The sequence below is a fragment of the Rhizobium sp. Root1220 genome (assembly GCF_001426265.1).
Lineage (GTDB): Bacteria > Pseudomonadota > Alphaproteobacteria > Rhizobiales > Rhizobiaceae > Rhizobium.
The window spans coordinates 57672-172107 of record NZ_LMDG01000003.1; the positions used below are offsets into that span (position 1 = coordinate 57672).

The following is a 114436-nucleotide window of genomic DNA, read 5'->3' on the forward strand; positions in this document are numbered from 1 at the left end:
TCTGATCGGAAATATCTGGGTCGAGAAGGTAAAGGTGTCGTCCGCGCGACCCCGGCAGATCGAAGGGAATTTCGGAGCTATCGATGAGCTTGCCACCATCATCGAAAAAGAGATCCGCGGCTCGGTCGATTTTAATACGGAGATGAAGGTAATCGCCGACGAGCTGCGGAGCCAGTTGCCCACGGAACTCAGGGACATTTTCGGAAACGATCTGATGGCGTTCGAAACTCTCATGGCCAGGTTTGCCAACGAGGGCACAGCGCATGTCCTTGCGCGGCTCCAGAACGTGGAGGGTGAATAATTGCGTATCAATCGGCTCGACCTGACGCGGTACGGCAAATTCACGGACGCCGTTTTCGATTTCGGCTCCCGTCCTGTTGGGTCGCCCGACCTGCACGTCATCTATGGTCCGAACGAGGCGGGCAAATCGACAACGTTTAGTGCGATCCTCGATCTGATCTTCGGCATCGGACACAGTACCAAGTACGGCTTTCTGCATCCGTATCCGACAATGAGGATCGGCGGAAATGTGCATGTGGGGGGACGTGAGCGAGAGTTCGTAAGGGTCAAACGCCCGCAGAACAGTTTGCTCGATGGCGATGACCGCACGGTTGCCGATACTGAGATATTGGCGGACCTCGGCGGCATAGACCGTGGCGCGTTTTCGACTATGTTCTCGCTTGACGAAGAGACGCTCAAAAGTGGCGGCGAAAGCATTCTGGCGAGTAAAGGCGATCTCGGCGAACTGCTCTTCTCGGCAAGCGCCGGTCTTTCCGATCTTAGCCGTAGGCTAGGCGAAATCAGAGCCCACGCGGATGGCTTCTACAAATTTCGAGCTCGCAACACGCAGCTCGCCGAACTCAAAACGCGTCTCGCGGACCTCAAACAGAGGCGCGAAGAACTCGATCTCCAGGCAAGCGATTTCACACGGATGAAGTCGGAACTGAGCGCCCACGAGGAAAGATATCGAGAAGCCCTTGAACAACTGTCGATGATCCAGAGACGGTCGCAGGAGATAAACCGCATTCTACGAGCCCTTCCGACAATGACGAGGTTGGTCGCGCAACAAGACGAACTTGCGAAAATGCCTATTGTCCCGGAGCCCCCGAGCTTCTGGAAGACTGACCTATCGGTGATCCGCAAGGAAACTATCGAACTCCGAGTAAAGATCGACAGCGTTGCCCGTTCGATTGCCGATGTCGAGAGCGAGATCCATGAAATTCCCGACCCTGCCGAGGTACTTGCTTTCGCCGGAAGGGCGGAAGAACTTTTGAAGACCCTTGAGCCGCGCTACATCACAGCGCAGGTCGATATCCCGAAACTCAAGGGTCGGATTGCAGAACTTTCGGTTGAGGCGCTCCTTCGTCAGCTTGGAAAGCCTGGAGAGAAGGACCCGGCTCGCCTGGTTCTCGTGGCGGCTACAGTCGGGAGATTTAGAAGTCTGATCAATACGAAGTCGGGCGTCGACGCGCGGCTCGATAATGCAGCCAAAGAGCTTGCCCGCACGGATCGGGCGCTTTCGGAAGAGGACGGGACTTACGATCGCTTCATTGAGTACAAGCAGCCGGAAAGGCGGAGAGCCTTCGAGACCTTGGCTGCGACCGTCAACGCGATCTCGAAAGCAGACGACGAAACGTCGCTCCGCCTACTGACCCGGCGGCGAGATACTGCTGAGGCCGACTTGTTGGAGAGCATGGCACAGCTTACACCGTGGCGCGGCGGGCCCGAAGAGTTAGCTGCAATGCCGGTCCCATTGCAGACAACGCTCGACAAGTGGAAGATGAAGCACTCGGAAGCGCGCGATGCCGCCAAAACCGCCACTTCCGATATCGAGAGACTGCGGGCCGACCTTGGGCGTCTGGATGCCGAGATCGACGGCATCCGCGGACGGTCCGGAGAAATCGACGAAACTTCCGCGATCACCAGCAGGGCCGTCCGCGACGAGGCCTGGGTGTCGCACCGACAGGCGTTGACGGTCAAAACTGCGCTCGACTTCGAGCGGGCTATGAGAGCCGACGATCAAATACTTTCACAGCGGCTCTTGCATTTCGCCGAGACGGGAAAGCTCGCGCAACTGAGACTGACACGCGCAGTGGTCGAAGCCGATCTCCGCACGGCAGATCAGCGTCTTTCCGTTGCGGAAAACGCGCTCGTTAGCTTGGCTTCCGAGATGCTTGATAGCTTTGCTGACGTAAGGGAGGGTCAGTTCCTGACGCGCGACCCCGCCGAGCTTCAAGAGTGGATACGAAGAAGGACAGTGGCACTGGCCGCCCGCGACGAGCTAGGGGATATCGATCAGGAAATGGCGGACGTTCACGATCGATCTGCCTCGGTGAAAGCACGATTCGTCGCCGCGCTCAAGGCTACCAAAATCAACGTCTTGGACGTTAACGATACAAGTTCATTGGTCGCCGTAGCGGAAAGCGAATTGGACCGCTTCAATTCGGCGATGGAGCAAGCCGACCGACTTGAGCGGCTCAATGCTGACCGCGTCGAGCGAGGGAGGGTGCTGGAGGAGGCACGAAACGCCGATGCTGAATGGAACACGAAGTGGGAGGAAGTGTGCGCAAGTTGCTGGCTCAAGGGCGAACCGTGCGTACCCGACGCTGATGCCGTCAACGCCATCATACCCATCCTGGAAAAGCTGTCTTCAGCGATTGAAATGAAGGACAGCTTGCTGGACCGCGTTCAGAAAATGGAAAAGGACGCTGCTGTCTTCGAACAGGCAGTCTTCGATCTTTGCGGGGCGCTATCTATCAGGCAAACAGGATCGCTCAGCGACATGACGCGGGCTATCGGTGAAGAGATTAAGGTGGCCGAACGAGGCAAAGAGCGGATCGAAAAGCTCACGGAAGCCCTCTACCAGGCGCGTGAGCAGGAGAAAGCCTTGATGGTTTCCCGGCAGATTGTTGCGGGGCGCATTGATGAGATGACGGCGTTCTTCGGCTGCGCCAGCGTGGACGAAGTCGAATCTCAGATCGATCTCTACTCCAAAAGGCAAGCGTTGCAGACGGTCGTCACCGACCTAGAGCGGGAGCTTCTGGAGATCGCTGGATTTAACGATATCGGTCAGGTCGCACAACAACTTTCACAGGCCGACAGGGTTGTCCTCGAGATCGAACTGGAGGGCATGAAGCCAATCCTGGCGAATCACGAGAAGGCTTGCCGAGACGCCTTTCATGAGGTCTCCACGCTCGAGAAATCTCTCGACGCCGTCGGAGGCGACGCGGCGGTAGCCCAGATCGAGGAACAGCGCCGAACCACGTTGCTGGAAATCGAAGAACGGGCAGGGAGCTACCTCGAGCTTCGTATCGGTATCGCTGCTGCCGAGCAGGCGATCAAACTCTATAGGGATCGCCACCGGAGCGGGATGATGTCCAGGGCATCGGTGGCGTTCTGCACTATAAGCCGCGGAGCCTACACCGGCGTTGCCGCCCAGCCGGGCAAGGACGGAGAAGTCCTGATGGCCGTTTCGGCAAACGGTGGCTCAATGTCGGCCGACGCGCTGTCTCGAGGAGCGCGTTTTCAGCTGTATCTGGCATTGAGAGTTGCCGGATATCACGAGTTTATTGCCGGGCGGCCAGGTGTCCCATTCATCGCCGACGACATCATGGAGACGTTCGACGACTTTCGAGCGGAAGAGGCGTTCAGGCTATTCGCAGGGATGGCGCAGCACGGGCAGGTGATTTACCTCACGCATCATCGGCATCTCACCGACATTGTGCGGAAGGTTTGCCCGTCCGTACGGATTTATGATTTCGAGCAAATCAAGCGGACTGCGGGGTTGGACGGAATTGCGGCGGAGTAGGGTACCTGGAGCCCCAAGGACGCGTCGCGCGTTTCGAAGGGAGGATCGACGGTGAGGCACAGGATTTTGCTCCTCGACACGTCGTGTCAGCGAGTGACAACCGCAGCTGCCTCGTCGCGAAGGTGAACGGCCTGGGCGTTTTCCAGGCTCCGGAAATGCTCGTGAGGCCGGTCGGGGGTATTGAAGACTTTGTGAAGGTGTCCTACCGCGCGAGTCAATCGATCACTATAACAGTTTCGCGACGGGATTTCAGTCATTGCAAGCGTCGCTTGATCTTCAACGCGAGTTAAGCGCCGACGACAGGCAGGTTGATAGCGTTCACATACACCGCCTCGACCCTCCACCTTCGGCCGCAAGGCCTCTTCCCGAAGAGAATTGACTGATGTGCTCACTCGCTGTTCAAGCTACCACGCGCGTAACGTGCCGGCGGCACGCCCACATGCCGCGCAAAGGCAACGCTGAACGTGCTTGATGATCCATAACCCACGCGTTCAGCCACTTCGTCCATCCCCATTTTGCGACCACGCAACATTTGTTTGGCAAGCGCTATGCGCCAGGCCAACAGGTATTCCATTGGAGGTAAGCCGACGATGCGGCTGAAACGCGCAAAGAATGCCGATCTGGACAGGGCCGACTCGGTGGCGAGATCGGCGACTGTCCAAGGGTGAGCAGGGCGCGCATGGATCGCGTGCAGGGCCGCAGCCAGGCGTTTATCGGCGAGGCCGCGCCCCAGGAAACGCACGGCGACGGGTTTCCCTACTGTCCGCCGGCGTAATCTCGGTGGCGGCCTTCAGTCCCGTTAGCACTTAATCTCTCATCGCTTCGCTGAAATCTCATCGGTTGTATGGAACCTCGTCGACTAGATGAAATTTCATCCAGTAGCTCGCGATAATGCCTGTTGGGCGGCGGCCGCTCAATCGGGATGGCGACTGGAGATGCCATACTACTAACAAAAGAGCCACGGTGGCCCCACAGCGATGGTTGTCGATACATCGGCTCGTTTCTCAAATCTGATAGTTAGACAGTAGAAATGTCCCGTCTGATCGGGTTATCCACAGGTTAATTTAGTTTTTCGGACGACATCGAAGTCTTGCGTTAAAGCTAACACGTTGTTTTTAAAGGACACGTCATATCTCATGACCCGAGATTTCCGTTGCATCTCAATTCGCACGTGGTCCACGCTGTGCGCATGAGACGACGGAGAGAGGCGGATGGAGACTGCGGTAAGGGGAAGCCAAGCCCTTCTCGGTGAGCGTGGAAGAGCCGCGCGTCGCGAGAGGTCATATCTACAGCCTGTAGTCAAAAGCGACTGTTCATATGGTGACCGTTCCTATACGGCATTCTTCCCACGCCGAACGCCAAGGAACTCAAAAAGCGTGGTCGCAGATTGCCCGTCGATTTGGCATGGCAACCGAATTTCACGACCGTTCTCTGCCTATATGAGGGAACGGCATTCCGGCCGTTGGTCACCGAAAATCGGCGTGGAAGCGGACGAGGTTGCGCGCTCGATTAAGACGATAAACCGCATCGCCTACAATCTTGTCGACTTCCTTAACTGGCTCAATGCTCACGGCATTAGCCCGGAGAGGGCTACCTACGCACAGGTGCTCGCGTATCAGGAAGATATCCGCAATGGCAGGTGGGGAAAGGGCAATCGCGAATTATCCCCGGCGTGGGCTAATGAAAAGGCGGATGAAGCCTGCTCGTTTCTGAGGTGGTTCGCGGAAAACGGGTATAGGGCAGCGTTCACCGTTCAAACCCGTCAAGTCCGAGTTCCCTCTCTTTCGGGTCAAGGCAAAACCGAGAACCGGGAGGTTCGCAATTCTAGGTGTAAGGGAAGCTACGATCCACTCCATGTCCTAAGTCTTCCGTCCGAACCCGCAGTCCTTACCTGGTTGGATGCGGTTCGGCTCCGACGAGGTCGATCGAAGTCCCTCGCATGTCGTGGGGTTGTGGAGTTGGCTACTCGGAAGCTTGAAACATGTTCGATTGCGGTCGAGCAATGGCCGACAGGCGAAGAGATCACAAAAGCAGAGCGGGGTGGCAAGAAGCAAGTCAGAATCATGATCACGAACAACACGAAGAATTCGAGGCCGCGAGCGGTTGATTTTGACGTTCAGTTCGCTCGTATCGTCAGGTCTTGGATCGATGGGCCACGAGTAAACCTGGCGGAAATTTACTTCCGGCGGACAGGGATACGCCCCAGACAATTGTTCCTTTCGGATGCAAAAGGCTTCGAAGGCACCCCCATATCGCCAGTGACGCTATATGAATGCTTCAAGATGCGAACTGAGGGTGGACCGGAAATATGGTTTCCTCATCTGGGTCGGCACTACTCGATATGTGCTGGTCTGATCGAGGGACTTCGAAAAGAAGCCACCGCGATGAACGGCTTGCTGCATAATATGCCACTCAACTGGGTCAAAAACCGCACCGAGTACCACCTGAACATTCAACGCCGGAAGGCGGGCCATCTCAGCGCGGCAACCACCGAGATTTACACCCAGTGGGTCGAGACCAACCTTATCCTGAGACCAACGACCGATGAGTGGCATAGCTTCCTCGAAACGGGAGATAGCGCATGCCAGAAGACGGTATGATGTTTTCGGACTGGATTGTACCCCCGGGCGGAGAGGCACCTTACGAAGTAGATTTCTCAGAGTTTTACTTTGGTCGGAATGCAGAGGACAACGTTAGAGGGGCAAAGCTGTGGAAACGCGATATTCTCGGCATGCCGAATTTGGCCGAGGATTTCCGCCACGTAATGTTGGTCAACCCAGTTCAGAAGAAGCTGTTCCCCACCTATGCGAGCGCTTGGCGGAACATTCATCGGTTTCTCGAGGACAACCCGGACCTTCCGCCTTTGAATTCCATCTCGGACTTCCTCGATATTCACGGAATGCGCTTAAAGCAGTGGACGAAAAAGAACAAACTGGGGGTCGATCTCTACAAACGCATCAAATGGATTCTCGACAAACATTTCCAGGAGTTTCACAGGAGCCGTTCGCCCTTCCCCGCGCGAGATGCAACAAAGGATCCAGATCCGGTTGAGCCCGACTTCGTCGGCCTACAACGTCTCGGGCTCGCATTGAGAAACCATGCGCGCTCTATCAAAGCTATGTGGCGGGAGGGTGCACGCCTTGCAGCCAGTGGCATGGACCCGCGTAAGGCGGTCGAAGCGTGGGATCGGCCAGAGAATCACGTGAAGCTCGTCTACGTTTTGACAAACCACCACCTCCCGACGCGAGAACAACTATCGCGTTCGGATGCAAAGGGCTTGAATGACCCGAGTATCGCGTTCCCGTCCTATTGCCCTCCAGGCGCGATCCTTGCGGAGAAGTTCGCATACGGAGTTAAGCTGAGGTGGCGTTTTCCCAGTATGGCTGACCTCTCAGTGTTCTTGTGGATGTTCCTTATCATGACGGGCTTCAATCTAGCGGCAGCTCTCGATATCGACGTCACGAAGGACGATACGTGGTTCCTGAAAGCCCTTCAAGATGAAGACCATGTATTGATTTTTTCGAGAAAGGAAAAGGTTGGAAAGCGAGTGTACTCCCCATCCAAGGTGAAGGCGGAGTTCCACGCGTTCAGCATCATCAAACTGCTGATTGAGGCTAGCCGACCCTTGCGCGCAACTGCCACGCGACAGCTTAATGACTTGGAGAAGCAGAATCGTTCCGCGTATAGCCATGAACGCCAACAAGAGATCGTCCGGCTGCGACATGTCGTCAAGAGCCCGTGGCTATTCGTACGTGCCAACGATCCCTGCAAGGTCTACTGCCTTCTAGGCGCAGAAGCGCCTCGTTTGAACACCTTTATTCGGTTGGTAGCCGACGAAGCCGGCCTACTCGAAGAACATGAGTATCTCGCGACTCTGACGACTTCCCAGGCTCGTGACTCGATGATCAATTTCGCCTACCGGCATTCCAAGCGGCTGAGCATTGCCAAGCTGGCATCCGGACATTCCGACTTCCGGAGCCTTCGCTATTATCTCGCGAAGAAGAAGATTAAACGAGCCAATTTCCGCACGGTTAACAACGTACTGACACACACCTTCGCAGCAATTCGCGCCGACAGGGTATTCGATGAGACGCAGATCAAGATTTCGTTGACCAATGGTGAAATTACGCCGGAGCAGAAAGAGCGGCTCCTGGACTATCGCCAGCGTACTAGGCTCGGGATGGGTTGTTTGAACCCAACGGATCCGCCACGGGAGATCGCTCCAAATCATCCAGAAAATCAGGTTTGCCGTATTCAACGCTGCACGGGCTGCGTTCACGGCCGCGTTTTTCCAGAAAGTGTGCAGCCCCTCGCCGCCACCCTGGCAGACCTCTTTCACCTCAAGAGAAAGGTGCCGCTCGCGAGCTGGCAAGGCTCTTCGTTTGAAGAGGAAGCGGAATCGATCGCGTTAACACTACAGTTGTTCGATCCGGCAATCGTTGCGAAGCATTTTCGCGCGAGGCAGGCAGAGCTTGAGGCGGGAGCCGAGGTCTTTGATGTCTATCCACATTACTGAGAAGGAATTCGTTGAAAAGCGCGAGGATGTGATCGTTGAATGGGGAGGAATCAGTGCAATCCGAAAGCTTCCTTGGGAGCAGATTGCAAGGATAGAGATGTTCGACGGATCGCCGCCCCTTGGGTCTGGATGCATCATCATACCGGAGGATTATCTTCCCCCCGGAAAAAGTAGAAGGATCACCGCACGAACGATGACCTTTTCGGACTGGATCCCGCACCCATCGCCGGATCAATTTGAATGGCTTGGACGGGCTCTACTGGCGCTTTGGCTTCCGTATAGAAGCCGTCGAAACAAGGTAGCGGCGTCGGGGAGCAGTTTAGTGGATCGGATGAAGCGACTTCGCCTGATGGTGGAAAGTTCCTCGGAGTCCGCGACTTGGGGAGGGGACTTGTGGACTCTACTGTTTGAGCTTCAGGACAAGCGCTACGCGGGTGTCAGTTGCGAAAAACGAGGGATAGAAAAAATGGATCAGGTCATCCGCATCTTGGCGGAGGCTGCAGAGGATGGGGTAATGCCCGCGCCGACAAGGCCTCGATCGAGGAAAAAGAAGCGGTCTGGCGAACAGACGTATATTCGGGATGGGGGCGAGACACCAGTTCAAACCAAGTCGCTGCCCGGCGGGAAGTTTGCCCATTTCTCAACCAATTTCGTATCCCGACTGATGGCAATTTGTCTGTGGATGCAGGACAATCTCGCCGATCAGGTCGTTAATTGTCTCAAACTGGCGGAGGACGCGGTCCGGAGGTACGACGGACAAATGTACAGGGAGAAGGCGCTCGCCATAAAGAATGCGGTGCTTGCGGACTTTCGATGGCGTGATGCGGAAGGAAACATGCTGACCAAGCTTCCTTTCAAGGTGCCGCACAGGGTTGGGCAGAGAAGTTCCTTGTCGGATGCATGGCCGCCCAAAAACTGGAGCACGTTTCGCGTGCTTATCCCGGTTGTGCAGGTCACGAATGTTGCAGTGTTAGCCTTCTGTACCGGGGGCCGGCATCACGAAGTCGCGGGGATGGTGAAAACTAACCTCCAGCTGGACGATGAGCTAATCCGCGCAAGGACCTATAAATATAGTAGAAATCTAGGCGGCATTGAGCGGGATTGGCCGCTCCACGAGATCGCGGCTCGTGCGGTGGAGATTCAAGACAGGTTGGCTGCGATAATTCGGCCGGAAGGAACAGACCACCTGTGGGTCCAGGTCATACCTTCTAAAGCAAGTGCCCGTGGGGCTCCGCTGGCCGACCTTTCGGAGCTCTCGCACGACACTTTGGAGCGGATCAAACTCATTGACCCGGAGGAAGGCAGGGCCCACCTCCATCGATGGCGTCACACGATCGCTCGTCTTATCGGTATCATCGTGGACGACGCACAGGAGGTGTTGCAGGACCTCTTTGGTCACAACAACGTCGAAAACGTCCTGATTTACCTCCTGTCAAACGCTGAAATTGCTGCCGAAGCTATTCAAGTAGCCGAGGAGGCGGCCTTTGTTCTGGCGCAGGACGCCTTAAAGGAGGTGATGGCGGGCAAAGCAGCGGGGCCTGCGGCCCAGCGCATCTTCGTGGCAATGGAAGACTACAGGATGCAGCGCGGGATTAAAGCTCTTGGAACAGACGATATTGAAGAGGCGGCCATGCTCCTGAACCTTGAAGGCACGGCTTTTCGTCGTGTGAAGGGCGGGATACTTTGTACCAAGGCACCTGGCCAACTTGCCCCATGTACGCGCGGTCGCGGGCGTGAGGACGTCGGCTCTTGCCGCACAGACTGCCTAAATAGGCTGGAACTCGAAGTCGAACGCAAGGCACTAGTCACAGAGCTTCAGGATCTAGCTCGCCAATTCTCGGAGACACCGTCGGAATTCGTCATGATAAAGGAGCGGCTTGCGGGGCAGTTACTGGCTTACTCACGCCGAACCCCTGATTCGCAGGCAATACTCCGACCGATGCTCTCGTCGTCGGACTTCGAGCGGGTGTTTAATGAAGCGGCCTAGAGCGATCAGGCTTCGTAATAACGGCCCTCTACCGAAGCTTTTAGCGGTTGAAGGGAGGTCGGTCGATGAGCGGTTACAGGATGCGATGGAGCTAATCGAGAAAGAGATAGACTCCGATAATGGTGTCTTCTCGCTGACCGGACGGGGGCCAACCGTCCAGATGGTGTTATGGAGAGCGGGCTTTTCTCCTAGCTTCTTGGAGAAGAAGGGGAAGGACAAACGGCGTGATCAACTCCAGGCCGACAGAAAAAACCTCATCGAGAAATGGATGAGGAGGATTACGCTGACCCACGCGCCGCTTATGCGCGACATTGAAAAACGGGCCGATGACCGGGACTCGACTAACGATGAAGTCCTTGAAGCTTATCGGCAAGCATATCACGACGCCGAGTTAGACCTCTTGGAAGCGCAAATCGAAATCGAGGAACTGAAAGCAACGGTTGTTGAACTTCGTCAGAAATTGAAGACCCTAGAAAGCAGCTACTAGCGACCGATAATGTCGTCCAAGTTGATTTGATCGCTTCCGATCTCAACGCGACGATTAATCCAGCCTTCCTAATTTACAAATGCATTCATTTCGAAAACCTTGCGCTGTTCTAACGAACTCGCGACTAAGTATGCAGCGCCGGGTTCGTATTGGGCGACATCAAACATGAAGTACAGTCTCGCTTTTGCGCGGCGTAAGTGTCAAGTCTGCTCGGAAGATTGAAGGCGAAAATTAAGCTGCCGTAGACGCCTCATCCCGGGCACCATCTGGTTTCCGTTCAAGGGACTCCGGCTAGGATTCGGGTAACCCGATTTTTAAGCCCCGAGCCACGTTATCCCTAGCGAAATCGACCGTCTATGTGTAACATTACTGCTACGGTGCAGGCAGGGATGCCGATGACCGTGAAGGGTTATGTCACGAACGGCTTCCACTTGGGAAGCTGAGACCGTGTCCTTTTCGGAGGACACGTTGGGCAGGTGCGACCTGCTTCTCCCCCGCCCCCCCCGATGGGGGCGCTGCCCCCAAACCCCCGGTAATGGGGACTTTCAGCCCCCAAACCCCCGAGGATATTTCTAGAAGGGTTATGCCTTTGGTCTCGTCATCCCGTAGTGTGGAGTAATGAGAGTAATCAGGAGCACCCACTAGTACTTCCGCAAGTGTCACACTTCTCGCAGGTGCCGTTGCGCACCATCGTGAAGTTTTGGCACTCCGAGCAAATGTTGCCGGTGTAGCCTTGCATGATCGAGCGAGCCCGACGTTCGGATTCCAGCTTCTTGGCTTCCGTCTTGGCCGACGCGGCGTCTGCCGCTGCCTTGTCGGAGAAGAGGGCTGTTGCCTGCTGCTGGCCTTCGCTGACAATCTCTTCCGTCACTTCTTCCGCTATCTCCTCGGCCAATTCCTTGGCGCGCTCCTCATACTCGCGCTTGAAGGACACGATTTCAGAGGTGGAGATGGCGAGCGTTGGCTCGATCCTGCGGGCCGCCGCACCGGCAAACGACGTCACCGTGGCACCGGAGGAGGCACGCGCTGGGGCAGCGGTCGCCGAACCCTTTGGCTCACCGGGCGCCTGACGTTCGTTGCCGGAGACCAGCGTCGGCTTGTAGCCGCGGGTCCAGCCGGTGGAGACGAGGTTGGTCTTGCCTTCCTGAATGCCCTTGCCGAGTGCCGTGTTCGAGAAGTCGGACGTATCGACATGCGCCAGATCGTGGCGGCCCAGATAGGAGACGGCGAGTTCGCGGAACACGTAGTCGAGGATTGACGTGGCGTTCTTGATCGCGTCGTTGCCGATGACCATGCCGGCCGGTTCGAACTTGGTGAAGGTGAAGGCCTCCACGTATTCCTCGAGCGGCACGCCGTACTGCAGGCCGAGCGAGATGGCGATGGCGAAGTTGTTCATCATCGCACGGAAGGCGGCGCCTTCCTTGTGCATGTCGATGAAGATCTCGCCGATGCGGCCGTCGCCGAATTCGCCGGTACGGAGGTACACCTTGTGTCCGCCGACGGCAGCCTTCTGGGTGTAGCCCTGACGGCGGTTCGGGAGTTTTTCACGCTCGCGGGTGACGCGTTCGACCACACGCTCGATGATCTTCTCGGTGATGGTGACGGCCTGGGCGGCGACCGGCTGCTGCAGCAGATCGTCCAGTGCATCCTCGTCGTTCTCGTCTTCGATCAGCGAGGCATTCAGCGGCTGTGACAGCTTGGAGCCGTCGCGATAGAGGGCGTTTGCCTTGAGGCCGAGCTTCCAGGAAAGCATGTAGGCGCTCTTGCAATCGTCGACCGTCGCGTCGTTCGGCATGTTGATGGTCTTGGAGATCGCGCCCGAGATGAACGGTTGGGCGGCGGCCATCATGCGGATGTGGCTGTCGACCGAGAGATAACGCTTGCCGATCTTGCCGCATGGGTTGGCGCAATCGAAGACGGCGAGATGTTCGTTCTTCAGGAACGGCGCTCCCTCGAGCGTCATCGCACCGCAGACGTGAACGTTGGCAGCCTCAATGTCCTTCTTCGAGAAGCCGAGGTGGTCGAGCAGGTTGAAGCTCATGTCGCCGAGCTGTTCGTCGGAAACCTTCAGCGTCGTCTTCAGGAAGTCGGTGCCGAGCGTCCACTGGTTGAACACGAACTTGATGTCAAAGGCCTGCTTCAGCGCGCCGTTGACAGCTTCGATCTTCTCGTCGGTGAAACCCTTGGCCTTCAGCGAGCCGGGGTTGATCGCCGGTGCCTGATTCAGGTTGCCGTGGCCGACAGCGTAAGCTTCGATCTCGGCAATCTGGCTTTCCGAATAGCCGAGCGTACGCATGGCTTCCGGAACAGCGCGGTTGATGATCTTGAAGTAGCCGCCGCCGGCGAGCTTCTTGAACTTCACCAGCGCGAAGTCAGGCTCAATGCCGGTGGTGTCGCAATCCATGACGAGGCCGATCGTGCCTGTCGGCGCGATAACGGTCGCCTGGGCGTTGCGGTAGCCGTGCTTTTCGCCGAGTTCGAGAGCCTTGTCCCAGGCGCTCTTGGCATGCGCTACAAGGTCCTGGTCCGGGTTTTCGGAATGGATCAGCGCGACCGGTTTGATCGACAGGCCTTCGTAGCCCGAAGTCTCGCCGTGAGCGGCGCGGCGATGGTTGCGGATGACACGCAGCATTGCTTCGCGGTTCGGCTTGAACATCGGGAACGGTCCGAGTTCGGAAGAGATTTCGGCCGAGGTGGCGTAGGAAATGCCGGTCATGATCGCCGTCAGCGAGCCGGCGATGGCGCGGGCTTCGTCCGAGTCATAAGGGATACCCGACGACATCAAGAGACCGCCGATATTGGCGTAGCCGAGGCCGATCGTGCGGTATTCGTAGGAGCGTTCGGCGATCTGCTTCGACGGGAACTGCGCCATCATGACGGAGACTTCGAGAACAACGGTCCAGAGGCGAACGGCATGTTCGTAATCGGCGATATCGATGCGCTTGGTTGCCGCGTCCTTGAACTGCAGCAAGTTCAGCGAGGCAAGGTTGCAGGCCGTGTCGTCGAGGAACATGTATTCCGAGCACGGGTTGGAAGCGCGGATCGGTCCGGCAGCCGGGCTGGTGTGCCAGTCGTTCATCGTCGTGTTGAAGTGCAGGCCCGGATCGGCCGATGCCCAAGCGGCATAGGAGATCGACTCCCACAGGTCGCGGGCCTTCAGTGTCTTCATGACCTTGCCGTCCTTGCGGGCGGTCAGGTTCCAGTCGCCGTCGTTTTCGACAGCGCGCAGGAAGTCGTCCTTGATCGAGACCGAGTTGTTGGAATTCTGGCCGGAGACCGTGAGGTAGGCTTCCGAATCCCAGTCGGTGTCGTAGGTCTTGAATTCGAGATCCTTGTAGCCCTGGCGAGCGAACTGGATGACGCGGCCGATATAGTTTTCCGGAACCTGGTCCTTTTTGGCAGCGCGGATTTCGCGCTTCAGGGCAGGGTTCTTGTTGGCGTCGAAGCAATCGCCGTCATCGCCGCCGTCGCAATTGACGCAGGCCTTCATGATCGCCTTCAGATGCTTGGCGACGACCTTGGAGCCGGTCACGAGAGCAGCAACCTTCTGCTCTTCCTTCACCTTCCAGTTGATATATTCTTCGATATCCGGATGGTCGATGTCGACCACGACCATCTTTGCCGCACGGCGTGTGGTGCCGCCCGACTTGATCGCGCCGGCAGCCCGGTCGCCGATCTTCAGGAAGCTCATCAGGCCGGAGGAACGGCCGCCGCCGGAAAGCTTTTCGCCTTCGCCACGGAGGTAGGAGAAGTTCGAGCCGGTGCCGGAGCCGTACTTGAAGAGGCGTGCTTCGCGGACCCACAGGTCCATGATGCCGCCTTCGTTGACGAGATCGTCTTCAACTGACTGGATAAAGCAGGCATGCGGCTGCGGATGTTCGTAGGCCGACTTCGACTTCGTCAGCTTGCCGGTGAAGGGGTCGACGTAGAAGTGGCCCTGGCCGGGGCCGTCGATGCCGTAAGCCCAGTGCATGCCGGTGTTGAACCACTGCGGCGAGTTCGGGGCAACGCGCTGTGTGGCGAGCATATAGGCAAGCTCGTCGCGGAAAGCAGAGGCATCTTCCTCGGACGAAAAATAGCCGCCCTTCCAGCCCCAGTAGGTCCAGGTGCCGGCAAGACGGTCAAAGACCTGGCGCGCATCGGTTTCAGAACCGTACTGCTCTTCCTTGGGCAACGCTTTCAGCGCTGCCTCATCGGCAACCGAACGCCACAGGAAGGAAGGCACGTCGTTCTCTTCGACCTTCTTCAGCCGCGCCGGCACGCCCGCCTTGCGGAAATACTTCTGCGCCAGAATGTCGGCAGCAACCTGTGAAAACTGCGCAGGAACGTCGATGTTCTCGAGGCGGAATACGATCGACCCGTCCGGGTTCTTGATCTCGCTGGTCGCCTTGCGGAATTCGATAGCCGCGTAAGCGCCCTGATCTGCCTTCGTAAACCGGCGTTCTATGCGCATGTGCCTTAACCTCTAGCTCGCGCGCCCCATCCCCGTCGACCAAGGCGCAAGTTTCCACCTCCGGCAGCGCCGGTAGGGGCGCAGCCAGTTCTCTTTTCCGTACCGTCACAGGAGTGTCATCCGGAGATGTTTATCCTGTATCTTGTGGTGATGGTGGCTGCAAACACTAAATATAGTATTAACAGCTTCTTATTGCCAGCCCCCGACATTATTTTTTGGTGGCCAAAAACCGCGCACAAAAACCCTCGTGGCGCTTGCCCATCATGGATGCAACGCCCTGATTCTACGCTCGATTTATGATAAGAACCGGGCTCGTTATCTCCGGTCCAGCTGCCGCCGCAACATCGGACTCCATTAAGTTTCAAACAGGCGATTCCGTCAAGAGTTTGTTTTTAACGAAGCGTTCACCACAAGATGTTGTGGATCGGCCTGTGGAGAGTGGGGAAAAGAAAGTCATCTAGGAATTTCAATGGGTTGTGCCGACATTCATCCGCTAAGCGTCAAAAAGAGAAGAAAATCAACCACCGCGTTGTTTTGGCAATAGCTTTCAGTGCGCAAATAGGCAGGTCGATTCGTTGGAGCCGAACTGGCTCATAACGCGTCGATTGCGATCGTCACGGTGGCTGTGCCGATGGGTTTTCCGCCGTCATCCTTGATCACGAAACTTGCCTGGGTTTCAAGCCGTTGCGTTTGATCGTCGCGCTCGGCCCGGTCGATGAATATCTCGTTGGAGTGCTTTGCGAATGTTTTCAGAAACTTGTCTTCGTCACCCTGCCAGTAGTCGGCGGTCACTGTGCTCTGGCCGACATTGAGACCGTGTCGATCGGTCACGAAAAGTTCGACGATCGCGCCCTGCGAATCATCTTGCCGCGATTTGAGGTACAGCGAGACCGGCTTGGCGAGGAGACGTCTCATCATCTGCCCCTGGCCGGACTGCGCCTCCGCGCGATAGGTGTCGTCCAGTACCCGTATGTCCATCTCACTGACATTGCCGAACTTGACGTTCTGGTCTTCTATCGACCTGCGGACGAGAGGCGTGTCGACCATCGGCTTCACGAGTTTGTCGACATACGCCCGCACGACCGCCACATACGCAGGCTCCGCCGCGCCCGCGGAAGGGAATAGGCAGAGCCACAGCCCAAATGCCGCTATTGTGCCGCCATGCCCCAAACGCATCATAGTCATTCCAACATCGCGCCCGCGATTGTGCCCTGGCGTGGCAGCCGTTCGGACGCAGTCGATGCCAGCCAGACTGCTCTGCCAGAATAAGGCTTCAGGCAGAAGCCCGACAGCGAATTCCCTGGGTTTAGTTAAACAAAGATTTTCACAATTTAAAATTGTCGTCGCGGCGACGATTCGCCGAGCCGGTCCGTTCAGCCGCGTCCACCCTTGGCGATTGGCTCCTGGTAGGTGAAACCCATGTCCCATGGAAAATAGATCCAGGTGTCCTGGCTGACCTCGGTGACAAAAGTGTCGATCGTCGGAACGCCCTGCGGCTTGGCGTAGACGCATGCGAAATGCGCCTTCGGCAGCATCGTGCGCACTTCGGAGGCCGTCTTGCCCGTATCGGTCAGGTCATCGACAACCAGAACGGCTTCGCCGCCGTCAACCATCAGTTCGGCTGCGATGCCCTTCAGGAGCATCATGTCGCCCTGATTTGCGTAGTCGTGGTAGGAAGCGATGCAAACCGTTTCGATCATTCGGATATTCAACTCGCGTGAAATGATCGCAGCAGGCACCAGGCCGCCGCGTGTGATGCAAACGATCGCCTTGAAATCGCGCTTGAGGCCGGCCAGCCGCCAGGCGAGCGCGCGCGCATCACGGTGGAATTGATCCCAGGATACGGGAAAGGCTTTATCTGGAAGGGACATCGTTTGCTCCGCGGCAGGAAATTGTGACGCGCCGTTTGCTGGCGGCCGGACAGGCATCGGCGGAACGCAAATCGCGCAGCCGGAACTGCGCGAGAGGAGGACCGAGCCGTAGCCAGCCACTGGTCGCCGCAATTAGCGGAATTTGGGCCGAAAACGCAAGCCCCTCGCCATCCTTATCGCGACAGCAGCGTCAATGCCGTCATGGACTGCAACAGCGACTTCGTCGTGCCGCCGAAAATCATCTGCCACAAGCGCGAATGCGTGTAAGCCCCCATTACCAGCAAGTCGATGCTGCTGTCGGACAGGCGGTTCTCGATGACCGCGGAAATGTTCCTGTCGGTGGTCGTAGCGGTGGCGAGCGTGGCCTTAACACCGTGGCGGGCGAGTGTGGCGGCAATATCGGCTCCCGCAACGGCTGCCGATTGCAGCGCATTGTCGACGGGGTCGACGGAAAATACTTCGACCTCGTCCGCTGCCTGCAATATCGGCAAAGCATCGAAGGTCGCACGCGCGGCCTCTTTTGAGCCGTTCCAGGCGACCAGCACGCGCTTAATCGGTTTCGGCTGGCGCAGTATGAAGGGGATGAGCAGGACGGGCCTGCCGCTTTCGAAGAGGAAATTGTCAACATCGACGTGGCTGTCCGAGGGCCTTGCCGGATCAGCCTGCGAGGCAATGAGAAGGTCGGCGCTGCGAGCGCTTTCGATCAGCGGCGCTGAGCCGTAGCCAGCTGAGGAGGAAAAGCTGCGCCACTCGAAGGAAATTCCCTCTGTCTGCGCCTTCCTGCGGAAGATGCGCTCGACCTCCACCGTCTCCGCGTGCGCCATGTCCTGCAACGCCTGGACAGCGACCGGATCCGGAATTTCCATCGGCGCCACGAGGGGGACGACTGCGACTGTTTCTGCATGAAGTCCAATGACGTGGGCATTGTTCTGAGCAGCGATGGCAAAGGCAAAATCGGAAACGGCAGTGCAGTTATCGGCGGTATCAAGAATGGCAAGTATGGTCTTGAAAGACATAATCATTTCTCCTTGCGCGGATGAAATCAGCTTGCGCGGGACAAAGAATGCGCCAGTGCCAGCGCAGGTTCCTTGACGCAGATCATAAGACGGCCTGGCGTAAGATAAATGTCGCTGGGCTTCGGCTTAACGATTCTTGGCGGTCTCCTTTTCTCTGCGGATGGTTTCTATCATTTCCCGGACAAGCACGGCTGCAGCATCGACGGCCTCCCGGGACCGGCCGCGGACGACGATTTCGGTCGAGAAGACCTGGTCGACGTAGCGTGGATAGGAGCCGATGCTCGTCTCCGGGTGCTCTTTCTGAATTGCCGCGAGCGGTGTTCCGATATCGCCCTCGCCGAAGGGGCAGGAGATTGCCACCGAGAGTACGGGCGTGCCGGTTCGGAGGGTCGGAATGACGGCATCGACCATCGCCTGAAAAACCTGGGGCACACCTGCCATGACGTGGACATTGCCGATCACGAACCCGGGCGCCGTGGAGACCTTGTTGGGAATAAGGGCTGCGCCCTCCGGCATTCGGGCCATCCGCTTGCGGGCGTCGGTGAAATCCATCTCGCGACGCTGGTACATCTCGCCTAGCAAGGTCATGGCATCGGCGTTGTATTCGCAGGGACGATCGAAGGCTTTCGAAACCGCGTCGGCAGTGATGTCGTCATGCGTCGGGCCGATGCCACCCGAGGTAAAGATGTAGTCGTACTTGGCGCGCAATGCATTTAGGGCTTCGACGATAGCATTCTCTTCGTCGCCGACGATGCGTACCTCCTTGAGGTCGATAGCCGCTAAAAGCAGCATGTCGGCGAGGTGGCCGATATTCTTGTCCTTGGTGCGGCCGGAAAGAAGCTCGTCGCCAATTGCAAGCATGGCCGCCGTCACAATCTGTTGGGTCATTTGGGAGGTCTCTGTCTTCCTGTTCGCTCGTCTTGGAACTTATACCAAATAGGACAGACGGGAAGTCCATGCAGTGGTCTACGGAAAAGTGAATGCAAGCGGAAAATCGTTCACTGTGAATGAACAGTCCGTTTCCGCGGCAATGGCTGGCTGCATACGTCTCCGTCGGCTAGCGTAGTGGTTAGACGCACCATGCGTTACGAGGCATTCTTTATGATATCCGAGTTTATCAAACGGATTCTATCCGGCGCGCCGAAGACGGCGCCGGCCGCACCACAGAAAAGGGAAACTGCGAAAATGGCTAAGGTTCTGGTACTCTACTATTCGTCCTACGGTCACATCGAGACCATGGCATATGCTGTCGCCGAAGGCGCAAAATCGACCGGCGCGGACGTCGTTGTCAAGCGCGTGCCGGAGCTGGTTCCGGAGGACGTCGCCAAGGCTTCGCACTTCAAGGTGGATCAGGCAGCCCCGGTCGCTACGCCGGACGAACTGGCAGAATACGATGCGATCATCGTTGGTGCGGGCACGCGCTTCGGCACGGTCGCCTCGCAGATGCGCAACTTCTGGGATCAGACCGGTGGTCTCTGGTTCGCGGGCAAGCTTGTCGGCAAGGTCGGCTCGGTGTTCACGTCGTCCGCTACGCAGCACGGTGGGCAGGAATCGACCATTCTCGGCTTCATTCCGACCTTTCTGCATCAGGGTATGGTCGTTGCCGGTCTTCCCTATGCGTTCCAGGGCCAGATGGGTGTTGACGAAATCAAGGGTGGCTCGCCCTACGGCGCGTCCACGATCACCGACGGCGACGGCTCGCGCCAACCTTCCGCAGTCGAGCTGGAAGCTGCCAAGTATCAAGGAGCACATGTCGCCAAGATTGCTGCAAAGCTAGCCTAAGCGACGACTTCTGCACGAGTTTCCGGAGCGCGGTCCTGTGGCCGCGCTTCTTCGTTTTTCCCATCTGCATCGGTTGCTTTGGTGCGCTCAGCCCTAAACGCCCTGAAGCCTGGCATAAAACACAAGCGGAATGCCGAAAATCGCAAGTGCGATCATCAATGCGGTGCCGGTTCGAAACAGCTTTAGGCGCCGCGAGCGTGCACCGTCCCAATCGTAAACCATCGGCTTACTCCCACAAGACAAGCTTTACCAACTGCGCGCCGCCCAACCGCGGCGTTTTTGACGGGCGCATAGAAGCATATTCAAAGATGATAATAAAGGGAGATTGTCCCGGGGGTCGGTGTCGCATCATTGCAAGCGCGTCGGACCACGGTTCGCTATCGACTGGATTGACCGCCCTCGAATATCTCTTGTAGAAGGCTCGCGAGCGGGCGTGGAGAAATTGGTAAACTCAAGGCACTTAAAATGCCTCGGCCTCGGCCTTGCGGGTTCAAGCCCCGCCGCCCGCACCATTTCAAGCATATTGAACGCACCACGTTTTGATCCGCAGCCGATCTCACCTCGCTTCCGTCTCACCACTTAGCCAGGCCAGGACATGCCGTCGGGCTCAAGGGCCGGATGCTACATCTGCTTACAAAATGCCACCCGCGCCGACACACCGCCGATACACGCGGTTGATTGAATTGCACTTGTAGCAGCCAGCGAGACCGGGTCGGCTTTGGCAGCGCCGCTTTTCGACAAATCGGGAATCGGCAGACCAGCCAACACGCAGGACGGTCGACCCTCATGACATTCATGAGGCGGTTTTCAAATCCGACCCTTGTCGGTCTAACGGAGGAAAAGTGATATGAACATGAAACGAATGATGGCAGCAGCCGTGCTCGCCACGGCCATCTCGCTTTCGCTGCAGCCTGTGTACGCGCAGCAACCACAGCTCCACCGCACGGATCTTGTCAAAAGTGACATAAGCGCCCCGGGACACGAGGCTGTGCAGGTGCGCGTCGACTTCGACCCTGGCGCGGTCTCGATCAAGCATCGGCACCCCGGCGAGGAGATCGCTTACGTCCTTGAGGGCACGATCGAGTACCAGCTCGAAGGCAAAAAGCCGGTCGCGCTCAAGGCCGGCGATTCCTTGTTCATTCCGGACGGCGTCGCTCATCTGGCAAGGAACGTCGGTGATGGCAAGGCATCCGAGCTTGCCACCTATGTGGTTAGAAAAGGGGCGACGCTGGTTGAGCCAGCCGAATAGCCGTTGAGAACCGGGGAGGTGTGAAAATGACAACGCGACAGATCGACAGAACTTCGAAACTCACGCGCCGGGCACTGCTTCTCGGTGGAGCGGTAGCCGCGGCGCTGCCTGTGATCAAGCCGACTTTGGCTGCCGCTTCGCAGGCGCCGACCGCCGATGTCCGGCCATTTCGCGTCGCCATACCACAGGAAGCGCTCGACGATCTCCATCGCCGTCTTGTTCTGACGCGATTTCCCGAGCAAGAGACAGTGAGGGATCGTTCTCAGGGTGTGCAACTCACACGGCTACGGCGACTGGTGACGCGGTGGGCAAATGGCTACGACTGGCGCAAGGCCGAGGCGAAGCTAAACGCGTTGCCCCAGTTTATGACGAACATCGATGGACTGGATATTCATTTTATCCATGTCAGATCACGCCACCCGAACGCCATGCCGCTGGTCATGACGCACGGCTGGCCAGGTTCAATTTTCGAGTTTGTCATCGTCGGCCCGCTTACCGACCCCACGGCTTACGGGGGAAGCCCTAATGACGCCTTTGATCTCGTGCTTCCATCAATTCCGGGATTCGGCTTTTCTGAAAAGCCACAGGGCACAGGCTGGAACCCGGACCGCATCGGCCGTGCCTGGGACACACTTATGAAGCGTCTGGGCTACGAATCCTATGTTTCCCAAGGCGGGGATTGGGGTGCGATCATTTCTGACGCCATGGCGCGACAAGCGCCGGCCAGTCTTCTGGGCATTCACGTGAACCGGATCGAGCGTGCGACAACAGTTCCGCCGGAAGTCGCCAAGGCATTGAAGAGCGGTGAACCGGCGCCACCAAGCCTGAGCAGCCAGGAGAAGGCGGTGTTCGACCAGATAAGGGAGTTCCTGAACCAAGGGTTCGGATATGCGGCGATCATGGGAACCCGGCCGCAGACAATCGGCTACGGCCTGAGCGACTCACCGACGGGATTGGCGGCGTGGCTGTACGACAAGTTGGCTGACTGGGTCTTTACACGCGGCGACCCCGAGGCATCGATCCCCGAAGACGATATCCTCGACAACATCACACTGTATTGGCTTACCGAGTCAGCCACGTCCAGTGCCCGGATATATTGGGAAAACACTGCCCACGCAGTGAAGCTCATTCCGATCACGATCCCGGCGGCAGTGACAATTTTCCCGGGAGAGGTCTACAGGCCTCCCAGAGGCTGGGTGGAACGCGCTTACAGCAATCTGATCTACTACAACGAGGTTGATGAAGGCGGGCATTTCGCGGCGTGGGAGCAGGCCGACCTGTTCTGTGCCGAGGTGCGCTGTGCCTTCCGTCCTCTCAGGGCGTGAACACTGAAGCTTTGGCCAGTTCCGGACCGTGGTCCGAAACGTTACCGGCAGCTGCGCGGCTGAGCCGATCACACCTCAATCACCGAGCACTCCTTGACGTGCCGGGGTAGCTTACAGGTGCTATCGCTCGAGCTTCGGCAGGACGACCTTGTTGAATATGCAGCCAGCAATGCCCCCGAGGGATGCACCGATCGCCTTCACGAGCGCGTCGTGAAAACGTGGATGCCGGGTCGGTGACAGATACTGCAGGTATTCGATCGCGATTGCGCCAACGATGAGAGACAATATGACCGTTAGCCAGCGCCTCGGGTAGGCGAGCGAAAAAGCAACCCCGACGGCGACATAGGCAAGTACACGGTCGAGATTGACCGAGGTAACGGTGTGCGGTCGCATTCCGATCGGCGAGACGGTCATGAAAACGAGCCCGGCAAGCAGAAACCATGCGATCGGTTTGGCGAATTTGCTTGTGTTCATCGTACGATGGTAGCGTTGGCGTTCAAAAATTGACAGCGCCCGACGATATTATCGCCAGAGGTCGCCGACTAACTTGAGAAAAAGCGTTCCGCGGTCGAACCATATGCTTCACGAATGGGCTTCTTTCCCTTTCGCGCCTATGCCATAGCGGAAGTGCAACAGGAGTGGACGAACGACCGTGACCAGACAGGATGTCGAAACCGCCGAAGAGGCAATCCGCAGCCTTTTTCCGGCGACACCGCTTCAGCTTAACGAGCATCTTTCCGCCCGCTACGCTGCCGATATCTGGCTGAAGCGCGAGGATCTTTCGCCTGTGCGCTCCTACAAGATACGCGGCGCCTTCAATTTCTTTCGCAAGGCGATCGCCGAAGGCGCTGGCGACAGGACCTTCGTTTGCGCCTCGGCCGGTAATCACGCGCAGGGGTTTGCTTTCGTGTGCCGCCACTTCGGCGTTCACGGCATCGTCTTCATGCCGGTGACGACGCCGCAGCAAAAGATCGACAAGACCCGCATGTTCGGCGCGGAGTTCATCACCATCAAGCTGACCGGCGACTTCTTCGATCAATGCTATCAGGCGGCGCGCGACCACGTTGCCGCGATCAGCGGCGTCATGGTGCCGCCTTTCGATCACGTTGACATCATCGAGGGCCAGGCGACCGTCGCCGCGGAGATCATGCAGCAGCTCCCCGAAGGCACCGTGCCTGACATGATGGTGCTGCCGGTTGGCGGGGGTGGCCTGGCGGCCGGCATCACCGGTTACCTCGATGGCATCGTACCTCGGTCGGGCTTCGTCTTCACGGAGCCGGCGGGCGCGCCGAGCCTTCGCCGCAGCATCGAGGCGGGGCAGGTGGTGACACTTCCCAAGGTTGACAATTTCGTCGACGGGGCCGCCGTGGCAAGGATAGGCGACCTGAACTTTGCTGCGCTGAAGGATTTTTCGGCCGATCAGGTTATGCTGATGCCGGAAAACGCGATCTGCGTGACGATCAGTGAGATGCTCAACGTCGAAGGCGTCGTTCTTGAGCCCGCGGGAGCATTGTCGCTGACAGCGATCGCAGCGATGGATCCGGACACCGTCAGGGGCAAGACGATCGTGGCTGTTGTATCCGGGGGAAACTTCGACTTCGAGCGCCTCCCGGATGTGAAGGAGCGGGCAATGCGCTATGCTGGCCTGAAGAAGTATTTTATCCTGCGGATGCCGCAGCGGCCCGGAGCGCTCCGCGATTTTTTGAACCTGCTAGGACCGGACGACGATATCGCTCGCTTCGAATACCTGAAGAAGACGGCGCGCAACTTCGGCTCGGTGCTGATCGGGATCGAAAGCAAGGCACCCGAGAGTTTCGCGGCTCTGGTTGAGAACTTCGAAAAATCGGGTATCGGGTTTGAGGACATCACTGAGAACGAGATCCTCGCAAACCTGATCATTTAACTTTTCTGGCGCGTACCAGCGTGATAAAGGCGAAACATGGCTTCGATCTTCTCCAGCATCTTCTCAATGTTCTCCGGCAGTGAAAAATCAGCTGCCGTATCAGGCGGCGTTCCGTCTGAGCCGCAGCTGTATGGCGATTGCGCCATATATGCCGAGCCGCAGAAGGAAGGTGGTCAGTACCGTCTGGCGGGTCGGATTGAGAAGACGGTCGGGGACGAGGTTCTCGTGCGCAATTTTATCCGTGCCGATATGTTTTCCTCCTCCGACGACGCCATGGAATGCACGGTGCGAAAGGCGCAGCAGATCATCGATCAGAATGGCTCTTCGCTGTTCGGTGATGGCGCTAGGATGCGACAGGTCTGAGCCGATTTCGCCCACGAACAGCGTCAGTGTCCGGTCCGCGACGACATTTGCTCACGCAATCTTAAAGATTGTAGCGAATCTTGGCAGTAGCAGATCTGCAGGACCGCCTCGTGCTTCACTCCATAGCAATACCAACGACCATGATCGCCGCCGCATGTGGCGGTGATCATCGTGTGCCCGTTTCCGGTGATCCGGATCGCTTGCGGATCGTATTGTGGAGTGAGCTGACAGAGTGGAGGACCTGATGGAAGCCTTCAATCTGCTGTTGTTCGTGGTCGAAGCAGTCGGCTATTTCACTCTGATGGTGACGCTGCTGCATTTTCGCCACCGCCTCGGTCTCGGTGTTTTCCTGACGGCGCTTGGCGTCATGCATTTCATGGAGACCTATCTCGCGGCGTCGTTTTACGTCGCGTTGCCCTTCGGCGTTGCGTCGCCCGGATCGTCGGTCTTCTTCGCCGGCAAGCTGATGATGATCCTGATGCTCTACCTGCAGGAAGATGCGGCTACGGTGCGTCAGCCGATCTACGGCCTGCTTGTCGGCAATCTTTTGACCGTCGCCATAGCCTGGATATTGCAGCTGCACCTGACCATCGAACTGTCGCCCGGCCACGCTGCCGACCTTAATTTCCTCAGGGAAATGGGGTGGCTTATGGTCTGGGGGACGGCGCTCCTCTATCTCGACTCGCTAGGGATCATCCTGCTCTATGAGCGGCTCGGACGTTTCCTGAAGCGCAAGGTCATCTGGCGTTTTATGATCTGTGGCCTCGTCCTCCTGACCTTCGACCAGGTCGGCTTTTTCGGAGCGCTCTATTATTTTCTCGATGTGCCGCTCTCAGCCTTCTGGGATGGCTGGCGGGCAAAGATGTTCGCCGTTGGTGTCTACACCGTCCTCTTTGCTATCTATCAGGTCTATGTCCGCCGCGGCAGAGTTGCTACAGGTGCCCGCTCGATCAGCGACGTATTCAGTGATCTGACGTTTCGGGAGCGCTACAACGACCTGCTGGAACGCACGGGCCGCGACGTGCTGACTGGCGTCTATGATCGTGCTCGCATGGAGATGGAAGCGCCGGTCATGATCCGCGAATCGTTGCGGCTGGGGCAGTTCGCTACCGTCGTGATCCTCGATGCCGACCACTTCAAGGACGTTAACGACCAGTTTGGTCATTTGCAGGGCGACGAGGTGCTGAAGGCGATCACCAAGCGCCTGGGCAATATCTTGCGTTCGTCTGATCGGATATTCCGTTTTGGCGGCGAGGAATTTGTGGCTGTTTGCCCCGGCACGGATCACGACGAGGGATTGCTCTTTGCCGAACGCCTGCGCTGGACCATCGCGACGAGCGTCAGGACGCCCGACGGCACGCCGGTGACTGTAAGTATCGGCGTTGCAACCGCCGATGAGGACGGCGCCAGCTTCCAGAGCGTCTTGACTGCAGCCGACAATCGTCTCTATCAGGCAAAGAAAAGCGGCCGCAACTGCGTTGTCGGCCGCTCCGGTCTCGTCATTGCGGGTTGAGGCTCACGCTGTGCGGAAGATTTTGGCGCCGGATGGCGCACCCGTGGCGCCGCCGTCGACCGTGATCTCGATGCCTGTGACATTCAGCGAATCGTCGGAAGCGAAATAGAGCGCCGCCTTGGCGATCTCGTCGGCTTCGCTCATGCGCCCGAGCGCACTGAGGCTGCCGATGCGGTTCTCAAGCGCGCTCATCGCATCCTGGGTCGGGGCCGAGGCGGCCCAGATGGGTGTCCGTGTGCCGCCCGGGGTTACTTGGTTGACGCGGATGCCGCGCGGAGCCAGTTCGGAGGCAAGATTGCGGGTCATGGCGCGCGTCGCCCCCTTCGTGCCGGCATAGGCCGAGTAGCCCGGCACGCCGAGGACTGCATGCACAGAGCCGTTCAGAATGACCGACGCATTGTCGTTCAGGTGCGGGAGTGCGGCCTGCACAGTGAAAAAGACCGACGTGAAATTGGTGCGCACGACCGCTTCGAATTGCTCAAGCGTCGTTGCGCCGAGTGGTGTCTGCCCCGCGATGCCTGCGTTGGCGAAAACGACGTCAAACTTGCCGAGCTTTTCGGCCGCCTCGGAGAAAGCCTTCTCTGTGGCTGCGACGTCATTAATGTCGACCTGTAGCGCGAGTGTGCCGTTGCCAAGCGTCTCCACCGCCTCGGCAAGCGTCTTGGCGTTACGGCCGGTGATGGCGACACGCGCCCCTTCCGCGATGAACAGTTTCGCGGTCGCAAGGCCGATGCCACTGTTTCCACCCGTGATCAGGGCGATTTTGTTTTTCAGACGCACTGGATGACTCCTATTGGAAATAAGCGCGATATGGATTATGATCGCTATCCAGAAAGGATTACGTTTATAATCCTGATGAGTCAAGCGGCCGTTTGGGGAAGTTTCTGATGGGTCATTCACAGGTGGACAAGCGCAAGACGCATGAGAAGATCGTGGAGATCGCCTCAAGGCGTCTGCGGGAGAAAGGTCTCGATGGCGTGGGGGTGGCCGATCTGATGAAGGAGGCGGGGCTGACGGTCGGCGGCTTCTACAAGCATTTTTCCTCCCGGGATGAGCTCGTTGCCGAAGCAATGCAGTTGGCCTTCGGAGCCTGGGAGGAGAAGGTCCGATCCGCGGGCCGGGCGCCAGCGGAAATACCGTTACCCGAATATGCAGCGAACTATCTAAGCCAAACGCATCGTGACGACACCAGCGCAGGCTGTCCGTTCGCGGCGCTCACGGCGGATATAGCGCGCGGGGGCGACAAGGGACGGTCAATGGCGACCGATCAGATGAAAGCCAATCTGGCAAATATGCAGGCCCGCATAAAGGCGGACGATGACGCTGATGCGCGTCGCAAGGCGATCATCGCAACCTGTTTGATGAGCGGGGCCGTTGGCCTCGCAAGGATCGCCGACGACGAGGCATTCTCCACCGAAATACTCGAAACTGTAAAAAGCTTCGTCACTGAATTCGGCACAAAATGAAAAACGGCCGGTGGAGAACCGGCCGTCTCAAACTTGACTAGCGACTTGAACTAGGCGGCGAGGGCGATTTCCTCGGCGCGGGCCTTGGCGGCGCCGATTGCCTTTTCAGCAGCTTCTGGGCCGAAGGCGAGGCCTTCGACGTAGATGGTTTCGACATCGGTGATGCCGAGGAAGCCGAGCACCGACTTAAGGTACGGTACGGCATGGTTCATGCCGGCTGCCGGGCCCTGAGAGTACACGCCACCGGATGCGAGAACGACATAGACCTTCTTGCCAGTTGCAAGGCCGACCGGGCCGCTTTCCGTGTACTTGAAGGTGAGACCGGCGCGCGCGACGTTATCGATCCAGGTCTTCAGCGACGAGTAGATGTTGAAGTTGATCATGCCGGTGCCGATGACAACGGTATCGGCGGCAAGCAGTTCGTCCACCAGCGTGTCCGAGGTTTTGACAGCGGCTGATTCTTCGGCCGTGCGTGCATCGGCCGGCTTGCGGATGGCTGCAGTGAAGAGGTCATCGATGTGCGGCAGCGGGTTGGCGGCCAGATCGCGGCGGACGATCACGCTGCCAGTTTGCTGGGACTTGAGCTTGTCAGCGAGATCGGCAGCGATGGTGGTCGAAAGTGACTCAGAGCGGGGGCTGGACGTCAGGAGCAGAATGGACGACATTGTTGTATTTCCTCTTGAATTGGGTTTTGACGGTTCGTGTCGGGAACCACGGATCGCCGTTCGAGAGAAAAATAGGTCTGGCCTGCCATCGAAAAAACTGGGATAATCTAGATCGAAATTATCGATGGATTAGATGGCGATGCTTCCGAACCCGACATTAGACCAGCTTCAAGTTTTCCTGACGGTGGCTGAAACGGGCAGTTTCTCAGCCGCGTCGCGTGCGCTCAATCGCGCTCAATCAGTGATCAGCTACACGATTGCCAATCTGGAAACCCAGCTGGAAGTGCCGCTGTTCGAACGTTCGGGGGCGAGGCAACCGAAGCTGACGGACGCGGGCAAGGCCATGCTGGAAGACGCGCGGCGCCTTGTCTCCGATCTCGAGGTCATGCGCGCGCGCGTCAAGGGTTTGAAGGAAGGACTGGAAGCTGAAGTCGTTGTCGCAATAAGCGTGATGGTCCCGTCTCAGGCGGTGGTCGAAGTGCTACACGAGTTTGGCGAGAGGTTCCCTTCGGTTGCTCTCAGCCTGACAGTTGGAGAGCTTGGAGTGGTAATGGACCTCGTGTCCACCGGCAACGCCACGATCGGCATTGGCGGCGCCATGTTGAAGCAGAGCGATTCGCTTGTGGCGGAACGCATTGGCCATTCGTTTATGATGCCGGTCGCTTCGCGCGATCATCCGCTGGCGAAGATAAGCAGACCATTGATGCTTGCCGATGTGCGCGAGGAAACCCAGCTCGTCGTGACCGACGCGTCAGGCCTGACCAAGGGCCGCGACTTCAATGTTCTTTCCTACAAAACCTGGCGGGTCAGCGATATTGCCACCAAGCATTCGCTTATTCGCGGCGGGCTTGGCTGGGGCGGCCTTCCGGCCTCGCTCATTCACGGTGATCTGAAAAGCGGCGCGCTGGTGCATCTCGATCTCCAGGCCTATGAACAGGGTGAGTATCCGATCTACGCCATGCGAAGGATCGCCAGCCCGCCAGGGCCGGCGGCGACATGGATGATCGATGCATTTCGATCCAGGCTTTCCCTATGCCCCAGCCAGGCCGATTTTACGGCACAGATTGCCGAACTGCTTCCACCAGATTTGTCAATCGCTGCGGAATAGGCGAGGCGTCGCCGCCTCGCCGGTTCTGGATGTCAGAGCACGAGGCGGAACTTCGCGAAGCCTTCGGCACCCTCGCCAGCGTCTTCGATCTTGACGCTTTTTACATCTGCGAGAAATTGCTTGGCTTTCGGTCCGCTCTGGAAAACCGCGCTCGTCCCCGGCAGCGGCGCAAACGTCCAGTTACCGTCTGCCGCGGGGTTGATTGTGCCCTGTTCATGGATGTAGCGCACGATAACGTCCCGGTTCGTATCCGGAGCCTGGAAGACAACCTTGTCCGCCGCGATGTCTGGAAACTTCCCGCCGCCCCCGGCACGATAATTGTTTGTGACGACTACGAATTTTTGCTTCGGATCGATCGGCTTGCCGTCGAACTCCAGCTTCTGGATCCGGTTTGCATCGGCATTGATCGCCTTCCCGTCATCGTCGTATTTGCGTGGCTGCGAGAGGTCGATCTGGTAGGTGACCCCATCGATCACGTCAAAATTGTACGATGGGAACGCGACGTTGAGCAGTTCAGCGTCCTTGGTACCGGGTTTAACCTCGTTGAACATGCCCGACGACATTTCCAGCCAGTTCTTGACTTGCTCGCCCGTGATGACCACCGCCTGCACTGTGTTCGGGTAGAGGTACAGGTCGGCGACGTTCTTGATGGCAATGTCGCCTGCCGGTACGTCGGTGTAGTAGTCTGCGCCGCCACGGCCACCTGCCTTGAACGGAGCGGCAGCGGATAGCACTGGCAGATCCTTGAATTCGGTATCCGCGAGCATCTGCTTGATGTACCAGGTCTGTGCCTGAGACACGATCTGTACGGACGGATCGTCGGCGACAAGTGCGAAGTAGGAATAGAGAGGCGCGGATGTCTTGCCGACCGGCGTGCGCACGTAAGCAAGCGTTGCCTCGTGTTCCGCCTTGGCCGCCTCGACGACTTCCTTCTTGTCTGCGACGTCGGCAACCACCTTCTTCTTTTCGTCACGATGGTAGATCGGCCGCGCTTCCGATGTGAAGTCGACGATCTTCCAGCTCTTGCCGTCCTTCTCCAGCAGCAGGTCGATCAGACCGAGATGCGAGCCCCAGAAGCCGGCCATGACGGCCGGCTTGCCGTGCAGCGTACCCTTGACTGGATCGGCGTTCTGAATGCCGTCCCAGGTCTTTGGTCCCGGGAAGACCAGATGCTGATGGCCGGTAAAGATCGCATCGATACCATCAACCGCGGCAAGGTGTAGAGAAGCATTCTCCATCTTCTCCGAAGGGGCGGCGCCGTCGATGCCGGAGTGAGAAAGCGCGATGACGATATCGGCGCCGTCCTCCTTCATTGCCGGAACCCATGCCGCGGCGGCTTCGACGATATCGCGCGTCTGCGCCTTGCCTTCGAGGTTCTTGATGTCCCAAAGCATGATCTGTGGCGGCACGAAGCCGATAAAGCCGATCTTCACCTGGCTCTCGTTGCCGGCGCCGTCCTTGATCGTCTTCTCGACGATGATGTAGGGCTTGAAGAAGAGATCGTCATTCCTGGGGTTGGAGGCAAGCTGGCCCTTCGTCAGGTTGGCACAGACAAAGGGGAAGTTCGCGCCGTTCAGGACCTTGAACATGAAGTCGAGGCCGTAGTTGAATTCATGGTTTCCGAGCGTACCCACCGTGTAATCAAGCGTGTTCATTGCCTTGATGACCGGGTGGACGTCGCCATCCTTCATGCCACGCTGATAGGCCATGTAGTCGCCCATGGGATTGCCCTGCAGGACGTCGCCATTGTCGATCAGAAGCGAGTTGGCGGCTTCGGCGCGAATGTTGTCGATGATCGTCGCCGTGCGCGCCAGACCCATCGTATCGTTCGGCTTGTCTGCATAGTAGTCGTAAGGGAAGACGTTGACGTGTATATCGGTCGTCTCCATCAGTCGCAGATGCGCCTGATTGGTCGCCGCTCGTGCGGTGAAAGGGTGAAGCAGCACCAAGGCGGATGTGGCGGCAATTCCGCCAAGCAACGAGCGCCGGGTCACCGGCGGCAAATCGAGAATGGAAGACATTAAAACTCCTTCGAAAATCACCTACCGCCCGGCCCGAGGGGGAGACTAGGGTGATTTGCGAAGGAGTAAAGCCCCAAGATTACAAGAAGACTACCGCGACAGAACCGGACGGACTTCCTTGTGGAAGAAGCGGAAATAGGAAGCGACCTGGGCCTGGGCATTGGAATTGGGATCGAACTGAATGCCCAATCGGCCGTTGTGACTCCAGCGGATGATACCCTGCAAGGTGCCGAGATCGTCGGCAAGAATTTGCACGCGGCTACCCGATGCCGCATGGAGCGGCGACCTGATTTCGACTGCCATTCCGGTAAGCGACATATCGAGGATGCGGGCGTCTACTTCCTTGGTGAGATAGCGGACTTTGCCAAAGATGCGGCAACCCTTACGTTCGGCCTTGCGAGTAATGATGTTCAAATTACGCTGCATGTTACGCTCCACCAGAACATGTCGGGGGAGTCTACAGCTGGAACGTTGAAAATGCTTTAATAACACTTGCTCAAGACTATTGGGATGCAAGTCGTAAATCGGACCTGCGCGCGACGACATGCTCGCGCCATACGGTGAAGATGCCAGCCGCGACGACGACCGCCGAGCCGATGATCGTACTCGGGCTAAGTGTTTCACCGTAGATAGTAACGCCTATGATCGAGGCGTAGACGAGCTGTAGGTAGGTCAGTGGCTGAACCGCTGCCGCATCAAGCATGTCGTAGGCACGGATCAGGAAATAGTGGCTCGATATGCTGGTGGCGCAGACGAGCCCCATCCATCCCCAGTCCCACCCGGACATCCAGGTCCAGTAGAACGGGCCGACGAGCGTCATGGCAACAGCACCCACGACACCGGTGTAGAAAAAGCTCGTCATCGCCGAATCGTCCCTGCTGACGAGGCGCGTTGCGATCACGTAGAAGGCGAAGAGAAAGCAGGAGAAGATTGCCAGCAGCAGCTTGAGGTCAAAAAAGCCGCCCTCGGGCTTGAGGATCAGAAGGACTCCCGCAAGCCCGGCGCCGATTGCCGTCCATCGCCGCCAACCGACTCGTTCGCCGAGAAGCGGCATTGAGAGCAGGGCGATGAGGATGGGCGTGGCAGAGAAGATCGCCTGCGAATGGGCGAGACCGATGATCGCGAAGCAACTGATGGCGACGACGACCTGGGCGGCAAGCAGCACGCCGCGAACGATTTGCAGAAGCGGCCTTTGGGTGCGCGCCGTCGCCCTAAGCCCGCCGCGCATTCTGGATGCAAGTAGAATTGTGAAGAACGCGAACGCCCAATAGCGGATCATCGTCACGAAAATTGGCGGGTAGTTGGTCGCCAAATGCTTCGAGATACCGTCCTGCAAGGAAAAGATGGTGATCGCCAGAAGAACGAAAATATAGCCGCGGGTTTTCGATTTCATAGCTTCGTCTTATCGAAACGGTCTCCGGCATTCCATCGAAACCTCGCAGCGCAACGCTGAAATTTGCGGCCATTTTTGCTGCACGGTTACAGGCCGACATTCGGCCTGTCGATGACTTCCCGCAGGGCGAAGCTCGAATTGATTTTCACGACGTGTGGGAGGGCTGACAGCCAGTCGCGATGGATACGCTCATAATCTTCGAGATCTCGCGCCGCCACCCGCAGGATGTAATCGTACTCGCCGGACATCAGGTAACAGACAAGAACGTTTGGGCATCGTTTCACCGCCGCCTCGAATTCTGAGAGTGTTTTGGCAAACTGGCCTGAGAGTGAAATGTGCACCACGGCAACCATCTTGTAGTCCAGCGCCTTGTGCGAGATATGGGCGTGATAACCGCTGATCACGCCGTTCTTTTCGAGGATATCGAGACGCCGGGAGCAGGCCGAGGCCGAAAGGCCGGCCTTTGCTGCTAGATCTGCGTTGGTCATGCGCGCATTTGTCTGAAGTGCCTTGAGAATCGCATGATCGATGGCGTCGAGTCCTGACATTCGAATAACTTTCGATAGTTTTCCAGATTTTGCAATAATCTGCGAAAAACAGTCCGTCGGCAAACGTTCTTTGCAAGGACATTTCGCGGCCTTGGTGCTTGGATTTCCGTATTCAAACGCTCCGCCAGGCGGACATAAAATTGAGAGGAACGCTTATGCGTGTCGGTTGCCCGAAGGAAATCAAGAACCATGAATATCGTGTCGGACTGACACCTGGATCCGTCCGCGAATACGTTGCCCACGGCCACGAGGTCTGGGTCGAAACCAAGGCAGGCGCCGGTATAGGCGCAGATGACGCTGCCTATGCCGCTGCTGGCGCGAAGATCGCTGCCTCGGCGAAGGATATCTTCGAGAAGTGCGACATGATCGTGAAGGTCAAGGAGCCGCAGCCTTCGGAATGGGCGCAGCTTCGTGAGGGTCAGCTTCTTTACACCTATCTCCATCTCGCACCCGATCCAGAGCAGACGAAGGGACTTCTTGCGTCCGGTGTGACCGCAATCGCTTATGAAACGGTTACCGATGATCGTGGCGGACTGCCGTTGCTGGCACCGATGTCGGAGGTCGCCGGCCGTTTGTCGATTCAGGCGGGCGCAACCGCACTTCAGAAGGCCAATGGCGGCCTTGGTGTCCTGCTCGGCGGCGTCCCGGGCGTCTTGCCGGCAAAGGTCGCGGTCATCGGCGGCGGGGTCGTCGGCCTGCACGCCGCAAAGATCGCGGTCGGCCTCGGCGCCGATGTCAGCATCCTCGACAAATCACTGCCTCGCCTGCGCCAGCTCGACGATCTTTTTGGCGGTCGCGTCCATACACGTTATTCCGGCATCCAGGCGCTCGAAGAGGAAATCTTCGCCGCCGATCTGGTGATCGGCGCCGTGCTGATCCCCGGTGCCGCCGCTCCGAAATTGGTGACCCGCGAAATGTTGACCGGCATGAAGCAGGGCGCGGTCATCGTCGACGTCGCCATCGATCAGGGCGGCTGCTTCGAAACATCGCACGCAACGACCCATTCCGAACCGACTTACGTCGTGGACGGGGTTGTTCACTACTGTGTCGCCAACATGCCGGGGGCTGTACCTGTCACATCCGCGCACGCGCTGAACAACGCGACGCTGGTGCATGGCCTTGCCCTTGCTGATCGTGGCCTGCGTGCCATCGCGGAGGACAAACACTTGAGAAACGGCCTGAATATTCACAAGGGCCGTGTCACCAATAAACCGGTCGCCGAAGCGCTGGGCTACGAACCTTACGCAGCGGAAAGTATTCTGAACGTAGCGTAAGACGCATCACGTTACGTCAGTTGGAGCCGGCTTCGCTCTCCGCGGCCGGCTTCTTTTATTTGTCGATCCGGCACTGATAGCAGTTGTTGCGCGCCGAGCGAACGTGCACATACGCGACTTCAGCCCGGTCGAGCAGCGAGGCGGCGTACACAGGGATATCCGCGATCGGCGTCACAGCACCGGTGCCATAGACGATCCGGTCGTTTTCACCATAACCTCGAACGATGAAATCGCGGGTCGTCTCAAGGACTGGTGGCATGATTTCTTCAGCGCTATACCGCGCGCAGCGCTGCTTGTGCATGAAGATCGGCCCGGTCTCGGCGTAGGGCTGCAACTTCGGAAACGGCCGGTAGGCAAAGACCAGCAACTCTTCGCCAGCGTCGATATTTCTCAGACAATGGCGGCACGGATGGCCGGGGCCATCGGAAAACAGGGTCTCGGGAAGGTTGTCGTAAGCATCCCTGCCGCCCTGCCAGAGATGTTCGGCGTCGGCGGTGGGCATGGCGGAAAAGTGGATGACTGACATGGCAAATCTCCCTTTGAGGTTTGCCATGAAATGACTCCCGAGAGGGTCCGAAACCACCCGTTTCTTGCCATTCAGCTCTTTTTCGCGATGTCCAGCAGTTCCTTGTCGCTGAGCGGCCGGACGATGCCGGAACCGGTCGAGACCGGGGAGAAGCCGAACATCTGGTAGAGCTGCAGCGCCCGTGGATGATCGAGATCGTTTGTCGTCGCAACGACCCGGCTGGGGTTCAGCGTCCAGATGGCATAGAGCGCCTGCAACAGGAACCACTTTCCGATGCCAAGACCGAGCGCATGCTCGATCAGTCCGAAATGGTTGAGTTCGATCGTGTCCTCATCCTGAACGAAATACTCGTAGAAGCCGGCGGGAGCACCGTTGACGTAGAGCACGCTGATGTTGTTGCGCTTGTCGTGCAGCACTGCAGCCAGTTGCTCGTCGCTCATTCGAAGCCTGTCGACCCATTGCCAGCGGGCGCCAACCTGGCGGTAGAGGTGTCGATAGAACGGCAACGGAATGCCGGGAGCGCGCATGATTGCAGTCTGTATGTTTACGGGTACGGGCAGGCTGGTTTTCGGCGGCGCCGTCATTTCGAGACGCGTGATATGTGCCTTCAGCGACGCGGGAGCCTTTGCCATGGTGATCAGGCTTTGCCCGGCTCAGGCGGGCCGGTCACGACAGGCGTGTCCTCGCGGCTACCCCATTCACTCCATGAACCGTCGTATAACTTGTTGTCTGTGTGGCCCAGTGACTCTAGCGCGAGCGTAATGATTGCGGCTGTAATCCCGGAACCGCAAGATGTGACGACAGGTTTGGAAAGGTCTATGCCAGCATCCTCGATCGTTTGCTTGAGTTGCGGCAGCGTCTTGAAGCGGCCACCATTTGCGAAGACGCCGGATGGCAGGCTGCGGGCACCGGGCATGTGGCCCGATCGCATTCCCGCGCGCGGCTCCGGCTCCACAGCGGCGAAGCGCCCGGCGCTTCTTGCATCGGCAATCTGAAGAGCCCGGCTGTCAACGATTTCCCGCATGGTGTCGAGGTTGACGACACGCTCGGCGTCATAGCTCGGCGTAAACGTCTTGGGCTCGTAGCGGGGTGTGCTTGTTTCGAGGGCGCGGCCTTCCGCCGTCCATCCGTCGAGCCCGCCGTCTAGCACGAACACATTCCTGGCGCCCATGACGCGGAACAGCCACCACACGCGGGGCGAGGCAAACATTCCGATACCGTCGTAAACGACGATGCGGTCGTTTTCTCCGATGCCAAGCTTGCCAACTTCAGCGGCGAACTGGTCCGGTGATGGAATGGTGTGCGGCAGCGCAACCGAGTGGTCGGCGATCTTGTCCTGGTCGAAACGGATGGCGCCCGGAATATGACCTCCCGCGTATTCGGCATCGGCGTCGCGCTTTTGGGCAGGCAGGTAGAAAGACGCGTCCAGCACGCGCAGATCCGGCTTCCCGAGTTCAGCCTGCAGCCAATCGGCGGAAACGACGAACCGGCTCTTCTCTTCGCTCATTTTGCTCTCCTGCACTGTTAGGCTTCGTCGCCCGGGGCGCCGAAGCGAATGCGGAAACGCCGATTCTCCTTGCCCTTCTTCTCGATCTTGGCGATGTGAATCTGGCCGACTTCCTGCGTTTCGGAGACATGTGTGCCGCCACAGGGCTGGCTGTCAATTGCAGAATTGTCGCCGATGCAGACGAGGCTGACGCGGCCAAGGCCCATGGGAGGGCGGACGTTCTTGGATTTGACGATGCCGGGATTGGCCGAAAGCTCCTCGTCCGTGATCCACTGCAGATAGACAGGGTGGTTTTCGGCGACAAGCGTCATCAGCTTTGCCGTCACTTCGTCCTTGTCGATGGTATCGGCCATGTCGAAGTCGACACGGCTTTCATCCTCGCCAACAGCGGCGCCAGTGATCGGATAGGGGCAGACAACAGAGAGCAAATGGCAAGCGGTGTGCATGCGCATCAGCTTGTAGCGACGAGGCCAGTCGATGTGGAGTATAAGCTTTTCGCCGACGGTTGGTTGTGCTTCGCCTTCGAGCGGCACATGGATGATGATCTCCTTGCTCGCACCGTGTTTCGTCTGTCCGAGCCCGATCTTGCTGCCGTCGGCACGTTCGAGAAAGCCGGTGTCTCCAGGCTGGCCGCCGGACATTGCGTAAAAGCACGTCTGGTCCAGCTCGATACCCCCGTCATCGTGAATTGCGGTTACCACCGCTTCGCATGTCGAAAGATAGAAATCGTCACGATAGAGGGCATTGACGGGCATTGGGTCTCACGCTGCTGGTTCGTAGGGAATCTTGATATCCGCAGACGACGTCAGCCATTCGGGAACGGGCAGGCCCTTCGACGTCAGGAAATCGGGATTGAAAAGCTTCGACTGGTAGCGGTTGCCGTAGTCGCATAGGATCGTCACGATGGTGTGGCCAGGGCCAAGATCCCTGGCGAGGCGAACGGCACCTGCGATGTTGATCGCGGTCGATCCGCCCAGGCAAAGCCCTTCATGTTCGACGAGATCGAAGACGTAGGGCAAGGCCTCGGTGTCGGAAATGCTGTAGGCGAAATCGGGCGTAAAGCCTTCGAGGTTGGCGGTGATGCGGCCCTGGCCGATGCCCTCGGTGATCGAGGAGCCGGCGGACTTGAGCTCGCCGTTCGTGTAGAACTCGTAAAGAGCGGCGCCATCAGGGTCCGCAACACCGATCTTGACGTCCGTGTTGAAGGCCTTGAGGCCTGCCGAGACACCCGCCAGTGTTCCCCCAGAGCCGACGGCGCAAATAAAGCCATCGACCTTGCCGTCTGTATCCTCCCAGATCTCCTTGGCGGTCGTTTCGATATGGGCCTGTCGGTTGGCGATGTTGTCGAACTGGTTGGCCCAGATCGCGCCGTTCGGATCAGTCTTCGCCAGTTGTTCGGCCAGACGTCCCGACACCTTTACGTAGTTGTTCGGGTTCCTGTAGGGAACAGCCGGAACTTCCACGAGCTCCGCGCCAAGCAGCTTCAGCGCGTCTTTCTTTTCCTGGCTCTGGGTTTCGGGAATGACGATGACCGTCCGGTAACCGAGCGCCTTAGCGACCAGCGTAAGCCCGATGCCGGTGTTTCCAGCCGTCCCCTCGACGATGACGCCACCCGGCTTCAGCAGTCCCTTCCTCTCGGCATCGCGAATGATGTAGAGCGCCGCGCGGTCCTTGACCGACTGGCCCGGATTGAGGAATTCCGCCTTGCCGAGAATGGTGCAGCCCGTTGCATCCGACGCACCCTTGAGCCTGATCAGGGGTGTGTTGCCGATTGCCTCGAGAACGGAGGGATAAACGATCATGGAATCTGCCTCTTTCAAACTCTTAGTTTAAGAACGGTCTTTTCCCTTCACAAGGCTGGGTTGGCAAGAAATGCCATTCCACACCTTTGACTGCAGCGATAAAATTAGACTTCGATCTTCCGACCCTCCACATGTTGCAGCCAGCGGGGGTGATCCGATGATTGACTTTCATCGTATGGATGACGACAAAGCAATCACTGAAAGTGGAAACGACCGAAACCGTCATGGTTCACGAGCATATCGACACGGTCGATGCATTGATGGCGCATTATGTTGCCGGGTCTCTTCCCGAGCCGGCAAGGGTGCTGGTGGAATCGCACCTCGAGATGAAAGCCGACCATCGAGGTCTTGTGACGGATCTGGAGTTGCTGGCCGGCGAAGCGCTCGAGCAGATGTCTGCGGCACCGATCAGCGATCGGGATGCACGCCTCGCGGCGATTTTCGCGTCCTCACGGCCTCTTGAAAGCAGCGCCCAGCTCAATAATCAAACCGACAAGGGCGTCTTCCCGCGTGCGATTCGCAATCTCGTCGGGTTCGACGTTGATACAGTGCCGTGGAAGACCAAACTTCCCGGCTTCAGGGAGTATTGCACTGACATTGACGGCTGCGAGGTCAGCCTGATGTGGATCAAGCCCGGTCGTGCACTACCCGCCCATACCCATAAGGGAATGGAACTCACTTTGATCCTGGACGGAGCGTTCAACGATGCGCGGGGCCGCTTTGGTCCCGGGGATATCTCTGTCGCCGACGAGAGCGTCGACCACCGACCGGTTGCAGAAAAGGATCGCCCCTGCATCGCTTTTTCGGTTCTCGACGCACCGATCAAGCTGACCGGATCCTTCCGCCAGATTATCGGCGATCTGATCGGCTGAAAGCAGCCACAATGACATGATAGTGGCATGAATTCGGGAGGGGCGAGGAACTCCCGGATCTGTTTTGGTGTTCAGAAGACAGCCCCGGAGGAAGCGTGCCATGCAAGACTTTGTCGCTCGTCCCGAACACGGAATCGTGTGGATATCAGGTGCGAGTTCCGGGATTGGACGGGCGTTGGCGCTGAAGCTTGCTGGCGAAGGATATAAAGTCGCTGTCACGGCGCGTGATCATGAAAAACTTGCAGAATTGCAGACTGAGGCCGCCGATCTTCCAGGCAGCATTGTCGTGTTGGACGGTGATGTCACGAGCGCCGAGGACATGGAGCATGTGCTCGCGTCCATCGAATATGAGCACGGTGCGATGGCCTTGGCGATATTCAATGCCGGGGTCTATTTGCCCGTTCATGCCGAAGCATTGAGCCGCGAAGTTTTCGAACGCAGTTTTGCCGTCAACCTTCAGGGCGTTGTGAATTGCCTCATTCCGGCCGTTCGCCACATGAAGGCAAAGGGACAGGGGCAAATCGCGATCGTCTCTTCGGTCAGCGGTTACGGGGGGCTGCCGACGGGCGCCGCCTATGGAGCGACGAAGGCGGCGCTCATCAACATGGCCGAAAGCCTCAAGTTCGACCTCGACAAGATCGGCATCCGTATCCAACTGATCAATCCCGGCTTCGTCGATACGCCGGCTACTAGAAAAAACGAATTCCCCATGCCGTCGCTGGTATCGGTCGACGAGGCGGCAGCGCATATTTCTGCCGGTCTCAAGTCGCAACGCTTCGAGATTACTTTTCCGAAGCGCTTCACCTTTCTGCTTAAACTTCTGAATCTGATGCCGTACAGCCTGTATTTCTGGCTGGTGAACCGATCGACGGGCTGGCAAGAGCGGTCGCCGCGAAAGCATCAGCCAGGAACGCCGCATCCTGCGGAGTAATCACCGCGTTTCGATGCGTATCCGCAGCGCATTCTGTGCTTTTTCGTCCAAGGGAAAATTCCACATGAGGCCGATGGCACTGAGTTTCAACAGGATCGGCACCCACGCATAGCTGACCGCGAGGGCACCCAAAGCATATGGTGAATTGTTCGTGTCACCTGACGGGTCGAAGGCGAACAGGGAAAGCATCGGGAACACGATCCCGACGCCTGCCGCGAGCGAAGCCTTCGTGGCAAGGCCCCAGGCAGCGAAGTAGATGCCGCTCCGCTGCTCGCCGGAATTGGCGGTGTCTTCATCGATCACGTCGGCTTGGATAGCGGGTGGAAGGGCAAGATCGAAACCAAGCATGAGCCCGGTGAAAGCGCAGATCGCCCCAAAGATGAAAAGCGACCCCGGCGGCAGCAACGGCACGAAAGCGAATGCTGCGCAAGCAGCAAGCATGGCCCAGCACCAGGCCCTGTGTTTGCCTAGCCGCTTCGCCGACCATGCCGCGAAAGGAACACCTGCGATGCCAAACAGGAAGTAGACAAACAGCAAGGGACCGCGCGAGGCCGGCAATGCCAGCCGATCCGAGACGAAATAGAGGAAAAGCGTCGCAGGGATGCCGTTGGCAAAGCCATTCAGAAAGAAAGCTGTGAGCAAACGGCGGAAAGCCAGGTTTCCCAAGAGGAAGGATAGACCGTCACCAAACGCTAAGCGCTTGACGGTATGCTCCACTGGCTCGGGGACCTTCCAGATTGCCAGCATCCCCGCCAATGGCAGCGCCACCGCGACAAAGACGCCGAGAAAACGCAATCCCGGTAAATCGGTCTTGGCCGTCGAACCGAATGCGAAGGGCAGAGTGATTGCTATGAGCGTCCCGATCAGTGTGACTGCTTCCCGCAGGGCGGCAAGCGACGTCCTTCCCTTGTAGTCGCTTACTAGTTCCGCGCCCCAGGCTGAATAGGGGATGACTGCCATCGTGAAACCGAGTGAAAGAAAGGCGCCCCATAAGCCCAGCCACAGGGTGGATGCATCCTGTGGTGGCGAATACAGCATCACCGCCGAGACGGACGCCACCGGCAGGGACAGCGCAAACAGGAATCTTCGCCGGCCGATGCTAGGCCGGAGTCGATCGGCGACGAAACCGACAGCCGGATCACAGATGGCATCGAAAAGCCTCACAACCAGCAGTGTAAGGCCGACGGCAGCCAGCGGTAGCCCAAGCGTTTCCGTATAGTACGTCGGTACGAATGCGTAGAGTGGCAGCCCCAGTGCGGCCAGAGGCGCGGCAGGCAAGGCATAGACGAGGCGGATAGCGGCGTGGACAGGAGGTCGTCTGTCTGGTTCCGCCATCCGCGCTCGTCAGCTCCGCGAAAAGACGACCTGGCGGACGTCTATGTTTCGGGCGCGGAAGCCTGCTTCGCAATAGAAAAAGTAGAATTCCCAGAGCCGCTTGAAGCGCTCGTCAAACCCCAGAGGGCGAACACGCTCCCACACGGACCAGAAACGCTCCCGCCACTCGGCAAGCGTACGCGCGTAGTCTAACCCGAAACCAAAGTCCCTGACCAGTGACAAGTTTACTCTTTGGCCAAGTTCCGCCAGATGCTCGCGGGTGGGTAACATACCACCGGGGAAGACGTACTTCTGGATAAAATCCGGGTTGCTCCGGTACTGATCGAAGGCTTCGGGGCGAATGGTGATGATCTGAAGACCAGCCTTTCCACCCGGTTTCAGGCATTGACTCAGCTTCGAGAAATACGCTGGCCAATATTTTTCACCGACCGCTTCGAACATCTCGATCGATACGATCCTGTCGTAAGTGCCTGCTTCGTCTCGATAGTCCTGGAAACGAAACTCGACCTTCTCGTTCAAGCCTGCCTTGCGGATGCGTTCTTCCGCGAAACTCAGTTGCTCGCGACTAATGGTGAGCCCCGTCACCCTGCAACTCAGTTCCTTTGCCGCAAATTCCGCAAAACCGCCCCAGCCACAGCCGATCTCCAGCACATGATCGCCGGCCTTGATACCGGTCGCTTCGGCCAGCGCGCGGTATTTGGCGTGCTGGGCGGATTGCAGATCGTTTGCGCCGGTGGAATAGAGCGCCGACGAATACGTCATCGTCGGATCGAGCCATTGCTTGTAGAAGTCATTGCCGAGATCGTAGTGCGCGGAGATGTTGCGCTTGGAACCCGCTCTCGTGTTTGAGTTCATCCAGTGGCGCATACGCTCGGCAATGCGCATGACGCCGGTCTTGCCGTTCGCGTAGCCTTTTGCCGCCTCTTCGTTGACCAGAAAAAGTTCGAGGAATGCCGCGATATCGGGGCTTTCCCAATCGCCATCCATGTAGGTTTCGGCTACGCCGATCGTCCCGCCCGTCAACGACCGACTGGCGATGTTCCAGTTGTTGAGGCGAATGGCGGCCTCCGGTCCGGGCAGTTTTCCCTTGATGAGAATGCTGCGCCCATCGGGAAAGACGATCGCTAACGAACCATGCTGCATCTTCGCCAAGGCGCGCAGCGTTAGTTTTGCCCTGAATGGCAGCCGTTTGGAAAGCCTGCCGATATTGTCTGCCGACAGCAGTTCCGCGCTTTGCGCCAAAGACAACCAGTCCTGTCCATCCCTCATCGCTCTATCCTCCGGCGATCTCTGACTGCCTAAGGACGTAATGCGACGACTTCGCCCCCCAGCGATTGGATCAGACGGTAGTGTCATTCTTCGGCCTCCGCAATACGGGACGGACCCCCGTAACGCTGATTGGCGGCGGCGGTGAATGGCGGGGGACGTATCGAGCGCCTTTCAGCCAGAGCTTCAGTGCCTCCCAATGAATGCCACCGATAATTTTGGCGGTCAGAAACGGAAAGCGGGCCAACAGCCTTGCCAGAACCGGCGTGGTCAATGGGAGGTGCCGGCCGGAGAAGGTTGCGGCCAATAGGGGACCGCCCTCGTTCGTTTCGAGGATACGCCAGCGAATTTCCCGGCCGGGCGGCAACATCCGGAAATGGTATCGCATGTCCATGCCCACGAACGGAGAAACGTAGAGGAGTTTGTCGCAGGTTTGCCGGAGACCGCTTTCGGATATGCTTGCCGGCTCGACGGGGCAGACATAGGTATGGCGCTCGCCGAACGTGTTGCGCACTTCATAGATCGTCGCGATCAGATCATTGCGATCATCGTAGGCGTAGTAGACGGCGAGCGGATTGAACACGTAGCCGAAAATTCGCGGATAACAGACAAGCAGGATGCGGGAAGCGTGTAGCCCGGCCTGTGCCAGCAAATCATCCGCGTGGGTACGGATGTCGCGGGCTCCGGCATGGTCTCGCTCGTGAAAGGAGACAACGTTTGGGGCGTTCACGGAGAAGAGCCTCGACAGGTTACTGGCTTCCGCCAACCGATCCAGATCGACCAGGAGCGAAAACACGCCGTAGCGGAAACGGTGGCCGAATGGCCGCATTCGCTGGTGCATGACGTCGCCAACGTAGAGAGCCGCCGCTACATCGGGCGGTGGCCCGTTGTCCGTCATGCTGACGCCGCGCTTTTCCATGTCGGGTTTCATCATACTGCATCCAGCAGCCGCTCGCGCGGTTGCGTCTCGCTCACACGCCGGGAGACGGGGGCTCCCAGGGCCGCTGCCGCGGCCAGGCCCGAGACCAGTCCGTCTTCGTGGAAGCCGTAACCCGTCCAGGCGCCGGCGAAATAGCAGTTGTGCTCTCCCTGGATGCCCCGCAACGCCTTCTGCGCTTCAACGCTTTCTGCGGAGAATTGGGGATGGTCATAAGCGAATTCGGCAAACACCTTGCGCTTGTCCGGCTCCCGGTCCGGATTAAGCGTGACGAACAACGGAAACCGGTTGTCGATCCCCTGCAGCTTGTTCATCCAATAGGTCACCGCAACGCCGGCGTTGCCCTCTTCTCGGCTTGAGCGCAAGTAGTTCCACGATGCCCAGACCTTCGGCCGCGCGGGCATCAGTCTGGTATCGCGGTGGAGCACGACCCTGTTCGCTTGATAGGGGATGGCGGCCAACGTACTCATTTCCTGTTCCGTCGCATCGGCGAGCATGCGCCTCGTCTGGTCGCTATGCGCCGCAAATACGACCTTGTCGAACACTGCCTTCTCACCGCGTTCGTCGGTGATGACCACACCTGTGTTGGTACGTTCGACGAGACGTACACCACAACCCAGCTTCAGCCGATCTCCAAGCGGGGCCAACAGCTTTTCCAGGTAGGTGCGACTGCCACCGGTCACGGTTCGCCACTGATGCTGTTTGCTGTAGATCAGCCGGTGGTTGTCGAAGAAGTTGACGAAATGCTCGGCCGGAAACTGTAGCATCTTGGCTGCAGGAGTGGACCAGATCGCCGCCGCCATCGGAACGAGGTAGTTATTGGTGAAACCCGGTGAGAACCCGCGCCAGTTGAGATAGTCCCCGATCGAGCGGGATGCGAGGTGCCCATCGGCGCGATCGCGCAGGCATGTGCGATTGAACCGGACGATCTCCCGGATCATCAGCAGGAATGATGGGCGAACGAGATTGCGCTTCTGGGCGAAGATGGACGACAGACCGCCGCCGCACCATTCCAGCTTGCCATGATCGAGCGACAGCGAAAAGCTCATGTCGCTTGCGTGTGTCGCGACTCCCAGTTCGGCAAAAAGTGCGGTCAGGGTCGGGTAATTTGGTTCGTTGTAGACTATGAAGCCGGTATCGACCGGTATCCGAACGCCGTCGTAGTCAACATCCACCGTCGCCGTATGACCACCTGGACGGGCTTCCTTTTCGTAGACTGTTACATCATGGACCGGGTTCAGTGCCCACGCTGCCGAAGCCCCGGATATACCGGAGCCTATAACGGCGATTTTCAGACGACCCTGCGGATTGGAAAAATGCGCGTTCATGCCGCATCCTTTGTGGCGCCGTAGGCGGTGAGAGCCCTGTTGCGCGCCATCGCATGGTCGACGATCGGTTTGGGATAGGTTTTTCCGAGCGTGATCCCGGCGCTCTCAAGAGTTGCCGGGGGTGCGTCGAACGGCCTGTGGATGTACTTGTTGTCGAGTTCCGAAATCTCGGGCACGAATTCCCGGACGTAGTCGCCATCCCGGTCGAATTTTTCGCCCTGAAGAACTGGATTGAAGATGCGGAAGAACGGTGATGCGTCGGCGCCCGACCCGGCGACCCATTGCCAGCTTGCGGCGTTGCTGGCGGGATCGGCGTCTATCAGCGTGTCGCGAAACCAGCTTTCGCCACGCCGCCAGTCGACCATCAGGTGCTTGATCAGAAAGGATGCTGCGACCATGCGTACGCGATTGTGCATGAAGCCATGCCGCCACAGCTGCCGCATTCCTGCATCGACAATCGGGTAGCCGGTCATCCCCCGCGTCCACGCCTTGAACAGCGTCGAATCATTGTGCCATGCGAAGCCATCGAGCCGCTTGTTCCAGTTGTCATAGGGCAGCTTCGGGAAATGAAATAGCTGATGGTACGAGAATTCTCGCCAAGCAAGCTCCCTGCGAAAGTGAACAATGTCTTCGGCAGGAATGTGATCGGTCAGGCCGCGGGTTTTATGCCAGATGCGGGCGGGGGAAATCAGCCCGAGCGCCAGATATGGCGACAGCATGGACGTGGCCGGCTTCGAGGGGAAATCGCGACTGTCCTTGTAGCCGTGAAGGGCGTCCTCGACGAAGTCGTCTAGCCGGCGGTGGGCTGCGTTCTCGCCGGGGCTCCAGACGTCGGGGAAGTGCTTCGCCCAGTTGGGTCTGGTTGGCTGCAGTCCCCATGACCCGAGACGCTCGGTTTTCGGCGACGACGTGGCAAATTCCACTCGGGTGGGCGCGTTTATCGGATGATCCGGCTCGCCAGATTTCTCCAACGCCCGCCAGAAGGGGGTGTAGGCTCGGTAGGGGGTTCGTCCGCCGGTCAGAAGCTTCGAAGGTTCGTGGAGCAACTGCCCCGGGAAACTCATTGTGTGAATGTTCTGATTTTCCAGCTCACGCTTGACACGAATATCGATGACGATCCCCGGCGGATCGTATCGCCGGTTCCAGAACACCGTCTCTGCACCTGTCGATCGAATGACGTCGCCAAGCACGTCCAACGCCTGTCCCGACGCGAGCACAAGGCTTCCACCGCGCTCACGCAGTGACTTTTCCAGGCATTCCAGCGATTGGTGAAGCCACCACGCCTGGGCTGCCCCGAGTGCACCCGTACCCGCGGATACTGGCTCGCGAATGTACAACGGTATGATCGGTCGCCCCGATGCGCAGGCCGCATGCAGCGCCCTGTTGTCGTCGAGACGCAAATCCTTTCGAAACCAGAGAATAACCGGTCTTGCCACGTCACTTGCCAATGAATCCACCCCGTCTGGTCTTTCGCACTTTCTACGAAACTAAGAGGAGGGCGGATCAAGAGTTTCGACGGGAATGTGCGTAGCCGGTGGACCTTCGGCAACGCTGGCAACAGGGTGCCCGGTGCGACACCCGATGCGCCATGGGCACGCCTAAAAAAATCTGAGCAGTTTATACTGCGTCTTCCTGCGGGCATCGTTCCAGCACATCCGGAAGAACTTCAAACGCCGGACAAGCCCAACCTTCGGGAGCTTGTGAACCAGTTTGTAGCAACCGAATGTGTACGCCAGTCTTTGCTGAAGTTTGTCGCGGAAGCTTTTTGCTCCGTAACGTTCGATTGAATTCGAACCCTTCCGAAAAATGAAGACGGGGCCACTGACATAGGCCACCAAATCGCGAACGACAAATTCACTCATGGTGTAGGAAGCAACACACCATGGATTCGCGAACTCATGCCATCTGCTCACAAGCGTGTCCTTGGCGGCAGACCGAAATACGCCGTAGATCCACTCGCCGGGATAAGTAAGGTTTCGGGGAACCGATCCAGATTTATAAAGATCCAGGAAGTTAAGGACTTTGGAGCTAGGATGCTTCATCGCCAGCTTCTGTCCTTCCCTTGTTACTATCTGTGTTGAGCAAACCGCCACCAACTTGTCGCTATCTTGCTCGAGCGCTTCAACGAGCGCGCTCAGAAAGTCGGGGGAGGATAGATCGTCGCAGGCGCGCAAACAAAAGTACTCGCCTTCCACTGCGGCCAATTCCATCGCCTTGGCAAAGTTGTCGTTCGCACTTAGAAAATGATCATTTCTGACAATGGAAAAACGTGGATCTTTCTCGCAAAATTGCAGCGCAATCTCAAAGGTGTTGTCCGTGCACCCGTTCTCCAGAATGATTGCCTTGAAGTCCTGCAGGTGCTGGCTGGCGATTGACGCGAGACTTTCGCTCAAGGTCGCGGCTCCGTTGTGCACCGGAAATACGACGGCAACCTTGGCCTTACCCATTGAGATATCCTGACCCACGCGTTGAGCGCGTATCTACTGCAAGCCTTGCGGCTGTTCAACACATATCAGTTTGCAACGATCAGAACGGAAAACTGAACAGCGGTGGCCGCTTCATCCGTTCACTTTTAGATTTCGTCGCATGGTTCGCATCTTATGCCTGACGCGCCGTTACAGCGGACGTTGCCACGGTTGCGGCCAGAAATGTCCGTCGCTTCAGAGAACTGTTGCGCACGACTGCTGTCTCGACCAGAATCCGCGTCTATTTATTGGTGCCGATGGACAACGCGAAGCGAAGCTCACAGCGCCTGCTGCTATTTCGGAACGGGAAGGAAAAAGCCCATCTTAACGAGTTGATCGGGGCCCGTGTATTTTCGCGAAAGATCGGATTGGAGCCTCAAAGAGCCGTTCTGATCCATTTTTTCAACGATGGAACTGTAGGCGGATGAATTGTTGAAGTATTGACCGCCTTCGACTGCGGCCTTGGCCACTTCGGCATAGTCGGCGAAAAACTTGAAATGGAGCAATACCCCCATGACCGGGACGAAGTTTCTTCCGTAGGGCAGTGGCTGATGGATGCTAGGTCCAAAGCGACATTTCGCGTCCCAGAAGATAAGCGGGTATTTTATCAATTCGAGGCCTGATTTGAACTCCCGCTCCCGTGGTCCGCCCCGGACGGAGATGGCACGCTTGGTCGTGGTGAGAGTATATCCGTCTCCGTCGAAATGATCAGCGACGGTCCAAGGATCGGACTGCTCGAGTTTTTCTACCTCGGCTGACTCCAGATCGATTGGATACATGTCGAGCATCGGAGCGGACATCCGGAGGAAGCCGGCCCCCTCAAGGCCGTCGATCACCGACCGAAGCCCCCTGTTTCCGAAGCCCTCATATATCAGGAACTCGTCGGAGTCGACATTCACATACCAGCGGTCGGTGCCGTAGAGGGAAAACAGCCTTTCTCGCCATCGGCGGCCCCTTCGGGCTTCCTTGAACCTCACATCCGAGACCCACAGGTCGACGTCGGTCTGTTCCAGCAGGAATTCCCTGGAGCCATCAGAAGACGCGTCGTCGACGCAGATAAAGCGCGTCACTCCGAGCCCCCGGTAATGGGAAAGGAAGGCCGGCAGAAGCTTCCGGTCATTTCTGGTGAGAAAGATCAACGGCAGTTCTTCGGAGCCGAGGACGGCTGGTCCTCTAGTATTGATGCAGGCAAGCGGCACGTCAGACGATTGCCGCCGTTCCCGACGCTCCACCTTCATCGTCTCATACCAAGTGGCCAATCGCTGAGGAAGCGTTCGCTTCGTGACGTTTGCCGTGGCGTCGTTCGACTTGAAGGGGTAGTGGGTCAGCGTCATGGTCTCCGAGATCCCCAACGGGCGGCAAGTGATGCAAGGTTCCTTGGCAGCATACATCCGCGCCGCCGTTAGAAACACGATTTCCGCGTTGGGCAATGAGTGGTTATCATGCCGAATTGCAGATGGGCAGAGGATATTGTCACTTAAGGTGCTGGTTAGTGGAAGCTTTTCCACAACGACTGCCAGCCTCGGATGCGTCTCCTGTACCTCCGGCAAGTGGCTTCAAAATCGTCATCGGGAGATTCAGGTCGAACCAATCGTACCGGATTGGCGCCCGACGCGGTTGACAAGAGTAGCTTCGAGGCAGAAGCGGCAGACACAAGAATCGCAAGGGCGCACTGTTTGTCTCGCGCCGGACCATCTCAATGGATACACATCATGCTCACCAGGGTAGCGTTCTTCGCCATCCCGGTTATCTGAATTTCGCAGGCTCGCGCGTTTTTTCCTCATTGGCATTCCAGTGCCTGGCGATCGCCATGGGCTGGATGATCTACGACCAGACGCACAACGCCTTTGCATTGGCGCTGGTCGGCCTGTGCCAGTTTTTGCCCATGGTCGCCCTGACCTTCGTTGTCGGACACGCGGCGGATCGGTTCGACAGGCGTCGGATTGGGCTTGCCTGCCAGTTGATCGAAGCAATGGTCGCTGCGCTGCTTGCCGTCGCCACATGGCAGGACTGGCTGACCCCAACCGGGATACTCGTCGCCGTTACCATCATGGGGGCGGCTGTCGCCTTTGAGCGGCCAACCATGGCGGCGTTGCTTCCCGGCATCATGCCGTCCTCCATGCTGCAGCGCGCGATAGCGACTTCGACATCGATGATGCAGACGGCCCTGATCGTTGGCCCATCACTGGGCGGACTGCTGTATGGCATCGATCCCGTTGCCCCATTTGTCGTAGCCGCGGTGTTTTTCACGATCGCCAGCATCAACGTCATCTCGATCCGAATGGAATGGACGCCGGCAAAGCGCAGCCCGGTAACGCTGGCGTCGATCTTTGCGGGCGTCTCCTTCATCAAGAGCCGGCCCGTTATGCTCGGGACGATTTCGCTCGATCTTTTTGCCGTCCTGTTTGGCGGTGCGACTGCATTGTTGCCGATGTTTGCGCGCGACATCCTTCACGCTGGTCCTTGGGGCCTTGGCCTGTTGCGGGCTGCTCCTGCGATCGGTGCGCTCGTCATGTCGGTTGTCTTGGCTAGAAAACCGCTGAGCAGCAATGTGGGTAAGAAGATGTTTTGCGCAGTCGCCGTGTTCGGCATTGCGACCATCGTCTTCGCACTGTCGACAAATATCGCGCTTTCAATCGTTGCTCTGCTGGTTGTGGGCGCTTCCGATACGGTTAGCGTCGTCGTGCGTAGCTCGCTAGTGCAGCTTCTCACCCCAGATGAGATGCGTGGGCGCGTCAATGCGGTGAATTCGCTGTTTATCGGTACTTCGAACCAACTCGGCGAATTCGAATCCGGCATGCTTGCTGGCGTCATGGGACCGGTTGCAGCCGGGGTGATTGGCGGCGTCGGCACGATCGTCGTCGTTTTGCTTTGGGCGAAATTCTTTCCCGACCTTCGCAAGGTGAAAACGCTGCTGGGCTAATCGCAGTGCCCGCTCCCGCAGTCCACCCGCAGTAGCGTTTCGTTTCTCAGGGCCGTGACCAAATGGCGGATCTATGCATTGCTAGTCGAGACCGATGCGCCTCGCGGCCAAGCGAAACAATGCTGTTGCGTCCGGGTCAAACCGAAATGTTGCCAGGAAATCGTCGGCACGATATCGCGGAAGCGTCTTCCTGATCAATGCACAGAAGTTTCGGCCCTCGTCGATCCGACCAGCAAGCGCCAGGCAATGAGCCGCGATCGCCAGAATGATGACGTGTGCGTTCGGACGTTTCGCAGCTCTCAAGGCCCAATCGGCCGCCTCCTCGAATTGACCGAGGCGAACATGCGCCATGGCGCGGGCGCCCAGCATTCCGAAGAGCAACGGGTCGACAGGGCTCAGGTGGCGTGAATGGTCGGATGATCCGATAGCGGCGAGTGGATCTCCTGACTGCGATTGGACAAACGACAATGCGTAGTGCCCGAGGGCAAAATTGGGACTGAGGTCAACGGCGTGCTGCAACTCGAGGACGGATTCATCCTGTTGTCCGCGCAGCCAGAGCGCTCTGCCCATTGCCCAGTGAGACGCGGGGTTATTGTCATCGGCCAGCAGGCTCTGGCTCGCCGCCTCCATCGCGCGGCGACTTTGCTCCGTATGGTCGCCCCATCGTTGAAACGCACTCTGCCAATGGGTAAAGGACAGGCCGGCGTGCGCACGGGCAAAGGTTGGATCCAGGCGAACCGACATCTCGAAAAATTGCCGGGCCTGCTCGTTCTCCAGCCTGGTAAACCGATACATGTGCCAGAGGCCGCGATGATAGGCCTCCCAGGCATTGAGAGAGGTAGGCGCCTTCAGGATAGCCCTGTTGCGTTCAACCATCTCGATCTCGTTGCAGATCGACGAGACGATCTGGTCGCCGATCTCGTTGAGAAGGACGAAGGTGTCATCAATGCTGTGGTCGAGGACCTCCGTCCACACTATCCTTGCCGTGCGGACGTCAACCAGTTCGACGGTGACGGTGACGCTGCGCTCACGTTGAAGGACCGAACCGCTGGCTACATAATCGACGTTCAGCGCGCGTCCGGCTTCCTCCGGTCCGATATTCTTTTCGGCAAGTGCAAAGACAGAGCCGCGGGCTATGACAAAAAGGTTTCGCAATCTGGCCAGTCGCGTGATGATGTCGTGCGTCAACGCATCGGTAAGGCCGCCACGCTGCCCGTTCGTAGGCCCTTCCAGGTAAAAAGGCATTACCGCGAGCGAGGCGTGGTCCGACTTGGCGATGCGCCTGTCTGCAGGATCAGTGATCAACGGCAATACCCGCGAGGCTGACAGCGTCTGTACGGATCTTTGAACCGTAGCTTTTTGCTTCTGCCCGCCTTGCCAAGCATCCCGCACCGGCGTGAAATCGAGCCCATCCGATGCAAAGAGCTCAGATGCCGCGGCGAGGTGCTGTTCGCAGGCGCCGACTTGCCCACGCTGCGCCAACGAATCCAGAAGCGCAAGATGAGACCGGCCGTCGAAGGGCGCGAGCTCAACCCATTTTTCGACGTAGTAGTATGCTTCGTCCGAACCGGCAGGAAAGCGTGAAAACAGCTGCTCAAGCACAGCAATATGACAAGCGTTGAAACGCCGCCGTTGGGCGATCAGCCAGTTCGTAAAAACAGGACTTCGGTCGACCGCCATCCCGTCCAGGAATTCTCCCGCAAAAAGACCGAACAGCGATTTCAATCGCTCGACGGGAAGGGACTCGAGGCCCTGACTTGTTGCCGTCGCCAGTTCGACGACGTCAACCATACAGTCGTCGATGTGCAAGGCGATCGTATCGTCCGAAGCGTCTACTCTTTTGCGGTCCGCATCGTCGATCACGCCGCGCAATTTGCTCAGGCACCAGCGAAGCTCGCCGCGAGGGTCGCTTGGCACGTCCCAGAACATCTCGCAAAGTCGGCTACGGGCGACGGCACGAGGCGCCAGGGCAAGGTAAGCAAAAAGCGCACGCGCCTTGCGCGAGGTTGGCAGGTCGACCTTGTCGTTGTCGCGAACGACTGTCAAAGGTCCGAGCATGCGGATACCAATGCTGGACGGGGGCCGCGAGAGGGCTGTTCGAGCAGATTCCACGGTGGTTCCCACGCCTTTTCCCACGACACTCCATCGCATTCCCTATTATCACCATTTTAGCAATCGCGCATCCAAGCGGCGAACGAAGGTTCGCGCGCCATGCGCACCTGTGGGAATGCAATCCAAATCGGGTCCGAAGGGAGAAGATCATGGTCGGTCCAAAAACAATGAGAGAGACGGCAGGGCGAGGGCGGCTGTTCGAAAGTATCCTCGACACCATCGGGGATACACCAACGATCAGGATCAATAACCTCGGCCCCGCGCATGCGAAAATCTATGTCAAGGCGGAGTTCTTCAATCCGGCCTCATCCGTCAAGGACCGATTGGCATTGAGTATTATTGAAGAGGGCGAACGCAGCGGCGCTCTCAAGCCGGGGCAGACGGTCGTGGAGGCGACAAGTGGCAACACCGGCATCGGGCTGGCAATGGTCTGCGCCCAGAAAGGCTATCCGCTGGTTGTCACGATGGCCGACAGCTTCTCCATCGAGCGGAGAAAGCTGATGCGTATGCTAGGCGCAAAAGTTGTGCTGACCCCGCGTGCGCAGAAGGGATTTGGAATGTACACGAAGGCCTTGGAGCTTGCCGAGGCCAACGGCTGGTTCCTGGCTCGCCAGTTTGAGACCGCGGCAAACGCCGCAATCCACGAGGCAACGACGGCGCGAGAGATCATCAACGATTTCCATGGAACTCGACTGGACTGGTTTGTCAGCGGTTATGGCACGGGAGGCACCCTTGCGGGGGTGGCGCGTGTGCTGCGCCGGGAGCGCCCCGAAACGCGCATCGCGCTGATCGAGCCGGGTAATGCACAGCTGGTAAATAGCGGTGAAAAACAGGCGCGCATGCCAAGCGGTGCGCCGGCCAGCAGTCACCCCGCTTTCGAACCACACCCCATACAGGGCTGGACACCCGACTTCATTCCCTACGTCCTGCAGGAGGCGATTGACGCCGGGTACTATGATGAAGTGATGGCCGTCGCCGGCGCGGACGGTATCAAATGGGCTAGGTCATTGGCTCAAAAGGAAGGCATATTCACCGGCATATCGGGAGGCGCAACTTTCGCCGCCGCACGGCAAATTGCCGAGAAAGCCTCCGCCGACTCCGTTATACTTTGCATGCTTCCGGACACCGGCGAGCGCTACATGACTACGCCGCTGTTCGACGGTATCGAAAGTGAGATGGATAAAGAAGAAATGGCAATGTCACGCTCGACGCCGGGGCTGCAGTTCGCCGCTGAATGATCACGCGTGTGTTCATACCGCGGACATCCGAACGGAAAAGGCCGAGTGAAACCGTCACCGGCCTTTTTCTATACGCGGATTGTCAACCGGCATCATTTAGAACCGCACGCGCCAAGGGCTCGAACTACTGCTGGGCAGGCGCTGCAGTCGGCGGCGCAACCGGCATTACCGGTTTCGGCGCAGGCTCGCTTATGGAGGGCGTGGTCGAGGCTGTTGGGTTAGGGTCTGTGCTCGACATGCCGCCCCACTGATACCAGGCGAACGCGGCGACGACGATAGCAGCGATCACAGCGAGCCATGTGCCCACGGGAGCAGAGCGTGGAGCGCTCACTTGCTCTGTCCGAAGATCGGGATCGGTTTTCTGCGGATCGAGCGAATTGCTAGGATCGAAAGTCATGGTTTCCTCCATCGTGAATGAGGAATCAAACTGGTACGGCGCGCTTTTGTTCCATCGGTGGGCCCAGAAGGTCAACGAAGCATCCGCCGGCGGCTCGATGGTTGCGAAGGGTTGGTTCGACTAAGAGCCTTCATCGACAGCAGAGGGCAGGGCGTCGTCGCGCACGGTGCATTAGTAATAACTTAACTTGTGCGATCTAGACTTAGCGTGTCACGGAGGTAAGGCGTCGTGGCAGGCAACAGTGAAATAGCATGGCAAAGGTCCGTCATCTCCCAGATGCGGGCCTTTTCGCTTTTGGAATGTTCTAACGGGATTTGATACCGGAAGCGTCGCAGCGGAAGCGGACATTGATTTCCACGATGTAATGCTGCCGCTGGTGACCGCAATTATTCCGTGGATCCTCAATCTGGCGGCGAAGATCAAGATGTGCGATACTCGCGCCTAGGTCGGCTGCTGAGACCAACAGCCCGCCACAGCAGAGCTTTGTAGCCGGTCATCGACTCTCGATTGCGGGCATGCATGTCGCCACTCTCTAGGCGAGTAAGCAGAGCGTACTGACAGACTCCATACATCCAACTTCCCGCGGCACCTTGCCGCTCAGATCACATGTCAGATCGTCCCGACCGGGAGGATCGGAGTTCCCCTTGCTTCGAGGGAAATCCCGATCGGGCAGTGCCGTTCATGAACTCAAACGGAGGATGCAACAATGAGTACCATTCGAAACATGTGCTTTGGTATGCTGGCTTCCGCATGCGCAAGCGCACTAGGGCCGCCTGCAGTCGCGCAGCAGCAGCCAAAGCCCAACATCCTGGTCATCATGGGCGATGACGTCGGCTGGTTCAACATCGGCGCCTACCACCGTGGCATCATGTCTGGGAAGACGCCAAATCTCGACAGGCTGGCGGCCGAAGGCATGATGTTTACCGACTACTATGCTGAGGCGAGTTGCACGGCCGGGCGTGCAAGTTTCATCACAGGAGAAATTCCGCTGCGCACTGGTCTGACGACCGTTGGTCAGGCTGGCGCCGATGTAGGAATGCCGGACAAGGCCGCGACGATTGCGGCAGCCCTCAAAACCGAGGGGTATGCCACCGGTCAGTTCGGTAAGAACCATCTCGGGGATCTGAACAAGTTTCTGCCAACGCTGCACGGCTTCGACGAATTCTTTGGCTATCTGTACCACCTCGATGCCATGTCCGACCCTTACTGGTATTCGTTTCCAAATGACCAGTCGTACCGCGACAAGGTCGGGCCGCGCAATTTGGTGCACAGCTTTGCCACGGCCACCGACGACGCTGCAGCGCAGCCGCGCTGGGGCACAATCGGCAAACAGCGGATCGTCGACGAGGGGCCGCTGGCGCCATACCCCGACATGTCGAACGTACCCAACATGCACGACATAACGCCAAAGGCAAAGTACGACATGGGAACGTTCGATGAGGTGCTGGTCAAGGCCTCGTGCGACTTCATGGATAAGGCCAAGACAGACGGCAAGCCATTCTTTGTATGGCACAACACGACGCGCATGCACGTCTGGACGTTCCTGTCGCCCAAGTATCAGGCGCTCATGAACAGTGACAGCAACTACGGCCTCGAGGAAGCCGGCATGGCGCAACTCGACGATAGCGTCGGCGCGATTCTAAAATGCGTCGAAGATGCTGGCGAAACCGATAACACCATCGTCATTTTCACCACCGACAATGGTGCTGAAGTGTTCACTTGGCCCGACGGCGGCATGACACCGTTCAAAGGCACGAAGGGAACAGTCATGGAAGGCGGCTTCCGCGCCCCAGCCATCATCCGCTGGCCCGGCAAGATCAGACCGGGGACGGTAGAGAACGGTATATTCTCCGCCTTGGACTGGTTCCCGACGCTGGTGGCAGCGGCTGGAAATCCAGATATCACCGACCAGTTGCTCAAAGGCGTGAAGCTGGGCGACACAACGTACAAGAACCACCTTGATGGTTACAACCAGCTGGACCTGCTGACAGGCAAATCACCGTCCGCGCGTCATGAGTTCTTCTATTTCGGCGGCCCCGCACTCGGTGCGGTTCGCATCGACAACTTCAAGTTCCAGTTCTTTCAACAGCCACAGGGTTGGCCCGGTGCAAAGGTCACGACGGACATGCCCACGATGGTCAACATTCGTCAGGATCCCTTCGAACGGACGCCATCAATCGGCGAGCAAAGCCTCAACGACCTTGGCGGAGGCTACATGAACGACTTCTTCGCCCGCGAATTCTGGCGGTTCGTCAGCGTTCAGCAGGAAGTCGGCAAGCTTGCGCTTACGGCGGTCGACTACCCGCCGATGCAGGACCCCGCCTCCTTCAACCTGGATGCCGTGAAGCGCCAGATCGACGCCGCCATCAAGAACAAGCCGGGCAATTGAATTCGGAGAGCTAGGACCTCGGAGCCAGGCGGGCTCCCGAGGTCCTGTTTGGTTCGAAGGCAATGGCTACCGACGCTTATCTTTTTCCGGTTCCGCGAATGCCAGCGTTTTTCTTTTGGATGGATCGCCCACCGGCATGTCTACTCCAATAGAATTACTTGCATTGGTGGCATGATCCATTCTCTATTAGAGTCGACTAATGGAGGATTCGCGCATGAACGGCTCGCATATGGACAGACTGCAGCAATCTCTCTCCGACGCACCCTCTGTTTACGACAACTACGCGCGTCGCTTGATTTCCCATATGCGCGAGAGCCGCCGTCTGCTGGACTCGTTCACCCTGCAGGAGAATCGAGACAGCCCGGTGTCTCAGCGGCAAATCGAAGGAAGACACTGAAGAGCCGCGCGCGAATGCCGATGGAATAATCCCCAAGAATTCATCAGGAGAAAAAAAAGGGAGCCGGTTCAATCGAGAACCGGCTCGTCCATATTGCTCCATAGCGTAAAGTGCATACGGTTATATTCGTTGAGTTTATTCCATTTATTTTTCCATTTCATCCATGGTGCTTACATGCAGCGATGCGCATGGGAAGAATTGCATTGGGAGCCGTACTCGAAACGTTTTGACCGTCAAGTCAATTGCGGCCAGCAAGGCGCCGAAGTTGCGCGGTCCGTCTGCAAATGATTTGCGAAAGATTGGCTCCGGAAGTTTAGGAGGTTCTGGTCCGTCTGTTTGTTGATTTAAGCTGCTTGCTACCTTTCCGACATCAGCGCCCTGATGTTATACTTGCCGCTGTGCTGTCTTGCACTTTTGCTTTAAGCTCGGCACGAGCAGCAGCGAAATCAAACCGGCCAAACCCGGTAGCCCGCTCAATGATCGTGTTTGGTCTTTCGTTTTTTGACGTGTCGCGTAGGCTGCGAGGTCGGAGTGCGAAAATCGCGTTGCGTATGGCGCTTAGTGGAGCTCTCGACTTCCGCAGGAACCGACGTGGTTTCTCTCCGTGCCCCTCCCAACTTTTGCGTATGACAACTCACCATGGTTCACGAGGTCGCGAATCGTTGAGGCGGATACCGCAAGAAGGTCGACAACTTCCTTTAGCCCAAGAAGTCGGCGAATAGACTGCTGCTTCATGCCAAACGCAAACGCGAGCTGAACGTCCTCTCGCTGCCAGCCCTTGCCTGGATCAAGAGGCTCGGCGAAGCGGGCGTAGTGGTAGGATGAGGTTTGAATACGGGAATCGGCCACTGCCGTCGGCGGAGATGCCGAAGGCTATGACCGTCCGTTGGTCGCGGAGCGCGAGCGGCTTGGTGGGCCGCGAGCGAAGGCGAGGTGAGTCGGGCGAGGGTAGTCAACAGCTCGAAAGGCTCTCGCATGCAAAGCTCCGGCGCGTTAAGCTGCTCCGGGACCGACCTACAAGGAGATGCAGATGAGCACAATTCGGGCTTTTGTAGCTGCGGTTGCACTGATCGGTATGACCGCACTCACTTCGGCGTGCACGCCAGTGCACAATTCAAATCGCGCAGACTATCAATATCAACCGAGGACGTCCGTGAATCCAGCTTGCGCGGACGGCTTCCGACCGAGCAATGACCGTCAGTGCAGCTACTGACGCGCAGCGGCCTCCGCCCACTTCTCCCGAGCCGCCTTTCGAGTTCGTCTCTTTCGTTCACGCCCTGTTTCCAAAGCGCCAGCAGGAGCGTGGCGACCTGCATTACCGATTTTCGGTCTCTCTCGATTCCATTCTCGCGGCACAAGGTTTTAAGGACGGAATTGATGACGACGCTATCGATGCGGCGATCCATCACCCGCCCGCACCCGGAGACGCGTCGTTGGTCAGGTGCTCCTCATATTGGACCGTCTCGTTTTCATTGAAGTCGATCGACGCGCCACAAGGCAAGGTGAGGCGCACGCCAGCGCCGCCAGATCCTGAATAGTTTCCGTCGACGAAGGTGATTCCGGCTGCCTGGAGGGAGGCCACCACCGATGCGATTGTTCCTCATTCCCTCTGCCGACCCCTCGCTGGCTTCCATTCGACGCAGGTCGGCGCCGAGACATTCGCCTTAGCAGCGAGCTCTGCTTGGCCGACCCCCAACAAGGCGCGAGCTGCTGCAAGTTGCTTACCTGATACGTGATCAAGTTCGCTTGAAATGCATAGGTGAACTTGTGGGCGTTGATCTCTACCAATCGAAGTGCAAGAGCACCAAATCGCCACACATATTACATCACCTGGCCATTCAAAATTGGCGCAGCGGTATCCCAGGCAGATTTGCAGCGCATCGTTCTCGACCGCCAGAGAAGCACCATGGGGCAGCAGCTGTATATTATTTGGCTCAGAGGTGACCACGGCGGACGGCCTTACCGCTGGGCATCCGTATCCACCTTGACCGCAGTTCACCAATTCGAACCTCGCGCGGGGCGGCTTGGCGCTTGAACACGTCGAGCCGGCGGGGCGGTAGGTGCAATTTAGACGCCCGCCACGAACAAATCGGTTTTTGCGGACAAAGGCAGCAAGTGATGCGTGCCTCCTCTATCCCCGCGAGGTAGTCAAAGCAGTATCCAGCATTCGCCGCCACAGCAAAGGTACGGCACGTCGTCGAATTCGAGGACCTCGCACTCCTCCCGTGCCATAATTGCTTTCGACTTTGCCATTCGTTTTGCGGGTGCATTCGCTCTGGCTTGCGTGAAGAGCTGCATGAAAAGACGAGCGGATGCATCATCTTTCTCAGGCTCAGCAAGTGTAACTTTTGCCAGCGGATGCTGGTGATCTTTGCACTTCACGTTGCGAACATGTGCAACGGACGAGATCAAAGAAATGGGAATGGATATCCATTGCTCACATGACAACGAGGATGAAAAACACAAAACGGAGCTGTCGTTTTCATCAACTTTGACGAGCCCGAAAAGCGTTAGGTCTACTGGCTCAACAAGCTGATTGGTGGACAACTGTGAAATAAACTCAGATGGCTCATAAGTACGCATGAAGTCCCCTCCGGGTTAAATGTTACTGCACTTGGGACGGTCTGATCACAGTAACACACCGGCGAACAATTCAGCGAGCGTATCCATCTTTGTTGCCTGCCCCTGTCTCCGTACGTGCCGACTTGGCATACGGGGGCGATCCACTTCGCTCTCGGACTTTAGCGAATGCCACCAACCTTGCACCGCCCGCACCTTTGGCGCGCCACGCGGGGACGCCGGCCGGTCGCGCAATGCGGTCGGTTTTCTCTATTTCTGCCGACGATCTTTCAGTGCGTCGATTAGTCGGTGCACTTTCTCGGTGGCATAGACGATATCTTCCCGAGGCAGATGTACCGTGATCTCGATCTCCTCCCATCTGCCGCCGTGATCTTTGGCGTAGCGGACAGCGGCCTTGAGGGAATTGAATTCAATTGCGGGAGCGTCGGCTATCCAGAACTGCACCGTGCACTTTGCTTCTCCATAGTCTGAGAGGGCTTTGATTGGGTCTAGGGCCATGCGCGAGGCTTACATCGTTGACTGTTGCTTGGCTACCGAGGGCAACACGAGAAAAAGCCCCGTGGGTCCCACAGCGTGTCGCTGCGAAGTTCCAAAGAAACCACAAGGCTCAAATCAATTTCAAATGTGGGGATGTAAAGAGGGCAAGAAAGGTGCCTGTTACCGAAAACATCAAGATAACAGGCACTCACTTCTTAATTTGGCTCCCCGGGCCGGATTCGAACCGGCGACCTGTCGATTAACAGTCGAATGCTCTACCGCTGAGCTACCAGGGATCACCGCTTGTCGCGGCGTGAGTGGGCTAATACAAATGCTTGCTCGATTTGCCAAGCAGTTTTTTCAAAAAAATGACATCCGCTTGCATTCATTCTGTTTATCCCCATCTCCTGGGAATGACTGAAAGGCATGATACCACCGCAAAGCCGGGCGCCAAGCGCTTTGGCATCGATCATTCTACGGGCCATATCGTCATGGGCGCGACGCGCGTCCCGTTGCCACGCTCCCGCGCAGCCCGCGTCTCGATCGGAAGCCTGCTTGTCGTGTGCGGTTTTCTGGGATTCTTGCCAATCCTGGGTTTCTGGATGGTTCCCCTCGGCGTCCTGGTGCTGTCGCATGACTTGCACGTCGCCCGCCGAATGAGGCGACGGTTCGCGGTCTGGTGGCAGAAACGGCGGAAGCCGGCACCCTGATCATGTCAGGATCCCTACCGTCCGCACCGGAACTTCGGGGGTCGCCATACGTTAGTTGACATATAAAGATGCTGAAATTCCTGAAGGTGAGGACATGAAAAAGCTTGCTGTAATCATTCTGGCAGTGGCGACCAGCTTTTCCGGGATAGGTCCGTCATTCGCCGAGAACTCGGGCGACGAGCATTCGGTCCAGAGCCGAGGTACGTTTGGAGATTCCGGTTCGAGCAACAACCGCTTCAGCAACCGCTGCAGCGTTTACCCATGCAATGGATACCGCCACAGCTACAACAACCGCTACTATGGCAATTACAACAATCGTTACTATCGCAATCGGTATGATCGTGGATACTATCGTAACGATAATGGCGCAGGTGCGCTGATCGGCGGTTTGGCGGCGGGCGCGATCATCGGCAGTATCATTGCCTCGCAGCCCCGCGCCTATGCTTACCGCGACCCGCATGTGAATTGGTGCTATAGCCGCTATCGTACCTATCGAGCTTCCGACAATACTTTCCAGCCCAACTATGGCCCCCGTCGCCAGTGCGTTTCGCGCTATTAGACGCAACGAAGTTCGCCATTGTGGAAACCGGCCGCTGAAATGCTGCCGGTTTTTTAACAACCCTCTTGCACTCGATTTCTATTCATTCTAAATGCCCGGCAACGCTTCGGTCAGCCGGGCGTCGTGAGGCCTCGTGGCGGAGTGGTGACGCAGAGGACTGCAAATCCTTGCACCCCGGTTCAATTCCGGGCGAGGCCTCCAAACATTTTTTCACCTCATCAGCCGCCTCTATGTGGCGCGGGAATCGCGACGACGCGACCGCGTGCTAGTTCCTCACGTCGCTTCATCGTCCACAAGGCCGCAGCAGAAGATCGCCAGAAGAGATGCAACGATGAGAAAGTCGAACAGCGAAAAATATTCGAAGATGGCAGACACGCTTGGCTCCTCCTCATTTCCTCCGGTTGTAAGATTACCACAATTCGCACGCTTGTTCCATTCGGGACGGCATAGCCTCCATGGGAGCTGCTATCCCAAATTCGTGCGGCCGGCACGCACGAAGCCTTGAAAGCGGATTGCCCTGAGATTAAGAGACGAGAGGCAGAGCCGCTTTTGATGGGCTAGAGGACATGATGAATTTCGAATCAGCACGCGTAAACATGGTCGACAATCAAATCCGCACGACGGATGTCACCTCGCATTCCGTGCAGGAGGCGTTCCTTGCCGTTCCGCGCGAGCGCTTCGTCCCGGAAAAGTTCAAGGCGCTTGCTTATGTCGACAGCGATGTTGAAATCTGTCCCCCAGACGATGGCAGACCGGCGCGCTTCCTGATGCAGGCCTCGCCACTCGCCAAGCTTCTGCAGCTTGCCGCGATTTCCAAGGACGATGTCGTAATGGAGATCGGCTGCGGCACGGGGTACGTGTCGGCTCTGCTTTCCCATCTGGCGGGATCGGTCGTTGCTGTCGAAGCGGATGAAGCGCTGGCCGCCGAAGCCAGGACCCGCCTCGCCGACTATGCCAACGTCTCGCTGGTGGTGGCTCCGCTTGACCAGGGTGCATCATCAGGCGCGCCCTACGATGTTATCTTCGTCAGCGGCTCGGTCGAGGAGATTCCTGCTTCCCTTCTGTCCCAGCTTCGCGACGGAGGGCGGCTCGTGACCGTTCAGGGTTACGGCGGCTCCGCACGCGCCAAGGTATTCGTCAGCGAGCGCGGCGCGGTTTCAGAGAACGTCTTTTTCAACGCGTCGATCAAGCCGCTTCCCGGATTCGCCAAAGCCCGCGAGTTTGTTTTCTAGAGCCCATCCAAGGGGCGGCTTTTGTATCGGGCGCCCAGGGCGCCTGATTTCGTTTGAGGGGCGAATTCAGCATAGTGGACAGTGCCCGAGAAACCTGTGTATGGCGGCATTCATTTGATTCGAGATGATTTTTTTCATTCTTCGGCTATCCTAATCTCCGGGTGATTCGGATGCCCACTCCACGCAATCCGGTCGTTGTTTCTGAATAACGGGGATAAATATGGCTCAGCCAAGCGTAGCGCGTGAACCGTCCATGGAAGAAATTCTGGCGTCCATTCGCCAGATCATCGAAAGCAATGAGCCGGGTGCGGGCAGGGCGCTTTCCGGTTCGTTGCCGCCGGTCTATGCCGCCGATGAGGACGACCGCGAATCCAACATCCATCTGACGGTCGATGAGGCCTACGCAGGCGTGGAGTTCCCCGAGCCCGTTACGCAGTCCGATCCCCGTTTCGTTGCAGCCAACTCGGCAGGCTCCGCTCCGGAGACCGAGGCGCCGGCTCGTGCCATGTCACTCGCCGACGTGGCTGCGCGTGTTCGCGCCGCGTCCGAGCGCAATTCTGTTCAACCGCCCCGTGATGTACCGTCCGCATTCCGGCAGTCCGAAACATGGGCGGAAGCGCCTGCAGCAGCATCTTCAACGTCCGATTCCGAGGCAAAGCCGGTCGAATCCTTGGGCTCCATTTCCGCGCGTGCGCCGGAAGTCGTCGCCGTCCGCACGTTGACGGACGTTCCTTTCGAAATGCCTCACCCCGTTCAGACCGAAATTCGGCCGACCGCAGTCCCGTTCGCAGAGGGGCCTGCACCAACACCTGTGGCTTCGGTCGCCGAGCGGTTGTTGCCGAGCCTCGTTGAAGATACCCAACAGGCACTGTTGTCACAGAACGCGGGGCTTCAGATCGCACGCTCTTTTGAGGAGCTTGCAGCCGCAATCGATGGAGCGGAACGTCGGTCGCTGGACGAAATCGCCGAGGACATGCTGCGGCCCATGCTGCGTGACTGGCTCGATGATAACCTGCCAACGCTGGTCGAACGGCTCGTACGCGAGGAAATCGAGCGCGTGGCACGCGGTCCGCGCCGCTGATTGGACAGCCTTTGTCTGGACAGCCGCTCCGGTCTCCGGGGCGGCTTTTTTATTGACTTGGCGACAACCATCCTATTTACAAACCGCATCACAGAACCTCCAGATTTGGGTCCCAAATGCTCGAAAAGACCTACGATTCCGCAGCCGTCGAACCGAAAATCGCCGCGAAATGGGATGAGGCAGACGCTTTCCGCGCGGGCGCCAACGCCAAGCCGGACGCCGAGACTTTCACCATCGTCATTCCGCCCCCGAATGTTACCGGTTCGCTGCACATGGGGCATGCCCTGAACAATACGCTGCAGGACATCATGGTCCGCTTCGAGCGCATGCGCGGCAAGGATGTGCTGTGGCAACCAGGTATGGACCACGCCGGCATTGCTACGCAGATGGTGGTCGAGCGCAAGCTGATGGAACAGCAGCTGCCTGGGCGCCGTGACATGGGGCGCGAGGCCTTTGTCGAGAAGGTTTGGGAGTGGAAGGCGGAATCGGGCGGTTTGATCTTCAATCAGCTGAAGCGCCTTGGTGCCTCCTGCGACTGGTCGCGCGAACGTTTCACCATGGACGAGGGTCTGTCGGCTGCTGTTCTTGAAGTCTTTGTATCGCTTTACAAGGAAGGCCTCATCTATCGCGACAAGCGGCTGGTCAATTGGGATCCGAAGCTTTTGACCGCGATTTCCGACATCGAGGTCGAGCAGCATGAGGTCAACGGCAATCTCTGGTACTTGCGTTACCCGCTAGAGCCGGGTGTTACCTATGAGCATCCGGTGGCTTTCGACGAAGAGGGTAAGGCAACCGAGTGGGAGACGCGCGACTATCTCGTTGTCGCGACGACACGTCCCGAAACGATGCTGGGCGACACCGGTATTGCCGTCAACGCCAAGGACGAGCGCTACCGGTCCATCGTCGGCAAGCACGTTATCCTGCCGATCGTCGGTCGCCGCATCCCGATTGTCACGGACGACTACGCGGATCCGACAGCAGGCACCGGTGCCGTCAAGATGACGCCGGCACATGATTTCAACGACTTCGACGTCGGCAAGCGCACCGGTCTGCGCGTCGTCAACGTTTTGACGGTCGATGGCCGCATCACCATCAAGGACAACGAGGACTTCCTCGAAGGCCTCCCAGACCCGGCAGCGCTTCATGGCGCCTGGGACGAGCTTGAGGGCAAGGATCGCTTCGAGGCGCGCAAGATCATCGTCCGCATCTTCGAAGAGGCGAACCTGCTCGACAAGGTTGAACCGCACAAGCACATGGTCCCGCACGGAGACCGCGGCGGTGTGCCGATTGAGCCGCGCCTCACCGAGCAATGGTATGTCGACGCCAAGACGCTGGCCGAGCCGGCGATCGCTTCGGTTCGCGAGGGCCGCACCCAGCTCGTTCCGCGCAACTGGGACAAGACCTATTACGAATGGATGGAAAACATCCAGCCCTGGTGTGTCTCGCGTCAGCTGTGGTGGGGGCACCAGATTCCCGCCTGGTACGGCCCGGATGGTCAGGTCTTCGTTGAAAAGACCGAGGAAGAGGCCTTGCAGGCCGCTATCCAGCACTACCTGTCGCACGAAGGCCCGATGAAAGCCTACGTCGAGGACCTGCTCGAGAACTTCAAGCCGGGCGAAATCCTCACGCGCGACGAGGACGTGCTCGATACGTGGTTCTCGTCAGCCCTCTGGCCGTTCTCGACACTCGGCTGGCCGGAAAAGACGCCGGAACTTGCTCGCTACTATCCGACAAATGTTCTGGTCACTGGTTTCGACATCATCTTCTTCTGGGTCGCCCGGATGATGATGATGGGCCTTCACTTCATGAAGGATGACGAGGGAATTCCTGTCGAGCCGTTCCACACGGTCTATGTTCACGCGCTGGTTCGCGACAAGAACGGCCAGAAGATGTCGAAGTCCAAGGGCAACGTCATCGATCCGCTCGAACTGATCGACGAATACGGCGCCGATGCGCTGCGATTCACGCTGGCGATCATGGCCGCGCAGGGCCGTGACGTAAAGCTTGATCCAGCCCGCATTGCCGGCTACCGCAACTTCGGCACCAAGCTCTGGAACGCCACTCGCTTTGCGGAGATGAATGGCGTCACAAGCGATCCGCATTTTGTGCCCGAAGCGGCGGAACTGACGATCAACCGCTGGATCCTGACGGAACTCGCCCGCACCGAGCGTGACGTTACCGAGGCGATCGAAGCCTATCGTTTCAACGATGCGGCCGGCGCGCTCTATCGCTTCGTCTGGAATCAGGTCTGCGATTGGTACCTCGAACTGCTGAAGCCGGTCTTTAATGGTGCCGACGAAGGCGCCAAGGGGGAGGCGCAGGCGTGCGCCGCCTATATTCTCGAAGAAATTTACAAGCTGCTGCATCCCTTCATGCCCTTCATGACCGAAGAGCTCTGGGCGCATACGGCCGGCGAAGGTGTCGAGCGGGATAGCTTGGTCTGCCACGCCGAGTGGCCATCGCCATCTTATGCCGACGACGCGGCGGCCGATGAGATTAACTGGTTGATCGATCTCGTCTCTGGCATTCGTTCGGTTCGCGCCGAAATGAACGTGCCACCCTCGGCAATCGCGCCGCTCGTTGTCGTCAATGCCAACAGCCTTACGCGCGAACGTTTGTCGCGGCACGAGGCGGCCATCAAGCGGCTGGCACGCGTCGAGGACATCGCGTTGATGGGGGAAGCGCCGAGGGGAGCCGCACAGATCATTGTGGCCGAAGCAACCGTCTGCCTGCCGCTCGGCAGGCTCATCGATCTAAGCGCCGAGAAGGCGCGCCTCGAAAAGGCGATTGGCAAGGCGGAAGGCGAGATGGCGAGGATCAACGGAAAGCTCTCGAACGAGAAGTTTGTCGCTAACGCCAATCCGGAGGTCGTCACCGCCGAGCGCGATCGGCTGGAGGAGCTGCTGGGACAGATCGCCAGCTTGCGCGTTGCACTGTCGCGTGTATCGGAAGCAGAATAAAATCAACGCTTAGTGGTATACGATTCGAATGCGCCCGACGCCGAATCGGGCGCATTTTTGTTGGTCGGTGACGTCCGCCGCCCTCTTAGGTATGATTTTCACCGTCGGCCGCTGTTTCGTGACTGATTTTCACACGTTTTCCAATCACTTCAGGCGAAAAATCGAAGTGTTGTTTGAAGGTTACAGAATCTATCCGGCTTGGAATTGCCGTTCTCAATCGGCGGGCGAGACGGGTACAAATAGAATTAAATTCTAAACGGCGTAAAGTTTGACGTGCTCGTCAATTTTTTACGTATATCATCCGTTAGCTCACTTTCCAATCGCGCCCGATCACCAAGTTGCCATTTGCAATGATCGCCTGCACAGTCCCGCCAAATGCAATTGCCTGAGTGGGGGAGACACCTTGGCATCTAGAATGGCTTCAGCAAGCGTCTTGTCGCTTGTCCTCGTTTCAACGCTGGCGCAGCCGTCCTTCGCGGGCGGTCTGGAGCGCGGCGGATATAATATCGACCTGTTGTTCGACCAATCGCGGTTTTCGAGCCAGGCGGCGGTTATTTATGTGATGCCGCAGCGGGAATTGAAGAATGCAAAGGATACCGATCCGAGCGACGGTTTGGGAAGCAATGGTCTGGGTGGTGGTACCACCACAGCGGATGATACGGAAAACTATGCCGTTCCTTACGCTGGGATAAAGGGAGGTTTTGAAGACGTCGACTGTTTGGTTGACTATTCAGAGCCATTTGGCGCGCATACGAACCCTGGACCCAATTGGGTTGGCGCTCAAAACAATATCGAGACAAAGATAAATAGCCACAACTACGCTGGAACGTGCTCGTATAAGTTTGATGTTGGTCCGGGTCAGTTCCGCGTCATCGGTGGTGGCTTCTACCAGGAGATTGACGGTTCAAAGGAGCGGCTTGTTCTCGCTCCTGCAATTATGACTATGCTCGCCCCCTCGCTGGCAGGTTCGTCCTACACAGGTGTCGGTCGACTCAACCTCCAAGACAATGCTTGGGGCTGGCGTGCAGGTATTGCCTACGAAATCCCCGAATATGCAATGCGGGCGAGTCTCGTCTACAACAGCCGCGTCAAGTATGACGATCTGACGGGTACCGTCGACCTGACGCAGGTGCCTGTCGGCGCGGGGGCGTTCAGCGGGCGCGTAACCGACGTCTATGGGTCGGCAGAGGCCCCTGATTCTCTTGAGCTGAAACTGCAAAGCGGTATCGCTCCTGATTGGCTTGCCTTCGGATCCGTGAAGTGGATGAACTGGAGCGTACTGCAGTCGATACCTCTGTGCCCGACTGCCACCAAAGGTTTGGTGGCCTGTACGCCAAACAGTCCTGCGAAGTTGACCTCTCTCGATCTCCTTTATAGGGACGGCTGGACGGTTACAGGCGGTGTTGGTCATAAATTTAACGAACAGTGGACCGGCGCGGTCAGCCTGACCTGGGACCGTGGCACAAGCCACGGATATGGGGCGCAGACTGACACTTGGACCCTGGGTACCGGCGCAGCCTATAACCCGCGGGAGAATGTTGAGTGGCGCGTCGCTGGCGCGATCGGCGTACTTACGAGCGGTTCGTCGGGTGCCATCACGCAGGATGGCGTCACCTTCGGCGACGATGTTTCGTATTCCTTCGGCAATGATCTCGTGGCCGCCATATCCACCAGCATCAAGGTCAGTTTCTGACCACTCAAGACGGAGCAAGATGAACCCGGCTGATCGCCGGGTTTTTCTTTATGTACAGCTCGTTAATCATGCGAATCCGGCGTCTCTTTTTGTGACGATTCAGCAACAGTTTTTTACCAGCATTTGCGTAAGATGCACGCGGGGTGGATTTGTCCATTTCCCGCCACAAACTGGGCGCAGCGCTATAGGCGGGCGAGCAAATGGCAGGCGTTGGGTGCGTGTAAACAGTATAATGGATCGATTTTTATCCAATGAAGCGAGAGCAGGCGGACGGTCCGGGGCAGATGATGCCGGCGCAGCCGGCGTCGTTGTTCTGCTAGGCGATTTTGCCGTAGAGCTACGCTCGGACGTTATATTGCCAAGCGTTTCCGGTTCCTCGTTTTTAAGCCGGTTGCAACCGTCGAGAATCTGTTCCGGTAACGACGACACAGGTTTGGTCACAATTGGTGATTATCTTTACCTTGAGGCGGAAGCGCGCATCGCGGCTCCGCCGGAACAGGGCCGATTGCATTGCATATGGGCCGCGCAAAAGACCGTGCGGATATGCGCAATGCCCTTCGAATTGGGGCTTTCGACAGAGGGCTTGGGGCTGGATGCGACGCGGGCAAAGGGGCCATCGAGCCCACCGCGGGATCGCTCGCCGGGAGGAATACGTCCGAGCGCCGCAAGGCCGGGACGGGTGGAAGCGAAAGAAGCCGCGTGAAATGCTGACGTCCGAGTTCAGACCTTTCAGATTGATGCTAGTGGGGCTTTCCATCGCCTGTTGTGCGGTGGTTGCTGCGCCGGCAAATGCGTTCGACATCAACTCGGGCGTCACGAAGGAATCCGGGCCGTTCGATCTCTTCAAATTCGGCTTCAAGGCCTACAAGAACGGCCAGAAGGATGAAGCGGTCGAGGCGTATAAATACGCCGCGGAAAAGGGGCATACCGGCTCGCGCTGGGCGCTCGCAAACATGTATGCCGACGGAGACGGCGTCGCGCAGGATGATTTCGAAGCCTTCAAGATCTACAGCGAGATTGCGCAGCAGGGCGTCGAACCTGGTTCGGAAGACACTGGCTTCTTCGTCAACGCGCTTCTGTCGCTCGCCAGCTATTACAAGCACGGGATTCCAGGAAGTCCGGTCAAGACCGACCTCAGCCAGGCACGCCAGCTTTATTTCCAGGTGGCCTCCACCTTCGGTGTGCCGGAGGCGCAGTTCCAGCTTGCCCAGATGATGCTGTCTGGCGAGGGTGGCGGGACTACTGTGCAGCAAGCCAAGAAATGGCTGAACCAGGCACGCAAGAGCGGCCATCCTGGCGCCATGGCTGTATTCGGCAATATTCTGTTCCAGGAAGGTCAGGCCGCCAACGGCCTTGCCTTGATGACGGCTGCTCTCGATCGCTGCAAGCCGAAGGATTGTAGCTGGATGGAATCGCTGCAGGAACAGGCTTTCTCGGTGGCGACCGAAAAAGATCGCCGCTCGGCTGTGGCGCTGTCCCACAAGATTGCCGTCAGCGGCGACGACTGAGGCTACCTCACATTCACTCAAGCAGAAAAGTCGAAGTTGGCGACGACAGGGACGTGGTCGGAGGGCTTCTCCCAGGCGCGCACATGCTTGTCGATGGACGTTGACGTCATCCGATCGGCGGCTTCCGGCGACAGCATGAGGTGGTCGATGCGGATGCCGTTGTTCTTCTGCCACGCGGCGGCCTGATAATCCCAGAACGAGTAGAGTTGCACCGCGTCGGTGGTTGCTCTGACCGCGTCCGTCAGCCCCAGCCCCCCGAGCTTGCGGAAGGCCTGACGTGTTTGCGGCAGGAACAGCGCATCATTCTGCCAGACACTGGGGTTGAAGCAGTCATGTGGTTCGGGAATTACATTGTAGTCGCCGGCGAGGATCAGGATTTCCTCGAAAGCCAGACGCTCGGTCGCGAATTTGCGCAACCGCTCCATCCAGGCAAGCTTGTAGGGGTATTTTTCCGAATCGACCGGGTTGCCGTTCGGCAGATAGAGGCAGCACACCCGCGCCACCCGGTTGCCGGGCAGCGAGAAGACCGCTTCCAGAAAGCGGGCCTGTTCGTCGCGGGGATCGCCGGGCAGGCCGCGATTGACCTCGTCGGGCTTCGACTTCGACAGGATCGCGACCCCGTTGAAGCCCTTCTGACCGTGGGTTTCGACATGATATCCCAAAGCCTGGATTTCGAGGCTGGGAAAGCCTTCGTCGATGGTTTTGATTTCCTGCAGGCATGCAATATCCGGATCGGAATCCTTCAACCATTGCGTCAGGTTGTCGATGCGCGCCTTGACGCCGTTGATGTTCCAGGTCGCGATCTTCATGGATAGTCCTGTTCCGCTTCGTCTGTTTCTTTTATCGCGCTCCCGCGCGTGTGGACAAGACGATAAACCGGCCGGAGACGATTCTTCGGCTGGTTTGGTGCGGACGGATGAAGGCGCTTAGATCGAGAAGCTGGTGCCGCAGCCGCAGCTTGCGACCGCATTCGGGTTCCTGATCTGGAACGATTGGCCAAGAAGGTTGTCGACGAAATCGATCTCCGACCCGGCCATGTACACGAGGGAGAGACTGTCGATCAGCACCTTTGCGTCGTTTTTCTCAACGATGATGTCGTCGTCCTGCATGCCGTCTGCGAGGTCGAACTTGTAGGAAAAACCCGAACAGCCACCACCTTCGACAGAGACGCGCAACGCGTTCCTGCCGGGTTCCGTCCCGACGATTGCGGCGATTCGTTTTGCTGCGGCGTCGGAAAGGGTTACACTTACATCTGTCATGTTTGCTCCTGCCGGGGTCAAGGTCCGGAGAGAATGGCTTCCAGTCGCCAGTTTCAAGCGACTGATTTTAATAGTAGTTGCGCTTTATACCATGAAAGCGTTGGTTCCGGCAAAGTCCTCAACAAATCACGTCTTTGCCGTTTCTCCAAGCTATAGGTATGAAGAGCGCACGGCGGCGTCAATGGGCGGCGCTGCCGCATATCGAGTGACGGTGAAGAATGACGATCGACAGGCATGCTTTAGGTTTCGGCAATAGCGACAGGGCGGTCTATGCGGCAGACCCCTGGTCAACGCGCGGGCGGCTTTATCCAGAGAATGAAAGTCCCACGCGCTCTGATTTCCAGCGCGACCGCGACCGTATCGTCCATACGACCGCCTTTCGCCGGCTGAAGCACAAGACGCAGGTGTTCATCGCGCAGGATGGAGACCATTACCGCACGAGGCTGACCCATACGATCGAGGTGGCGCAGGTGGCACGCGCTCTGGCGCGGGCACTGAAGCTGGACGAGGATCTTGCGGAGGGCGTGGCGCTTGTACACGACTTCGGGCACACCCCTTTCGGGCACACCGGCGAGGATGCGCTGCATGAGGCGCTATTGCCCTACGGCGGATTCGACCACAATGCTCAATCGCTGCGCATCGTCACCAAGCTCGAACGCCGCTACGCCGATTTCGACGGCATCAACCTCACCTGGGAAAGCCTCGAAGGCCTCGTAAAGCACAACGGGCCGCTGCTGACAAAAGATGGAGCCGGCACGCGCGGCCCGGTCCCGCAACCGATCCTCGACTACTGCGAGATACACGACCTCGAGATCGATACCTATGCGAGCCTTGAGGCGCAGGCCGCGGCGATTGCCGACGACATCGCCTACAACACCCACGATATCGACGACGGCTTGCGCTCGGGTTATCTGACCTTCGACATGCTGGAGGAGATTCCTTTTCTCGCGGGTTTGATGGCCGAGGTGAGGCAGCGTTACCCCAGTCTGGAAGCAAGCCGCTTCACCCATGAGATCATGCGTCGACAGATCACCCGCATGGTCGAGGATGTCATCTCCGTATCACAGCAACGCCTTACCGAGATGGATCCTCAAAGCGCTGGCGATATCCGCCATGCCGATCGCATGATCGCGACCTTTTCGAATGAAATGGCTGAAACCGACAGGCAGATCAAGGCGATGCTCTTCAAGCGCATCTATCGGCACCCTGAAATCATGCGCATTCGCGCCGGCGCGGCGCAGATTGTCACGGATCTCTTCGGTGCCTATATGGCCAATCCGAAGGAGATGCAGAGCCACTATTGGGTCGACCACATTGCTGGGCTGGCCGAAGCGGCCAGGGCGCGCCATGTCGGCGACTATCTTGCGGGTATGACGGATACCTACGCCATCACTGCCCACAGGCGATTGTTTGACCGGACTCCGGATTTGCGATAGGCAGCGGTCGCCGGGGAAATGACCGGCAAATGCCCTTGTGGCACGGCTATGCATGGAAGAGCGCAATGAACCTTTTTACCGATTTCGAAGCCAGGATTAAAGCCGCCCTTGAACAGATCGATCTGGTCAGGGAAAAGCGATCCGAGCTGGATTTCGGTCGTATCGCCATCGAGCCGCCGCGCGACTCGAGCCACGGCGATGTGGCGACGAACGCCGCGATGGTGCTTGCAAAGCCCCTTGGCACGAATCCTCGTAACTTGGCCGAAGTGATCTCCGCGAAACTGAAGGAAGATGCCGACATCGCGGACGTCTCGGCCGCGGGCCCCGGATTCATCAATATCAAGCTCGCCGTCGGCTACTGGCAGCGCCTGCTCGCTTCGATGATCGAGGCCGGTAACGACTATGGACGCTCGACCCTCGGCTCCGGCAAGAGCGTCAACGTCGAATATGTATCCGCCAATCCGACCGGCCCTATGCATGTCGGTCATTGCCGTGGCGCCGTTGTCGGCGACGCGCTGGCCAATCTGCTGGCATTTGCCGGCTACGATGTGGTCAAGGAATACTACATCAACGACGCCGGCTCCCAGATCGATGTTCTGGCTCGCTCGGTGTTCCTGCGCTATCGCGAGGCGCTCGGTGAGAAGATCGGCGAGATTCCGTCCGGTCTCTATCCCGGCGATTACCTTGTTCCGGTCGGCCGGTCACTGGCCAGTGACTACGGCGTGCGGCTGCACAACATGCCGGAAGACCAGTGGATGCCGATCGTCAAGGATCGCACCATCGACGCGATGATGGTGATGATACGCGAGGACCTCGACGCGCTGAATGTCCACCACGACGTGTTCTTTTCCGAGCGTACGCTGCACGCGCACGGCGCAGCGGCGATCCGCACCGCGATCAATGATCTGACCTTCAAGGGGTACGTCTACAAGGGCGCGCTTCCCCCGCCGAAGGGGCAGGTGCCGGAGGATTGGGAAGATCGCGAGCAGACGCTGTTTCGCTCCACGGAAGTCGGTGACGATATGGATCGTCCGCTCATCAAGTCGGATGGCTCCTACACATACTTCGCGGCTGACGTCGCGTACTTCAAGAACAAGTACGATCGCGGCTTCAACGAGATGATCTATGTGCTCGGCGCCGACCATGGTGGCTACGTCAAGCGTCTGGAAGCGGTTGCGCGCGGTGTGTCCGAAGGGAAGGCGAAGTTGACGGTGCTGCTTTGCCAGCTCGTGAAGCTGTTCCGCGACGGCGAACCCGTGAAGATGTCGAAGCGCTCCGGCGACTTCGTGACACTCCGCGAAGTGGTCGACGAGGTCGGTCGCGATTCGGTGCGTTTCATGATGCTCTATCGGAAAAGTTCGGAGCCTCTGGATTTCGATTTCGCCAAAGTAACGGAGCAGTCGAAAGACAACCCGGTATTCTACGTGCAGTACGCGCATGCCCGCTGCATGTCGGTGTTCCGGCAGGCGAAGGAAGCATTTCCGGACCTCGATGTTTCACCAGAAAACCTTGCAAAAACAGTGGCCGGCATCTCCGATCCCGCAGAATTGCAACTGGTCGCGAAGGCCGCTGAATTCCCGCGGCTTGTCGAGTCTGCGGCACAGTCCCAGGAGCCGCATCGGGTCGCATTTTACCTCTATGATCTGGCAAGTTCTTTTCACGCTCACTGGAATAAAGGCAAAGAACAAGTCGACTTACGATTTATTAACGATAAGAACCGAGAATCGAGTATAGCCAGACTAGGGCTGGTGTACGCCGTTGCGTCGGTTTTGAAGTCGGGACTTGCTATTGCAGGGACCGCTGCGCCGGAAGAGATGCGGTAGCGTCACCATTTACCCACAATGCTCTGGCATAAACCTTTGCGTTTGCGAGTGGATGAGTATGGCAGATAAACAGCGGGCGTATGACACGCGTAAGAATGCGGACCTCTTTGCTGACGACGATCCTTTGGCGGAACTGGCGCGCATTGTTGGCTTCGAGCCACGAGTGGCAGCCAATACGGTTGCTGACGCGCCCCGGCATGAGCCGGCTTTCAATCTTGAGGATGAGTTGCTGCGCGAATTCGAGCGCTACGATGCACCTCAGGATTCCGTTTCCTTTGATCACTCTGCCGAGCCTGTTTTCGAGCAGCCAATGGCTTATGCTGGACCGGTCTTTGAGGCTGCCGACGAGCCTGATTTGGCGGCGTTCGAGGTTGACGATGTTGGCGAGCCTGCTGCGGTCGCGGCATCTGAAGCCGAGCCTCAACCCGAAGTTCATCATGTGCTGGCTGCCGCTGATTGGACCGCGAACTCCCTGCGCCAGACTGAGCCAGTTTCCGGTGGTGCGCGCGATCTGATCGAGGAGCTTGAACTTTCGATCAGCTCAGCACCTGCACCGGCTGCCAAGGCGCCGCAGTGGTCGGCTGCCAGCATTCGGTTGCCGATCGCCAATTTTCATCCCGCGCGTCGCGATCCGTTACCTGTTTTTGTGCCCGAGGCCGTGGCGGTTGCGCCGGAGCCTGCCGTCGAATTCGAGGCGCCTGTAGCTTCTGGTTTTCCAGCTGAAATCGACCGCCACGAAGAACCTGAGATCGTCCCGGAATTGGCCTCTGTAGTGGCCCCGGAAGTCGCCGTTGACGAACCGTTCGTCGATCACGTGGCCTTCGATTTGGCTGCCGCCGCAAAGGATGGCACGATTCACGCCGATGCCGCGTTGACGGAAGCGGCGCCCAGTGAAGGCGACGATCTTGCGTTTGATTTCGATGACCTTCTCGCCGACGTGGCTCACTATCCGGTACCCGAGCGTGAGGCGCCGTCGAAGGATCAAATTCCTGAGCCGACGTTTGCGCCGCAGTCGGTCCTCAATGCTCATGTGGCCCCCCCAGCGCCCCTGCCGGTCGTCGTTGCCAAGGCTGAACCGGAAGCGGAAGATCCTTTCGCCGGCCATGATTTCGAGCTTGATCTCGAAGGCATCGAGTTGGAGCTTGCCGATCTCGACTTCGCCGAACCGGTGAAAATGCGTTTGGCTGAAGAGGTTCAGCCGACGCACGCAGCGCCGATCGCTGCCATCTTGCCCGCGCCCGCGCCCGCGCCACGTCAACCACCCGTGGCGCCGGCCGCAACTTATGATGCGCCCGTGCATGCCTCGCGCGTCGAAGCGCCCCCAGCGTTTACGGCGGATGCAGGCGACGAGCTGCCGTTCGATCCGTCAATGATCTCGGATGCGGAATACCATCCCGAGGCCGTCGAGGAAATGCACGTTCCGGCCCTGCCACCGGTCGAGCAGCCGCAGGCCATCACGGCGACCTCCGATTTCGATTTCGACGTCGATGTCGAAATTGCGAACTTGCTTACGCCTGCAAAGTCCGCGGAGATATCGCAGCCAGTTGGCGAAGAGTGGCGCGCTCGCGCGCCGATTTCCGTTGCTCCGGCAACACCTGCTGCGGTGAAGCAGGCTCAGCCACAAGGCTTGGACGAGTTCGAACGGGCGCTGGAGGAAGATTTCCGCCGCAGCGTCAGCGAGCCGGTACAACGCCGGGACAATGTTTCCCAGGTTCAGATTCAGTCTGCCAGCGACGCCGAGGACATGAGCCGCGCACGCTCGATGAAGCGCATGTTGGCAGCTGCCGCTGTGATCGTCGTCTTTGGCGGAGCATCTTACGCCGGCTATTCGTTCCTGGCCCGCGACGGCGGCCTGGGAATTGCTTCCGGTGAACCCCGCGTGATTACAGCGGACAAGGACCCGGTCAAGGTCGTGCCGGAGAATCCGGGTGGCAAGACCGTGCCGAACCAGGACAAGGCAGTCTATGACAGCGTCGGGGGCGCTACAGCGCAGGAGCCGAAGCAGAAGGCGCTGGTTTCGAGCGACGAGCAGCCCGTCGACGTCGTGCAGCGCACGCTGACCCCTGAAACACTGCCGGAAGACAACGATGGCGATATGGCGACGCCACCGATGGCGACGCCTGTTGGCGAGACTGAGGATCCGCGGCTGTTGCCGAACCAAGATACGGCTGGCGCGGTCGATGAGGACGCGAGTGACGCGAACCGGGCTCCTGCGGTTTCTGCACGCAAGGTTCGCACGATGATCGTCAAGCCGGACGGCACTCTGGTTGCTCGCGAGGAACCGGCTGCGGAAACAGAAGCGACACTGCCGAAACCGACGACTGTTCAGACACAGAAGATCACGCCGGACACCAAGCCCGCGACCGGATCTGCTGCGGCCTTCCCGGCTGCGGGACAGGTATCGTCCGCCGATATCCGCTCCACACCGGTTGAGGAAACCACGCCGACGGCAGCGCAGGCGCCTGCGGAAAATGCCCTCGCCAAAGCTGCTGCGGCAACGCCTGCCAACGTCAATCCTCCGGTCCGCGCTGTGAAGAGCTCGACGGTTAGCGACGTGGCACCGATGCCGGCGACACGTCCGCTGGAGCCGGCGGCAAATACTGCGGCTACCGAAACGCCCGTCGCGCCAACGCAGCAAAAGCCGAAGGAAGTCGCGGCAGTTCCGACTGCCACGGCAACCGAGGCAAAGCCGACTGCAGCCGCGCCTGGAGGTTATGGCGTACAGATCGCTTCGCTTCCCTCGGAAGAGGAAGCCAAGAAGTCCTATGCAAGTCTGTCGAAGAAGTTTGCTAGCGTGCTTGCCGGGCGTAGCTACGAGATCCGGAAGGCCGAGATCGCAGGGAAGGGGACATACTATCGCCTCCGCATTCCGGCCGGCTCCAAGGACGAGGCTGCGGCGATCTGCGAGAAGTATCGCGCCGCCGGTGGCAGTTGCCTGATCTCGAAGTAGCGTTCACAGCGAATGAACAGAGCGGCGGGGCAATGTCCCGCCGCTTTTTTTGTGAACGGCGGTTGACGCGCCTCGCAATTCGGCCGCGCACCTCTATGATTCGGGTATGACCGAATCAAAAGCGATGATCCTGGGCTGTAGCGGCCTTTCCCTGACCTCGGAAGAAAAGGCGTTCTACAGGGCCGAGCGGCCCTGGGGCTTCATTCTCTTCGGACGAAACATTTCCGAACGGCAGCAGATTGCGGATCTTGTTGCCGAAATGCGTGAGAGCGTCGGCTGGCATGCGCCGGTGCTGATCGATCAGGAGGGCGGGCGCGTGCAGCGAATCCGGCCGCCGATTTTTCAGCACTATCCTTCCGGGCAGCAGCTTGGCGACCTCTACCGTCAAGACAGGGAGCAGGGAACCCGCGCCGCGTGGTTGATGTCGCGTCTGCACGCGTTCGATCTGTCCAGTCTAGGCATTAACGTTGATTGCCTCCCCGTGCTCGATGTGCCGGTCGAAGGCAGCAGCAACGTCATCGGCAACCGCGCCTATGGTAGCGATCCCGCAACGGTTACTGCCATGGGCAGGGCTGCCGCCGAAGGTCTGAAAGCCGGTGGTCTTCTTCCGGTCATGAAACACATGCCTGGCCACGGCAGGGGATTTGCGGATTCCCACCACGAACTGCCGGTTGTCACCGTTGCGCGCGAAGATCTGGAAGCTCACGACTTCCCACCTTTCGTGGCGATGAGGGACGAGCTGATGGCCATGACCTGCCATGTCGTCTTCGCCGCAATCGATCCAGACAACCCGGCCACAACCTCCCGCAAGGTTGTGGACGGCATCATTCGCGAATGGATTGGCTTCAACGGCCTGCTGCTCTCTGATGATACATCGATGAACGCATTGGCCGGATCGATCGGTGAGCGCGCGGCGAACATCATCGCGGGCGGATGTGATATCGTGTTGCATTGCAACGGTCACATGAACGAGATGGAACAGGTGGTTGCCAACGTTCCGGCACTGCAGGCGAAATCGCTTGCGCGTGCCCGGGCCGTGGAGACGGGCTTTCCGCTGCCGGACGCGGCCGCAGAGGATGAAATCCGCGCCGAGTTCGACACGATGTTCGCAACCGTCTGATCACGAAAGGAGCGGCCAGGGTGAGCACGATCAAGGGCACGGAACGGTCCCAAGCGACGGCAACGCCGATGGATAAGTTGTGGCAGGACAATGGCGCCGAACGCGCCAGCAACGACCCGGCACTGCTGATCGATGTTGCGGGCTTCGAAGGCCCGCTCGACCTTCTGCTTTATCTCGCCCGCAACCAGAAGGTCGATCTGTCGCGCATCTCCGTTCTTGCGCTTGCGGAGCAATATCTGCAGTTCATCGAAAGCGCCCGACGCATCCGCATCGAACTGGCCGCTGACTACCTGGTGATGGCCGCGTGGCTTGCCTATCTCAAATCGCGCCTGCTGATCCCCCAGCAAGCCAAGGACGACGGACCCTCGGGCGAGGAGATGGCTGCGACACTTGCCTTCCGTCTGAAGCGTCTCGAGGCGATGCGGGAGGCGGCGGGTGGGCTGGTCAATCGAAACCGCCTCGGCCGCGATATCTTTGTCCGTGGAGCGCCGGAGCACATTCCGGACAGGCAGCAATCCTCCTATCAGGCGAGCCTTTACGACCTTCTGACGGCCTATGCGTCGCTCCGCCAGCGGCAGGCGGTCACGCAGGTGACGATCGCCCGCAGAAATGTTTGGTCGTTGACGGAGGCACGCGAACTCCTGACGCGCATGATCGGCGAGATCAGGGACTGGACCGCTCTGGAGCAGCATCTTGTCCACTACATGGCGTCGCCGGAAGACCGCGTGACCGCAATTGCCAGTGCCTTCGCGGCATCTCTGGAACTCGTGCGTGAGGGCAAAATGGAGATCCGCCAGGATGGAGCCTTCCAGCCGCTTTATATGCGACGCGGGCCCAAGCATGCGACCTTGCAGCTCGTCGAACAGGAGCGACCGGCTTGAGCGATCTCGAAGACGTCAATATCGACGAGCAAGAAGCTCCGGACTCGGTGGACGATAGCCGCGCCGAGACAGAGGCCGAGCGCATCGCCGAGGCCTTGGTATTTGCGTCTGCTCAACCCGTGTCTGAAGGCTTTATCGCCGATCGTCTGCCGCGCGCATTCAATGTCCGCGCTATCATGCTGCGGCTGAAGGAGCAGTATGCGCATCGCGGCGTCAATTTGATGCAGGTCGACGATGCCTGGGCATTCCGGACCGCCGCAGACCTTTCCTTCGTCATTCGCCGTGACGACAATGAGGTGAGGAAGCTTTCGCGCGCCGCTCTGGAGGTTCTTGCGATCATCGCCTATCACCAGCCTGTGACCCGCGCCGAGATCGAGGATATCCGCGGAGTGCAAACCTCTCGCGGAACGCTCGATGTTCTGATGGAGGCAGGTTGGGTTCGTTTCCGTGGGCGCCGGCGCACGCCGGGAAGGCCCGTCACGCTTGGCACCACCCGCGACTTTCTCGACCACTTCGGTCTGGAGGAATTGCGCGACCTGCCTGGTCTGGAAGAGTTGAAGGGCGCGGGCCTGCTTTCCGGTCGCGTCCCCGCCAATTTCAATATACCGTCACCGATGATGAGCGACGAATTGGCCGAGGACGAAGATCCAATAACCCAGATGGATCTGGAGGAACTCGGCTTGCTGGCGCCTGGCGGCGCATCGGAGGAGTAGCGGCCTTGTTTCGCCGATCAAAACAATGCTTATCAAAATTTTGAAGTCCAAATGACTTGTCACAACGGCCGATCCCGTGACATTAAGCGTCAACCAACGGGGAATTTAGATGTTGGAATTGATGTCGGAAATTCTTACATCAAGGGATATCGCAACAGGGAGTTAGCGTAATGGGTTCTTTTAGCATGTGGCACTGGCTTATCGTTCTGGCCATCGTGCTGTTGTTGTTCGGTCGCGGCAAGATTCCTGAACTGATGGGTGACGTAGCCAAGGGCATCAAGAGCTTCAAGAAGGGGATGACCGACGACGAAGCCGCCGACACAGCAAGCAAGACCGTCGATCACAAGGCCGACGAGACCAAGTAATAGCGTCCGGGCAACGCCGCCCCCGCGTTTCCCGCCCAGGAGCCTTGTATGTTCGATATTGGCTGGACCGAGCTGCTTGTCATCGCGGTCGTACTGATTGTGGTGGTCGGTCCCAAGGATCTGCCGCCAATGCTTCGTGCGTTCGGCAAGATGATGCAGCGTGCCCGCAAGGTCGCGGGCGAGTTTCGTGCGCAGTTCGATGAAGCGTTGCGCGAGGCCGATCTCGACGATGTGCGTCAGACCCTGACCGACGCGCAGAAGCTGAACCCCGTTAACAGCCTGCGCGAAGCTATGAACCCGCTTCGTCAGATGGGCAACGAGATCAAGGCCGACTTGCAGAAGGCGACGACGGTAGAAAACAAGACCGAAGTGCCGGCGGCTGCCATGCAGGCTCCCGAGCCTGCTATGAGCCTGCCGGAAACGCCTCCAGTCATGTCGTCTCCGACGCCTCAGCCGGCCACGTCCGCAGATCTGCCAGGGGTAGCCACCACGGAGAAGCCGAAAGCTGTTCGCAAGCCGCGCGCCAAAGCCGCAGACAAAGCGGATGCTGTTGCTGCCATTGCTGTAGCACCGGCCGAAAAACCCCGGCGGGGACAGGCAAAGACGGCACCCAAGCCGACAGCCGCCGCCAAAGCCGCCCCGAAGAAGACGGCAGCAAAGAAAAAGAAGGATGAGGCATGAGCGGTGAAATCGAAGACAAGCCGCAGCCTCTGATCGAGCATCTGATGGAGTTGCGCACGCGGCTGATGTGGTCCATCGGCGCGTTCTTCGTCGCTTTCATCGTCTGCTTCATCTTTGCCAAGCATCTCTTCAACGTTCTGGTCTATCCGTACAAGTGGGCGGTTGTTTGGGCGCATCTCGATGTATCGAAGGCGCAGCTTATCTACACGGCGCCTCAGGAATTTTTCTTCACCCAGGTCAAAGTCGCCATGTTCGGTGGCCTGGTGATCGCTTTCCCCATCATTGCCGGACAGCTCTATAAGTTCGTCGCGCCGGGCCTCTACAAGAACGAGCGTGCTGCCTTCCTGCCGTTCCTGGTGGCGTCGCCGGTGCTGTTCCTGATGGGTGCCTCGCTGGTCTACTTTTTCTTCACGCCAATGGTCATGTGGTTCTTCCTGACCATGCAGCAGGCGCCCGGAGAAGGCGACGTCGCCATTTCGCTGCTGCCGAAGGTCTCGGAATATCTCAGCCTGATCATGACGCTGGTCTTTTCCTTTGGACTGGTGTTCCAGCTTCCGGTGATCACGACATTGCTGGCGCGGGTGGGAATACTGACGTCCGACTGGTTGCGCGAGAAGCGCAAGTTCGCGATCGTGCTTGCCTTCGTCGTCGCGGCGGTGCTCACGCCGCCTGATCCGATGTCCCAGATCGGCCTTGCGCTGCCGACGATCATTCTCTACGAGATTGCCATCTACGCAGCGCGACTCGTTGAGCGCCAGCGTGCCCGTGAGGCGGTCAAGGAGGCTGACGGGTCTTCGGATGTTTCCAAGACGGACAACGACTGAGCGACACCGCGATCTCTCCTTGAAACTTCCCAATTCCGGTCGAGGCCCGGTCAGGCTTTGGCCGGGTCACCTTTTTGAAACGACCTGGAACGACGATGCTCGATATCAAATGGATCCGTGAGAATCCCGAAGCGCTTGACGCAGCCCTTGCCAAGCGTGGTGCCGAGCCTTTGTCCGCAGGCCTGATCGCCCTTGACGAGAAGCGGCGCTCGGCAGTCCAGAAGGTGCAGGACATGCAGTCCCGCCGCAACACGGTCTCCAAGGAGATCGGTGCGGCAATGGCGCAGAAGAACAGCGAGCTTGCCGAGCAGCTCAAGGCCGAGGTCGCAGACCTCAAGGTCTTGCTTCCGAGCGCCGAGGAAGAGGACCGCCAGTTCAGCGACGAGCTCAACGACGCCCTTTCGCGCATTCCGAACATCCCGCATGACGACGTGCCTGTCGGCAAGGACGAGCACGACAATGTCGTCACCCGCACGACCGGCGACAAGCCGCGCTGGAACCATACGCCGAAGGAACACTTCGCGATCGGCGAAGCGCTGGGCTACATGGATTTCGAGCGTGCCGCCAAGCTCTCCGGCTCGCGCTTCACGGTGCTGACCGGCCCGCTCGCCCGGCTGGAACGGGCTCTCGGCCAGTTCATGATCGATCTGCATACCCGCGAACACGGCTATACCGAGGTCAGCTCGCCGCTGATGGTACGCGACGAGGCGGTCTTCGGCGTGGGGCAGCTGCCGAAATTCGCCGAGGACATGTTTCGCACGACGGATGGCCGCTGGCTGATCCCGACCGCCGAGGTGACGCTCACCAACCTGGTGCGAGAGGAAATCCTCGATCAGGAAAAGCTGCCGCTGCGCTTCACCGCGCTGACGCCGTCCTTCCGCTCGGAAGCAGGCTCGGCCGGACGCGACACGCGCGGCATGTTGCGCCAGCACCAGTTCTGGAAGTGCGAGCTGGTCTCGATCACCGACGCCGAGAGCTCACTTGCCGAGCACGAGCGGATGACGGCGTGTGCCGAGGAGGTGCTGAAGCGCCTCGGCCTGCATTTCCGCACGATGACGCTCTGCACCGGCGACATGGGCTTCGGCTCACGCAAGACCTACGACCTTGAGGTCTGGCTACCCGGTCAGAACACGTATCGCGAAATCTCGTCCTGCTCCGTCTGCGGCGATTTCCAGGCGCGGCGCATGAATGCTCGCTATCGCGGCAAGGATGACAAGGCGATAAGATTCGTTCACACCCTGAACGGCTCCGGCACGGCCGTCGGCCGCTGCCTGATCGCCGTTCTGGAAAACTACCTGAACGAAGATGGGTCGGTGACCATTCCCGATGCGCTGTTGCCTTATATGGGCGGCCTGAAGAAGATCGAACGGGCGGCCTGAACCGATGCGCATCCTGCTCACCAACGACGACGGCATTCACGCAGAAGGCCTTGCGGCGCTGGAGCGGATTGCGCGCAGGCTCTCCGACGACGTCTGGATCGTTGCACCTGAGACCGACCAGAGCGGCCTTGCTCATTCCCTGAGCCTGTCGGAACCGCTTCGCCTGCGCAGGATTTCCGACAAGCATTTCGCACTGCGCGGTACACCGACCGATTGTGTCATCATGGGTATCAAGCAGGTCATGGACACCAAGCCGGACCTGGTGCTTTCCGGCGTCAATTCTGGTTCGAACGTCGCCGACGACGTGACCTATTCAGGAACAATCGCGGGCGCAATCGAAGGCACGATGCACGGGGTTCGTTCATTTGCGTTAAGCCAGGCCTACCAACACGTAGACGGCGCTCGCATGCTTCCATGGGAAGTCTGTGAGGCGCATGCGCCTGCGCTTCTCGACAGGCTGATGGCGCTCGATTTGCCGGAAGGCACCTTCCTCAATCTCAACTTCCCCAGTTGTCGGGCGGAGGAGGTTGAGGGCGTCGAGGTCACCGCGCAGGGCAAGCTTGCTTTCAACCTGCAGGTCGATGCAAGGGCCGACGGCCGCGGCGTTCCCTACTACTGGCTCAAGTTCGGCGAGCGCGCCGGAGCCTTCGCCGAGGGCACTGATATTCACGCTCTCAAGCATCGCAAGATTTCGGTAACACCTTTGAAACTGGATCTGACTGATTATTCCGTTCAGGACCGCGTGGCGCGGGCGCTTTCGGGTACGGAGTAAACCGCGTGACGGCACGTTTGTTGGAGAAGGAAGGGTTCGCGGCGCTCGTTCTGAGGCTGCGTGCCGAAGGCGTATCGGACATTGACCTGCTGACGGCGGTCGAGCAGACCCCGCGCTCGCTTTTCGTGCCGGCGCAATTCGTGGAGCAGGCTTATTCCAGCCGCACGATCCCCATCGAGTGCGGTTCGTTCCTGGAGGGCGTCGATCTGGCGGTGCGCATCCTGCATCACCTGAAGATCAAGCCGGGTCAGCGCGTACTCGAGGTGGGGACCGGCAGCGGTTTCATGTCCGCCGTCATGGCACGATTGGCCGAACGCGTCCTGACGATCGACCGCTACAAGACACTGACGACAAATGCCCAGCGTCGCATGGAATCACTCGGCCTTCGCAACATCATCATCCGCCAGGCCGACGGCAGTGGCGGAATGCAGGGAGACGGAACCTTCGACCGCATTCTGGTGACGGCCGCCTTTAATTCCATGCCTCGATTCTACACGGATCAGCTGGTTTCAGGTGGTTCGATGATTGCGCCGTTGATGATCTCTGAGACCGAATGCCGCCTGGTGCGTCTGACGAAGACAGGCAGCCGCTTTGAGCGCGAGGAGCTTTTCGACGTTCCTTACCTGCCGATCGTAGCCCGTGTCGCGTCGCAGCTCTGACCACCGCGGCGGTGCGGCTATGGTTATCAATCTCTCAAAAAAATCGCTTCGATTTCCCTGCTTTAACCGCGTGGTAATACTAACGCGCTTTAATAAACCTACAAATGGTTGCGTTATTCAGTGGGTCGAGTCATGCGTTTCAGTCTTTCGCCTAAGTTCGGGAAGTCTGCCAGTAATGTCCTGATAACGGCTTTCCTGGCGAGTGCGGCAACGGGATGTAGTTCCGATGTGACGCGTTTCGGTGGCCTGTTCTCTGCGTCCGGTCAAGACCAGATGACGACCAATTCCATTCCACGAAGAAACACGAGTGGCCTGCGCGGCGATCCTGTGCCACAGGCGGATATGGCGCAGGCTGGCTATTCGACGGACAATCAGGCGATGGCCCAGTCCTATCCGGCAACACAACCGAACTACGGAGCTTCCAGCGCCCGCATGGCGTCCGCGCCGGTTTCCGTCCAGCGCTCCGAACTTTCGGCTCCGTCCGCGATCGCTCCGGCCCGCGAAAGGCAGGTCGCTCTAGCTCAGCCCTTCCCGGCCGCTACCGCGCCGCAGAAGCCGGCGCAGGTGCTTGTGGCGCCGAAGGCGAACGCCGATGGGATCGTGACGGGGACTACACCGAAGGTGTCGGGCTGGTCGTCGACAAATGCGCCGTCCGTCACGCTTCGTCCGGGTGAGAGCGTCGCGACGCTTGCAAGACGCTATGGGGTTCCCGAAAAGGAAATCCTTCGCGCCAACGGCTTGAAGACAACGGCCGCCGCCAAGCCGGGGCAGATCATCCTGATCCCGACCTATAACGGAGGCAATGCCGCCAAGGCTTCCGCCCAGGCAGCCGATCTCTCCAGGGATGGGCAGGCCCCGCAGCCGGGCAAGCAGCAGGAACAGAACGTCGCTGTTGTTCCTGGTGCCAACTCTGCTCGGGATAAGTCCATGGCAAGTCCCGATGCCACCGGTAAGATTCCTGCCGGAACGGGCAAGGGACCGAAGGGCGCTGGCGGCACCTATGTCGTCAAGGCAGGTGACTCGCTTGCCAAGATCGCCAAGGCAACCGGCAACAGCATTGATGACCTGAAGGCCGCCAACAATCTCTCGGCCGGGTCCATTCGCATCGGCCAGGAACTGGACATTCCGAACGGTTCCGGCTCCCAGGACGGAGTGAAGACGGCATCCATCTCGCCCAAAGTCGAGCATAAGTCAGTCGTAGAGCCCGCCGCGGCAACGACGACAATTGCCGCACAGCCGGCAACCTATAAAGCGCCTGTGGCGACCGAAACCGTCGGCGACGCCGCCAAGAAGGAGGTTGCTTCGGTCGCCCCGGAAGCAACGGGCATTTCGAAGTATCGCTGGCCGGTTCGCGGAGCAGTCATCGCTGCCTACGGCGCCAACGTCAACGGTAGCCGCAACGACGGCATCGACATCTCGGTTCCACAGGGTACCGCGATCAAAGCCGCTGAAAACGGGGTTGTCATCTATGCCGGCAACGGCCTGAAGGAGCTCGGCAATACGGTCCTCGTCCGACACGACGACGGCACTGTGACCGTCTACGGCAACGCCGACACACTGAGCGTCGCCCGTGGCCAGAAGATCCAGCGCGGTCAGACTGTTGCGGTCTCGGGCATGAGTGGCAATGTTAAGCAGCCGCAGGTCCATTTCGAAGTCCGCAAGGACGCGACCCCGGTCAATCCGATTACGTTCCTCGAGTAGGTAGTGCGTCTCGAGGACTGCTCAAAAGCCCGGCCGATGCCGGGCTTTTGTCGTTTTGGTTAGTGCTATCGGCGTCAGTCGCGATCGAGGACGATGCGCATCCGCCCCGCGAGGTCCTGGATGTACTGCCAGGCCACGCGTCCCGAGCGGGCACCGCGCGTGGTCGCCCACTCCAGGGCCTCAGCGTGCATTTTTTCGCGGTCTTGGATGAGTTTGAAGTGGTCGGCATAGCCGTCGATCATCTTGAGGTAGTCGTCCTGGCTGCACTTGTGGAATCCGAGCCAGAGACCGAAACGATCAGACAGCGAGACCTTTTCTTCCACCGCCTCGGATGGATTGATCGCCGTCGACTGCTCGTTCTCCATCATGTTGCGGGGGAGCAGGTGCCGCCGGTTCGAGGTTGCGTAGAACAGCACGTTGTCCGGCCGGCCCTCGATCCCGCCGTCGAGGGCAGCTTTCAGCGACTTGTAGGCCGTATCGTCATGATCGAACGAGAGGTCGTCGCAGAATAAGATGATGCGATGCGGCGTGTCCTTCAGCAGGTCGAGCAGGGTTGGCAGGCTGGCGATATCCTCGCGGTGGACCTCGACAAGCTTGAGCGAGACGCCGCTTTCCAGCCGAACATCCTCATGCACGGCCTTGACCAGCGAGGATTTGCCCATGCCGCGCGCGCCCCACAGCAACACATTGTTGGCGGGATAGCCCTCGGCAAAGCGCACCGTGTTTTCGTGCAGGATGTCGCGCACGTGATCGACGCCCCGGATGAGCGTCAACGCGACCCGGTTCGGCCGCGCAACCGGCTGAAGATACAGGCGGGCAGGGGACCAGACAAAGCAGTCTGCAGCGTCCCAGTCGTTGATCGCCGGCGCAGGACCTGCAAGTCGCTCGACGGCATAAGTAAGGCGACGCAGCTCGGCCAGAATCACGCCGTTGATGTCCTCAGCCATGACCAGTCCTCCGGAATGTTGATTGCAGCGGTATCCACTTCACGTTTCGCTGCGAGGTAGCATGGCCTTTTGCCAGCGGAAAGGCTAATAGGCAGCTGAATCGGTACGGTTTCCGGCTGTTTCTGTTGCATTCGCAATGACCATAATTATAGTCCGGCCACCCGAGAAAAAGGCGGAGTTCCGCCTCCGGAAAGTTTTGAGGAGTTTAACATGTTCGTCACCCCGGCATTCGCCCAGGCTGCAACCGACACCGCTGCGTCGCCGTTCGGCTCGGGCTTTGAAATGATCATCCTGTTTGTGCCGCTGATGGTCGTCTGGTATTTCCTGCTGATCCGTCCGCAGCGCGCGCAGGCAAAGAAGCGTGATGAGACGTTGAAGGCGATCCGCCGCGGCGACCAGATCGTTACGGGCGGTGGTCTTGTCGGTAAGGTAACCAAGGTTGTTGACGACAAGGAAGTCGAAGTGGAAATTGCCGACGGCGTCCGCGTCCGCATTGTCCGCACCGGCATCACGGAAGTTCGCGTCAAGGGCGAGCCAGTCAAAGCTGACGCTGCATAACAAAGCTAGCTACCCCACGAACCGGATCGGAATAGTCGAGAGAAAATGTTTCGTTTTTCCCGCTTGAAGACCGTTCTGATCTGGATCGTTGTACTGGTGGCCGTGTTGCTCGCGGCCTCCAACCTCCTTTCTGAAAAGCAGCTTTCGCTTTTTCCTTCATGGCTGCCGCACAATCGCATCGCGCTTGGGCCCGATTTGCAGGGCGGTTCGCACCTGCTCTTCAAGGTCGAGCGGGCTGATGTCGTTAAGGAGCGGCTGGAAAGCACGGTCGGCGATATTCGCGCCAGATTGCGCAAGGCGAACATCCGCTACACCGGCCTGACCGGAAATGATCGTACCGTCACTGTCAAGATCACTGATGCCGGCCAGGTTCAGGCCGCGACTGATGCCCTGAAAGAGCTGACGTCAGCGACGGCGAGTGGCTTGTTTGGAGGATCGACGCAGAATGTGATCCTGCAGCAGGCCGACGATGGCCAACTGACGCTGCAGATTTCCGACGCCAGCATCGCGAGCGGGATTGCTGCTGCGCAAGAACAGTCGCTCGAAGTGGTCCGCAAGCGGGTTGCGGCGCTCGGAGCCTCCGATTTTGCCGTACGGCCGATCGGTTCGGATCGCATTGATGTTCAGGTTCTGGGTTCTGTTGATGTCGAACGCCTGAAGAACATTCTGAGCGAGCCGGCCAAACTGTCGGTGCGCATGCTCGATGAGAGCATGTCCGGGCAGGATGCGTTGAGCGGACGGTGGCCTGCCACCTCGGAGGTGCTGTATTCGCTGGACGATCCGCCGGTTCCCTATCTTGTCGACCGCACGGATTTCGTCACCGGCAAAAACATCGTGGACGTGCAATCAAGCGTCGATGCCGAGACGCAGGCCGTCTCGATCAGCTACAAGCTCGACGCCGCGGGCACCGAGCGCCTGGCACAGATGACCCGACAGAATATTGGTCGCCACCTTGCGATCCTGTTCGATGATCAGGTGATGGCCGCACCACTCATCAGTGCGCCGATCCTTGGTGGTTCCGGGAGTATTCCAGTCAGTTTCACTGAGGAGGGTGCGCAGGACCTGGCGCTGATGCTGCGCACCGGGGCTCTTCCCGCAACCCTGACGACCGTGGAAGAGCGATCGATAAGTCCTGCTCTAGGGCTGGAATCCACGCGCGCCGGCTTGCTTTCGGCAGCCGTTGCGGCGCTTCTCGTCGTCGGTCTGATGTTCGCTTTCTATCGAGGGTTGGGCGTTATTGCTGCGCTGTCGCTGGTTCTCAATCTCGTCCTGATCTTTGCAGTGTTGAGCCTGATCGGAGCCACGCTGACACTGCCGGGTATTGCCGGCATCGTGTTGACCATCGGCATGGCGGTCGACGCCAACGTGCTGATCTACGAACGTATACGCGAGGAAGCCAAAACCGGAAGGCCGTTTTCAGAGGCGGTCGAGAGCGGTTTCTCAAGAGCGTTCATGACGATCTTTGATGCGAACGTGACGATCTTCATTGCCTCGGTGATCCTTTACTATCTCGGCAACGAGGCTGTCCGCGGCTTCGCGGTAACGCTCGCGGCCGGTATTTTGACTACGGTGTTCACCGCCTTCACGCTCACGCGCTGGATCGTCGTGACCTGGCTTCACAGGCGCCACCCCAGGCATCTTCCCAAAGACGTCCACACCGGTATCTTCGATCGCGCCAACATCCGTTTCATGGGCATCCGACGCTATACCTTCACGGTGTCGGCTGCGCTGTCGATCGCCGCGATGTTGGCCTTTGCCATGCTCGGCACAAATCTCGGGGTCGATTTCGCGGGCGGCTCGCTTGTCGAGGTCAAGGCAAAACAAGGTGCTGCCGATCCAGCCGATATTCGCGCGCGCCTGGGTGATTTGAACATCGGCGATATCGACGCTGATCGGCTTGGCGACGCCTCGCTCGCGGTGATCCGCATTCAGGCTCAGGGCGGCGGCGAGAACGCCGAGCAGTCGGCGATGACGCTTGTTCGCGATGAACTGGGAGACGACTATGATTTCCGCCGTGTCGAAGTGGTCGGCCCTGCGGTTTCGTGGGAGCTGACCAGGGCTGCCACCCTCGGTGTCCTTGCCTCGCTCGCGGTTATCCTCGTCTACATCTGGATGCGCTTCGCGTGGCAATTTGCCGTCGGCGCTGTGATTGCCGCGCTGCATGACATCATCCTAACGCTTGGCCTGTTCGTCGTCACCGGAATGGAGTTCAACGTCACCAGCATCGCGGCTATTCTAACAGTGGTCGGCTATTCGCTGAACGACACCGTTGTCGTCTATGATCGCATGCGCGAGAACCTGAAGCGATACCGGAAGATGCCGCTGCCGATCCTCATTGACGCCTCCATCAACCAGACGCTGTCGCGCACCGTTCTGACCGCGGCAACAACATTGCTCGCGCTTGCCGCGCTCTGCCTGTTCGGTGGCGAAATCATTCGCCCATTCGCCTTCGTGATGCTGTTCGGCGTTGCCGTCGGCACTTTTTCCTCCATCTACATCGCAGCGCCCGTGCTGATTGTGTTCAAGCTCCGGCCGGACGTGCTCGACAACGATCCAGACAAGAAAGTGACGGAACCGGATGCAAGATCCGGCAATCCGGCAGTGTAAGAACATGGCAAGAGGCATAGAAATCCGCGAGGCCCATTTTCCCGGCCGCGCACCAATCGATACGTATGGCAATGGCGGCTTTCGGTTCGCGGACATGTCCCATCGCGGCTCGATCATGTGCCTGCCGTCGGGTATCTACGGCTGGGACATGGATATGACCAAGCCGCTGTCCATCGAGAATTTCCAGAAGGTCCTCGATGAGGCCGCGCAGATCGAGTTCCTGCTGTTGGGAACCGGCACGGAGATGCGTCCGATACCGCCCGATCTCAAGGCGGCGCTGAGGGCTGCAGGTATTTCTTCCGACCCGATGAACACCGGCGCGGCGGTGCGGACCTTCAACATCATGCTCCTTGAATCGCGTGCCGTTGCGGCGGCAATGATCGCGGTCTGAACATGGCAGATCGATCTGCGACGAACCAGGACATCAGCCTGGCAATGCTGCGTGACAGTGACCGTGACCGGTATCTCGCGTGTATCCTGTCACCGGAGGACAAGCGTGGCGCTCTGGCCGCGCTCTATGCCTTCAATGCAGAGATTGCGCGCATCCGCGATCTGGTTCACGAACCGCTCCCCGGCGAAGTCCGCATGCAGTACTGGCGCGATCTTCTGGAAGGCAATGCGCACGGCTCCACGCAGGCTAATCCTCTCGCCTCGGCGCTGCTGTCGGCCATCGAGGATCATCGCCTGCCGCGGCAAACGCTTGTAAACATGATCGATGCCCGTATCTTCGACCTTTATGATGACCCGATGGAGACGCGTACATCGCTGGAAGGCTATGCCGGTGAGACGGCCTCAGCGCTGATCCAGCTTGCAAGCCTGGTGCTGGCGCCCGCAGAGGCATCAAAATCAGCCGAAGCTGCGGGACACGCAGGCGTCGCGCAGGCGATTGCAGGGCTGCTGCTCCTGATGCCGCTCCACCGCCATCGCGGCCAGGTTTACCTTCCGCTCGAGATTCTCTCCGCGACCGGCCTCGATCGCGAGGCGTTCCTGGCCGGGGACGACAAGCTGCGCGTGTCCGCCGCGATCGAGGCGTTTGCCGGGCTGGGTCGCGACCATCTCGCAAAGGCAAGAGCGGCCATCATTTCGCCGCTCGTGTTTCCCGCGTTTCTGCCGGTCGTGCAGGCTGGCTCCGTTCTGGTCGATGCCCAAAGGATGGGCGCGGCCATCTTCGAGCGGTCGCCCCAACTCCCGCAATGGCGTCGCCAGATCAGCATGGTGCTCGCTCTCATGCGCAAGAAAATCTGACGGTGTTCAAACTCGCGCAAGGCCCGCGTACTATGAAGGGTGCTGGAGCTACGTCTTGAATGGAAAACAACGTGAGCATTATCGTCTGGTGCGTTATATTCGCTGTCGTCATCGCCATTGCGTTTGCAGCAACCAGAATGGCTGCGCAAAACAAGGAAGAGGGACTGCATGATACCGGACTGGCGATCATTGAGTTCAACCGTGCATTTCCGAACGAAGCGATCCGCCAGCTCCAGGCAACGGCAAACGGCCTGGCCGTGTTTGTCCGCCTGCACGACAACAAGGCGGGTTTCATGCGCAGCCTGCAGCGCCACTATGCTTGCCACGTCATTCAGCCGGGCAGGGTGAGGGTTCTGAGTTCCCAAACAGGCAAGGGGCTGAGCATCGAGTTCCTCGATGCGCCTCATCACAACGGCGCCTTCGAGTTCACATCCGCCAGGGAGGCATCAGAGGTTTCGCTTTGGCTACTGGGCAATTATATCGCGGAACCGGACAAGGAACTGCCACCTGCCAACCCGACTGCGGCGAACCGCCATTAACCCGCCACGGCCGATCAGCAGCTGAGCCGATGGATTTTCGGCAGATACGGACCTATCCGCCGCCTCTGCCATCACGCTGATTCAGCCAGCGGCATCGTCTGGCCGAGCCAGTCGGCGCAATCGGCAAGCGCGCGTTTGGCGATCAGTTGCCGCTTCATGATCGTTTTGTCCTTGCCGCGGAAGCGTTTTACGCCTTCCGGCTTGACGATCGAGCCCGGCTCAAGCTCCGGGAACAAACCGAAATTGATGTTCATCGGCTGGAACGAGCGCTTGCCCGGCTCCTCGTCGGTGACAAGATGGCCGCCGGTGATATGCGCGAGCAGCGCGCCAAGCGCCGTCGTCGCAGGCGGCAGCGACACGGCTTCACCCTTGCGCTCGGCAGCGGCAAACCGGCCGGCCAAAAGGCCGACGCTTGCGCTTTCGACATAGCCTTCGCACCCAGTGATCTGGCCGGCGAAGCGCAGGCCCGGCCGCGATTTCAGCGTCAGCGAGTGGTCTAACAGCGTCGGTGAATTGATATAGGTGTTGCGATGCAGGCCGCCGAGACGCGCGAATTCGGCATTCTGCAAGCCGGGAATCATCCGGAAGATATCCGCCTGCGCGCCATATTTCAGCTTCGTCTGGAAGCCGACCATGTTGTAAAGCGTGCCCAGCGCATTATCCTGGCGCAACTGCACGACCGCATAGGCCTTCACTGTAGGGTTGTGCTCATTGGTCAGCCCCATAGGCTTCATCGGACCGTGACGCAGCGTTTCGCGTCCGCGCTCGGCCATGATCTCGATCGGCAGGCAACCATCGAAATAGGGCGTACCTTCCCATTCCTTGAAGCCGACGGTATCGCCGTCGATCAGAGCGCTGACAAAGGCGTTGTACTGATCTTCATCCATCGGGCAGTTGATGTAGTCCTTGCCGGTGCCGCCCGGGCCGACCTTGTCGTAGCGCGACTGATACCAGCAGATGTCCATGTCGATGCTCTCGCGGTAAACGATCGGAGCGATGGCATCGAAGAAAGCGAGTGCATCGGCGCCGGTCTCCGCCTGGATGGCGCTTGCGAGCGAAGGAGCGGTCAGGGGGCCGGTCGCGACGATGGCCAGATCCCATTCCTTTGGCGGTAGGCCGGTGATTTCCTCGCGGACGACGGTGATGAGGGGGTGATTGTCGATTTCCCTGGTCACGGCGTCCGAAAAACCGTCGCGGTCAACGGCGAGCGCACCGCCGGCCGGCACTTGGTGCCTGTCGGCGCAAGCCATGATCAGCGAGCCGGCAAGACGCATCTCGGCGTGGATGACGCCGACCGCATTGCTGGTCGCATCATCCGAGCGAAACGAGTTGGAGCACACAAGCTCGGCCAGATGGTCGGTCTTGTGGGCATCCGTCCCGCGAACGCCGCGCATCTCGTGCAGGATCACCGGCACGCCGGCACTTGCGATTTGCCAGGCGGCTTCCGAGCCGGCGAGCCCGCCGCCGACCACGTGGATGGGAGAGTGAGAAGAGGTCTTGTTCATGCGCGGCTGATTATCACGCCCGGCCGAGACAGGAAACCGAAGAATTGACGCCGCACGCCTGTCACGCCCGCGAGGCAACTCAACTCGGTTAGAGATCAAGCTCCAGCCGCGACCCTTCTCCGCCTGCAGCCGGGACTGAGCAGCAGATCAGGGCTTCATCGTCGGCAACATCGGCCGTCGGCACCTTGATATAGGCGACGGCGCCAGCCAGCACCTTCGTTCGGCAGCTTCCGCAGTTGCCGAGGCGGCAGCTGAATTCCGGTTGCAGGCCGCGGGCTTCCGCAAATTCCAGCAGTGTGCCGCTGCCGGGTTCCCAGCGCGCTTCCTTGCCAGACTGCATGAAATAGACCGGCACCGCCGTATCCGCTGCCGGCCTGGATGGCGTGGTCTCCACGGCGGCTTCAGAGGTGCGCGAAACGGAGGCCGCGCCGAAGGCCTCGGCATGGATGCGGCCATCGGCAATATTCAGGCCGCGCAGTCCGTTATAGACCGACTGCATGAAGCCCGACGGGCCGCAAAGATAGAAATCGTAGTCGTTGAACGGTAGCACCGCAGTCAGCAACGCCGTGTCGACACGGCCCTGCCTTTCGTAGTCTTCGCCAGGGACTGCCCCGGTTGTGTCCCCAAGCAACCGAACGAGTCTCACAACTCCGCCCGAGGCCGCGACGAGCGACTGGATTTCTGCGTTAAACGCACGCTCTGCCTTGCTGTGTGCCGAGTAGATAAGCCAGGTAGGCCGTATCCGGCGCTTGCGGAGCCCCTCGTAGACGATGTGCCGAAGCATGGCGAGCAGCGGCGTAATCCCGATGCCTGCAGCCAGCAGCACAGCGGGACGCGTTTCCGCTGCGTCGATTGTGAACGCGCCCGCCGGCGCCCGCGCCTCGATGATGTCGCCGGGCCGAATGGTGTCGTGCAGATGCGTCGAGACCAGCCCCTCGCGTTTAACGCTCAGGCGGTAGGTGCTGTCGGAGGGCGCGGCCGAAAGCGTGTAGGTTCGAACAGCCGGTACCGCTGAGCCTTCCGGCTTGACGCGGATCGGCAGATGCTGTCCGGCAAGGTGCGCCGGCAGGCCGGCTTCATCGGCAGGTTCGAGGTAGAACGAGCGCACGTTTGTGCTCTCCTGAACGACCTTCGCGACGCCGAGCGGACGCCAGCTTCTCGATAGCTCGGCGGCGCGGATCCGGCTTGCGGCTTCGTTCCAGTTACCTGTCATTAACGAGTTGGGCGATTGGCCGCCGGTACGTGAATGCCACCGCAATGCCAGCGCATCCGGCCGGTAGACGATGTGCCTCGGCCGAAAGCGCCAGAGGCGCTCGGCACCTTGGAAGGCGGCGATCTCCGGCGAATCGAGGATCACCTCGGCGTCGCCCGACAATTGCAGCACATCGCCGCTCTCGAAATCGGCAAAGACCAGCCCTGCTTGAGAGTTGCCAAGAATGTTGCCAAGCGTGTTGAAGAAGAGATTTCCGGCAAAGTCCGGTATTGTCATCACGCCATCGTCGCCGATGCGCACGAAGCCCGGTTTTCCGCCGCGATGAGAGACGTCGACCTGTCGTTCACCGTTCTCCCGATCCATGTAGGAGGCGACAAAGAAGGTATCCGCCCCCGCTATCATTTCCGCCGCGCGTCCGCCAAGGCCGGCAAGAGTAGTCGCAGCTTGCCGTGTGGGCTGTGTGGCTTCTCGCGCGAAGGTGAAATCACGCAGCTGGATATATTGCGGACAGTTCCCGTAAGCCTGGCCCACATGCACGTCGAAGCCGCTAGAGCCTGTTCGGCCAATCGTGCCGTTCAACCGATTTCGCCGGCGGGTATGGAGCTCAATGCCCAGCATGGCGATGGCGTCGCCATTCTCCATGCCCTGATCAGCCGGATCGTTTGTGTCCCGCGGAAGGTTCACGCTCAGCGTCTCCGGATCCGGGCTTTGTAGAAAGCCCGGATTGTTGGCACGCAGCGTCGCCCAGGCGTTGCCTTCGGCGTCCACCGTCCCGAGCACGATGAACGGCAGCTGCGGGTAGAACTGCCGGTGCTGGTCGATCAAATGGTTGCGCAATACGTGTCGGCCCACCTCGTCCATGCGTCTGGCAACGCCGACCTTCTCTTGCAGGGCGATCTCGCCAGCGTGCCAGGGCGAGTTGGGTTCCGGTTTCCAGTTCTCGGGCATGACTTGCTCCTTGGTGAAGCGTCTTCATCCGCTTCGAAAGCCCAATTTACGTCAGGCGGCGTCTTCGATCCCGACGGCCGTTTTCTTGAAGGGCACAAAACCCGGCAGGGCCTCGATTCGCCGCAGCCACGCCGTTACATTGCCGTAGCCGAAACGGTCGACGTTTCCTTCGGGTGCGCGGGCGATGTAGCCGTAGAGCGCGACGTCGGCGATCGTCGGCTGACCCGTTGCAATCCAGTCGCGGTCGGCAAGCTGGGCATCCAGCAGTTTGAGAATGCGATGTGCACGCGCGATGACCTCGGCGGTATCGAACTTGGCTCCGAAGACGGTCACGAGGCGGGCGGCGGCCGGTCCGTAGGCGACCTCGCCTGCGGCGACCGACAGCCACCGTTGCACAGCGGCAGCGCCCGCCGCATCGTCCGGCAGCCAGCCCTCCGATGCATACTTCTTGGCGAGATAGACCAGGATCGCGTTCGAATCGGCGATGATCGTGTCGCCGTCCTCAAGCACTGGAACCTGGCCGAAGGGATTGAGGGCAAGGAAGGATGGGCTTTTGTTCTCACCTGCAGCGAGATCGACCTCCACGATATCCGCCTTGGCGCCGATCAACGACAGGAAGAGGCGGGGGCGATGAGCATGGCCCGAAAGAGGATGAATATAGAGCTTCATGGATCTGATCTCCGTTGGAACTGACCGAAATCTAATTGTTTCCTTCGTCGTGTGGAATTATGGTTGTTAGAAAGAGACTGTTTCAATCGGTGGATTAGTGGTGGGTTTGGCGCATGGATCGGCTTCAATGCATGAAGGTGCTGGTCAAGGTTGCCGAGACGGCAAGCTTCGCCGAGGCGGCGCGGCAGCTCCACATGAGCCCGCCAGCCGTGACACGCGCGATCGCGTTCCTGGAGGATAGCACCGGGGCAAGGCTCTTCGTGCGGTCGACCCGTTCGGTGAAGCTCACCTCGTCAGGCGCCCGCTATGTCGACGATTGCCGAAGAATCCTCGCTGACGTCGATGAGGCGGAAGCGTCCGCGGGCGGCTCCCATGCGACCGCGTCGGGCGTGCTGACCGTCACTGCGCCCGTGCTGTTCGGGCAGATGCACATGGTCCCTGCCATCGCCGAGTTCCTGCAATTGTATCCGGGGGTCACCGCGCGCGTACTGCTGTTCGACCGGATCGTCAGCCTGGTCGAGGAGGGCATCGATGTTGCTGTCCGGATCGGGCACCTGCAGGATTCGGATCAGACTGCGATCAGGGTTGGCAGCGTACGCCGCGTCGTATGCGGAGCGCCCGCATATTTCGAGCGTCACGGCATTCCCCTGATACCGAGCGATCTCGCCGGGCACGTCACCATTGTGAGCACAGGCTCATCCGCGCCCCTCGACTGGCACTTTGGGCCGGACGGTACGGCGGTGACCCTTCATCCACGCATGTCTTGCAATACGATGGACGCATCGATTGCCGCGGCGCTCACCGGTTGGGGCCTGTCACGACCGCTTTCATATCAGGTTACCCGGCATGTTGCCGCCGGGCAGTTGCGTACGGTGCTGGAAGACTACGAGGAAGAACCACTGCCAATCCACGTCGTTCACACGGAAGGCCGCCATGTCTCGGCCAAGACGAGGGCCTTCGTTGATTTCGCGGTTCAGAAGTTGCGGTCGCTTGAACTATAGGCGGAGCCGGGTCGCGAAGCAGCGATCAGAATCGACGATATTCACCGATGTCCCGAGGCAGATGCCTCGTATCGTTTGGAAATTGAGCTTATCCGATCGAGCTTGTTCAAGATATCGACCATGTCGCACGCTTCGCGCCACGTCATTCGCGTCATCAGCACGTCGTCCAATTCGGCCGGTTTCTGCGTCGTGGCATCAACCACGGTCCATAATCCGTCTTCCATGCGAAGATTGTATCGGCACATCGCGCATGTCCCCGTTGGATCGCGGTCCGATACTTTCATATTCTCTAATATGAGTCCACTCGTAACAGCCTCGGACTCGCGACGATCAACAAACGACGGCACCACAGGCGCGGAACGGAGACGCGGTTGCGCTTTGTGAATGCCAGGAATCAAAAACGGCGCCATCGGCCGTTTTTGAAACTCCAAGCTCGCCGCTATTAGCGGAACGAGCGCGAAGCGATGTTGCGAATGTCGTAGCGGCTGATGCCGATATCGGACAGGGTCTGGTTGGAAAGGCTGCCAAGTTCGCTAAGAGTGCGGCGGTAGCTGAGCCAGCTTTTTGCAATGCGGATCGGGTTCATGTTCGTTTCCTCAGAGAGATGTCGCGAGAGGCCTGATTGCCGTCTCAGCGGTTGACACTCATATAGGTGTTCTCTGCGATTTTGTGCAGTGCAAAGAAAAGGCACCTGCTATGCAATAGTGCATGCTATGCCCATTAAGGATGCAGATTGTATTTTTTGAGCGAAGGAAAGGTCTGCAACTATTGAGGCAACCGGCGCCGTCGGCAAAAGAAAACGCCCGTTGCCGAGAGGCACCGGGCGTTTTAGAAATGTGATCGCCTCGGGAGGCGTCTGATCGATTGAATTAGCGGGCGGAAGCCTCGCGAGCAACGCGATGGATGTCCGAGCGGTCGATGCCGAGGTCATGCAATTCACGGTTGGTCATGCGGCCGAGTTCAGTAACCGTCTGACGATACTTGCGCCAATTGTTGAAAGAGCGTGAGAAGTTCATTTCGATCCCCTTTCCTAGGGCTTGAGATATGCCAGCTGCCGCTTCTCGGCGCTGACCTCTGTTTGATGACCGGAATATATGTTGCACTGCGAAGGAGTAGCAGACCCAAGATTTCAGATCACCTATGCGTCCACTGCAATTCTGTCGCTATTTCTTACCTGAGTTTGCCGATTTATGGTCAAACATTAGGCAAAAGGCTTGCCGAGTGGCCACTCGAGCGATCTGCTCGTCCCGAGGTCGGCTGACCGCCCGCAAACGCAAAAACGCCCATCGGGGGAGGATCCGATGGGCGTCATGTAGGTGACTGACAACTGGGAGGAGGAGTGTTGCCAGTCTATCGGAGGGCACTGGGAGGAGGAGTGCGCCGCTCCGAATTTCGTTGCGAAGATAACTCCGCAGGCTCCCGGCGGACCGGTACGGAGCGCCATCCCCGTTCTGATGCTTTCATTTGTAATACTATTCGAGCCGATTTTGCAGTGCAATAAATTCATGGGCATCATGCATTCATTGCATGGCTGACGCCTGCGACTGGGTTCTGGCGAGTGTGCTCCAGAACACGGTTGATCGTCGGTTCGCAATTGGCTGGCGGGGAAAAGCCGCTGGGACGGTTTCCCCAATGGTCGATCGGTGTCTATAAGATGATCCAGGGCGCGCGGCGTTGCGCAGTTGGCGGAGTAAGGAATGTACCGCGGTCGGCTTGAACGAGATTTGTCGCTTTGGGTAGAAAAGGGGTTGATACCCGAAGCGACCGCGAATGGTTTGCTACTGGAGTATGATCGGCGTCCCGCGAGTTTCAGTCTCGGCAATGTGCTGATGATCCTTGCTGGCATATTGCTGGCGGCAGCGATCCTGCTGGTCGTGGCATCGAATTGGGAAGCCATTCCTCGGCTTGTTCGCGTTGGCGTGATCCTTGTGATTGTCTGGGGCGTTCATCTCGCCGCTGCTGCCATGCTTGCCCGGGGCGCCGTGGCCGCGGCCTCTGGGCTGCTGGTGATCGGAACGCTGAGTTTTGGCGGGGCGATTTCGTTGGTCGGGCAGATGTATCATTTGTCTGGAGACGAGCAGACCGTCATGTACTTGTGGTTTGCGATCGCCGTGGTTTCTGCCGTCCTGTTCAGGTCGAGTGTCGTGACTGCGGTGGCAGGCTTTCTGTCGTGGGGCAGCTTTGCCGTTTATCTCGATTCTTACGACACGCGATGGGTGGGCTTCGATCCCTGGATGGCGCCGATCATGGCGGTCGCCGTTGTCGCTCTCGTGCGCTTTACCGGAGCGGATCGCGCGCGCCATTTGGCCTACCTGCTTCTGGTCGGTTGGCTCGCCTGGCTCTATGCCTTGCATGACGAGACTTGGATGGCGGTTGGCTACACGGTCGGTGGCATGCTGGGGCTGGTGATCGTCAGTCTTCCGCTTTCGCGGCTTTCCGCGCTGGTCAAGAGCGCTGGCGCGGCACCGGCCTTCTACTGCTTTCTTGTGGCCGTGATCGGCTTGTTTCTGTTGCATACGGAAATCGATGAGGGATGGCGGATGGTCGTCCTTGGACTTGTGACGCTGGCGGCCGCCGTTCTGGCAATCGCGCTGCAGGGACGCAACAACGGCGCAGTCCGCTACCTTGCCTATGCGACGTTCGCCGTTGAGATGCTGTATCTTGCGTCGGTCACCGTCGGTTCGATCCTCGGTACGTCGAGCCTCTTCCTGTTCTCGGGCCTGTTCGTCGCGGCCGTCGCATGGATCGTCATTCGCCTTGAGCGTCGGTTCGCTGCCAGGTCTGCGGAGGTGGGCATATGAGCTCTTTGTCGTCAGGTATCTATTCGGGCCGACGCTATTTCCTCGCGGCGATCATCGTTGCCGCTCTTCAGACGGCGGTCCTGGGCTATGTGATCGAGAGCCGCGCGGCGATCCTGCGCAGCGGCGAGGACGTGTTGTTGAAGACGGCGCCTGTCGACCCTCGCGATTTCCTGCGTGGGGATTATGTGGTGCTGAACTACGACATATCGACAGTGCCGGTCCAATCGCTTGTCGGCGGCATTCCAAAGGAGCCCGGTGAGCGCATCATGTGGGTTCGGTTGCGACCGGGCGAGGGCGGTTTCTGGGGTATTGTCGAATCATCGTTCGAACGGTTGCCGCAACAGGACGGCACGGTCGTCCTGCATAGCCGGCCATTCTACAGCTATGGCCCAGGTTCGGGCGACAGCATTCGTGTCGAGTATGGTATCGAGCGGTACTACGTTCCTGAGGGGCAGGGAACGGCGCTCGAGCAGGCGCGCCAGAGCGGCGACGTGGCCATTGCGATCCGCGTCGCGCCGAACGGAACGCCGCAAATCCGTAGTTTGTTGGTCGACGGCAAGCCCGCTTATGACGAGCCGCTCTATTGAGTTGATGCGGTATCGTGTGGAAGGTCGACTGAATAGGCGAAATCCCTGTCATTTAGCCTTCATTTTTCCTTTGCCTCCACCAAATCGGGTGTTATAGAGACGCCGCGCTCCGGAAGGCCTCATGTGCAGGCATATGCATGCGGTTTTTGAGAACGCGGGTATGGTGAAATTGGTAGACACGCCAGATTTAGGTTCTGGTGCCGTAAGGCGTGGGAGTTCAAGTCTCTCTACCCGCACCAAAGCTGGCTTGCAGGCGGGGGGACCGGATACCGGTGTCCCTCGATTACCCGGCAGCAAAAGCGCCGTTCCGCCAGCGGCGGAATGAATAAGAATTGAGAACAAGCCACGCCCGGCAACTTTCCGGCGTCGTGCTCATCGAAACGAACGGCGTCTGGGCACGGCCGCCACGAAATGAAGGTAGGAAGACATGCAGGTTATCGAAACGCTCGCTGAAGGGCTGAAGCGCGAAATCAAGGTCGTGATCCCGGCCAAGGACATGGAAGTCAAGATGAACGAGCGTCTTGCCGACGTGAAGGACAAGGTCCGTATCAACGGATTCCGTCCCGGCAAGGTCCCGGCCGCGCACCTGAAGAAGGTTTACGGCAAGTCCATCATGGCTGATCTCGTCAACGAGATCGTCCGCGAACAGCCGACCGCCATTCTGGCCGAGCGTGGCGAAAAGTCCGCTACCCAGCCTGAAGTCGCGATGACGGAAGACAAGGACGAAGCAGAAAAGATCCTCGCTGCCGAGCAGGATTTCGAATTCACGCTCTCCTACGAAGTTCTGCCGCCGATCGAACTGAAGTCCGTCAAGGGCGTCAAGATCACCCGCGAAGTCGTTGATATTTCCGACGAAGAAGTGAACGAACAGGTTCTGAAGGTCGCCGAAAGCGCGCGTACCTATGAGACCAAGAAGGGCAAGGCTGCCGACGGCGACCGCATCACGATGGACTACGTCGGCAAGGTTGCTGGCGAAGCCTTCGAAGGCGGCACCGATCAGGGCGCCGAACTCGTACTCGGTTCCGGCCGCTTCATCCCCGGCTTCGAAGAGCAGCTCGTCGGCACCAAGGCCGGCGATGAAAAGACCATCACCGTGACGTTCCCGGCCGATTACCCTGCCAAGAACCTCGCTGGCCAGGAAGCCACCTTCGACGTCACCGTCAAGGACGTTGCCGCTCCTGCCGCCGTCGAAATCGATGACGAGCTCGCCAAGAAGCTTGGCCTGGAATCGGCTGACCGTTTGAAGGAAGTTGTTCGCGGCCAGATCGAGTCGCAGTACGGCTCGATGACCCGTCAGAAGGTTAAGCGCCAGATCCTCGACCAGCTCGACGAAATGTACAAGTTCGAGACCCCGGCCTCGCTCGTCGAAGCCGAATACAACGGCATCTGGAACCAGGTCGCCAACGATCTCGCCCAGTCCGGCAAGACCTTCGCCGACGAAGACACGACGGAAGAAGAAGCGCGCGAAGAATACAAGAAGCTTGCCGAGCGTCGCGTTCGCCTCGGTCTCGTTCTCTCCGAGATCGGCGAGAAGGCCGGCGTCGAAGTCAGCGAAGACGAAATGCAGCGCGCGATCTATGAGCAGCTGCGTCAGTATCCAGGCCAGGAAAAGCAGATTCTCGAATTCTTCCGCAGCCAGCCGGGTGCAGCCGCTTCGATCCGCGCTCCGATCTTCGAAGAGAAGGTCATCGACCATCTGCTGACCGAACTCGACGTCACCGACAAGAAGGTGACGAAGGAAGAACTGCTCGCCGAAGAAGAAGGCGACGGTTCCGAGAAGGAAACCAAGAAGGCCGCTCCGAAGAAGAAGGCTGCTGCCAAGGCTGAAGCTGCTGAAGGCGAAGAAGCTGCTGCTCCGAAGAAGAAGGCAGCACCGAAGAAGAAGGCTTCCGAGGAAGGCGCCGAGTAATTTCCGGCCACGCGATCTAACTGAAAACCCCGCCATGTGCGGGGTTTTTTGTGTTTGGCATTCAGCTCGATCGAAAGGTGCGGCGCGTCAGACCGCACGGTGAGCGTGCGTCAGCTCGTTCACCTTTTTGATATGCGAGACCGCCGCCTGTCCGCCTGCCGTCTTGGTGAACAGTTCGAGCGTCTCGTCTTCATGTTCGGCGACCGGCGTCAGCGCCTGGTCCATGTAGTTTTTTGAATTCTTGTCGCGTGCGATGAAGAACGCGCTTACCGCCAGCCGCGCAATGGTGCCGCCCAGCGATATGTGCTTGGCGACAGTTTCCCATATGAAGCGCGGCCAGAAGACGAGTGCATTCTCTCGAACCATTCCGGGACGCCGCTCGGACGGGTGCTTCAGCCGAAGCAGGCCGCTCTGCAGTGGATGCACGTTTTCGAGCGGCACGGTGGTCGCGAACGATACGAGGACCTTAACGAGGCTCGCAAGCGGAACGCCGGACGCGACGGCACGGCGCAGCAATGTCTTCATGTGTTCAGGCGAATAGTAGAGCGACCATGCCTCCTGGTAGATGCTTTCCCATTCCTGCTTGCTCATCTTCTGATGCGCCGTGCAAACATGCTCGACGTCGTAGATGTTGAGATCGGCGTCCATATCGACACCTTTACGCCACAGGGTCTGGTGGTCTTCCGACCCCGGCAGCGGCGTCAGCACGAAGAACTCGATAACATCCACAGGCAGCTCGTGCTGGATGATCGCGATGTCACGCCTGATTGACTCAGGCGTATCGGCAGGGAAGCCGAGGATGTAACCGGCAAGCGTCATGATGCCCTGTGCCTTCCAGGCAAGCAGCATCTTGCGATATTCGGTGATCTTGTTCTGGTTTTTCTTGGCAGCGGTCAGATTGTCCGGATTGACGTTCTCGAGCCCGATGAAGACGCGCGTCACGCCGGCCCGCTTGGATTTTTCAATGAAGTTCGGGATCTTGTGGCACAGCGTATCGACCTGGATCATCATGCCGAGCGGGATGCCGTCGCGTTCGCGCAGTTCGATCAGGCGGTCGAAGATCGCTTCCCAATCCCTGTTGCGGGCAAAGTTGTCGTCGGTAATGAAGAACTTGTGGATGCCCTGGGCCCAGTTCATCCGCACCAGTTTCTCGACGTCATCGGCGGTACGGAACCGCGACTTGCGACCCTGCACGTTGATGATCGTGCAGAAGGAACACTGGTAGGGGCAGCCACGACCGGCATCGAAGCTCGTGCTAAGGCCGAGTGTCTGGGCGACGTTCGCCTTTGGCAGGAAGGGCACGGCGGCGCCTTCAATGCTCGGCAGGTCGTTCATGTAGTTGTAGAGCGGCTCAAGCGTGCCCCAGGCGGCGTGCTGCAGCACCTGGTCCAAGCGGCCTTCTGCCTCGCCGGCAAACATTGATATCCCCATCTCCCGACATTCGTCCAGACCGACGGCCTTGCCGTCCAGCATGGAGAGGCAGCCCGACACGTGGAACCCACCCATGGAGACGGGTATCCCCGCAGCACGGAACGGACGGGCGATATCGAGTGCGCGCGGATACTGGTTCGACTGAACGCCGACAAGAGCAACCATCCCGAAGTTGCGGTTGGCTTCAAGTTGCTTGAGAAGCGCCGGAACGTTCACGCGGGTGTTGGTCTCGTCGATGACGGTGACTTCGATCCTGACGTTCGGCCCGAGCACTTGCCGTTCGGCGCAATCCGCGGCAATGCCATAGATTGCGGCCAGCGAATTCGACGGTATCATCGCTCGCCACCAGCGGATGACGTAGCCGTCGTCGTCATAGTGCGACGGCTTGACCAGGATGAGTTGGAAACTCCGTTCAGCAGTCTCGGACGAATCTTGCACGGCTACTCGCTGGTAAGAGGGACCCCCGCGCAGCGAACGCTATCAGACTCAGCGGATTATACAAGGAAAGCTTTTATCGCGGACGCCACCACAAGCAATGATACGAGAGGCCGCGAGATGCGGCCTTAAATTATTGTTATTACTAAATAATTATCAGGATCCCGACGTTGTCATCGGGCCACAAGACGCCTCAAAGTTCGGACTTGATGTCACCCATCCGGTTCCAGGCGTCGAGGCCGGCGATCTTGTAGGCCTCGGCAAGCGTCGGATAATTAAAGGTATTCTCGACAAAGTATTCGACCGTACCCTTGAGGTTCAGAACGGCCTGGCCGATATGCACGAGTTCGGTCGCGCCTTCGCCGACGATGTGGACACCAAGCAGCCGGCGTGTCTTCAACGAGAAGATCAGCTTCAGCAGGCCGGTATCGAGGCCCATGATATGGCCGCGCGAGGTTTCGCGGAAACGCGCAATGCCGCACTCGTAGGGGATGCCGCGCTCCTTCATTTCCTCTTCCGTCAGACCACAGGTCGAAATCTCGGGCACGGCGTAGATGCCGTAGGGGAAGTATTTAGGCGGCTCCTTGGCGACCGCTCCGATCGCCACACGCGCGGCGATGCGGCCCTGTTCCATCGAGGTCGAGGCAAGGCTCGGGAAGCCGACGACGTCGCCCGCAGCATAGATATTCGGTACAGAGGTCTGGAAAGTCTCCGGGTTCACCTTGAGGCGCCCGCGATTGTCGGCCTCGAGACCGGCCGCCGGCAGGTTCAGCGTATCGGTCGCGCCCATGCGGCCAGCTGCAAAGAGGACCATGTCGGTCACCAGTCGGCGACCGTTGTCCAGCTTCAGCTCGACCTTCCCGTTCTCGAGCTTGGTCACCTGGTCGGCCTTGGTGCCGAGCATGATCTTCATGTTGCGGTCACGCAGCTGGTAGGTGAAATCCTCGACGATCTCCCGGTCGATGAAGTCAAGCATGGTCTGCTTCGGGTCGACGAGCGTGACGGCTGTATCCAGCGCGCTGAAGATCGTCGCGTATTCGATCCCTATGACGCCAGCACCGATGACGACCATCGAGCGTGGCAGCTCTTCGATGTCGAGCAACTCGTCGCTGTCGAGCACGGTCTTGTTGTCGAAGGGCATATAGTCCGGGCGAAACGGCTTGGTGCCGACGGCGAGCAGGATGCTCGCACCCGTCACCCTGATGACCTCCCCGTCGTCCTTGACGACTTCAAGGGTCGAGGGATCGGCAAAGTGGGCCTTGCCGCGGATGTGCTGGACGCGATTTCTTGCGAACTGGTGCTCCAGAACTTCGACTTCGTGGTCCAGGGTGATCAGCAGCCGGCGTCTGAGGTCTTCTGCACTAATCTCTTCCTTTACCCGGTAGGCCTTGCCGTAAAAGCCGCGTTCGCGCCAACCGGACAGATTGAGCGCCGTCTCGCGCAAGGTCTTAGACGGGATCGTCCCGGTGTGAACCGACACGCCGCCGACGCGCTTGCCCTGTTCGATGACCAGTACCTTTTTGCCGAGCTTGGCGGCTTGGATTGCGCCACGGCGGCCCGCGGGACCACTACCCACAACAACGAGATCGTATTGGAACATAAGTTGGCCCCTGGGAAAGCTGGAATCATATTGCGACGCAATATGTCGCGCGTCCACCCGTAGCAGGTCAATGTTTCAGATTGCTTTATGAGGCCTTCTCAGGGGCCGATGAAGCCGAACTGCAACGCAGCCCCGATCGAATGCGGCAATTGCCCTGGCAGCACGGCAATCGGCGATAACCTCGCCCGAGGCGGCTAAGGGATACCTGAAGCCATCCCGTTTAGATGAGGCGCAGCCCCTTGAGGCTTGCATGCCCTTCCTTGCCGATGATGATATGGTCGTGAACGGTGATGCCAAGCGGCTTTGCCGTATCAATGATCATCTTCGTCATGTCGATATCTGCACGCGAGGGAGTCGGATCACCCGAGGGGTGGTTGTGGACCAGGATAAGCGCGGTGGCCGACAGCTCCAGCGCACGCTTCACCACCTCGCGCGGGTAGACCGGCGTATGGTCGACCGTTCCACGCCCTTGCACTTCGTCGGCAATCAGCGCGTTACGCTTGTCCAGGAACAGAATGCGGAACTGTTCCCCCATTCTGGAATGCGCAATTAATTCAAATGATTGCGAGAAACGTCCCCCAAACGTCCCTCGCGCGTCCCTTACTCTGTGTTCTCGTTACGTTTTGCCAACCGCATTTCGGCAACGCGGTTGGTTTGCTTCAGGGTGCCGCGATTGTATCGGGCACTAGTCTGGCGGTTCTTGTGGCCCGCCGATTTCATGACGTCAGTCTCCGATGCGCCCAGATCATATGCCTCAGTGATGGCACCGGCGCGGGCGTCCATGTTCCAGACCGACTTGGGTATCCCGGCTTCGTTTGCGACGATGCGCCACCGCTCACTGAACTTCCTATTCTTGTACGGCACGCCGGTCGACTCCGAAATAATCATGGGCCCGATGCGCTTCTCGACAGGAACTCGCTCAATTTCCTCGAGCACAGCCGGGTGAAGTCTCAGGTCGTGTTCTACGGGCAAGCCTGTCTTTATGTGCGTCTTGCGAAGCACTAAGTCACTGTCGATGTCCGACCACACAAGGCCGTTTACCCATCTCGTGTTGCGATAGGTGATGCCACCTTCGTCTGCGTCATCGGTTGGCTCCCACTCACCAACAACGTCCTTCTGCCGCATCGCCAACTCAAACTGCAGAACAGTTGCCAGTGCGACAGACTGGCGGCCAACAGCGTGAGCGGCTGTACGAACGGCGTTGACGTGCTCGATCGTCATGACTGACGTGCGGGCAGGCGGCGTCTTGAACCGGATCTTGCCGAGGATCGTGTCCGCGCGAAAGCAGTCCTCGTAGCCAAGCGTCACGCCATAACTTACCAGTTGGCGGACGGTGTCGATCGCGTGCTTTGCTCGCCACGGGCGAGGGGGCTTACCGGTCTCTTTCGGCTCGGCCCATGTGGTATGCCAACGCTTGAAATCTGGTCCCAGCAACTTGCTCAGATGGCGCGCACCGACCGTCTTCTCGATGATTACCAGGGACTGCAGGATGTTTTTTCGGCTGTTCCATTTTATGGAAAGGAATGGGGAGTCATCGTTTGTTTGAAACAGCCTGGACAGGCTCTTGATAGTGCCATCATACGACGGGGCAGGGTGATCGCCGCGAGCCGACCATGCAAGCATTTCGGCCTGCAGGATCTGGCAACGCGATGCCAGCTGCAGGCGGCCCTCTGATGTCACCGGGTAGTGAAGTCTGACGGAGGAGGGGCGATAGCCTCGCTTTACGAGATCTCCGCGCGCTTCCCAGTATTCGCGGAACGTGCCGTCCTTGTTGCGCTTTCGCTTTAACCCCGGCGCGTCAGTCATGACCAGTTCTCCGCTCCGTCAACGGTCGCTGGCAACTGTGCGGCGCCTAGTCCGTGCCGGTGGTCGAGAAAAGCTCGTACGGCTGGCCAGTAGCGGCAGCCCGTCATGGGGTCTATGCGCGGCAATCCTTCACGTTCCCAGACAGCGGCAAGGGCGCCCCACTGCGTGCGGCTTTTCGTGCCCAGAACGCGCTGCGCAATCGAAGCTTCTGGCAAGTACAGCGGATTGTTATCGTTTGCAGCGTTCGGCATTTCCCCCTCCAAGCTGGTGTGTTGGTGACATTGTCGGCATCTCGTTCTGCTTTGTCCAGAAAGAGCCCAGAATTGGTCGCCGACCGCATTCGCGCCGCGGTGAGGCAGGTGACGAAATCCTGATCGGGTGGGTTCCGAGGTGCTTGGTTCGCGCGTCGGGATTTTTCGAAAACTGCGGAACCTTTTCATCTCTCCGCCGTTACGCCAGCGGCAATGAGCCCAAACCTCGTTGCAATCCGATTGGTATCGGTCCCTCCGTGCCGGTCGACGATAAGGCTCGGCGCGGCCCCCAAGGTTTGCCGAGCCTTATTCGTTTGGTCCCTATTCATAACTGGCGAATGCCGTCGGTATTCGCGCGGGAACTTTCCCCCGCCCCCAAAGTTTCATAGATGCAGCGAAGCGAACACGCTGTAGGACCGAACGAAGCCCGTCCCGGTCCTCTTAGAAAGCTCGGCGTCGGTCCCTCTGGCGCCGAGCTTCTTCTTTGGAACAATTTGCCGCCACAGATACTTGTGGCTGTGGCGACGCCCTTACTTTCTCCCACGTCGCCCGGCCGACGCCTGTCCCTTCCGGTCGCCGGCCATTGAAAGCCCAGCGCAAGGGGTTCGCTGGGCTTTCATCGTGGCTAGTAGGGCCAGCCGCATTCGCTCGGCCGACGGCTTATACCGTGTGAGGACGACCCGGCAATGCGGGAGCCGATGGTGTTGGCCGTCCTCCGGTGACTGCTAAAGAAAAAGGCCAGCGCGGGAAGGGCATCACACTAACTGGCCGGCGCGCAGATCGCGCCTTGAAAAGGGAACCGGCGCGAGCTCGTTATCAAGCTCGCTCGCACCGGCCCGCCGCGGATGTGTTCAAGCACCCGCGGCTACCGCCTTGCGGCGGGTGGGAATTAGTTTGCCCGTTTCAGAAACTCGCATCCCATGACATCCTTGTATCGGATGCCGCCAGGGTGGTCCTTGAGATCGAGCGTGTAAATCTGCCTGCCATACCAGCTGGCGCTGCGGCCGATTACGGTGCCGGGGGTGCCATGAAACAGAACTTTGGCGCCTACTCGGAACTTGAAGCGCTTCACCGGAACACGCGCCGTCGGCGGCCCGATATGGTGCTGGTACGTCCTGTGCGAGGCTTCGACGGTGGAAAAGTGCATCATTGCGCCATCCTCCGCGCTGAGCCTGCGAAATAGTCAGCGCCCATCGACTCGCGACTTACTCCGGTTCCGAGCTCGACAAAGGCAAGGGCGCTTTCGACCAGCCGCTGGATTTCAGCGATAGACTCTGCTCCTGCTTCGTCCGCGATCCAAGAGGCGTCAAACCGATCGAGCTCTCCGGCTGCCATGGCCAGTTGCAGGATTGCCATCTGCGGCGTGGTGGCTTCCGTGGTGGCGACTTCAGACCTGCGGTAGTTATCCATGAAATTCATCAGGCTGCGGCTTCTTCTGTCGTCACCTTCATCGTCGGCCTGGTGCATGGCATCAACGATCGCTTTGGCTCCTCGAACTATCATGGCTTCCATGATCGGGGCTTCGGCGGGGCGTCTTCTCGGCAGCAGACCGCGTGGGAGCGCGGTTCTGTCAGTGGGTTTTATGGGGCTGTGCATGGTCATTTGCGGCTCCTCGTTGCGTTAACACTGATCATTTGGTACAACACGATACAATTTACATCGACTTCGCAGGAAGTCAATACAAAATGTTTGGAGTTATTCAAAATGTCTATTTCGGGAGCTCAGTGCCGTGCCGCACGGGGATTGCTAGGGTGGTCACAAAGCCAGTTGTGTGATGCTGCGACCGTCGGACGCGCAACCCTTGCTAATTTCGAGACAGGAACGTCAACGCCATATGAGCGAACCTTGAGGGATATCGAATCGGCCCTCCAGGCCGCTGGAATAACCTTCGTCGACGGAAACTACTCCGGGTCAGGTGGACCTGGCGTGCGCCTTACGGCACCGTCCGGGGCATCGATCGATGTGAACACCGATGAGACAGTCCAATACCGGGAGCACCTCACCAACGACGCGCCTCCAGGCGCCGGTGGTTGAGATGGACGAACGATTTGCACAGTTGACTGAAAGCCTGCACCCCGCGTACGAGCGGCTTCACCGCATGGCACCGCTGACGAATGGCGAACTCCCACGATCCATGCCCAAAAGTGGCGTTTACCTTTTCAGCGAAGGTGACAAACCAATGTATGTAGGCCGCTCCAATAATCTCAGGGCGCGATATGGCAGGCATTGCCTGCCAGGCGCGACGCACCGTATGGCCGCCTTTGCTTTCAAACTAGCCAGGGAGATAACCGGCCGGGTAGTTGCGAGCTATAAGAGCGATGAGAATAGCCGTGCAAACTTGATGCTTGATGACGCTTTTAGAGGTGCCTTCAATGATGCCAAAATCCGTATTAGGAAGATGGACTATCGTTACGTTGAAGAGGTTGACCAAAACAGGCAAGCCCTTCTGGAAATCTATGTGACAGTGGTGCTGGGCACTCCGTACAATGACTTCAACACTCATTGAAGAGCTAGTGGGACAACCCTCTTCACACCCCCCACTTGACCGCCGCGAACCGGTTGCGGCAGTGGAAAAGTTCGCGCAACTTTAAATTACCACTTCCCCACCCAGTAACGGCATGCATAGGTAGCGCCGGTTAAGATCTTTAGGGGTAATCATGAAAATTCGTCACGTCGTGCTGGCAACACTGCTGGCCGCTACTTCCTGCGCCAAGCGTCCGGATGCAATCCTGCCGGCGGACATCCCAATGGCAGCCTATACGGGATCGAGTTGTCCGGTCCTGGCTCGCGAGCTCGTCAGGGAGCAAGAGAACCTGGCAACCGTATCCAAGGCGCAGAATGACGCTGCAACGGGCGATGCCGTTGGTGTTTTCCTGATCGGTGTTCCAACTGCCAGCACCTTTGGCGGCGACAAGGAGGGCCAGGTCTCTGTTGCCAAAGGCAAGGTCCAAGCCATCCAAAACGCCATGCGCAGCAAGAACTGCCAGAGATCGTAGCGTATTGAGGCGGGGCGCCTCTCGACGCCCCGCCAGTCCTAGACAGTTGCAACCCCAATTGTACTGGCCGTGGGTGTGCCACTGTTTGGCGTCCAGCTATATGTAGCGCTGCTGGCGACGTTCTGGAAAAGCGACGCGGTTGTGTTGCCTGTCGCTGTGACGCCCACACGTCGGTTTCTGCTGCCCGTGTCATCGTAGTAGCCATATGTACTGTTGTTGATAGAGTAGCCGCCCAACACCTGGCAGTCAGAGCAGCCGGTCATGATGCAGCCGGCCCCAGTGTTATTGTCGGCCTCCAGTCCGTCGAGGATAACGAACGAGCAGGACGTCATTGCAATACCATGAGCACTGGCCGCTGCGTTTGTCACGCCCTTGCCTCCGACAACCTTCATCTTGCCGAAATTGCTCTTCGAAACGCTTGTCAGAGCAATAGCCGGCCCAAGGTTTGAGTAGGCCTGCACCTCGTCGAGTTCGACGTTGAAGACGTTGCTCATTTGAATGCCTGGGCCGCAGGTGCTGTCGATAAGGACACGGTTCCCATAGATCGAACCACGACCGCCGACTACGCCATCAATGATAAGCCCGACTGCCGTAGCCTGATATGGAAGGTTAGTAGGAGCCCCGGGCACATCCCCGACCACATCGAAGCAAAAGAATTCAAGGCCGAGCATGTCGCCGAAATACGCGCTGTTCCACGTTACAGTCGGTCGGCCAGCAGGAGCGTTGTAACCGTTGTTTATTCGGAACTCCCGCCAGCGGAAAAAGCCACGGCTTCGGTTCGAAAACACCTGTCGGCCGCGGGTGTAGAAGCACTCGCAATCCTCGAACGCAAAGTCGACCACGAAGTTGGAGGCGTGCGTCTCCTCCTTGTAGGCAAAGCCGCAGTCACGGAAAATCAGGCGCCGAGCGCGCAACCCAGACACGATGCCCGCCGAGGTATTGATCAGGATAGCGCCGGCCGTGTTGGCTGCTGCTGCCCCGTCAAAGATGAAGTTCTCGATGTGGGCGTAGTTTTGAGCAACGGATGCAGGCAGCACCTTGATGGCATAGGTCGAAGCCGCCTTGAGCTTCCACAGAGTGCGAACCTCTGCCTTGAGGATGTGCCCGAGCGACGGATTGATATCGACGCCATCGGCTACAAAGCCCGTCGACGTATAAGGAACAATCGCGATCCCGAGAACGGCAATAGCTCCCTTGAGCGCATTGCTGTCATCCGTCGTACCATCCAAAGCCGCACCGAACGCGCGCACTGTCGGATAGGTAGGACCGTATACACGCTCCCAATAGAAGCTCGCGGTGTTGCTGACGACATAAATGCCTTCCTGCGTATCGGTCACAGGTGGAGAGCCAGCACGAAGTTTGAAGACACCTTCGCGTCCGCTCTCGGCCAGGTAGACTGGGCGGTCGATAGAAGTGGTCAGAGCCTTGAGCGCTGTGCGTGTCAGTGCAACAATCGACAAGAGGTTTTGATCGTAACCAGTCTCGGCGGCATTGATCGTTAAACCTTTGCCTTTGTTGCCGCTGCCTATCGCTGGCAAATTGATGCTTGCCGCACTAGCCGCAGCCGCGGCCGCAGCCGCCTCGGCCGCAGCAACAATGGCACTCGAAACTTGATCGCTAATGAGACGAAACGTTGAGCCCGACACGTAACCGAACAGAAGCATCCCAGCGGCAAGCCCAGCGGAGACGATATCGTTGCCGGAATTGCTTTTGATGGTGAGCGCAGAACCGCCATTGAAAGAGACCGTGACCGGCGAAGCGGTGTTGGCCTCAAACACGTTCAGGATAACGAGTGCAGAGCCCGACACCGGCAGCGAAGTGGTCACCTGCAAGGCGTTTGGCGTGCCAGCGCCTGCATCAGTTCCGATGATGAAGCTGAACGGCAAATCGCTGCGGCGCGTCCACGAGCCAACCCCGATTCCGCCAACCTTGCCATAAACGCCGTTGTTGGCTGCGGTCGCGTCGCCGACAACCCACGCCATGCTATTGGCAGCCTTTGTCAGATCCGCGTTAAGGAGCGCGAGGGACGAGTAGATCAGTCCGCCATTGGAGGTGAAGGCCGAGATGATGGATTCGTATCCTGACAGCAGGGCGCGGACTTCGGCCTTTTTGACCTTGGCGTTGCCTGATGATGGAATGCCATCTGTGATGTAATCTCGATAGACTTGATTGGCTGAGGAGGCCATAGGATTCCTTTGAGCAAAGAAAAGCCCGCAGAAGCGGGCTGAATTGAACGGTGTAGGCGGGGAGGGCGCTAGTCGTCGAAGTCGGCGCCGTCATCAAAGGTCGATCCGTCGTCGAAAGTCGTCCGAGACGGATCGATTGGCTCGCCGATTTCGTCGGGCGAGGTAACAGGGGATCGTTCGCCCGTCAGTGCGTTCGTTGTGGTCATTGATTTTTCCCTTTGATTTAAACGGCGAAGAGGCTGAGGTCGGCCCCGCACGGGATCGAGCGCCCGCATGGTGTGGTCATTGATTTTTCCTTTTTGGATTACCGGGACTTCGCGATGCGTCGCTCGCCGGATGCTGGCAGTGTTACGCGCGGAAACCATCGTTGATAAGACAATGCTAAAATGTCGGTTATGCTGCTCGTCCAACGGGGGGGGACGGTATGAACCCAGTAAGGAATAACGCGCCACAACGGTCGTCGGCGAGTGAATGGATTGGCGGCGTATTGGTGCTCACGTTGCCGCTGGCGATTTTTGCCGTTGCATTGGGTTGCTCGTTATTCATCTAATGAAACAGATCAGGGCTTGGGCGTCGCCGCTTGCTGATTAACTCAACGATGGAGGCGGTGCGTGCGCTACTGCTCGGCGAGGTCGGTTGCCATTCGTTCGATCTCGCTCTATTTAT

At 58.6% G+C, this 114436-nt stretch carries 101 protein-coding genes, 4 tRNA genes and 3 pseudogenes (1 of these 108 running past the window's edge); 58 read left to right on the top strand and 50 right to left on the bottom strand.

Annotation, left to right across the window (positions count from 1 at the left end):
- Together ASC90_RS04330 and ASC90_RS04335 are read left to right on the top strand one after the other, a co-directional pair.
- Nucleotides 1-301: the 3' portion of a DNA repair exonuclease gene (locus tag ASC90_RS04330; protein ID WP_056535878.1), read on the top strand. Its footprint begins 965 nt before the window's first position; the window shows 301 of its 1266 coding nt (coding positions 966-1266); its start codon lies beyond the left edge, outside the window; the stop codon is at nucleotides 299-301.
- Nucleotides 302-3808 carry an AAA family ATPase gene (locus ASC90_RS04335; RefSeq protein ID WP_056535881.1) on the top strand — a complete coding sequence of 1169 codons (3507 nt, stop codon included), beginning with the start codon at nucleotides 302-304 and terminating at the stop codon, nucleotides 3806-3808.
- Nucleotides 3809-4196: 388 nt separating this feature from the next.
- Here ASC90_RS04335 and ASC90_RS04340 read toward each other — a convergent pair.
- Nucleotides 4197-4535 (bottom strand): annotated as a pseudogene (locus ASC90_RS04340) (helix-turn-helix transcriptional regulator); the annotation flags it as partial.
- 754 nt (nucleotides 4536-5289) lie between these two features.
- Between ASC90_RS04340 and ASC90_RS04345 the strand changes: the two are divergent.
- From ASC90_RS04345 to ASC90_RS04360, 4 genes are all read left to right on the top strand, one after another.
- A complete protein-coding gene (locus ASC90_RS04345) occupies nucleotides 5290-6408 on the top strand; it encodes a hypothetical protein (protein ID WP_056535884.1) in 1119 nt (372 codons plus the stop codon).
- Entirely contained in the window at nucleotides 6390-8324 is a 1935-nt protein-coding gene (locus ASC90_RS04350; protein ID WP_056535887.1) for a hypothetical protein, read from the top strand. The genes ASC90_RS04345 and ASC90_RS04350 overlap by 19 nt, the downstream gene beginning before the upstream one ends.
- Nucleotides 8305-10311: a site-specific integrase gene (locus tag ASC90_RS04355; RefSeq protein WP_056535890.1), complete on the top strand. Its 2007-nt coding sequence runs from the start codon at nucleotides 8305-8307 to the stop codon at nucleotides 10309-10311. Before ASC90_RS04350 ends, ASC90_RS04355 begins: the two co-directional genes overlap by 20 nt.
- Before the next feature lie 85 nt (nucleotides 10312-10396).
- Nucleotides 10397-10798, top strand: coding sequence for a hypothetical protein (locus ASC90_RS04360; RefSeq protein WP_162246952.1), 402 nt, complete (start codon nucleotides 10397-10399; stop codon nucleotides 10796-10798).
- A gap of 628 nt (nucleotides 10799-11426) precedes the next feature.
- Here the strand turns inward: ASC90_RS04360 and ASC90_RS04365 are convergent.
- The 5 genes from ASC90_RS04365 to ASC90_RS04385 form a co-directional block, all read right to left on the bottom strand.
- Nucleotides 11427-15251: a vitamin B12-dependent ribonucleotide reductase gene (locus ASC90_RS04365; RefSeq protein ID WP_056535896.1), complete on the bottom strand. Its 3825-nt coding sequence runs from the start codon at nucleotides 15249-15251 to the stop codon at nucleotides 11427-11429.
- Between the two features lie 591 nt (nucleotides 15252-15842).
- Nucleotides 15843-16430, bottom strand: coding sequence for a hypothetical protein (locus ASC90_RS04370; RefSeq protein ID WP_056535899.1), 588 nt, complete (start codon nucleotides 16428-16430; stop codon nucleotides 15843-15845).
- Between the two features lie 194 nt (nucleotides 16431-16624).
- Complete coding sequence (gene gpt, locus ASC90_RS04375) at nucleotides 16625-17122, bottom strand: xanthine phosphoribosyltransferase (protein WP_056535901.1); 498 nt, start codon at nucleotides 17120-17122, stop codon at nucleotides 16625-16627.
- 173 nt (nucleotides 17123-17295) lie between these two features.
- Nucleotides 17296-18138, bottom strand: a complete 843-nt coding sequence (locus tag ASC90_RS04380; protein ID WP_056535904.1) for a universal stress protein — start codon at nucleotides 18136-18138, stop codon at nucleotides 17296-17298.
- Nucleotides 18139-18264: 126 nt separating this feature from the next.
- Entirely contained in the window at nucleotides 18265-19026 is a 762-nt protein-coding gene (locus ASC90_RS04385; RefSeq protein WP_056535907.1) for a competence/damage-inducible protein A, read from the bottom strand.
- 297 nt (nucleotides 19027-19323) lie between these two features.
- Between ASC90_RS04385 and wrbA the strand changes: the two genes are divergently transcribed.
- Nucleotides 19324-19920, top strand: coding sequence for an NAD(P)H:quinone oxidoreductase type IV (gene wrbA, locus ASC90_RS04390; RefSeq protein ID WP_056536177.1), 597 nt, complete (start codon nucleotides 19324-19326; stop codon nucleotides 19918-19920).
- Nucleotides 19921-20013: 93 nt separating this feature from the next.
- On the opposite strand, the gene ASC90_RS30215 is transcribed toward wrbA, so the two are convergent.
- A complete protein-coding gene (locus ASC90_RS30215) occupies nucleotides 20014-20142 on the bottom strand; it encodes a hypothetical protein (protein ID WP_280138304.1) in 129 nt (42 codons plus the stop codon).
- 205 nt (nucleotides 20143-20347) lie between these two features.
- On the opposite strand from ASC90_RS30215, the gene ASC90_RS04395 reads away from it, so the two are divergent.
- From ASC90_RS04395 to ASC90_RS04405, 3 genes are all read left to right on the top strand, one after another.
- Nucleotides 20348-20432 (top strand) — tRNA-Leu (locus tag ASC90_RS04395).
- Between the two features lie 335 nt (nucleotides 20433-20767).
- On the top strand, nucleotides 20768-21169 hold the full coding sequence (locus tag ASC90_RS04400; protein ID WP_056535910.1) for a cupin domain-containing protein: 402 nt from the start codon (nucleotides 20768-20770) through the stop codon (nucleotides 21167-21169).
- Nucleotides 21170-21195: 26 nt separating this feature from the next.
- A complete protein-coding gene (locus tag ASC90_RS04405) occupies nucleotides 21196-22494 on the top strand; it encodes an epoxide hydrolase family protein (protein ID WP_056535912.1) in 1299 nt (432 codons plus the stop codon).
- Nucleotides 22495-22614: 120 nt separating this feature from the next.
- Here ASC90_RS04405 and ASC90_RS04410 read toward each other — a convergent pair whose 3' ends face one another.
- Complete coding sequence (locus ASC90_RS04410) at nucleotides 22615-22968, bottom strand: VanZ family protein (RefSeq protein ID WP_056535915.1); 354 nt, start codon at nucleotides 22966-22968, stop codon at nucleotides 22615-22617.
- A 178-nt stretch (nucleotides 22969-23146) separates the two neighbouring features.
- Between ASC90_RS04410 and ilvA the strand changes: the two genes are divergently transcribed.
- The 3 genes from ilvA (at nucleotide 23147) to ASC90_RS04425 (ending at nucleotide 26273) form a co-directional block, all read left to right on the top strand.
- Nucleotides 23147-24397 carry a threonine ammonia-lyase gene (ilvA, locus tag ASC90_RS04415; protein WP_056535918.1) on the top strand — a complete coding sequence of 417 codons (1251 nt, stop codon included), beginning with the start codon at nucleotides 23147-23149 and terminating at the stop codon, nucleotides 24395-24397.
- A gap of 36 nt (nucleotides 24398-24433) precedes the next feature.
- Entirely contained in the window at nucleotides 24434-24760 is a 327-nt protein-coding gene (locus ASC90_RS04420) for an HlyU family transcriptional regulator (RefSeq protein ID WP_056535921.1), read from the top strand.
- 241 nt (nucleotides 24761-25001) lie between these two features.
- Nucleotides 25002-26273 (top strand): GGDEF domain-containing protein, encoded by a 1272-nt coding sequence (locus tag ASC90_RS04425; RefSeq protein ID WP_200950840.1) that lies wholly within the window; start codon nucleotides 25002-25004, stop codon nucleotides 26271-26273.
- A gap of 3 nt (nucleotides 26274-26276) precedes the next feature.
- Here the strand turns inward: ASC90_RS04425 and ASC90_RS04430 are convergent, their stop codons facing one another.
- Nucleotides 26277-27053 carry an SDR family oxidoreductase gene (locus ASC90_RS04430; RefSeq protein WP_056535927.1) on the bottom strand — a complete coding sequence of 259 codons (777 nt, stop codon included), beginning with the start codon at nucleotides 27051-27053 and terminating at the stop codon, nucleotides 26277-26279.
- A gap of 107 nt (nucleotides 27054-27160) precedes the next feature.
- On the opposite strand from ASC90_RS04430, the gene ASC90_RS04435 reads away from it, so the two are divergent.
- On the top strand, nucleotides 27161-27739 hold the full coding sequence (locus ASC90_RS04435) for a TetR/AcrR family transcriptional regulator (RefSeq protein ID WP_056535930.1): 579 nt from the start codon (nucleotides 27161-27163) through the stop codon (nucleotides 27737-27739).
- A 50-nt stretch (nucleotides 27740-27789) separates the two neighbouring features.
- Here the strand turns inward: ASC90_RS04435 and ASC90_RS04440 are convergent, their stop codons facing one another.
- Complete coding sequence (locus tag ASC90_RS04440) at nucleotides 27790-28404, bottom strand: FMN-dependent NADH-azoreductase (protein WP_056535933.1); 615 nt, start codon at nucleotides 28402-28404, stop codon at nucleotides 27790-27792.
- 139 nt (nucleotides 28405-28543) lie between these two features.
- Between ASC90_RS04440 and ASC90_RS04445 the strand changes: the two genes are divergently transcribed.
- Entirely contained in the window at nucleotides 28544-29512 is a 969-nt protein-coding gene (locus ASC90_RS04445; protein WP_056536180.1) for a LysR family transcriptional regulator, read from the top strand.
- 32 nt (nucleotides 29513-29544) lie between these two features.
- On the opposite strand, the gene ASC90_RS04450 is transcribed toward ASC90_RS04445, so the two are convergent.
- The 4 genes and pseudogenes from ASC90_RS04450 to ASC90_RS04465 all read right to left on the bottom strand — a co-directional run bounded on the left by ASC90_RS04450 (nucleotide 29545) and on the right by ASC90_RS04465 (nucleotide 33474).
- A complete protein-coding gene (locus tag ASC90_RS04450) occupies nucleotides 29545-31533 on the bottom strand; it encodes a bifunctional 2',3'-cyclic-nucleotide 2'-phosphodiesterase/3'-nucleotidase (protein ID WP_056535936.1) in 1989 nt (662 codons plus the stop codon).
- A gap of 96 nt (nucleotides 31534-31629) precedes the next feature.
- Nucleotides 31630-31959, bottom strand: a pseudogene (locus tag ASC90_RS04455) (PilZ domain-containing protein); the annotation flags it as partial.
- Nucleotides 31960-32035: 76 nt separating this feature from the next.
- A complete protein-coding gene (locus ASC90_RS04460; protein WP_056535942.1) occupies nucleotides 32036-32926 on the bottom strand; it encodes a DMT family transporter in 891 nt (296 codons plus the stop codon).
- Nucleotides 32927-33012: 86 nt separating this feature from the next.
- Complete coding sequence (locus tag ASC90_RS04465) at nucleotides 33013-33474, bottom strand: Lrp/AsnC family transcriptional regulator (protein WP_056535944.1); 462 nt, start codon at nucleotides 33472-33474, stop codon at nucleotides 33013-33015.
- Between the two features lie 155 nt (nucleotides 33475-33629).
- Here ASC90_RS04465 and ald point away from each other — a divergent pair, with 155 nt between their 5' ends.
- Nucleotides 33630-34748 (top strand): alanine dehydrogenase, encoded by a 1119-nt coding sequence (gene ald / locus ASC90_RS04470; RefSeq protein WP_056535947.1) that lies wholly within the window; start codon nucleotides 33630-33632, stop codon nucleotides 34746-34748.
- 55 nt (nucleotides 34749-34803) lie between these two features.
- Here ald and ASC90_RS04475 read toward each other — a convergent pair whose 3' ends face one another.
- The 5 genes from ASC90_RS04475 to ASC90_RS04495 all read right to left on the bottom strand — a co-directional run bounded on the left by ASC90_RS04475 (nucleotide 34804) and on the right by ASC90_RS04495 (nucleotide 38583).
- Entirely contained in the window at nucleotides 34804-35274 is a 471-nt protein-coding gene (locus ASC90_RS04475; protein WP_056535948.1) for a DUF1203 domain-containing protein, read from the bottom strand.
- A gap of 71 nt (nucleotides 35275-35345) precedes the next feature.
- On the bottom strand, nucleotides 35346-35906 hold the full coding sequence (locus ASC90_RS04480) for a GNAT family N-acetyltransferase (protein WP_056535951.1): 561 nt from the start codon (nucleotides 35904-35906) through the stop codon (nucleotides 35346-35348).
- A 5-nt stretch (nucleotides 35907-35911) separates the two neighbouring features.
- Nucleotides 35912-36781: a 3-mercaptopyruvate sulfurtransferase gene (sseA, locus tag ASC90_RS04485; RefSeq protein WP_056535954.1), complete on the bottom strand. Its 870-nt coding sequence runs from the start codon at nucleotides 36779-36781 to the stop codon at nucleotides 35912-35914.
- A 17-nt stretch (nucleotides 36782-36798) separates the two neighbouring features.
- Nucleotides 36799-37536 (bottom strand): alanyl-tRNA editing protein, encoded by a 738-nt coding sequence (locus ASC90_RS04490; protein WP_056535958.1) that lies wholly within the window; start codon nucleotides 37534-37536, stop codon nucleotides 36799-36801.
- A 6-nt stretch (nucleotides 37537-37542) separates the two neighbouring features.
- On the bottom strand, nucleotides 37543-38583 hold the full coding sequence (locus ASC90_RS04495) for a cysteine synthase A (RefSeq protein ID WP_056535960.1): 1041 nt from the start codon (nucleotides 38581-38583) through the stop codon (nucleotides 37543-37545).
- A 224-nt stretch (nucleotides 38584-38807) separates the two neighbouring features.
- Here ASC90_RS04495 and ASC90_RS04500 point away from each other — a divergent pair, with 224 nt between their 5' ends.
- The gene (locus ASC90_RS04500) at nucleotides 38808-39455 is read left to right on the top strand and encodes a ChrR family anti-sigma-E factor (RefSeq protein ID WP_056536183.1); all 648 of its coding nucleotides are present in this window, start codon (nucleotides 38808-38810) and stop codon (nucleotides 39453-39455) included.
- 100 nt (nucleotides 39456-39555) lie between these two features.
- Nucleotides 39556-40386 (top strand): SDR family NAD(P)-dependent oxidoreductase, encoded by an 831-nt coding sequence (locus ASC90_RS04505; RefSeq protein ID WP_056535964.1) that lies wholly within the window; start codon nucleotides 39556-39558, stop codon nucleotides 40384-40386.
- Here ASC90_RS04505 and ASC90_RS04510 read toward each other — a convergent pair whose 3' ends face one another.
- The 7 genes from ASC90_RS04510 to ASC90_RS04540 all read right to left on the bottom strand — a co-directional run bounded on the left by ASC90_RS04510 (nucleotide 40387) and on the right by ASC90_RS04540 (nucleotide 48976).
- Nucleotides 40387-41721 carry an MFS transporter gene (locus ASC90_RS04510; protein WP_056535967.1) on the bottom strand — a complete coding sequence of 445 codons (1335 nt, stop codon included), beginning with the start codon at nucleotides 41719-41721 and terminating at the stop codon, nucleotides 40387-40389.
- 9 nt (nucleotides 41722-41730) lie between these two features.
- A complete protein-coding gene (locus ASC90_RS04515) occupies nucleotides 41731-42990 on the bottom strand; it encodes a cyclopropane-fatty-acyl-phospholipid synthase family protein (RefSeq protein WP_056535971.1) in 1260 nt (419 codons plus the stop codon).
- A gap of 70 nt (nucleotides 42991-43060) precedes the next feature.
- A complete protein-coding gene (locus tag ASC90_RS04520; RefSeq protein ID WP_056536186.1) occupies nucleotides 43061-43918 on the bottom strand; it encodes a DUF1365 domain-containing protein in 858 nt (285 codons plus the stop codon).
- Nucleotides 43918-45252, bottom strand: coding sequence for an FAD-dependent oxidoreductase (locus ASC90_RS04525; protein WP_056535974.1), 1335 nt, complete (start codon nucleotides 45250-45252; stop codon nucleotides 43918-43920). Before ASC90_RS04525 ends, ASC90_RS04520 begins: the two co-directional genes overlap by 1 nt.
- A complete protein-coding gene (locus ASC90_RS04530) occupies nucleotides 45249-46700 on the bottom strand; it encodes a deoxyribodipyrimidine photo-lyase (protein ID WP_056536189.1) in 1452 nt (483 codons plus the stop codon). The genes ASC90_RS04525 and ASC90_RS04530 overlap by 4 nt, the downstream gene beginning before the upstream one ends.
- Nucleotides 46701-46850: 150 nt before the next feature.
- Nucleotides 46851-47699, bottom strand: a complete 849-nt coding sequence (locus ASC90_RS04535) for a glycosyltransferase (RefSeq protein WP_056535977.1) — start codon at nucleotides 47697-47699, stop codon at nucleotides 46851-46853.
- A gap of 311 nt (nucleotides 47700-48010) precedes the next feature.
- The gene (locus ASC90_RS04540; RefSeq protein WP_056536193.1) at nucleotides 48011-48976 is read right to left on the bottom strand and encodes a glycosyltransferase family 2 protein; all 966 of its coding nucleotides are present in this window, start codon (nucleotides 48974-48976) and stop codon (nucleotides 48011-48013) included.
- 440 nt (nucleotides 48977-49416) lie between these two features.
- On the opposite strand from ASC90_RS04540, the gene ASC90_RS04545 reads away from it, so the two are divergent.
- Nucleotides 49417-50640, top strand: a complete 1224-nt coding sequence (locus ASC90_RS04545; protein WP_056535980.1) for an MFS transporter — start codon at nucleotides 49417-49419, stop codon at nucleotides 50638-50640.
- A gap of 81 nt (nucleotides 50641-50721) precedes the next feature.
- Here ASC90_RS04545 and ASC90_RS04550 read toward each other — a convergent pair whose 3' ends face one another.
- The gene (locus ASC90_RS04550) at nucleotides 50722-52698 is read right to left on the bottom strand and encodes a transcriptional regulator (RefSeq protein ID WP_244480298.1); all 1977 of its coding nucleotides are present in this window, start codon (nucleotides 52696-52698) and stop codon (nucleotides 50722-50724) included.
- A 203-nt stretch (nucleotides 52699-52901) separates the two neighbouring features.
- Here ASC90_RS04550 and ASC90_RS04555 point away from each other — a divergent pair, with 203 nt between their 5' ends.
- Entirely contained in the window at nucleotides 52902-53990 is a 1089-nt protein-coding gene (locus ASC90_RS04555; RefSeq protein ID WP_056535983.1) for a pyridoxal-phosphate dependent enzyme, read from the top strand.
- 124 nt (nucleotides 53991-54114) lie between these two features.
- On the opposite strand, the gene ASC90_RS04560 is transcribed toward ASC90_RS04555, so the two are convergent.
- A complete protein-coding gene (locus tag ASC90_RS04560) occupies nucleotides 54115-54387 on the bottom strand; it encodes a hypothetical protein (protein WP_056535986.1) in 273 nt (90 codons plus the stop codon).
- On the opposite strand from ASC90_RS04560, the gene ASC90_RS30220 reads away from it, so the two are divergent.
- The 4 genes from ASC90_RS30220 to ASC90_RS29595 all read left to right on the top strand — a co-directional run bounded on the left by ASC90_RS30220 (nucleotide 54386) and on the right by ASC90_RS29595 (nucleotide 58386).
- On the top strand, nucleotides 54386-54511 hold the full coding sequence (locus tag ASC90_RS30220; RefSeq protein WP_280138305.1) for a hypothetical protein: 126 nt from the start codon (nucleotides 54386-54388) through the stop codon (nucleotides 54509-54511). The two genes, ASC90_RS04560 and ASC90_RS30220, sit on opposite strands and share 2 nt — an antisense overlap.
- A 582-nt stretch (nucleotides 54512-55093) precedes the next feature.
- The gene (locus tag ASC90_RS04565; RefSeq protein ID WP_056535988.1) at nucleotides 55094-56776 is read left to right on the top strand and encodes an arylsulfatase; all 1683 of its coding nucleotides are present in this window, start codon (nucleotides 55094-55096) and stop codon (nucleotides 56774-56776) included.
- Between the two features lie 214 nt (nucleotides 56777-56990).
- Nucleotides 56991-57173 carry a hypothetical protein gene (locus ASC90_RS04570; RefSeq protein WP_056535991.1) on the top strand — a complete coding sequence of 61 codons (183 nt, stop codon included), beginning with the start codon at nucleotides 56991-56993 and terminating at the stop codon, nucleotides 57171-57173.
- 1030 nt (nucleotides 57174-58203) lie between these two features.
- A complete protein-coding gene (locus tag ASC90_RS29595) occupies nucleotides 58204-58386 on the top strand; it encodes a hypothetical protein (RefSeq protein ID WP_082519796.1) in 183 nt (60 codons plus the stop codon).
- 291 nt (nucleotides 58387-58677) lie between these two features.
- Here ASC90_RS29595 and ASC90_RS30350 read toward each other — a convergent pair.
- The 5 genes and pseudogenes from ASC90_RS30350 to ASC90_RS29040 form a co-directional block, all read right to left on the bottom strand.
- Nucleotides 58678-58926 (bottom strand): annotated as a pseudogene (locus ASC90_RS30350) (helix-turn-helix transcriptional regulator); the annotation flags it as partial.
- A 395-nt stretch (nucleotides 58927-59321) separates the two neighbouring features.
- Nucleotides 59322-59756: a hypothetical protein gene (locus tag ASC90_RS04585; protein ID WP_056535997.1), complete on the bottom strand. Its 435-nt coding sequence runs from the start codon at nucleotides 59754-59756 to the stop codon at nucleotides 59322-59324.
- A 246-nt stretch (nucleotides 59757-60002) separates the two neighbouring features.
- On the bottom strand, nucleotides 60003-60251 hold the full coding sequence (locus ASC90_RS04590; protein WP_056536000.1) for a hypothetical protein: 249 nt from the start codon (nucleotides 60249-60251) through the stop codon (nucleotides 60003-60005).
- Between the two features lie 200 nt (nucleotides 60252-60451).
- Nucleotides 60452-60526, bottom strand: a tRNA-Asn gene (locus ASC90_RS04595).
- A complete protein-coding gene (locus ASC90_RS29040; protein ID WP_162246953.1) occupies nucleotides 60527-60703 on the bottom strand; it encodes a hypothetical protein in 177 nt (58 codons plus the stop codon).
- Here ASC90_RS29040 and ASC90_RS29605 point away from each other — a divergent pair.
- From ASC90_RS29605 to exoR, 8 genes are all read left to right on the top strand, one after another.
- Nucleotides 60644-60940 (top strand): PGPGW domain-containing protein, encoded by a 297-nt coding sequence (locus tag ASC90_RS29605; protein WP_056536003.1) that lies wholly within the window; start codon nucleotides 60644-60646, stop codon nucleotides 60938-60940. The two genes, ASC90_RS29040 and ASC90_RS29605, sit on opposite strands and share 60 nt — an antisense overlap.
- A gap of 94 nt (nucleotides 60941-61034) precedes the next feature.
- Nucleotides 61035-61499: a BA14K family protein gene (locus ASC90_RS04605; protein ID WP_056536007.1), complete on the top strand. Its 465-nt coding sequence runs from the start codon at nucleotides 61035-61037 to the stop codon at nucleotides 61497-61499.
- Between the two features lie 127 nt (nucleotides 61500-61626).
- A tRNA-Cys gene (locus tag ASC90_RS04610) sits at nucleotides 61627-61700 on the top strand.
- A gap of 365 nt (nucleotides 61701-62065) precedes the next feature.
- Nucleotides 62066-62731, top strand: a complete 666-nt coding sequence (locus ASC90_RS04615) for a protein-L-isoaspartate O-methyltransferase (RefSeq protein WP_056536010.1) — start codon at nucleotides 62066-62068, stop codon at nucleotides 62729-62731.
- Between the two features lie 220 nt (nucleotides 62732-62951).
- The gene (locus ASC90_RS04620) at nucleotides 62952-63812 is read left to right on the top strand and encodes a DUF2497 domain-containing protein (protein WP_056536013.1); all 861 of its coding nucleotides are present in this window, start codon (nucleotides 62952-62954) and stop codon (nucleotides 63810-63812) included.
- Nucleotides 63813-63928: 116 nt separating this feature from the next.
- Nucleotides 63929-66772: a valine--tRNA ligase gene (locus tag ASC90_RS04625; protein ID WP_056536016.1), complete on the top strand. Its 2844-nt coding sequence runs from the start codon at nucleotides 63929-63931 to the stop codon at nucleotides 66770-66772.
- 403 nt (nucleotides 66773-67175) lie between these two features.
- Nucleotides 67176-68465, top strand: coding sequence for an OmpP1/FadL family transporter (locus ASC90_RS04630; protein WP_056536019.1), 1290 nt, complete (start codon nucleotides 67176-67178; stop codon nucleotides 68463-68465).
- A gap of 704 nt (nucleotides 68466-69169) precedes the next feature.
- Complete coding sequence (gene exoR / locus ASC90_RS04635; RefSeq protein ID WP_056536022.1) at nucleotides 69170-69973, top strand: exopolysaccharide production regulator ExoR; 804 nt, start codon at nucleotides 69170-69172, stop codon at nucleotides 69971-69973.
- Nucleotides 69974-69990: 17 nt separating this feature from the next.
- Here the strand turns inward: exoR and xth are convergent, their stop codons facing one another.
- Together xth and erpA are read right to left on the bottom strand one after the other, a co-directional pair.
- On the bottom strand, nucleotides 69991-70782 hold the full coding sequence (xth, locus tag ASC90_RS04640) for an exodeoxyribonuclease III (RefSeq protein ID WP_056536025.1): 792 nt from the start codon (nucleotides 70780-70782) through the stop codon (nucleotides 69991-69993).
- Between the two features lie 117 nt (nucleotides 70783-70899).
- Entirely contained in the window at nucleotides 70900-71232 is a 333-nt protein-coding gene (erpA, locus tag ASC90_RS04645) for an iron-sulfur cluster insertion protein ErpA (RefSeq protein ID WP_056536028.1), read from the bottom strand.
- Nucleotides 71233-71450: 218 nt separating this feature from the next.
- On the opposite strand from erpA, the gene ASC90_RS04650 reads away from it, so the two are divergent.
- The 13 genes from ASC90_RS04650 to ASC90_RS04710 all read left to right on the top strand — a co-directional run bounded on the left by ASC90_RS04650 (nucleotide 71451) and on the right by ASC90_RS04710 (nucleotide 86536).
- Nucleotides 71451-72668, top strand: a complete 1218-nt coding sequence (locus ASC90_RS04650; RefSeq protein ID WP_056536031.1) for a deoxyguanosinetriphosphate triphosphohydrolase — start codon at nucleotides 71451-71453, stop codon at nucleotides 72666-72668.
- A gap of 65 nt (nucleotides 72669-72733) precedes the next feature.
- Nucleotides 72734-74491, top strand: a complete 1758-nt coding sequence (gene argS, locus ASC90_RS04655; protein ID WP_056536033.1) for an arginine--tRNA ligase — start codon at nucleotides 72734-72736, stop codon at nucleotides 74489-74491.
- 58 nt (nucleotides 74492-74549) lie between these two features.
- Entirely contained in the window at nucleotides 74550-77441 is a 2892-nt protein-coding gene (locus ASC90_RS04660) for an SPOR domain-containing protein (RefSeq protein ID WP_056536036.1), read from the top strand.
- A gap of 106 nt (nucleotides 77442-77547) precedes the next feature.
- Complete coding sequence (nagZ, locus tag ASC90_RS04665) at nucleotides 77548-78561, top strand: beta-N-acetylhexosaminidase (RefSeq protein WP_056536040.1); 1014 nt, start codon at nucleotides 77548-77550, stop codon at nucleotides 78559-78561.
- Between the two features lie 20 nt (nucleotides 78562-78581).
- Nucleotides 78582-79442: a ScpA family protein gene (locus tag ASC90_RS04670; RefSeq protein WP_056536043.1), complete on the top strand. Its 861-nt coding sequence runs from the start codon at nucleotides 78582-78584 to the stop codon at nucleotides 79440-79442.
- Nucleotides 79439-80155 carry an SMC-Scp complex subunit ScpB gene (gene scpB / locus ASC90_RS04675; protein ID WP_056536046.1) on the top strand — a complete coding sequence of 239 codons (717 nt, stop codon included), beginning with the start codon at nucleotides 79439-79441 and terminating at the stop codon, nucleotides 80153-80155. The genes ASC90_RS04670 and scpB overlap by 4 nt, the downstream gene beginning before the upstream one ends.
- Nucleotides 80156-80325: 170 nt before the next feature.
- Nucleotides 80326-80520, top strand: a complete 195-nt coding sequence (locus ASC90_RS04680; RefSeq protein ID WP_056536049.1) for a twin-arginine translocase TatA/TatE family subunit — start codon at nucleotides 80326-80328, stop codon at nucleotides 80518-80520.
- Nucleotides 80521-80568: 48 nt separating this feature from the next.
- Complete coding sequence (gene tatB, locus ASC90_RS04685) at nucleotides 80569-81201, top strand: Sec-independent protein translocase protein TatB (protein ID WP_056536052.1); 633 nt, start codon at nucleotides 80569-80571, stop codon at nucleotides 81199-81201.
- Nucleotides 81198-82025 carry a twin-arginine translocase subunit TatC gene (tatC, locus tag ASC90_RS04690; RefSeq protein ID WP_056536055.1) on the top strand — a complete coding sequence of 276 codons (828 nt, stop codon included), beginning with the start codon at nucleotides 81198-81200 and terminating at the stop codon, nucleotides 82023-82025. The genes tatB and tatC overlap by 4 nt, the downstream gene beginning before the upstream one ends.
- A gap of 95 nt (nucleotides 82026-82120) precedes the next feature.
- Nucleotides 82121-83404, top strand: coding sequence for a serine--tRNA ligase (serS, locus tag ASC90_RS04695; RefSeq protein ID WP_056536061.1), 1284 nt, complete (start codon nucleotides 82121-82123; stop codon nucleotides 83402-83404).
- 4 nt (nucleotides 83405-83408) lie between these two features.
- A complete protein-coding gene (gene surE / locus ASC90_RS04700; RefSeq protein ID WP_056536064.1) occupies nucleotides 83409-84176 on the top strand; it encodes a 5'/3'-nucleotidase SurE in 768 nt (255 codons plus the stop codon).
- A gap of 5 nt (nucleotides 84177-84181) precedes the next feature.
- Complete coding sequence (locus ASC90_RS04705) at nucleotides 84182-84835, top strand: protein-L-isoaspartate(D-aspartate) O-methyltransferase (RefSeq protein WP_056536067.1); 654 nt, start codon at nucleotides 84182-84184, stop codon at nucleotides 84833-84835.
- 132 nt (nucleotides 84836-84967) lie between these two features.
- Nucleotides 84968-86536, top strand: coding sequence for a peptidoglycan DD-metalloendopeptidase family protein (locus tag ASC90_RS04710; RefSeq protein WP_056536070.1), 1569 nt, complete (start codon nucleotides 84968-84970; stop codon nucleotides 86534-86536).
- 74 nt (nucleotides 86537-86610) lie between these two features.
- Here ASC90_RS04710 and ASC90_RS04715 read toward each other — a convergent pair whose 3' ends face one another.
- The gene (locus ASC90_RS04715) at nucleotides 86611-87483 is read right to left on the bottom strand and encodes an ATP-binding protein (protein ID WP_056536072.1); all 873 of its coding nucleotides are present in this window, start codon (nucleotides 87481-87483) and stop codon (nucleotides 86611-86613) included.
- 210 nt (nucleotides 87484-87693) lie between these two features.
- On the opposite strand from ASC90_RS04715, the gene yajC reads away from it, so the two are divergent.
- From yajC to ASC90_RS04740, 5 genes are all read left to right on the top strand, one after another.
- A complete protein-coding gene (gene yajC / locus ASC90_RS04720; protein ID WP_056536075.1) occupies nucleotides 87694-88041 on the top strand; it encodes a preprotein translocase subunit YajC in 348 nt (115 codons plus the stop codon).
- A 45-nt stretch (nucleotides 88042-88086) separates the two neighbouring features.
- Nucleotides 88087-90648: a protein translocase subunit SecDF gene (secDF, locus tag ASC90_RS04725; protein WP_056536077.1), complete on the top strand. Its 2562-nt coding sequence runs from the start codon at nucleotides 88087-88089 to the stop codon at nucleotides 90646-90648.
- A 4-nt stretch (nucleotides 90649-90652) separates the two neighbouring features.
- Nucleotides 90653-91039, top strand: a complete 387-nt coding sequence (locus ASC90_RS04730; RefSeq protein WP_056536080.1) for an Mth938-like domain-containing protein — start codon at nucleotides 90653-90655, stop codon at nucleotides 91037-91039.
- 2 nt (nucleotides 91040-91041) lie between these two features.
- Nucleotides 91042-91893, top strand: coding sequence for a phytoene/squalene synthase family protein (locus tag ASC90_RS04735; RefSeq protein WP_056536084.1), 852 nt, complete (start codon nucleotides 91042-91044; stop codon nucleotides 91891-91893).
- A gap of 71 nt (nucleotides 91894-91964) precedes the next feature.
- A complete protein-coding gene (locus tag ASC90_RS04740) occupies nucleotides 91965-92432 on the top strand; it encodes a hypothetical protein (protein WP_056536198.1) in 468 nt (155 codons plus the stop codon).
- A 71-nt stretch (nucleotides 92433-92503) separates the two neighbouring features.
- On the opposite strand, the gene trmFO is transcribed toward ASC90_RS04740, so the two are convergent.
- The 3 genes from trmFO to ASC90_RS04755 form a co-directional block, all read right to left on the bottom strand.
- Nucleotides 92504-93937 carry a methylenetetrahydrofolate--tRNA-(uracil(54)-C(5))-methyltransferase (FADH(2)-oxidizing) TrmFO gene (gene trmFO / locus ASC90_RS04745; protein ID WP_056536087.1) on the bottom strand — a complete coding sequence of 478 codons (1434 nt, stop codon included), beginning with the start codon at nucleotides 93935-93937 and terminating at the stop codon, nucleotides 92504-92506.
- Nucleotides 93938-94025: 88 nt separating this feature from the next.
- Entirely contained in the window at nucleotides 94026-96098 is a 2073-nt protein-coding gene (locus ASC90_RS04750) for a pyridoxamine 5'-phosphate oxidase family protein (RefSeq protein ID WP_056536092.1), read from the bottom strand.
- 51 nt (nucleotides 96099-96149) lie between these two features.
- Nucleotides 96150-96767, bottom strand: coding sequence for a glutathione S-transferase (locus ASC90_RS04755; protein ID WP_056536096.1), 618 nt, complete (start codon nucleotides 96765-96767; stop codon nucleotides 96150-96152).
- 113 nt (nucleotides 96768-96880) lie between these two features.
- Here ASC90_RS04755 and ASC90_RS04760 point away from each other — a divergent pair, with 113 nt between their 5' ends.
- Nucleotides 96881-97768 (top strand): LysR family transcriptional regulator, encoded by an 888-nt coding sequence (locus ASC90_RS04760; protein WP_056536098.1) that lies wholly within the window; start codon nucleotides 96881-96883, stop codon nucleotides 97766-97768.
- A gap of 442 nt (nucleotides 97769-98210) precedes the next feature.
- Here ASC90_RS04760 and ASC90_RS27655 read toward each other — a convergent pair whose 3' ends face one another.
- Together ASC90_RS27655 and ASC90_RS27660 are read right to left on the bottom strand one after the other, a co-directional pair.
- Nucleotides 98211-98354 carry a DUF1127 domain-containing protein gene (locus tag ASC90_RS27655; protein ID WP_082519797.1) on the bottom strand — a complete coding sequence of 48 codons (144 nt, stop codon included), beginning with the start codon at nucleotides 98352-98354 and terminating at the stop codon, nucleotides 98211-98213.
- Between the two features lie 283 nt (nucleotides 98355-98637).
- Nucleotides 98638-98784 (bottom strand): DUF1127 domain-containing protein, encoded by a 147-nt coding sequence (locus ASC90_RS27660; protein ID WP_003558908.1) that lies wholly within the window; start codon nucleotides 98782-98784, stop codon nucleotides 98638-98640.
- 681 nt (nucleotides 98785-99465) lie between these two features.
- Here ASC90_RS27660 and ASC90_RS04775 point away from each other — a divergent pair.
- From ASC90_RS04775 to tig, 4 genes are all read left to right on the top strand, one after another.
- Nucleotides 99466-100569, top strand: a complete 1104-nt coding sequence (locus ASC90_RS04775) for a DUF2157 domain-containing protein (RefSeq protein ID WP_056536106.1) — start codon at nucleotides 99466-99468, stop codon at nucleotides 100567-100569.
- Entirely contained in the window at nucleotides 100566-101156 is a 591-nt protein-coding gene (locus ASC90_RS04780; protein ID WP_056536109.1) for a GDYXXLXY domain-containing protein, read from the top strand. Before ASC90_RS04775 ends, ASC90_RS04780 begins: the two co-directional genes overlap by 4 nt.
- A gap of 154 nt (nucleotides 101157-101310) precedes the next feature.
- Nucleotides 101311-101395 (top strand) — tRNA-Leu (locus ASC90_RS04785).
- Nucleotides 101396-101583: 188 nt separating this feature from the next.
- Nucleotides 101584-103065: a trigger factor gene (tig, locus tag ASC90_RS04790; protein WP_056536112.1), complete on the top strand. Its 1482-nt coding sequence runs from the start codon at nucleotides 101584-101586 to the stop codon at nucleotides 103063-103065.
- 87 nt (nucleotides 103066-103152) lie between these two features.
- Here tig and ASC90_RS04795 read toward each other — a convergent pair whose 3' ends face one another.
- The 7 genes from ASC90_RS04795 to ASC90_RS04825 all read right to left on the bottom strand — a co-directional run bounded on the left by ASC90_RS04795 (nucleotide 103153) and on the right by ASC90_RS04825 (nucleotide 110190).
- Nucleotides 103153-104934, bottom strand: a complete 1782-nt coding sequence (locus ASC90_RS04795; protein WP_056536115.1) for a radical SAM protein — start codon at nucleotides 104932-104934, stop codon at nucleotides 103153-103155.
- A 190-nt stretch (nucleotides 104935-105124) separates the two neighbouring features.
- Nucleotides 105125-106531 (bottom strand): Si-specific NAD(P)(+) transhydrogenase, encoded by a 1407-nt coding sequence (gene sthA, locus ASC90_RS04800; protein ID WP_056536118.1) that lies wholly within the window; start codon nucleotides 106529-106531, stop codon nucleotides 105125-105127.
- Nucleotides 106532-106751: 220 nt separating this feature from the next.
- Complete coding sequence (gene radC, locus ASC90_RS04805) at nucleotides 106752-107066, bottom strand: DNA repair protein RadC (protein ID WP_280138306.1); 315 nt, start codon at nucleotides 107064-107066, stop codon at nucleotides 106752-106754.
- Between the two features lie 65 nt (nucleotides 107067-107131).
- Nucleotides 107132-108337 carry a hypothetical protein gene (locus tag ASC90_RS04810; RefSeq protein WP_056536121.1) on the bottom strand — a complete coding sequence of 402 codons (1206 nt, stop codon included), beginning with the start codon at nucleotides 108335-108337 and terminating at the stop codon, nucleotides 107132-107134.
- Nucleotides 108334-108588: a hypothetical protein gene (locus ASC90_RS04815; RefSeq protein ID WP_056536124.1), complete on the bottom strand. Its 255-nt coding sequence runs from the start codon at nucleotides 108586-108588 to the stop codon at nucleotides 108334-108336. The genes ASC90_RS04810 and ASC90_RS04815 overlap by 4 nt, the downstream gene beginning before the upstream one ends.
- An 889-nt stretch (nucleotides 108589-109477) precedes the next feature.
- A complete protein-coding gene (locus ASC90_RS04820; RefSeq protein ID WP_056536127.1) occupies nucleotides 109478-109738 on the bottom strand; it encodes a hypothetical protein in 261 nt (86 codons plus the stop codon).
- Nucleotides 109735-110190, bottom strand: a complete 456-nt coding sequence (locus tag ASC90_RS04825; protein WP_056536130.1) for a hypothetical protein — start codon at nucleotides 110188-110190, stop codon at nucleotides 109735-109737. Before ASC90_RS04825 ends, ASC90_RS04820 begins: the two co-directional genes overlap by 4 nt.
- A gap of 102 nt (nucleotides 110191-110292) precedes the next feature.
- On the opposite strand from ASC90_RS04825, the gene ASC90_RS27665 reads away from it, so the two are divergent.
- From ASC90_RS27665 to ASC90_RS04835, 3 genes are all read left to right on the top strand, one after another.
- Nucleotides 110293-110622 carry a helix-turn-helix transcriptional regulator gene (locus ASC90_RS27665; protein ID WP_082519798.1) on the top strand — a complete coding sequence of 110 codons (330 nt, stop codon included), beginning with the start codon at nucleotides 110293-110295 and terminating at the stop codon, nucleotides 110620-110622.
- 1 nt (nucleotide 110623) lies between these two features.
- Nucleotides 110624-111094, top strand: coding sequence for a hypothetical protein (locus ASC90_RS04830; RefSeq protein ID WP_156392833.1), 471 nt, complete (start codon nucleotides 110624-110626; stop codon nucleotides 111092-111094).
- A 151-nt stretch (nucleotides 111095-111245) separates the two neighbouring features.
- Nucleotides 111246-111584, top strand: a complete 339-nt coding sequence (locus ASC90_RS04835) for a hypothetical protein (protein ID WP_056536136.1) — start codon at nucleotides 111246-111248, stop codon at nucleotides 111582-111584.
- 38 nt (nucleotides 111585-111622) lie between these two features.
- Here the strand turns inward: ASC90_RS04835 and ASC90_RS04840 are convergent, their stop codons facing one another.
- Together ASC90_RS04840 and ASC90_RS28640 are read right to left on the bottom strand one after the other, a co-directional pair.
- A complete protein-coding gene (locus tag ASC90_RS04840; RefSeq protein WP_056536139.1) occupies nucleotides 111623-113770 on the bottom strand; it encodes a right-handed parallel beta-helix repeat-containing protein in 2148 nt (715 codons plus the stop codon).
- A gap of 68 nt (nucleotides 113771-113838) precedes the next feature.
- The gene (locus tag ASC90_RS28640) at nucleotides 113839-113976 is read right to left on the bottom strand and encodes a hypothetical protein (protein WP_156392834.1); all 138 of its coding nucleotides are present in this window, start codon (nucleotides 113974-113976) and stop codon (nucleotides 113839-113841) included.
- Nucleotides 113977-114436: the final 460 nt, after the last annotated feature.

Excerpts from the sequence above, each read along its gene's own strand:
- ASC90_RS28640 (WP_156392834.1), bottom strand. The coding sequence starts at position 113,976 with ATGACCACAACGAACGCACTGACGGGCGAACGATCCCCTGTTACCTCG.
- ASC90_RS04820 (WP_056536127.1), bottom strand. The coding sequence starts at position 109,738 with ATGATGCACTTTTCCACCGTCGAAGCCTCGCACAGGACGTACCAGCAC.
- ASC90_RS04605 (WP_056536007.1), top strand. The coding sequence starts at position 61,035 with ATGAAAAAGCTTGCTGTAATCATTCTGGCAGTGGCGACCAGCTTTTCC.
- ASC90_RS04385 (WP_056535907.1), bottom strand. The coding sequence starts at position 19,026 with ATGACCCAACAGATTGTGACGGCGGCCATGCTTGCAATTGGCGACGAG.
- ASC90_RS04410 (WP_056535915.1), bottom strand. The coding sequence starts at position 22,968 with ATGAACACAAGCAAATTCGCCAAACCGATCGCATGGTTTCTGCTTGCC.
- ASC90_RS04525 (WP_056535974.1), bottom strand. The coding sequence starts at position 45,252 with ATGAACGCGCATTTTTCCAATCCGCAGGGTCGTCTGAAAATCGCCGTT.
- trmFO (WP_056536087.1), bottom strand. The coding sequence starts at position 93,937 with ATGAACAAGACCTCTTCTCACTCTCCCATCCACGTGGTCGGCGGCGGG.
- ASC90_RS04835 (WP_056536136.1), top strand. The coding sequence starts at position 111,246 with ATGAAAATTCGTCACGTCGTGCTGGCAACACTGCTGGCCGCTACTTCC.
- ASC90_RS04815 (WP_056536124.1), bottom strand. The coding sequence starts at position 108,588 with ATGCCGAACGCTGCAAACGATAACAATCCGCTGTACTTGCCAGAAGCT.
- gpt (WP_056535901.1), bottom strand. The coding sequence starts at position 17,122 with ATGTCCCTTCCAGATAAAGCCTTTCCCGTATCCTGGGATCAATTCCAC.
- ASC90_RS04680 (WP_056536049.1), top strand. The coding sequence starts at position 80,326 with ATGGGTTCTTTTAGCATGTGGCACTGGCTTATCGTTCTGGCCATCGTG.
- erpA (WP_056536028.1), bottom strand. The coding sequence starts at position 71,232 with ATGACAGATGTAAGTGTAACCCTTTCCGACGCCGCAGCAAAACGAATC.
- ASC90_RS04495 (WP_056535960.1), bottom strand. The coding sequence starts at position 38,583 with ATGATCGTTTATCCCTCCGTTCTCGAGGCAATCGGCAACACACCCCTG.
- ASC90_RS04380 (WP_056535904.1), bottom strand. The coding sequence starts at position 18,138 with ATGTCTTTCAAGACCATACTTGCCATTCTTGATACCGCCGATAACTGC.
- ASC90_RS04625 (WP_056536016.1), top strand. The coding sequence starts at position 63,929 with ATGCTCGAAAAGACCTACGATTCCGCAGCCGTCGAACCGAAAATCGCC.
- ASC90_RS04535 (WP_056535977.1), bottom strand. The coding sequence starts at position 47,699 with ATGGGTAAGGCCAAGGTTGCCGTCGTATTTCCGGTGCACAACGGAGCC.
- tig (WP_056536112.1), top strand. The coding sequence starts at position 101,584 with ATGCAGGTTATCGAAACGCTCGCTGAAGGGCTGAAGCGCGAAATCAAG.
- ASC90_RS04405 (WP_056535912.1), top strand. The coding sequence starts at position 21,196 with ATGACAACGCGACAGATCGACAGAACTTCGAAACTCACGCGCCGGGCA.
- ASC90_RS04450 (WP_056535936.1), bottom strand. The coding sequence starts at position 31,533 with ATGTCTTCCATTCTCGATTTGCCGCCGGTGACCCGGCGCTCGTTGCTT.
- ASC90_RS04750 (WP_056536092.1), bottom strand. The coding sequence starts at position 96,098 with ATGCCCGAGAACTGGAAACCGGAACCCAACTCGCCCTGGCACGCTGGC.
- ASC90_RS04365 (WP_056535896.1), bottom strand. The coding sequence starts at position 15,251 with ATGCGCATAGAACGCCGGTTTACGAAGGCAGATCAGGGCGCTTACGCG.
- ASC90_RS04435 (WP_056535930.1), top strand. The coding sequence starts at position 27,161 with ATGGGTCATTCACAGGTGGACAAGCGCAAGACGCATGAGAAGATCGTG.
- ASC90_RS04420 (WP_056535921.1), top strand. The coding sequence starts at position 24,434 with ATGGCTTCGATCTTCTCCAGCATCTTCTCAATGTTCTCCGGCAGTGAA.
- ASC90_RS04545 (WP_056535980.1), top strand. The coding sequence starts at position 49,417 with ATGGATACACATCATGCTCACCAGGGTAGCGTTCTTCGCCATCCCGGT.
- ASC90_RS04760 (WP_056536098.1), top strand. The coding sequence starts at position 96,881 with ATGGATCGGCTTCAATGCATGAAGGTGCTGGTCAAGGTTGCCGAGACG.
- secDF (WP_056536077.1), top strand. The coding sequence starts at position 88,087 with ATGTTTCGTTTTTCCCGCTTGAAGACCGTTCTGATCTGGATCGTTGTA.
- radC (WP_280138306.1), bottom strand. The coding sequence starts at position 107,066 with ATGGGGGAACAGTTCCGCATTCTGTTCCTGGACAAGCGTAACGCGCTG.
- ASC90_RS30215 (WP_280138304.1), bottom strand. The coding sequence starts at position 20,142 with ATGGTTTACGATTGGGACGGTGCACGCTCGCGGCGCCTAAAGCTGTTT.
- ASC90_RS04360 (WP_162246952.1), top strand. The coding sequence starts at position 10,397 with ATGGAGCTAATCGAGAAAGAGATAGACTCCGATAATGGTGTCTTCTCG.
- surE (WP_056536064.1), top strand. The coding sequence starts at position 83,409 with ATGCGCATCCTGCTCACCAACGACGACGGCATTCACGCAGAAGGCCTT.
- ASC90_RS04830 (WP_156392833.1), top strand. The coding sequence starts at position 110,624 with ATGGACGAACGATTTGCACAGTTGACTGAAAGCCTGCACCCCGCGTAC.
- ASC90_RS27660 (WP_003558908.1), bottom strand. The coding sequence starts at position 98,784 with ATGAACTTCTCACGCTCTTTCAACAATTGGCGCAAGTATCGTCAGACG.
- ASC90_RS04825 (WP_056536130.1), bottom strand. The coding sequence starts at position 110,190 with ATGACCATGCACAGCCCCATAAAACCCACTGACAGAACCGCGCTCCCA.
- ASC90_RS04400 (WP_056535910.1), top strand. The coding sequence starts at position 20,768 with ATGAACATGAAACGAATGATGGCAGCAGCCGTGCTCGCCACGGCCATC.
- ASC90_RS04715 (WP_056536072.1), bottom strand. The coding sequence starts at position 87,483 with ATGGCTGAGGACATCAACGGCGTGATTCTGGCCGAGCTGCGTCGCCTT.
- ASC90_RS29605 (WP_056536003.1), top strand. The coding sequence starts at position 60,644 with ATGACTGAAAGGCATGATACCACCGCAAAGCCGGGCGCCAAGCGCTTT.
- ASC90_RS04570 (WP_056535991.1), top strand. The coding sequence starts at position 56,991 with ATGAACGGCTCGCATATGGACAGACTGCAGCAATCTCTCTCCGACGCA.
- nagZ (WP_056536040.1), top strand. The coding sequence starts at position 77,548 with ATGACCGAATCAAAAGCGATGATCCTGGGCTGTAGCGGCCTTTCCCTG.
- ASC90_RS04650 (WP_056536031.1), top strand. The coding sequence starts at position 71,451 with ATGACGATCGACAGGCATGCTTTAGGTTTCGGCAATAGCGACAGGGCG.
- ASC90_RS04475 (WP_056535948.1), bottom strand. The coding sequence starts at position 35,274 with ATGTCAGTCATCCACTTTTCCGCCATGCCCACCGCCGACGCCGAACAT.
- ASC90_RS27655 (WP_082519797.1), bottom strand. The coding sequence starts at position 98,354 with ATGAACCCGATCCGCATTGCAAAAAGCTGGCTCAGCTACCGCCGCACT.
- ASC90_RS04355 (WP_056535890.1), top strand. The coding sequence starts at position 8,305 with ATGTCTATCCACATTACTGAGAAGGAATTCGTTGAAAAGCGCGAGGAT.
- ASC90_RS04615 (WP_056536010.1), top strand. The coding sequence starts at position 62,066 with ATGATGAATTTCGAATCAGCACGCGTAAACATGGTCGACAATCAAATC.
- ASC90_RS04590 (WP_056536000.1), bottom strand. The coding sequence starts at position 60,251 with ATGGCCCTAGACCCAATCAAAGCCCTCTCAGACTATGGAGAAGCAAAG.
- ASC90_RS04515 (WP_056535971.1), bottom strand. The coding sequence starts at position 42,990 with ATGAGGGATGGACAGGACTGGTTGTCTTTGGCGCAAAGCGCGGAACTG.
- ASC90_RS04620 (WP_056536013.1), top strand. The coding sequence starts at position 62,952 with ATGGCTCAGCCAAGCGTAGCGCGTGAACCGTCCATGGAAGAAATTCTG.
- ASC90_RS04585 (WP_056535997.1), bottom strand. The coding sequence starts at position 59,756 with ATGCGTACTTATGAGCCATCTGAGTTTATTTCACAGTTGTCCACCAAT.
- ASC90_RS04350 (WP_056535887.1), top strand. The coding sequence starts at position 6,390 with ATGCCAGAAGACGGTATGATGTTTTCGGACTGGATTGTACCCCCGGGC.
- exoR (WP_056536022.1), top strand. The coding sequence starts at position 69,170 with ATGCTGACGTCCGAGTTCAGACCTTTCAGATTGATGCTAGTGGGGCTT.
- ASC90_RS04735 (WP_056536084.1), top strand. The coding sequence starts at position 91,042 with ATGGCAGATCGATCTGCGACGAACCAGGACATCAGCCTGGCAATGCTG.
- ASC90_RS04660 (WP_056536036.1), top strand. The coding sequence starts at position 74,550 with ATGGCAGATAAACAGCGGGCGTATGACACGCGTAAGAATGCGGACCTC.
- ASC90_RS04440 (WP_056535933.1), bottom strand. The coding sequence starts at position 28,404 with ATGTCGTCCATTCTGCTCCTGACGTCCAGCCCCCGCTCTGAGTCACTT.
- ASC90_RS04465 (WP_056535944.1), bottom strand. The coding sequence starts at position 33,474 with ATGTCAGGACTCGACGCCATCGATCATGCGATTCTCAAGGCACTTCAG.
- xth (WP_056536025.1), bottom strand. The coding sequence starts at position 70,782 with ATGAAGATCGCGACCTGGAACATCAACGGCGTCAAGGCGCGCATCGAC.
- ASC90_RS29040 (WP_162246953.1), bottom strand. The coding sequence starts at position 60,703 with ATGATCGATGCCAAAGCGCTTGGCGCCCGGCTTTGCGGTGGTATCATG.
- ASC90_RS04460 (WP_056535942.1), bottom strand. The coding sequence starts at position 32,926 with ATGAAATCGAAAACCCGCGGCTATATTTTCGTTCTTCTGGCGATCACC.
- ASC90_RS04840 (WP_056536139.1), bottom strand. The coding sequence starts at position 113,770 with ATGGCCTCCTCAGCCAATCAAGTCTATCGAGATTACATCACAGATGGC.
- ASC90_RS04445 (WP_056536180.1), top strand. The coding sequence starts at position 28,544 with ATGCTTCCGAACCCGACATTAGACCAGCTTCAAGTTTTCCTGACGGTG.
- ald (WP_056535947.1), top strand. The coding sequence starts at position 33,630 with ATGCGTGTCGGTTGCCCGAAGGAAATCAAGAACCATGAATATCGTGTC.
- ASC90_RS04560 (WP_056535986.1), bottom strand. The coding sequence starts at position 54,387 with ATGACTTTCGATCCTAGCAATTCGCTCGATCCGCAGAAAACCGATCCC.
- ASC90_RS04755 (WP_056536096.1), bottom strand. The coding sequence starts at position 96,767 with ATGAAGCTCTATATTCATCCTCTTTCGGGCCATGCTCATCGCCCCCGC.
- ASC90_RS04730 (WP_056536080.1), top strand. The coding sequence starts at position 90,653 with ATGGCAAGAGGCATAGAAATCCGCGAGGCCCATTTTCCCGGCCGCGCA.
- ASC90_RS04555 (WP_056535983.1), top strand. The coding sequence starts at position 52,902 with ATGGTCGGTCCAAAAACAATGAGAGAGACGGCAGGGCGAGGGCGGCTG.
- ASC90_RS04810 (WP_056536121.1), bottom strand. The coding sequence starts at position 108,337 with ATGACTGACGCGCCGGGGTTAAAGCGAAAGCGCAACAAGGACGGCACG.
- ASC90_RS27665 (WP_082519798.1), top strand. The coding sequence starts at position 110,293 with ATGTCTATTTCGGGAGCTCAGTGCCGTGCCGCACGGGGATTGCTAGGG.
- ASC90_RS04505 (WP_056535964.1), top strand. The coding sequence starts at position 39,556 with ATGCAAGACTTTGTCGCTCGTCCCGAACACGGAATCGTGTGGATATCA.
- sseA (WP_056535954.1), bottom strand. The coding sequence starts at position 36,781 with ATGAGCGAAGAGAAGAGCCGGTTCGTCGTTTCCGCCGATTGGCTGCAG.
- sthA (WP_056536118.1), bottom strand. The coding sequence starts at position 106,531 with ATGTTCCAATACGATCTCGTTGTTGTGGGTAGTGGTCCCGCGGGCCGC.
- ASC90_RS04500 (WP_056536183.1), top strand. The coding sequence starts at position 38,808 with ATGGTTCACGAGCATATCGACACGGTCGATGCATTGATGGCGCATTAT.
- ASC90_RS04710 (WP_056536070.1), top strand. The coding sequence starts at position 84,968 with ATGCGTTTCAGTCTTTCGCCTAAGTTCGGGAAGTCTGCCAGTAATGTC.
- tatC (WP_056536055.1), top strand. The coding sequence starts at position 81,198 with ATGAGCGGTGAAATCGAAGACAAGCCGCAGCCTCTGATCGAGCATCTG.
- tatB (WP_056536052.1), top strand. The coding sequence starts at position 80,569 with ATGTTCGATATTGGCTGGACCGAGCTGCTTGTCATCGCGGTCGTACTG.
- ASC90_RS04490 (WP_056535958.1), bottom strand. The coding sequence starts at position 37,536 with ATGCCCGTCAATGCCCTCTATCGTGACGATTTCTATCTTTCGACATGC.
- ASC90_RS04520 (WP_056536186.1), bottom strand. The coding sequence starts at position 43,918 with ATGAAACCCGACATGGAAAAGCGCGGCGTCAGCATGACGGACAACGGG.
- wrbA (WP_056536177.1), top strand. The coding sequence starts at position 19,324 with ATGGCTAAGGTTCTGGTACTCTACTATTCGTCCTACGGTCACATCGAG.
- ASC90_RS04480 (WP_056535951.1), bottom strand. The coding sequence starts at position 35,906 with ATGGCAAAGGCTCCCGCGTCGCTGAAGGCACATATCACGCGTCTCGAA.
- ASC90_RS04510 (WP_056535967.1), bottom strand. The coding sequence starts at position 41,721 with ATGGCGGAACCAGACAGACGACCTCCTGTCCACGCCGCTATCCGCCTC.
- ASC90_RS04565 (WP_056535988.1), top strand. The coding sequence starts at position 55,094 with ATGAGTACCATTCGAAACATGTGCTTTGGTATGCTGGCTTCCGCATGC.
- ASC90_RS04370 (WP_056535899.1), bottom strand. The coding sequence starts at position 16,430 with ATGATGCGTTTGGGGCATGGCGGCACAATAGCGGCATTTGGGCTGTGG.
- serS (WP_056536061.1), top strand. The coding sequence starts at position 82,121 with ATGCTCGATATCAAATGGATCCGTGAGAATCCCGAAGCGCTTGACGCA.
- ASC90_RS04780 (WP_056536109.1), top strand. The coding sequence starts at position 100,566 with ATGAGCTCTTTGTCGTCAGGTATCTATTCGGGCCGACGCTATTTCCTC.
- yajC (WP_056536075.1), top strand. The coding sequence starts at position 87,694 with ATGTTCGTCACCCCGGCATTCGCCCAGGCTGCAACCGACACCGCTGCG.
- argS (WP_056536033.1), top strand. The coding sequence starts at position 72,734 with ATGAACCTTTTTACCGATTTCGAAGCCAGGATTAAAGCCGCCCTTGAA.
- ASC90_RS29595 (WP_082519796.1), top strand. The coding sequence starts at position 58,204 with ATGAGCACAATTCGGGCTTTTGTAGCTGCGGTTGCACTGATCGGTATG.
- ASC90_RS30220 (WP_280138305.1), top strand. The coding sequence starts at position 54,386 with ATGGTTTCCTCCATCGTGAATGAGGAATCAAACTGGTACGGCGCGCTT.
- ASC90_RS04775 (WP_056536106.1), top strand. The coding sequence starts at position 99,466 with ATGTACCGCGGTCGGCTTGAACGAGATTTGTCGCTTTGGGTAGAAAAG.
- ASC90_RS04550 (WP_244480298.1), bottom strand. The coding sequence starts at position 52,698 with ATGCTCGGACCTTTGACAGTCGTTCGCGACAACGACAAGGTCGACCTG.